The 114137-nt window shown below is 71.8% G+C and carries 112 protein-coding genes (2 of these 112 cut by a window edge); 50 read left to right on the top strand and 62 right to left on the bottom strand.

What is annotated here, in order from left to right; all coding sequences use genetic code 11:
* Both OG943_RS02140 and OG943_RS02145 read left to right on the top strand, forming a co-directional pair.
* Positions 1-85: the end of an amidohydrolase gene (locus tag OG943_RS02140; RefSeq protein WP_328607956.1), read on the top strand. The gene continues 1181 nt to the left of window position 1, outside the view; the window shows 85 of its 1266 coding nt (coding positions 1182-1266); its start codon lies off the left edge, out of view; its stop codon occupies positions 83-85.
* Positions 86-102: 17 nt separating this feature from the next.
* Positions 103-450, top strand: a complete 348-nt coding sequence (locus OG943_RS02145) for a DUF3099 domain-containing protein (RefSeq protein WP_328607957.1) — start codon at positions 103-105, stop codon at positions 448-450.
* Between the two features lie 116 nt (positions 451-566).
* Here OG943_RS02145 and OG943_RS02150 read toward each other — a convergent pair whose 3' ends face one another.
* From OG943_RS02150 to OG943_RS02160, 3 genes are read right to left on the bottom strand one after another with little or no spacing between them, the layout of a single operon-like run.
* Entirely contained in the window at positions 567-1436 is an 870-nt protein-coding gene (locus OG943_RS02150; RefSeq protein ID WP_328607958.1) for a carbohydrate kinase family protein, read from the bottom strand.
* Positions 1433-2338 (bottom strand): pseudouridine-5'-phosphate glycosidase, encoded by a 906-nt coding sequence (locus tag OG943_RS02155; RefSeq protein ID WP_328607959.1) that lies wholly within the window; start codon positions 2336-2338, stop codon positions 1433-1435. Before OG943_RS02155 ends, OG943_RS02150 begins: the two co-directional genes overlap by 4 nt.
* 9 nt (positions 2339-2347) lie before the next feature.
* Entirely contained in the window at positions 2348-3094 is a 747-nt protein-coding gene (locus OG943_RS02160) for an HD domain-containing protein (protein WP_328607960.1), read from the bottom strand.
* 65 nt (positions 3095-3159) lie between these two features.
* Between OG943_RS02160 and OG943_RS02165 the strand changes: the two genes are divergently transcribed.
* Both OG943_RS02165 and OG943_RS02170 read left to right on the top strand, forming a co-directional pair.
* Positions 3160-3402: a DUF3039 domain-containing protein gene (locus OG943_RS02165; RefSeq protein ID WP_091617863.1), complete on the top strand. Its 243-nt coding sequence runs from the start codon at positions 3160-3162 to the stop codon at positions 3400-3402.
* A gap of 222 nt (positions 3403-3624) precedes the next feature.
* Positions 3625-4461, top strand: a complete 837-nt coding sequence (locus tag OG943_RS02170) for a hypothetical protein (protein WP_328607961.1) — start codon at positions 3625-3627, stop codon at positions 4459-4461.
* 59 nt (positions 4462-4520) lie between these two features.
* Here OG943_RS02170 and OG943_RS02175 read toward each other — a convergent pair whose 3' ends face one another.
* Complete coding sequence (locus OG943_RS02175; protein ID WP_328607962.1) at positions 4521-5636, bottom strand: YihY/virulence factor BrkB family protein; 1116 nt, start codon at positions 5634-5636, stop codon at positions 4521-4523.
* A 228-nt stretch (positions 5637-5864) separates the two neighbouring features.
* On the opposite strand from OG943_RS02175, the gene OG943_RS02180 reads away from it, so the two are divergent.
* The 5 genes from OG943_RS02180 to OG943_RS02200 all read left to right on the top strand — a co-directional run bounded on the left by OG943_RS02180 (position 5865) and on the right by OG943_RS02200 (position 12759).
* Complete coding sequence (locus OG943_RS02180) at positions 5865-7613, top strand: DEAD/DEAH box helicase (RefSeq protein WP_328607963.1); 1749 nt, start codon at positions 5865-5867, stop codon at positions 7611-7613.
* A 495-nt stretch (positions 7614-8108) separates the two neighbouring features.
* Positions 8109-9242, top strand: coding sequence for a sugar ABC transporter substrate-binding protein (locus OG943_RS02185; protein WP_328607964.1), 1134 nt, complete (start codon positions 8109-8111; stop codon positions 9240-9242).
* A 96-nt stretch (positions 9243-9338) separates the two neighbouring features.
* Positions 9339-10112, top strand: coding sequence for an ATP-binding cassette domain-containing protein (locus OG943_RS02190; protein WP_328607965.1), 774 nt, complete (start codon positions 9339-9341; stop codon positions 10110-10112).
* 20 nt (positions 10113-10132) lie between these two features.
* Positions 10133-11566: a sugar ABC transporter permease gene (locus OG943_RS02195; RefSeq protein WP_328607966.1), complete on the top strand. Its 1434-nt coding sequence runs from the start codon at positions 10133-10135 to the stop codon at positions 11564-11566.
* Between the two features lie 23 nt (positions 11567-11589).
* The gene (locus OG943_RS02200; protein ID WP_328607967.1) at positions 11590-12759 is read left to right on the top strand and encodes an ROK family protein; all 1170 of its coding nucleotides are present in this window, start codon (positions 11590-11592) and stop codon (positions 12757-12759) included.
* A 150-nt stretch (positions 12760-12909) separates the two neighbouring features.
* Here the strand turns inward: OG943_RS02200 and OG943_RS02205 are convergent, their stop codons facing one another.
* Positions 12910-13089 carry a DUF7455 domain-containing protein gene (locus tag OG943_RS02205; RefSeq protein WP_091617869.1) on the bottom strand — a complete coding sequence of 60 codons (180 nt, stop codon included), beginning with the start codon at positions 13087-13089 and terminating at the stop codon, positions 12910-12912.
* 341 nt (positions 13090-13430) lie between these two features.
* Here OG943_RS02205 and OG943_RS02210 point away from each other — a divergent pair, with 341 nt between their 5' ends.
* Positions 13431-14222, top strand: a complete 792-nt coding sequence (locus tag OG943_RS02210) for an EamA family transporter (protein WP_328607968.1) — start codon at positions 13431-13433, stop codon at positions 14220-14222.
* 93 nt (positions 14223-14315) lie between these two features.
* Here OG943_RS02210 and ileS read toward each other — a convergent pair whose 3' ends face one another.
* On the bottom strand, positions 14316-17432 hold the full coding sequence (gene ileS, locus OG943_RS02215) for an isoleucine--tRNA ligase (RefSeq protein ID WP_328607969.1): 3117 nt from the start codon (positions 17430-17432) through the stop codon (positions 14316-14318).
* A gap of 167 nt (positions 17433-17599) precedes the next feature.
* On the opposite strand from ileS, the gene OG943_RS02220 reads away from it, so the two are divergent.
* The gene (locus tag OG943_RS02220) at positions 17600-18943 is read left to right on the top strand and encodes a glutamine synthetase (protein WP_328607970.1); all 1344 of its coding nucleotides are present in this window, start codon (positions 17600-17602) and stop codon (positions 18941-18943) included.
* Positions 18944-18948: 5 nt separating this feature from the next.
* The gene (locus tag OG943_RS02225; RefSeq protein ID WP_328607971.1) at positions 18949-19728 is read left to right on the top strand and encodes a DUF6885 family protein; all 780 of its coding nucleotides are present in this window, start codon (positions 18949-18951) and stop codon (positions 19726-19728) included.
* A 33-nt stretch (positions 19729-19761) separates the two neighbouring features.
* Here the strand turns inward: OG943_RS02225 and OG943_RS02230 are convergent, their stop codons facing one another.
* The 3 genes from OG943_RS02230 to OG943_RS02240 form a co-directional block, all read right to left on the bottom strand.
* Entirely contained in the window at positions 19762-21219 is a 1458-nt protein-coding gene (locus OG943_RS02230) for an APC family permease (RefSeq protein WP_328607972.1), read from the bottom strand.
* Between the two features lie 77 nt (positions 21220-21296).
* Positions 21297-21947, bottom strand: a complete 651-nt coding sequence (locus OG943_RS02235; protein WP_328607973.1) for a response regulator transcription factor — start codon at positions 21945-21947, stop codon at positions 21297-21299.
* The gene (locus OG943_RS02240; protein WP_328607974.1) at positions 21944-23143 is read right to left on the bottom strand and encodes a sensor histidine kinase; all 1200 of its coding nucleotides are present in this window, start codon (positions 23141-23143) and stop codon (positions 21944-21946) included. The genes OG943_RS02235 and OG943_RS02240 overlap by 4 nt, the downstream gene beginning before the upstream one ends.
* 110 nt (positions 23144-23253) lie before the next feature.
* Between OG943_RS02240 and OG943_RS02245 the strand changes: the two genes are divergently transcribed.
* The 6 genes from OG943_RS02245 to OG943_RS02270 all read left to right on the top strand — a co-directional run bounded on the left by OG943_RS02245 (position 23254) and on the right by OG943_RS02270 (position 26861).
* On the top strand, positions 23254-23871 hold the full coding sequence (locus tag OG943_RS02245) for a hypothetical protein (protein ID WP_328607975.1): 618 nt from the start codon (positions 23254-23256) through the stop codon (positions 23869-23871).
* Complete coding sequence (locus OG943_RS02250; protein WP_328607976.1) at positions 23868-24080, top strand: hypothetical protein; 213 nt, start codon at positions 23868-23870, stop codon at positions 24078-24080. Before OG943_RS02245 ends, OG943_RS02250 begins: the two co-directional genes overlap by 4 nt.
* A 16-nt stretch (positions 24081-24096) precedes the next feature.
* On the top strand, positions 24097-24492 hold the full coding sequence (locus OG943_RS02255) for a hypothetical protein (RefSeq protein WP_328607977.1): 396 nt from the start codon (positions 24097-24099) through the stop codon (positions 24490-24492).
* Between the two features lie 43 nt (positions 24493-24535).
* Complete coding sequence (locus tag OG943_RS02260; RefSeq protein ID WP_328607978.1) at positions 24536-24817, top strand: hypothetical protein; 282 nt, start codon at positions 24536-24538, stop codon at positions 24815-24817.
* Between the two features lie 263 nt (positions 24818-25080).
* Complete coding sequence (locus tag OG943_RS02265) at positions 25081-25848, top strand: hypothetical protein (protein WP_328607979.1); 768 nt, start codon at positions 25081-25083, stop codon at positions 25846-25848.
* A complete protein-coding gene (locus tag OG943_RS02270; RefSeq protein ID WP_328607980.1) occupies positions 25845-26861 on the top strand; it encodes a phosphotransferase family protein in 1017 nt (338 codons plus the stop codon). The genes OG943_RS02265 and OG943_RS02270 overlap by 4 nt, the downstream gene beginning before the upstream one ends.
* A gap of 112 nt (positions 26862-26973) precedes the next feature.
* On the opposite strand, the gene OG943_RS02275 is transcribed toward OG943_RS02270, so the two are convergent.
* The 8 genes from OG943_RS02275 to ppgK form a co-directional block, all read right to left on the bottom strand.
* Positions 26974-27588 (bottom strand): maleylpyruvate isomerase family mycothiol-dependent enzyme, encoded by a 615-nt coding sequence (locus OG943_RS02275; protein WP_328611976.1) that lies wholly within the window; start codon positions 27586-27588, stop codon positions 26974-26976.
* Positions 27589-27631: 43 nt separating this feature from the next.
* The gene (locus OG943_RS02280) at positions 27632-28567 is read right to left on the bottom strand and encodes a hypothetical protein (protein ID WP_328607981.1); all 936 of its coding nucleotides are present in this window, start codon (positions 28565-28567) and stop codon (positions 27632-27634) included.
* Positions 28568-28659: 92 nt separating this feature from the next.
* Positions 28660-30354 carry an ABC transporter family substrate-binding protein gene (locus OG943_RS02285; protein WP_328607982.1) on the bottom strand — a complete coding sequence of 565 codons (1695 nt, stop codon included), beginning with the start codon at positions 30352-30354 and terminating at the stop codon, positions 28660-28662.
* Positions 30355-30394: 40 nt separating this feature from the next.
* Positions 30395-32527 (bottom strand): ABC transporter ATP-binding protein, encoded by a 2133-nt coding sequence (locus tag OG943_RS02290; RefSeq protein WP_328607983.1) that lies wholly within the window; start codon positions 32525-32527, stop codon positions 30395-30397.
* Positions 32524-33528: an ABC transporter permease gene (locus OG943_RS02295; RefSeq protein WP_328607984.1), complete on the bottom strand. Its 1005-nt coding sequence runs from the start codon at positions 33526-33528 to the stop codon at positions 32524-32526. Before OG943_RS02295 ends, OG943_RS02290 begins: the two co-directional genes overlap by 4 nt.
* Positions 33528-34505, bottom strand: a complete 978-nt coding sequence (locus OG943_RS02300) for an ABC transporter permease (RefSeq protein ID WP_328607985.1) — start codon at positions 34503-34505, stop codon at positions 33528-33530. The genes OG943_RS02295 and OG943_RS02300 overlap by 1 nt, the downstream gene beginning before the upstream one ends.
* A 497-nt stretch (positions 34506-35002) precedes the next feature.
* Entirely contained in the window at positions 35003-36394 is a 1392-nt protein-coding gene (locus OG943_RS02305; RefSeq protein ID WP_328607986.1) for an RNA polymerase sigma factor, read from the bottom strand.
* A 232-nt stretch (positions 36395-36626) separates the two neighbouring features.
* Positions 36627-37388: a polyphosphate--glucose phosphotransferase gene (gene ppgK, locus OG943_RS02310; protein WP_328607987.1), complete on the bottom strand. Its 762-nt coding sequence runs from the start codon at positions 37386-37388 to the stop codon at positions 36627-36629.
* Between the two features lie 64 nt (positions 37389-37452).
* Here ppgK and OG943_RS02315 point away from each other — a divergent pair, with 64 nt between their 5' ends.
* The gene (locus OG943_RS02315; RefSeq protein WP_328607988.1) at positions 37453-38274 is read left to right on the top strand and encodes an inositol monophosphatase family protein; all 822 of its coding nucleotides are present in this window, start codon (positions 37453-37455) and stop codon (positions 38272-38274) included.
* Positions 38275-38380: 106 nt separating this feature from the next.
* On the opposite strand, the gene cei is transcribed toward OG943_RS02315, so the two are convergent.
* On the bottom strand, positions 38381-39067 hold the full coding sequence (cei, locus tag OG943_RS02320; RefSeq protein ID WP_328607989.1) for an envelope integrity protein Cei: 687 nt from the start codon (positions 39065-39067) through the stop codon (positions 38381-38383).
* A gap of 574 nt (positions 39068-39641) precedes the next feature.
* Here cei and OG943_RS02325 point away from each other — a divergent pair.
* Positions 39642-39950, top strand: coding sequence for a DUF4193 domain-containing protein (locus tag OG943_RS02325; RefSeq protein WP_091617885.1), 309 nt, complete (start codon positions 39642-39644; stop codon positions 39948-39950).
* A gap of 176 nt (positions 39951-40126) precedes the next feature.
* Here OG943_RS02325 and OG943_RS02330 read toward each other — a convergent pair whose 3' ends face one another.
* The gene (locus tag OG943_RS02330) at positions 40127-40612 is read right to left on the bottom strand and encodes a DUF3093 domain-containing protein (protein WP_328607990.1); all 486 of its coding nucleotides are present in this window, start codon (positions 40610-40612) and stop codon (positions 40127-40129) included.
* A gap of 24 nt (positions 40613-40636) precedes the next feature.
* Here OG943_RS02330 and dut point away from each other — a divergent pair, with 24 nt between their 5' ends.
* Together dut and OG943_RS02340 are read left to right on the top strand one after the other, a co-directional pair.
* Positions 40637-41140: a dUTP diphosphatase gene (gene dut / locus OG943_RS02335; RefSeq protein ID WP_328607991.1), complete on the top strand. Its 504-nt coding sequence runs from the start codon at positions 40637-40639 to the stop codon at positions 41138-41140.
* Positions 41140-41796: a DUF3710 domain-containing protein gene (locus OG943_RS02340; RefSeq protein ID WP_328607992.1), complete on the top strand. Its 657-nt coding sequence runs from the start codon at positions 41140-41142 to the stop codon at positions 41794-41796. The genes dut and OG943_RS02340 overlap by 1 nt, the downstream gene beginning before the upstream one ends.
* A 156-nt stretch (positions 41797-41952) precedes the next feature.
* Here OG943_RS02340 and OG943_RS02345 read toward each other — a convergent pair whose 3' ends face one another.
* Entirely contained in the window at positions 41953-42666 is a 714-nt protein-coding gene (locus OG943_RS02345; protein ID WP_328607993.1) for an alpha/beta hydrolase, read from the bottom strand.
* 104 nt (positions 42667-42770) lie between these two features.
* Between OG943_RS02345 and OG943_RS02350 the strand changes: the two genes are divergently transcribed.
* Together OG943_RS02350 and OG943_RS02355 are read left to right on the top strand one after the other, a co-directional pair.
* Positions 42771-43151, top strand: a complete 381-nt coding sequence (locus tag OG943_RS02350; RefSeq protein WP_315660034.1) for an OB-fold nucleic acid binding domain-containing protein — start codon at positions 42771-42773, stop codon at positions 43149-43151.
* Positions 43152-43160: 9 nt separating this feature from the next.
* Entirely contained in the window at positions 43161-43910 is a 750-nt protein-coding gene (locus tag OG943_RS02355; RefSeq protein WP_328607994.1) for a DUF3159 domain-containing protein, read from the top strand.
* 70 nt (positions 43911-43980) lie between these two features.
* On the opposite strand, the gene OG943_RS02360 is transcribed toward OG943_RS02355, so the two are convergent.
* Together OG943_RS02360 and OG943_RS02365 are read right to left on the bottom strand one after the other, a co-directional pair.
* Entirely contained in the window at positions 43981-44637 is a 657-nt protein-coding gene (locus tag OG943_RS02360; protein WP_328607995.1) for a potassium channel family protein, read from the bottom strand.
* Entirely contained in the window at positions 44637-45302 is a 666-nt protein-coding gene (locus OG943_RS02365; protein WP_328607996.1) for a potassium channel family protein, read from the bottom strand. Before OG943_RS02365 ends, OG943_RS02360 begins: the two co-directional genes overlap by 1 nt.
* Before the next feature lie 96 nt (positions 45303-45398).
* On the opposite strand from OG943_RS02365, the gene OG943_RS02370 reads away from it, so the two are divergent.
* Together OG943_RS02370 and OG943_RS02375 are read left to right on the top strand one after the other, a co-directional pair.
* The gene (locus OG943_RS02370; RefSeq protein WP_328607997.1) at positions 45399-47456 is read left to right on the top strand and encodes an APC family permease; all 2058 of its coding nucleotides are present in this window, start codon (positions 45399-45401) and stop codon (positions 47454-47456) included.
* Entirely contained in the window at positions 47453-48646 is a 1194-nt protein-coding gene (locus OG943_RS02375) for a class I SAM-dependent RNA methyltransferase (protein ID WP_328607998.1), read from the top strand. Before OG943_RS02370 ends, OG943_RS02375 begins: the two co-directional genes overlap by 4 nt.
* A gap of 29 nt (positions 48647-48675) precedes the next feature.
* Here OG943_RS02375 and OG943_RS02380 read toward each other — a convergent pair whose 3' ends face one another.
* Positions 48676-49599: a TetR/AcrR family transcriptional regulator C-terminal domain-containing protein gene (locus OG943_RS02380; RefSeq protein ID WP_328607999.1), complete on the bottom strand. Its 924-nt coding sequence runs from the start codon at positions 49597-49599 to the stop codon at positions 48676-48678.
* Between the two features lie 103 nt (positions 49600-49702).
* Between OG943_RS02380 and OG943_RS02385 the strand changes: the two genes are divergently transcribed.
* On the top strand, positions 49703-50920 hold the full coding sequence (locus OG943_RS02385) for an FAD-dependent monooxygenase (protein WP_328608000.1): 1218 nt from the start codon (positions 49703-49705) through the stop codon (positions 50918-50920).
* 148 nt (positions 50921-51068) lie between these two features.
* Here the strand turns inward: OG943_RS02385 and OG943_RS02390 are convergent, their stop codons facing one another.
* From OG943_RS02390 to OG943_RS02405, 4 genes are all read right to left on the bottom strand, one after another.
* Positions 51069-51494, bottom strand: coding sequence for a hypothetical protein (locus tag OG943_RS02390; protein ID WP_328608001.1), 426 nt, complete (start codon positions 51492-51494; stop codon positions 51069-51071).
* A gap of 220 nt (positions 51495-51714) precedes the next feature.
* Complete coding sequence (locus tag OG943_RS02395; RefSeq protein ID WP_328608002.1) at positions 51715-53262, bottom strand: GMC family oxidoreductase; 1548 nt, start codon at positions 53260-53262, stop codon at positions 51715-51717.
* Positions 53255-54814, bottom strand: a complete 1560-nt coding sequence (locus OG943_RS02400) for an APC family permease (protein ID WP_328608003.1) — start codon at positions 54812-54814, stop codon at positions 53255-53257. Before OG943_RS02400 ends, OG943_RS02395 begins: the two co-directional genes overlap by 8 nt.
* 94 nt (positions 54815-54908) lie before the next feature.
* Positions 54909-56378 carry an aldehyde dehydrogenase family protein gene (locus OG943_RS02405; protein ID WP_328608004.1) on the bottom strand — a complete coding sequence of 490 codons (1470 nt, stop codon included), beginning with the start codon at positions 56376-56378 and terminating at the stop codon, positions 54909-54911.
* A 232-nt stretch (positions 56379-56610) separates the two neighbouring features.
* Here OG943_RS02405 and dxs point away from each other — a divergent pair, with 232 nt between their 5' ends.
* The 4 genes from dxs (at position 56611) to OG943_RS48275 (ending at position 60473) form a co-directional block, all read left to right on the top strand.
* Positions 56611-58533 (top strand): 1-deoxy-D-xylulose-5-phosphate synthase, encoded by a 1923-nt coding sequence (gene dxs / locus OG943_RS02410; protein WP_328608005.1) that lies wholly within the window; start codon positions 56611-56613, stop codon positions 58531-58533.
* A gap of 209 nt (positions 58534-58742) precedes the next feature.
* On the top strand, positions 58743-59402 hold the full coding sequence (locus OG943_RS02415; RefSeq protein WP_328608006.1) for a cupin domain-containing protein: 660 nt from the start codon (positions 58743-58745) through the stop codon (positions 59400-59402).
* A 55-nt stretch (positions 59403-59457) separates the two neighbouring features.
* Positions 59458-60321 (top strand): LysR substrate-binding domain-containing protein, encoded by an 864-nt coding sequence (locus OG943_RS02420; protein ID WP_328608007.1) that lies wholly within the window; start codon positions 59458-59460, stop codon positions 60319-60321.
* Between the two features lie 20 nt (positions 60322-60341).
* Complete coding sequence (locus OG943_RS48275) at positions 60342-60473, top strand: hypothetical protein (protein WP_442874680.1); 132 nt, start codon at positions 60342-60344, stop codon at positions 60471-60473.
* 256 nt (positions 60474-60729) lie between these two features.
* Here OG943_RS48275 and OG943_RS02430 read toward each other — a convergent pair whose 3' ends face one another.
* From OG943_RS02430 to OG943_RS02445, 4 genes are read right to left on the bottom strand one after another with little or no spacing between them, the layout of a single operon-like run.
* Positions 60730-62127, bottom strand: a complete 1398-nt coding sequence (locus OG943_RS02430) for an aminobutyraldehyde dehydrogenase (RefSeq protein ID WP_328608008.1) — start codon at positions 62125-62127, stop codon at positions 60730-60732.
* Positions 62124-63767 carry a thiamine pyrophosphate-binding protein gene (locus tag OG943_RS02435; RefSeq protein ID WP_328608009.1) on the bottom strand — a complete coding sequence of 548 codons (1644 nt, stop codon included), beginning with the start codon at positions 63765-63767 and terminating at the stop codon, positions 62124-62126. The genes OG943_RS02430 and OG943_RS02435 overlap by 4 nt, the downstream gene beginning before the upstream one ends.
* Entirely contained in the window at positions 63764-64717 is a 954-nt protein-coding gene (gene speB / locus OG943_RS02440; RefSeq protein ID WP_328608010.1) for an agmatinase, read from the bottom strand. The genes OG943_RS02435 and speB overlap by 4 nt, the downstream gene beginning before the upstream one ends.
* Positions 64718-64761: 44 nt before the next feature.
* The gene (locus tag OG943_RS02445) at positions 64762-66216 is read right to left on the bottom strand and encodes a sodium:solute symporter (protein ID WP_328611977.1); all 1455 of its coding nucleotides are present in this window, start codon (positions 66214-66216) and stop codon (positions 64762-64764) included.
* Between the two features lie 104 nt (positions 66217-66320).
* On the opposite strand from OG943_RS02445, the gene OG943_RS02450 reads away from it, so the two are divergent.
* The 6 genes from OG943_RS02450 (at position 66321) to OG943_RS02475 (ending at position 71035) form a co-directional block, all read left to right on the top strand.
* Positions 66321-67814: a PucR family transcriptional regulator gene (locus OG943_RS02450; RefSeq protein ID WP_328608011.1), complete on the top strand. Its 1494-nt coding sequence runs from the start codon at positions 66321-66323 to the stop codon at positions 67812-67814.
* Positions 67815-67867: 53 nt separating this feature from the next.
* On the top strand, positions 67868-68545 hold the full coding sequence (locus tag OG943_RS02455) for a response regulator transcription factor (protein ID WP_328608012.1): 678 nt from the start codon (positions 67868-67870) through the stop codon (positions 68543-68545).
* Positions 68542-69684, top strand: a complete 1143-nt coding sequence (locus tag OG943_RS02460; RefSeq protein WP_328608013.1) for a sensor histidine kinase — start codon at positions 68542-68544, stop codon at positions 69682-69684. The genes OG943_RS02455 and OG943_RS02460 overlap by 4 nt, the downstream gene beginning before the upstream one ends.
* A 31-nt stretch (positions 69685-69715) precedes the next feature.
* Complete coding sequence (locus tag OG943_RS02465; RefSeq protein WP_328608014.1) at positions 69716-69997, top strand: type II toxin-antitoxin system Phd/YefM family antitoxin; 282 nt, start codon at positions 69716-69718, stop codon at positions 69995-69997.
* Positions 69994-70395 carry a type II toxin-antitoxin system VapC family toxin gene (locus OG943_RS02470; protein ID WP_328608015.1) on the top strand — a complete coding sequence of 134 codons (402 nt, stop codon included), beginning with the start codon at positions 69994-69996 and terminating at the stop codon, positions 70393-70395. Before OG943_RS02465 ends, OG943_RS02470 begins: the two co-directional genes overlap by 4 nt.
* Positions 70396-70510: 115 nt before the next feature.
* The gene (locus tag OG943_RS02475; RefSeq protein ID WP_328608016.1) at positions 70511-71035 is read left to right on the top strand and encodes a permease-like cell division protein FtsX; all 525 of its coding nucleotides are present in this window, start codon (positions 70511-70513) and stop codon (positions 71033-71035) included.
* 76 nt (positions 71036-71111) lie between these two features.
* Here OG943_RS02475 and OG943_RS02480 read toward each other — a convergent pair whose 3' ends face one another.
* The 7 genes from OG943_RS02480 to OG943_RS02510 form a co-directional block, all read right to left on the bottom strand.
* The gene (locus tag OG943_RS02480) at positions 71112-73223 is read right to left on the bottom strand and encodes a 3-hydroxyacyl-CoA dehydrogenase NAD-binding domain-containing protein (protein ID WP_328608017.1); all 2112 of its coding nucleotides are present in this window, start codon (positions 73221-73223) and stop codon (positions 71112-71114) included.
* Positions 73223-74458 (bottom strand): thiolase family protein, encoded by a 1236-nt coding sequence (locus OG943_RS02485; RefSeq protein WP_328608018.1) that lies wholly within the window; start codon positions 74456-74458, stop codon positions 73223-73225. Before OG943_RS02485 ends, OG943_RS02480 begins: the two co-directional genes overlap by 1 nt.
* An 87-nt stretch (positions 74459-74545) precedes the next feature.
* A complete protein-coding gene (locus OG943_RS02490; protein WP_328608019.1) occupies positions 74546-75808 on the bottom strand; it encodes a hypothetical protein in 1263 nt (420 codons plus the stop codon).
* Positions 75809-75865: 57 nt separating this feature from the next.
* Positions 75866-76936 carry a toll/interleukin-1 receptor domain-containing protein gene (locus OG943_RS02495; protein WP_328608020.1) on the bottom strand — a complete coding sequence of 357 codons (1071 nt, stop codon included), beginning with the start codon at positions 76934-76936 and terminating at the stop codon, positions 75866-75868.
* A 130-nt stretch (positions 76937-77066) separates the two neighbouring features.
* Positions 77067-78332 carry a ribonuclease D gene (locus OG943_RS02500; protein ID WP_328608021.1) on the bottom strand — a complete coding sequence of 422 codons (1266 nt, stop codon included), beginning with the start codon at positions 78330-78332 and terminating at the stop codon, positions 77067-77069.
* Between the two features lie 71 nt (positions 78333-78403).
* Complete coding sequence (locus OG943_RS02505; RefSeq protein ID WP_033291604.1) at positions 78404-79120, bottom strand: response regulator transcription factor; 717 nt, start codon at positions 79118-79120, stop codon at positions 78404-78406.
* 674 nt (positions 79121-79794) lie between these two features.
* Positions 79795-80358, bottom strand: coding sequence for a DUF3000 domain-containing protein (locus OG943_RS02510; protein WP_328608022.1), 564 nt, complete (start codon positions 80356-80358; stop codon positions 79795-79797).
* A gap of 977 nt (positions 80359-81335) precedes the next feature.
* Here OG943_RS02510 and hemE point away from each other — a divergent pair.
* The 4 genes from hemE to OG943_RS02530 all read left to right on the top strand — a co-directional run bounded on the left by hemE (position 81336) and on the right by OG943_RS02530 (position 85967).
* Positions 81336-82403 (top strand): uroporphyrinogen decarboxylase, encoded by a 1068-nt coding sequence (gene hemE, locus OG943_RS02515; RefSeq protein WP_328608023.1) that lies wholly within the window; start codon positions 81336-81338, stop codon positions 82401-82403.
* Positions 82400-83815: a protoporphyrinogen oxidase gene (hemG, locus tag OG943_RS02520; protein ID WP_328608024.1), complete on the top strand. Its 1416-nt coding sequence runs from the start codon at positions 82400-82402 to the stop codon at positions 83813-83815. The genes hemE and hemG overlap by 4 nt, the downstream gene beginning before the upstream one ends.
* A gap of 92 nt (positions 83816-83907) precedes the next feature.
* Positions 83908-84600 carry a hydrogen peroxide-dependent heme synthase gene (hemQ, locus tag OG943_RS02525; RefSeq protein ID WP_328608025.1) on the top strand — a complete coding sequence of 231 codons (693 nt, stop codon included), beginning with the start codon at positions 83908-83910 and terminating at the stop codon, positions 84598-84600.
* 5 nt (positions 84601-84605) lie between these two features.
* A complete protein-coding gene (locus OG943_RS02530) occupies positions 84606-85967 on the top strand; it encodes a CoA transferase (protein ID WP_328608026.1) in 1362 nt (453 codons plus the stop codon).
* A 225-nt stretch (positions 85968-86192) separates the two neighbouring features.
* Here the strand turns inward: OG943_RS02530 and OG943_RS02535 are convergent, their stop codons facing one another.
* The 8 genes from OG943_RS02535 to OG943_RS02570 all read right to left on the bottom strand — a co-directional run bounded on the left by OG943_RS02535 (position 86193) and on the right by OG943_RS02570 (position 93881).
* Positions 86193-86522, bottom strand: coding sequence for a hypothetical protein (locus OG943_RS02535; RefSeq protein WP_328608027.1), 330 nt, complete (start codon positions 86520-86522; stop codon positions 86193-86195).
* A 357-nt stretch (positions 86523-86879) separates the two neighbouring features.
* Positions 86880-87665, bottom strand: a complete 786-nt coding sequence (locus OG943_RS02540; protein WP_328611978.1) for a DUF692 domain-containing protein — start codon at positions 87663-87665, stop codon at positions 86880-86882.
* Positions 87666-88119: 454 nt separating this feature from the next.
* Positions 88120-89052: a TIGR04222 domain-containing membrane protein gene (locus OG943_RS02545; protein WP_328608028.1), complete on the bottom strand. Its 933-nt coding sequence runs from the start codon at positions 89050-89052 to the stop codon at positions 88120-88122.
* Between the two features lie 97 nt (positions 89053-89149).
* Entirely contained in the window at positions 89150-90097 is a 948-nt protein-coding gene (locus tag OG943_RS02550) for a TIGR04222 domain-containing membrane protein (protein ID WP_328608029.1), read from the bottom strand.
* A 98-nt stretch (positions 90098-90195) separates the two neighbouring features.
* Positions 90196-90618 carry a peptide-methionine (R)-S-oxide reductase MsrB gene (gene msrB, locus OG943_RS02555; protein ID WP_328608030.1) on the bottom strand — a complete coding sequence of 141 codons (423 nt, stop codon included), beginning with the start codon at positions 90616-90618 and terminating at the stop codon, positions 90196-90198.
* Positions 90619-90637: 19 nt separating this feature from the next.
* Positions 90638-90943: a hypothetical protein gene (locus OG943_RS02560; RefSeq protein WP_328608031.1), complete on the bottom strand. Its 306-nt coding sequence runs from the start codon at positions 90941-90943 to the stop codon at positions 90638-90640.
* 391 nt (positions 90944-91334) lie between these two features.
* Positions 91335-93089, bottom strand: coding sequence for a serine/threonine-protein kinase (locus OG943_RS02565; protein WP_328611979.1), 1755 nt, complete (start codon positions 93087-93089; stop codon positions 91335-91337).
* A gap of 117 nt (positions 93090-93206) precedes the next feature.
* A complete protein-coding gene (locus OG943_RS02570; RefSeq protein WP_328608032.1) occupies positions 93207-93881 on the bottom strand; it encodes a TVP38/TMEM64 family protein in 675 nt (224 codons plus the stop codon).
* 70 nt (positions 93882-93951) lie between these two features.
* On the opposite strand from OG943_RS02570, the gene OG943_RS02575 reads away from it, so the two are divergent.
* The 3 genes from OG943_RS02575 to OG943_RS02585 all read left to right on the top strand — a co-directional run bounded on the left by OG943_RS02575 (position 93952) and on the right by OG943_RS02585 (position 96690).
* Positions 93952-94974, top strand: coding sequence for a DNA polymerase domain-containing protein (locus OG943_RS02575; RefSeq protein ID WP_328608033.1), 1023 nt, complete (start codon positions 93952-93954; stop codon positions 94972-94974).
* Between the two features lie 224 nt (positions 94975-95198).
* A complete protein-coding gene (locus OG943_RS02580; protein WP_328608034.1) occupies positions 95199-95591 on the top strand; it encodes a DUF6221 family protein in 393 nt (130 codons plus the stop codon).
* Between the two features lie 94 nt (positions 95592-95685).
* On the top strand, positions 95686-96690 hold the full coding sequence (locus OG943_RS02585) for an LLM class flavin-dependent oxidoreductase (RefSeq protein WP_328608035.1): 1005 nt from the start codon (positions 95686-95688) through the stop codon (positions 96688-96690).
* Between the two features lie 28 nt (positions 96691-96718).
* Here the strand turns inward: OG943_RS02585 and OG943_RS02590 are convergent, their stop codons facing one another.
* The 3 genes from OG943_RS02590 to OG943_RS02600 are packed head-to-tail and all read right to left on the bottom strand — an operon-like array spanning position 96719 to position 99501.
* The gene (locus OG943_RS02590; protein ID WP_328608036.1) at positions 96719-97225 is read right to left on the bottom strand and encodes an AAA family ATPase; all 507 of its coding nucleotides are present in this window, start codon (positions 97223-97225) and stop codon (positions 96719-96721) included.
* Positions 97222-97854 (bottom strand): maleylpyruvate isomerase N-terminal domain-containing protein, encoded by a 633-nt coding sequence (locus OG943_RS02595; RefSeq protein ID WP_328608037.1) that lies wholly within the window; start codon positions 97852-97854, stop codon positions 97222-97224. Before OG943_RS02595 ends, OG943_RS02590 begins: the two co-directional genes overlap by 4 nt.
* Before the next feature lie 33 nt (positions 97855-97887).
* Positions 97888-99501 carry a PucR family transcriptional regulator gene (locus tag OG943_RS02600; protein ID WP_442874681.1) on the bottom strand — a complete coding sequence of 538 codons (1614 nt, stop codon included), beginning with the start codon at positions 99499-99501 and terminating at the stop codon, positions 97888-97890.
* A 124-nt stretch (positions 99502-99625) separates the two neighbouring features.
* On the opposite strand from OG943_RS02600, the gene pruA reads away from it, so the two are divergent.
* The gene (pruA, locus tag OG943_RS02605; RefSeq protein ID WP_328608039.1) at positions 99626-101254 is read left to right on the top strand and encodes an L-glutamate gamma-semialdehyde dehydrogenase; all 1629 of its coding nucleotides are present in this window, start codon (positions 99626-99628) and stop codon (positions 101252-101254) included.
* A 13-nt stretch (positions 101255-101267) separates the two neighbouring features.
* Positions 101268-102197 (top strand): proline dehydrogenase family protein, encoded by a 930-nt coding sequence (locus tag OG943_RS02610; protein ID WP_328608040.1) that lies wholly within the window; start codon positions 101268-101270, stop codon positions 102195-102197.
* A gap of 109 nt (positions 102198-102306) precedes the next feature.
* Here the strand turns inward: OG943_RS02610 and trxA are convergent, their stop codons facing one another.
* Complete coding sequence (gene trxA / locus OG943_RS02615) at positions 102307-102684, bottom strand: thioredoxin (protein ID WP_328608041.1); 378 nt, start codon at positions 102682-102684, stop codon at positions 102307-102309.
* A 108-nt stretch (positions 102685-102792) separates the two neighbouring features.
* Here trxA and OG943_RS02620 point away from each other — a divergent pair, with 108 nt between their 5' ends.
* The gene (locus OG943_RS02620) at positions 102793-103035 is read left to right on the top strand and encodes a DUF2630 family protein (protein ID WP_328608042.1); all 243 of its coding nucleotides are present in this window, start codon (positions 102793-102795) and stop codon (positions 103033-103035) included.
* A 293-nt stretch (positions 103036-103328) separates the two neighbouring features.
* On the opposite strand, the gene OG943_RS02625 is transcribed toward OG943_RS02620, so the two are convergent.
* Positions 103329-104249, bottom strand: coding sequence for an NAD-dependent epimerase/dehydratase family protein (locus OG943_RS02625; RefSeq protein WP_328608043.1), 921 nt, complete (start codon positions 104247-104249; stop codon positions 103329-103331).
* A gap of 106 nt (positions 104250-104355) precedes the next feature.
* Here OG943_RS02625 and OG943_RS02630 point away from each other — a divergent pair, with 106 nt between their 5' ends.
* Positions 104356-105288 carry a LysR family transcriptional regulator gene (locus OG943_RS02630; protein WP_328608044.1) on the top strand — a complete coding sequence of 311 codons (933 nt, stop codon included), beginning with the start codon at positions 104356-104358 and terminating at the stop codon, positions 105286-105288.
* Between the two features lie 48 nt (positions 105289-105336).
* Here the strand turns inward: OG943_RS02630 and OG943_RS02635 are convergent, their stop codons facing one another.
* The 10 genes from OG943_RS02635 to OG943_RS02680 form a co-directional block, all read right to left on the bottom strand.
* Positions 105337-106905 carry an alpha/beta hydrolase gene (locus OG943_RS02635; RefSeq protein ID WP_328608045.1) on the bottom strand — a complete coding sequence of 523 codons (1569 nt, stop codon included), beginning with the start codon at positions 106903-106905 and terminating at the stop codon, positions 105337-105339.
* A gap of 134 nt (positions 106906-107039) precedes the next feature.
* The gene (locus OG943_RS02640; RefSeq protein WP_328608046.1) at positions 107040-108119 is read right to left on the bottom strand and encodes an ATP-dependent DNA ligase; all 1080 of its coding nucleotides are present in this window, start codon (positions 108117-108119) and stop codon (positions 107040-107042) included.
* A gap of 26 nt (positions 108120-108145) precedes the next feature.
* Positions 108146-108745 (bottom strand): alkaline shock response membrane anchor protein AmaP, encoded by a 600-nt coding sequence (locus OG943_RS02645; protein ID WP_328608047.1) that lies wholly within the window; start codon positions 108743-108745, stop codon positions 108146-108148.
* Positions 108746-108782: 37 nt separating this feature from the next.
* Entirely contained in the window at positions 108783-109319 is a 537-nt protein-coding gene (locus OG943_RS02650; protein ID WP_328608048.1) for a DUF6286 domain-containing protein, read from the bottom strand.
* Positions 109319-109708 carry an Asp23/Gls24 family envelope stress response protein gene (locus tag OG943_RS02655; RefSeq protein ID WP_328608049.1) on the bottom strand — a complete coding sequence of 130 codons (390 nt, stop codon included), beginning with the start codon at positions 109706-109708 and terminating at the stop codon, positions 109319-109321. Before OG943_RS02655 ends, OG943_RS02650 begins: the two co-directional genes overlap by 1 nt.
* Positions 109705-109884 (bottom strand): hypothetical protein, encoded by a 180-nt coding sequence (locus tag OG943_RS02660; protein WP_328608050.1) that lies wholly within the window; start codon positions 109882-109884, stop codon positions 109705-109707. The genes OG943_RS02655 and OG943_RS02660 overlap by 4 nt, the downstream gene beginning before the upstream one ends.
* Before the next feature lie 67 nt (positions 109885-109951).
* On the bottom strand, positions 109952-110407 hold the full coding sequence (locus OG943_RS02665) for an Asp23/Gls24 family envelope stress response protein (RefSeq protein WP_328608051.1): 456 nt from the start codon (positions 110405-110407) through the stop codon (positions 109952-109954).
* A 116-nt stretch (positions 110408-110523) separates the two neighbouring features.
* A complete protein-coding gene (locus OG943_RS02670) occupies positions 110524-110970 on the bottom strand; it encodes a hypothetical protein (RefSeq protein WP_328608052.1) in 447 nt (148 codons plus the stop codon).
* Positions 110967-111551 (bottom strand): RNA polymerase sigma factor, encoded by a 585-nt coding sequence (locus tag OG943_RS02675; RefSeq protein WP_328608053.1) that lies wholly within the window; start codon positions 111549-111551, stop codon positions 110967-110969. The genes OG943_RS02670 and OG943_RS02675 overlap by 4 nt, the downstream gene beginning before the upstream one ends.
* Positions 111551-112309 carry a pyrimidine reductase family protein gene (locus OG943_RS02680; RefSeq protein ID WP_442874682.1) on the bottom strand — a complete coding sequence of 253 codons (759 nt, stop codon included), beginning with the start codon at positions 112307-112309 and terminating at the stop codon, positions 111551-111553. The genes OG943_RS02675 and OG943_RS02680 overlap by 1 nt, the downstream gene beginning before the upstream one ends.
* Before the next feature lie 103 nt (positions 112310-112412).
* Here OG943_RS02680 and zapE point away from each other — a divergent pair, with 103 nt between their 5' ends.
* Positions 112413-113435, top strand: a complete 1023-nt coding sequence (gene zapE / locus OG943_RS02685) for a cell division protein ZapE (RefSeq protein ID WP_328608055.1) — start codon at positions 112413-112415, stop codon at positions 113433-113435.
* Here the strand turns inward: zapE and OG943_RS02690 are convergent.
* Entirely contained in the window at positions 113398-113976 is a 579-nt protein-coding gene (locus OG943_RS02690) for a phosphatase PAP2 family protein (protein ID WP_328608056.1), read from the bottom strand. The genes zapE and OG943_RS02690 overlap by 38 nt on opposite strands.
* Positions 113977-114112: 136 nt before the next feature.
* Between OG943_RS02690 and OG943_RS02695 the strand changes: the two genes are divergently transcribed.
* Positions 114113-114137 carry the beginning of an FAD-dependent oxidoreductase gene (locus tag OG943_RS02695; RefSeq protein WP_328608057.1) on the top strand. It continues 854 nt past the right edge of the window, so the window shows 25 of its 879 coding nt (coding positions 1-25); its start codon is at positions 114113-114115; the stop codon falls past the right edge of the window.

Below are 114137 nucleotides of genomic sequence, written 5' to 3' on the forward strand. Positions count from 1 at the left end.
GGTGCTGCACCCGACGCTGCGGGCGGGGGTGGAGACTCTGGTCGTCGCCGCGCTGTCCCGGATGGCCCACCCGGCTGTCGAATGAGCCGCCCGAGTGGGAGCATGGACGGCGGAGGTGGTGCTGTGAACGAGCCCGCCCACGGCCCGGATCCCCGTCCCGCCCCGGTGCTGATCACCGAGGCCGCCCCGTCCTACGACGACCAGCTGGCTTCGCGGAAGCGGAAGTACATCATCATGATGTTGTGCCGCATCCCGTGCCTCGTGCTGGCCGGGCTGACGTACCACACCTGGTGGCTGGCCATCACGTTCCTGGTGATTTCGGTGCCGCTGCCCTGGATCGCCGTGCTGATCGCCAACGACCGCCCGGCGCGGAAGTCGGAGGACGCCAACCGCTACCAGCGGGAGGCGAAGCAGATCGAGCACCGCGAGCACCCGGTCATCGACGGCTGAGCGCTATTTGCGACGAAGTCCGTCTGGCCTCCTTACCCGCGCGGATGCCCTGAAGGCCACCATGAGGGCATATCCGACCCTCATGGTGGCCTTCAGGGCGTTTCAGGGTCAGGACTTCACGGCTGGGGCCCGACCCGGCTGACGGCCAGCGCGCCCAGTCGCGTGCCGGCCCGCAGGACGTCCACTGTGGACTTCCCGGCGAGCCAGGTGGTGAGCACGCCCGCGTCGAACGCGTCGCCCGCGCCGGTGGAGTCGACGCAGTCGGCTTCGATGGCGGGCACAGTGGTGACGCCGTGCCCGTCGACCCAGCTCGCGCCGTCCAGGCCCGCGGTGACCACCACGGCGCCGACGTGGTCGAGCAGTTCCTTCGCCGAGGCGGGGTCGGCCGATCCGGTCAGCGCGACCAGTTCCTCGGTGTTCGGCATCAGCAGGTCCGTGCCGCGGACGTCGTCGAGGAACGCCGCGGCGTCGCGGATGTGCGCCGCCGCCTGCGGGTCCACCGAAGTGCTCAGCCCGGCCTCTTTCGCCGCCGCCAGCGCGGCCAGCCCGGCCGGGCGCGAGGACGGGTCCAGCAGCACGTAGCCGGACAGGTGCAGGTGCCCCGATCCGGCGAGCGCGCCCGGGGTCACGTCGCCGGGCTGGAAGCGCTTGTTCGCGCCGCGGTCGGCGAGCATGCTGCGCTGGCCGGTCCCGTCCACCATCACCACGACACAGCAGGTCGGCGCCTCGGGGTCGATAGCGAACGCACAGCGCACCCCGGTCGCCTCCAGCTCGGCGCAGATCAGCCGGCCGCCGGAGTCGTCGCCGATGCGCGCGACGAGCGTGGTCGCCGCGCCGAGGGAACGCAGCCACAGCGCGGTGTTCGCGCCCGCGCCGCCGCCGGTGAAGCGGATCTCGGCGCGCGCGTCGCCGCCGTGGGGGAGCGCCTCGTCGTGCCGGGCGACCACGTCCAGGCCGGCGTCGCCGACCACCACGATGCCGGTCACGACAGCGCCACCGCGACCTCGGTGGCGAGCTTCGCGTTGGAGAGCACGAGCGCCTCGTTCGCGTCGATGCTCACGCCGCCGCTCGCGGCGTGGAAGTGCTCCAGCAGCACGGGGGTGACGTCCGCGCCGTGGACGTTGTTGTCCCGCAACAGGTCCAGCCCCTCGGTGAGCAGCCGATCGTGCAGCGTCTTGTCCATTTCGGACGGTTCCGGGATCGGGTTCGTGAGCAGCACGCCGGACGGGGCGTACGCGCGGTGCGCGGCGATCACGGCGGCGGCCTGCTTCGCGTCGTCCACGCGCCAGCCGACCGGGTGACCCGACGAGCGCAGGTAGAACGCCGGGAAGTCGTCCGTGCGGTAACCGAGCACCGGCACCGAGTTCGTCTCCAGCACCTCCAACGTCGCGGCGATGTCCAGCACCGACTTCACCCCGGAGCAGACGACCACGGTCGGCACCTTCGCCAGCACGCCGAGGTCGGCCGAGACGTCCCAGGTCCGCGCCGCGCCGAGGTGCACGCCGCCGAGCCCGCCGGTGGCGAACACGCCGATGCCGGCCGCGGCGGCGAGCGCCGACGTGCTGGCGACGGTGGTCGCGCCCGAGCGGCCGAGCCCGACCGCGGGGCCGAGGTCCCGCAGCGACAGCTTGTCCAGGCCGGCGCCGGGGGCGCAGACCCGCTCGAGCTCGGCCGGTGACAGGCCGATCACCGGGCGGCCGTCCAGCACGGCGATGGTGGCCGGGACGGCGCCGCCGGCGCGCACCACCTGCTCGAGGCGGTGGGCGACGTCGAGGTTGCGGCCGTGCGGCAGGCCGTGCGACAGGATCGTGCTCTCGAGGGCGACGACGGGGTGGCCGTCACGCAGCGCCGAGGCGACCTCCGGGTGGAGGGACAGTTGCGTAGTCACGGACGGACATCATCTGTGATCCCCGGCGGAAGAGCGCCAGCGGGTTACTAATCCGACCGGAAGTAGGCGGACACGGGCTGCAGCCGATCCGCTTGTAGGGACGCGTTTCCGCCGTGGCTGTAGTCGGATTAGTAACGAACTGCACAGTAGCTCGGCCGTCAGGTTGCGTCGCGCGGCCGCTTCCCAGCGTGACCGCGCGGCTTCGCTGCGGTACAGCGGCGCGTGGGCCAGCAGGTTCTCCAGCACGGCGGCGCGGCCGGCGGCCCAGACGGTGTCGTCGTACTTCGCGTACTCCTCGCGGACGGCGATCGCGTACGCGTCGTACTCGGCGGGCGTGGCGCCGAGGATCGCCAGGTCGGCGTCGAGCAGGGCAGTGGCGGCTTCGTCGTCCTCGGGCGCGCGGTGGCCGGCGGTGGCAAGGACGAGTCCCTCGGCCCGGGCGACGTGCGGCTCGGCGACGCCGGCGCGGGTGAGCCAGTGGCGCAGCCAGGCGGCGCTGCGGCGCTCGTCCTCGCCGGGCACCGCGTCGTAGACGACGTCGTGCGCCCAGGCGGCCACGGCCACCACAGCGCGCTCGGGCAACGGCAGGTCACGGGCCAGCTGCTCGGAGTCGTGCGCGACGGCCGTCGCGTGGGCCAAGCCGTGGTAGCGCCGGTGCGGCTCGCCGTATTGCTGCTCCAGGTACGCCCACGCGTCGCGGGCCACCCGGGCGTCGCCGTCCAGCGCGGTGACGGCGGAAAGCCAGTGTCGGTTCACGGGGCGCGACAGTAACGCCGTGGGCGGTGATTCCGGCACTCCCGCCGCTGAGGCATGATGGACGGGTGAGCACCGAGACGCTGACGAAGCCGGAGACCGACAGTTCCGAGTCGACCGACGACGACACCCCGAAGATGTTCCACTACGTGCGCAAGAACAAGATCGCCGAGAGCGCGGTCATGGGCACACACGTGGTGGCGCTGTGCGGTGAGGTCTTCCCGGTCACCCGGTCCGCCAAGCCGGGCTCCCCGGTCTGCCCGGCCTGCGAGGAGATCTACAAGGGCCTCCGCCCGGGCAAGGACAAGTAGCCGCGCCGCGACGACTCCAGGCCGGGTGCCGCACGCCCGGCCATGTCGCCGGGAGCTCCTGCCGCTGTGGGCCGCGGTCAACCCGGCGGCCCGTGGTCGGGTGCGCGGGGGAACCTCGGCGCGAACAAAGATGAAAATCCTTCACCCGGTGGCTGTGCGGCCGGGGAGGAACTGGTAGATCTGCGATCCGGTCAGTTACTCCCCTTCTCCGACGGAGTCCGCATGCGCAGAACCGGGATCGTCCTCGCCCTCGTCGTCCTGCTCGCCGCCGTGGTGCCCGGGATGGCCGACGCCGTCACCGGGTGGACGACGGTCGGGTCCGACAACGCCCGCCCGCTCGACGAGAGCCAGGGGCTGGCGACCATCGTCCGGCCGTCCGGCACCACCATCCGCTACACCGGCATCAGCACGGTGCCCGCCGACCTCGCCGCACAGGGGTGGAGCCACGTCGGCGACCCCGGGTCGGCGCAGGGCTGGTACGTCGAGCCCTACCAGCGCGACGACCGCGGCGCGAAGCTCTTCCGCGTCCAGGCGCCGGACGGCACCTGGACCGACTACAAGCACAACCTCGAGTCGTGGGAGGCGAACAACAACTCGTTCGCCGCCGTCTCGCCCGACGCGCGCTGGATGGTGGCCGGCGAGTACGGCACCATGGACCGGCTCCTGGTGCACCCGATGCCCGGCGTCGCGTTCACCGACCCGGGCCAGAACCTGCCGTACGCCTCCGCCATCCGGCTCGACCACCAGGTCCGCGACGTCCAGGGCTGCGACTTCGTCAGCGACACCCGGCTGATGTGCTCCTCCGACGACCCGGACGGCAGCCTGTTCGGCACCACCAAGCCGCTGCTGCAGGTGGACCTCGCCGGCCCGCTGTCCGGCTCCGACGTGGCCGGGCACGTGACGTCGCTGGGCCAGCTGCCGCTGGAAAGCGGCTGCAGCGGGAACTTCGAGGCCGAGGGCATCGACTTCGACGAGCGGGACAACACCCTGCGCGTCGTCGTGATGTCCCCGAGCGTGTGCATCGCCTTCGACAGCAAGACCTGGCGCTTCCACCAGTGACCGCTCGTGAGTGTTTATGACGGTTCTAACCGTCATAAACACTCACAAGCAGCCGGGGGTCAGGTCCGCGTGTCGTCCTTCTCCGCGGCCGGTTCCGCGTTGTCCTCGGGCGCTTCGTCGGGAGCGGGGGACCGGGACTCCTCCACCTCGTGGTGTTTGGGCCGCCGCAACGGGATCGTGGTGCGGTCCCAGAGCTTGCGGCCCTCCTCGGTGCGCAGCCGCTCGTTCGCCCGTTCCATCTCCAGCCGCCGCCAGCGCCGCCGCTGCCGCCGCGTCGCCCGAGCCGGCCACAGCTCCTGGATGGCGCTGTTGAAGTACGCGCCGCCCACCACCGCGAGCCCGATGAAGAACATCAGCAGCAGGAACGCGATCGGCGCGGCGAGCGCGCCGTAGGTGTAGCCGGTCTTCGTGATCCAGTTCAGGTAGATGCGCAGCCCGACGCTGGAGAGCAGGAAGACCACCATCGCCAGCACCGCGCCCGGCAGCCCGCGGTGCCAGGGCAGCCGCCGCGGCAGCGAGAGCTTGTACAGCGTGGTCAGCGCCAGCACGATCATCACGCCCAGCACCGGGAAGTAGAGCGTGCCGACCCAGTACGTCACGGTCGGGCGCCAGTCCATCGGGAAGAACTCCGGCAGCAGGTCCGGCCCGATCGCCAGCAGCGGCAGCCCGATCACCAGGATCACCAGCCCGCACAGGTACAGCAGCAGGGCGAAGATCCGCTGCCAGACCTCGTTGCGCACGCCGTACTGGTCGTGGGCGACGGTGATCGCGTCGACGAACGAGGACATCGCCGACGAGCCCGCCCACAGCGAGATGATGAAGCCGATCGAGACGATCTCGCCCTTGCCGACGGTGAGGATGCTGTTCACCGTCGGCTCGATGATCTCCTGCACCGCGTTGGCGCTGAAGATGGTGCGGCAGAAGGTGATGATCCGGTCGTGCGCGGCGGCGACCACGTCCTGGCCGAACCACTCGCCGACGAAGCCGAGGCTGCCCAGCAGCCCGAGCAGCAGCGGCGGCAGCGACAGCGTCTGCCAGAACGCGGCCTCGGCGGCCTCCGAGAAGATGTTGCCGCCCCAGGCCTTGGCGAGGGTGCGCGTGAGAAGGCGCCACGGCCCCTTGCGCGCCGTCTTCACCGCGGTCGCCGCTTCGGCGTCCGGTCTCACCTCACCCATGGTGGGTCCCAGCATGGTCCATTCGCGCGAATTTGGCTCGTCACCGGTGGTACTCGCGGGCGTGTCGGGTGACGCCCGGGTGAGTTCAGCCGTGGCGGTGCCCCGCGCCGGGGGACCTGGAAGGTAAGCTCACGGGAGTGCCCTCACCGCAGTCGCCGGCGTCGAAGCCGGTACCACAGTGGGGGTTCTTGCATGTCACAGCCGGTCTGAGCAGGGGGTGAGCCGAGTTTGTCCGAGACGACCGAGCGGGTCCTCGGGGCACCGCCCGCCGAGAAGGACTCCACCGCCCGCCCGCTGCGGGCCTGGCAGCGCCGCGCGCTGACGAAGTACCTGACCAAGCGGCCGAAGGACTTCCTGGCGGTCGCGACGCCGGGCGCGGGCAAGACGGTGTTCGGCCTGCGGATCGCGGCCGAGCTGCTGTCGGACCGCACCATCGAGGCCGTCACGATCGTCACACCCACGGAGCACCTGAAGCACCAGTGGGCGGCCTCGGCCGCGGCGGCCGGGATCGCCATCGACTCGAACTTCCGCAACACCACCGGCGTCACGTCGTCGGACTACCAGGGCGTCGCGGTCACGTACGCGCAGATCGCCGCGCACCCCACGCTGCACCGGGTGCGCACGGAGAACCGCAAGACGCTGGTCATCCTCGACGAGATCCACCACGGCGGCGACGCGAAGTCGTGGGGCGACGCGGTGCGCGAGTCGTTCACGCCCGCGGTGCGCCGGCTCGCGCTGACCGGGACGCCGTTCCGCAGCGACGACTCGGCGATCCCGTTCGTCACCTACGAGCCCGACGAGGGCGGCTTCCAGCGCAGCCGGGCCGACCACTCCTACGGCTACGCCGAGGCGCTGGCCGACGGCGTGGTCCGGCCCGTGGTCTTCCTCGCCTACTCCGGCGAGGCCTCCTGGCGCACCAGCGCGGGGGAGGAGTTCACCGCGCGGCTGGGCGAGCCGCTCACCGCGGAGCAGAACGCCCGGGCCTGGCGCACGGCGCTCGACCCGGCCGGCGAGTGGGTGCCGTCGGTGCTGCACGCGGCCGACACCCGGCTGTCGCAGCTGCGCGCGCAGGGCATCCCGGACGCGGGCGGCCTGGTCATCGCCACCGACCAGGAGTCGGCCCGCGCGTACGCGAAGATCCTGGAGCGGATGTCCGGGCAGACGCCGACCGTGGTGCTCTCGGACGACCCCAAGGCGTCCGGGCGGATCAAGGAGTTCGCCGACTCGAACGACCGCTGGCTGGTCGCGGTCCGGATGGTCTCCGAAGGCGTCGACGTGCCGCGGCTGGCCGTCGGCGTGTACGCCACGAGCGCGTCGACCCCGCTGTTCTTCGCCCAGGCCATCGGCCGTTACGTGCGGGCCCGCAAGCCCGGCGAGACGGCCAGCGTCTTCCTGCCCAGCGTCCCGGTGCTGCTGGAGCTGGCGAGCGAGCTGGAAGCCCAGCGCGACCACGTGCTCGGCAAGCCGCACCGCGAGAAGGAGGGCTGGGACGACGAGCTGCTCGCCCAGGCCAACCGGACCGAGGACGAGCCGGGCGAGGAGGAGAAGGCGTTCACCTCCCTCGGCGCGTCGGCCGAGCTCGATCAGGTGATCTACGACGGCAACTCGTTCGGGACCGCGGTCTTCTCCGGCTCCGACGAGGAGCAGGAGTACCTCGGCCTGCCCGGGCTGCTGGAGCCGGACCAGGTCCGCGCCCTGTTGCGCAAGCGGCAGGAGGAGCAGCTCTCCGACGAGAAGCGCCGCAAGCCCAAGGCCGACGAGCAGCCCGCGGCCCCCGCGCGGCCGCAGTCGGTGAGCGAGCGGCTGGGCACGCTGCGCAAGGAGCTGAACGCGCTGGTCGGCATGTACCACCACCGCACGAAGAAGCCCCACGGCGCGATCCACAACGAGCTACGCAGGGTGTGCGGCGGCCCGCCCACGGCCATGGCGACCATGGAGCAGCTCGAGGAGCGGATCGTCACGCTCCGTTCCTGGTAGCGCTGGGCTGTTCGGGCCGGGCCTGCCGAAAGCGCCCCAATGTGGCGTTGGTTGCGTTGGACGCACCCAATGTGGCGTTCGGTGCGTTGGGCGCACCGAACGCCACATTGGGGCGCATTGGGCGGGGCCGTCTCCTGGTTTCGCCGGTGAGACCAGGATCTGCTGGGCGCCGGTGACGGGCGATACGCCGGTGATGGTCGGAATGCCCTCAGTGTCCGGATTTCATGATCACTCCGCGTGTCGCCGTGAGTCCGGCGGCGCCACCATCGACGGTCACGCTGAGTATGTGCCGGCGATCACTCCGTCAGGCGATTTACTCTTTCCGGACCGTGGTCGGGCCATGTTGCCGAACCGTGTCCAATTGGTGTCATTTAATCGATCCAGCTATCTTCCGCGAAGTCGCTCAGCGGCATATGTTGTCGGCCACAACATATGCGCGTCGGTGCGCCGGATCCCCGGATCACCGCCCGCGAGCATGATCCGGAAGGAACGAGGATGCGCAGCAGAACCCTTACCCTCCTTGCCGCCACGGTGAGCACCGGTCTGGTGCTGACCGCTTGCGGTGCCAACTCCAACTCCGGGGGCTCTGGGGACAGCTCCTCCTCGGCCTCCGCCCCGGCGGGCGGGGGCGCCAGCGGCAAGGTCGGCGTGATCCTCCCGGAGACCGCCACCTCCGCCCGGTGGGAGGCCTTCGACAAGCCGATGCTGCAGACCGCACTGCAGGCCCAGGGCTTCTCGGCGGACATCCAGAACGCCCAGGGCGACAACCAGAAGTTCTCGACGCTGGCCGACGGCTTCATCAGCCAGGGCGTCAAGGTCCTGATCATCGCCCCGTCCGACCCGGCGGTCGGCGCGGCCATCGAGGCCAAGGCGAAGACCGCGGGCATCCCGGTCATCGACTACGACCGTCCGAGCCTCGGCGGCTCGGCCGACTACTACGTCTCGTTCGACAACGAGAAGGTCGGCGAGCTTCAGGCCCAGGGCCTGGTCGACGCGCTGAAGGGCAAGCCGAAGCCCGCCATCGTGCAGATCGAGGGCGCGCCGACGGACAACAACGCCACCCTGTTCGGCGACGGCCACGACAAGATCCTCAAGCCGCTGTACGACTCGGGCGCCATGACGCTGGTCCGCAAGCAGGCCATCAACGACTGGGACCCGCAGCTCGGCAACACCACGTTCGAGCAGATCTTCACCAACGCCAACGGCAAGGTCGACGGCGTCGTGGCGGCGAACGACGAGCTGGCGGGCGCGGTCATCACCGTGCTGCAGAAGAACCACCTCAACGGCAAGGTCCCCGTCACCGGCCAGGACTCCACCGCGGCCGGCCTGCAGGCCATCCTGCGTGGCGACCAGACGCTGACGATCTTCAAGCCGATCAAGGAAGAGGCGGAGAACACCGCGAAGCTGGCCGCCGCGCTGGCGAAGAACGACACGGCCGCCGCCGACGCGATCGCCACGGGCAAGCTGCACGACCCGAAGAACAACCGTGACCTCAAGTCGGTCCTGCTGAACCCGCAGCTGATCACCATCAACAACGTCAAGGACGTCGTCACCCAGGGCTACGTCAAGGCGTCGGAGATCTGCACCGGCGACCTCGCCGCCAAGTGCACCCAGTACGGCATCTCCTGAGCTGACTGAGTAGCACACCCCGTTACCGCCGGGCCGGGATGCGTACCCCGACGACGCATCCCGGCCCGGTACCCACGCGAGAGATATGCGAACCCCATGAGCGAGCCCATTCTCGACATCAAAGGCCTGAACAAGAGCTTCGGCCCGGTCCACGTCCTGCACGACGTGAATTTCGCCGTGCGCGCGGGCGAGGTGACCGCGCTGGTCGGTGACAACGGCGCCGGCAAGTCGACCCTCGTCAAGTGCGTCGCCGGCATCCACCCCTACGACACGGGCACGGTGCTGTTCAACGGCGAGCCGGCCCACATCCACAGCCCCAAGGACGCGGGCGAGCTCGGCATCGAGGTCGTCTACCAGGACCTCGCGCTGGCCGACAACCTCGACATCGTGCAGAACATGTTCCTCGGCCGCGAGCGCGGCAGCCGCTGGCTGCTCGACGAGGCCAGCATGGAGAAGGCCGCGCGCGAAACGCTGGCGTCTCTTTCGGTGCGGACCGTGAAGTCCGTGCGCACGCCCGTTTCCGCGTTGTCGGGTGGCCAGCGCCAGACCGTCGCGATCGCGAAGTCGGTGCTGTGGAACAGCAAGGTCGTGATCCTCGACGAGCCGACGGCCGCGCTCGGCGTCGCGCAGACCCGGCAGGTGCTGGACCTGGTCCGCCGGCTCGCGGAGCAGGGCCTCGGCGTGGTCCTGATCAGCCACAACATGGCCGACGTCTTCGAGGTCGCCGACCGCGTCAACGTGCTGTACCTGGGCCGTCTCGTGGCGGAGGTCCAGACCAAGGACGTGAACCACAGCCAGGTCGTCGAACTGATCACCGCGGGCCGGTCGGGCGACCTCGGCTTGGCCCGCCCCGAAGCCGTCGCGCTGTGAGCAACGAGAAAGAACCGGACATGACTGAGACCCCTGCCAAGCCCGCGCAGCCGGACACCTCGGCGAACGCGATCGCCGACTTCGGCATCGACACGACGTCGATGTCCACGGGCGAGGCGATCAAGGACTACTTCGCGCGGATGAAGGACGGCCAGCTCGGGTCGATCCCGGCCGTGCTCGGCGTGATCGTGCTGGCGATCCTGTTCAGCGCCCTGTCGGGCGACTTCTTCACGCTGCGGAACATCGCGAACCTGCTCGCGCAGGGCGCGGGCCAGACCATCATCGCCATGGGCATCGTGTTCGTGCTGCTGCTGGGGGAGATCGACCTCTCCGCCGGCACCGCGTCCGGCCTCTGCGCCTCGGTGATGGCCCTGCACTACGTGCGCAACGGCAACCTGCTGGGCTCCATGGGCACGGGCGTGTTCATCTCCTTCCTGGTGGTGCTCGGCATCGCGGTCGTGCTGGCCGTGCTGCAGCGCATCTGGGCGGGCGCGGCGATCGCGGCGCTCGGCATCGTGGTCATCGCGATCGGCGTGCCGGTGAACGCGTGGCTCGAAATGCTGATCGCGATCTGCGTCGGCACCGCGATCGGCTGCATCACCGGCTTCCTGGTGTCGAAGATCGGCATGCCGTCCTTCGTCGTGACGCTGGCGCTGTTCATCGTCTGGCAGGGCGTGATCCTGCAGTTCATCGGCGAGGGCGGCACGCTGCCGATCAGCACCAGCGAAACGCTGAACGCGGTCGCGAACGGCAACCTGTCCATCGCGGGCAGCTGGATCCTGTTCATCCTCGCGGCCGGCGGTTTCGCGCTCGTCTCGCTGGGCCAGCACTTCTCCCGGCTCAAGCGCGGCCTGGTGGTCCAGCCGACGCCGATCGTGCTGTTCAAGGTCGGCGTCGTCGCGGTGATCGCCGCGGTGGCGACCTACCTGCTGACGATCAACCGCTCGTCGAGCAGCCTCGCGGTGATCGAGGGCGTCCCGTTCGTGGTCCCGATCGTGCTGGTGCTGCTGGTCGCGGGCACCTACGTGCTCAACCGCACCCGCTACGGCCGGCACATCTACGCGGTCGGCGGCAACAAGGAGGCGGCCCGCCGCGCCGGCATCAACGTGGCGAAGCTGCGCACCAGCGTGTTCGTGATCAGCTCGACCTTCGCCGCGATCGGCGCGATCGTCTACTCGTCGAAGATCGGCGCGGTCAACCCGCAGTCCGGTGGCCTCAACACGCTGCTGTTCGCGGTGGGCGCCGCGGTCATCGGCGGCACCTCGCTGTTCGGCGGCAAGGGCCGGATGATCGACGCGGTGATCGGCGGGACCGTGCTGGCCATCGTGACCAACGGGCTCGGCCTGCTCCAGCAGTCCTCGGCCGTGGTCAACATCGTCACGGGCCTGGTCCTGATGCTCGCTGCCTCGGTGGACGCGCTATCGCGGCGCCGAGCGGCTGCGTCGGCACGCTGACGCGTGATGGGACAATCAGGCCGGTGAGCAGCTCACCCGTCGCACGACCCGATGAGGTGCGCCGGCACAACCGCACGACGCTGCTCCGCCTGCTGCACGTCAGCGGGCCGAGCACCCGTGCGGTGCTGGCCACCCAGCTGGGGCTCAACCGCAGCACGATCAAGACGCTCGTCGACGGGCTCGCGGAAGCGGGGGTCGTCGAGGAGAAGGTGCCGAGGCCGGGACGAGGGGCGGGCCGCCCCTCGCTCCTGGTCCTGCCCCAGCCGCACGCGGCGGTCGTGCTCGCGGTCGACCTCCAGGTCGAGCACGTCGCGATCGCGCTGGTGGGGCTGGGCGGCCAGATCCTCGGCCGCAACAGCTGGAACCTGCACGGCCGGACGCGCACCCCGGACGAGGTGATCACGCACGTGATCGAGTCGGCGGCGGTGCTGGCGGGCGACCTCGGGGTCGAGCCCGTGGCGGCCGGGGTCTCCGTGCCCGGCGTCGTGCGGCGGGCCGACGGCTACGTCCACGAAGCGCCCAACCTGCGCTGGACCGACGTCGCCCTCGGCGAGCGGCTGAACGCCGTGCTGAAGATCCCGATCCTGGTCGGCAACGACGCGGAGCTGGGCGCCGTGGCCGAACACCTGCGGGGCGCGGCCCGCGGCTCGTCCGACGCCGTATACGTCTCCGCGGACGTGGGTGTCGGCGGCGGCGTGATCGCCCAGGGCTCGTCGCTGCGGGGCGGCGCGGGCTACGTCGGCGAGATCGGCCACATGGTCATCCGCCCGGGCGGACGGCCCTGTTACTGCGGCAGCAGCGGCTGCTGGGAGACCGAGATCGGCGAGGCCGCGCTGTGCCGGGCACTGGGCCTGCCGGAGGAAACCCCGCGCGGCGCCATCCTGTTCGAGCTGCGGGAGCTGTCCCGCAACCCGGAGGAGGCCGCGTCCCGGCTCGCGGAGTTCACCGAGTGGCTGACCCTCGGCCTGGTCAACGTGGTGAACCTGCTGGGCCCGCAGCTCGTCGTGCTGGGCGACCTGCTCACGGTGCTGCCGGAGTCGGTGGTGCGCGCGACCGCCGAGGAGGTCGGCCGGCGCAGCCTGGTCAGCCGCGCGGTCGGCGGCACCCGGATCGTCAGCTCGGCCCTCGGCGCGGACGTGAAGCTGCTGGGCGCGGCCGAGGTGGCCTTCGAAGTGGTCCTGGACACGGTCTGAGCCGTTCCCGCCCGGAACCACCCTCGCTGAACGCGCCGACCGCCTCGTGAAGACCGCCTCGTGAAGACCGCCTTGTGAAGACCCTGGAACGCCGGAAGCGGCAGGCGCATCGGGCGCCTGCCGCTTCCGGTCGAGTTCCTTGGGGACCCCTTACTTCTGGATCTCCGCGGCCAGCTCCTTGAGCTTGGCCTCGTGCTCATGGGCGTGGTGCCCGCAGAAGAGCAGTTCTCCTCCGGAGCTGAGCACGGCGCGTACTTGTGCCGCGGCCCCGCACCGGTCGCAACGGTCGACGGCGGTCAATTCGGGGCGGGTGAGCGTGGGTGATGTCATGGGGGGTCTCCCTCCGTCCCGGTACCGGTTGCCCGGTACCTCGATCCAGCTACGCCCACTTCGGCACTGATGCCTTCGGCGGGATCGCCTCCGGCTCCGCGGTGTTCGTGCTTCCACTCTTGCAGACGTTTGGCGGCCCGCAAGTGTTCCCGCACCGGTGGGACCTGTGTCACGCCGAATTACCCCGGTTGTCGTAATGGTTTCCCGATCCTTAGGACCAGATGCCCCGATGGCCCCTGTTTTCCGAGGTCAGGCACCATGCAGGGGTGGGTTCAGCACGCGTCGCCGACCGGGTCGGCACCATTCCGGCACCGGTCTTGTTCGTTCTCAGCGGAATTTCGATGTATGCCGGTGCGGCCATCGCGGTCGGCCTTTTCGGGCAGTCGACGCCGGCCGGCGTGGCTTGGCTGCGGTGCCTCGGGGCGGCCGTGGTGCTGCTCGCCTGGCGGCGGCCGCCCCGGGCCGCGTGGCGGGGACGGCGGCTGCTGCTGGCCGCCGCGTTCGGGGTCGTCACGGCGCTGATGAACGTGGCCTTCTACGAGGCCATCGCGCGCCTGCCGCTGGGCACCGTGGTCGCGCTGGAGTTCGCCGGCCCCGTGGTCGTCGCGGCTTGGGGGTCCCGCTCGCGCCGGGATTTCGCCGCGCTGGCGCTGGTGGCCGCCGGGGTGGTCGCGATCGCCGACGTCCGGCTCGAAGGCAGCGCGCTGGGCGTGGTGTTCGCGCTCGCCGCGGCGGCCGCGTGGGCGGGCTACATCGTGCTCGGCAAACGCGTCGCGGTGGGCGGCAACGGCCTCGACAGCCTCGCGATCGGCTTCGTGGCGGCGACCGTGCTGCTGTCCCCCTTGGCGTTCGGCACGGGAGAAGTGTGGTCTTCGCCACGTCTGCTCGTGCTCGGGATCGGTGTAGGGGTGCTCTCGACCGTGGTGCCGTACGCGCTCGACCAGCTGGTGCTGCGACGCGTCGGCCAGGCCCGGTTCGCCGTGCTGCTCGCCCTGCTGCCGGTGACGGCCGGGGTGATCGGCTTCGTGGCGCTGACCCAGGTGCCGAGCCTGACCGAGGCGCTGGGCACCCTCGCGGTGGTCGCCGGCGTCGCGGCGCGCGGCCGGGACAAGGCCGTGGTGCCGCCGGGCTGAGCGGACAGCCCGGCGGACGCCGGATCGGGCCAGGGCGGGCCGGAGCCGCGTCTCAGGCGGCCGAAGCGGGCTCCGGCCGCCCGGGACCACGGATCAGGTCCGGCGGAGCCAGAACGTGAGCCCCAGGCCGGTCTCCTCGTGCGGCTTCGCGTCCCAGCCCGGTTCGCCCGGTTCGAAGACGGTGGCCAGCACCTCCTCCGCGATCAGGTCGCGGTGCTCGGCGATCGCCCCGGCCGTCTCGTCGTCCGCCGTGACGTACCGCAGCTCGATCCGGTCGGAGACGTCCAGGCCACCGGACTTGCGGGCTTCCTGGATGAGCCGGATCGCGTCCCGGGCCAGCCCGGCGCGCCGCAGCTCCGGGGTCAGGGCCAGGTCCAGCGCGAGCGTGGCGCCCGTTTCGGAAACCGCGGACCAGCCCTCGCGCGGGGTTTCGGTGAGGATGACCTCGTCGGAGGAGAGCGGCACGGTCTCGCCGTCGACCACCACGCTCGCGGTTCCATCGGCGAGGTCCCGCTGCAGCGCCGCGGCGTCGGCCTCCGCGATCGCCTTCGCGACGGCCTGGACGCCCTTGCCGAATCGCTTGCCCAGCGGGCGGAAACCGGCCTTCGCGGTGATGTCCACCAGCGGGCCGCCCGCCTCGGCGACGCCCAGTACCGCGCCGACGTTCAGCTCGGCCGCGATCTCCGCGAGCAGCTCCGGGCCCAGCTCGTCGAAGCCCTGCGCCGAGGCCAGCGCGCGGGCCAGCGGCTGCCGGGTCTTCACGCCCGACTCGGCCCGCGCGGTGCGGCCCAGCTCGACCAGCCGTCGGGCCAGCGCCATCTGCTCGCCCAGCGCCGGGTCGGCGAGGCTCTCGTCCGCCACCGGGTAGGGCGCGAGGTGCACCGACTGCGGGGCGCCCGCCTCGACCGGCACCACCAGGTCCTGCCAGACGCGTTCGGTGATGAACGGCGTGAGCGGCGCCAGCAGCAGCGTCACGGTCCGGACGGCCTCGTGCAGCGTGGCCAGCGCGGCCGGGTCGCCGCGCCAGAAGCGGCGGCGGCTGCGGCGCACGTACCAGTTGGACAGGTCGCCGACGAAGGCGGCGAGCAGCTTGCCCGCCTCCTGGAGGTCGAACGCCGCCATCGCGGCATCGGTGCGGCGGACGAGTTCGTGCAGCTCCGAGAGCAGCCAGCGGTCCAGCACCGGCCGCTCGGCGGGCGCCGGGTCCGCCGCCGACGGCGCCCAGCCGGCGATGCGGCCGTAGAGCGCCTGGAACGAGACCGTGCTCCAGTAGGTCAGGAGGGTCTTGCGGACGGCCTCCTGGATCGTGGCGTCCCCGACCCGGCGGTTCGCCCACGGCGACCCGACGGCCGCCATGAACCAGCGCACCGCGTCGGCGCCGTGCCGCTCCAGTAACGGCATCGGCTCGAGCACGTTGCCGAGGTGCTTGGACATCTTGCGGCCGTCCTCGGCCACGATGTGCCCGAGGCAGACCACGTTCTCGTAGGCGGAGCGGTCGAAGACCAGCGTGCCCACGGACATCAGCGTGTAGAACCAGCCGCGGGTCTGGTCGATCGCCTCGCAGATGAACTGCGCGGGGTAGCTCTGCTCGAACCGCTCCCGGTTGCGGTGCGGGTAGCCGAACTGGGCGAAGGGCATCGAACCCGAGTCGTACCAAGCGTCGATCACCTCCGGCGCACGCCGGGCGGTCTTGCCGCACTGGCAGGCGAAGGTGACTTCGTCGATGTACGGGCGGTGCGGGTCGAGCCCGGTCAGGTCGCGGCCGGCCAGCCCGCCCAGCTCCGCGAGCGAGCCGACACAGGTGAGGTGGCCGTCCGGGCAACGCCAGATGGGCAGCGGCGTGCCCCAGTAACGCGACCGCGACAACGCCCAGTCCACGTTGTTGGTCAGCCAGTCGCCGTAACGGCCGTGCTTGATCGTCTCCGGGTGCCAGTTCGTGCTCTCGTTCTCGCGCAACAGCTTGTCGCGCACCTCGGTGGTGCGGACGTACCAGGACGGCTGGGCGTAGTAGATCAGCGCGGTATGACAGCGCCAGCAGTGCGGATAACTGTGCTCGTACGGCTGTTCCCGCAGCAGCAGCCCGCGGGCGCGCAGGTCGGCGACCAGCGGGGCGTCGGCCTCCTTGAAGAACATCCCGCCGACCAGCGGCACCCCGGCGTCGAAGGTGCCGTCGGGTCGCACCGGGTTGACCATCGGCAGCCCGTAGGCCCGGCAGCCGGCCAGGTCGTCGGCGCCGAAGGCCGGTGACTGGTGCACCAGGCCGGTGCCGCTCTCCGTGGTCACGTAGTCCGCGAGGATGACGAAGTGCGCGTCCGGCACCTCGACCAGGTCGAACGGGCGGCGGTAGGTCCAGCGCTCCAGTTCGCGGCCGGTGAAGGACTCGCCGGTGCGCGTCCAGCCGTCGCCGAGGGCCGGGCCGGCCAGCTCGTCGGCGACCACGACGCGCTCCTCGCCGTCGGTCGCCACCACGTAGACGGCCTCGGGGTGCACGGCCACGGCGGTGTTGGACACCAGCGTCCAGGGCGTGGTCGTCCAGACCACCAGCGACGTGGTGCCGGCCAGCGGGCCCGAGGTCAGCGGGAAGCGCACGTAGACCGACGGGTCGACGTCGGTTTCGTAGCCCTGGGCCAGCTCGTGGTCCGACAGCGCGGTCTGGTCGCGGGGGCACCACGGCGCGACCCGGAAGTCCTCGGTCAGCAGGCCGCGATCGAAGATCTGCTTCAGCGACCACCACACGGACTCGATGTACGCCGGGTCCATGGTCCGGTAGGCGTCGTCCAGGTCGACCCAGTAGCCCATGCGCTCGGTCAGCGCGGCGAACGCGTCCGTGTAGCGGGTGACCGACTCACGGCAGCGGTCCGCGAACTCGGCGATGCCGTACTTCTCGATGTCCGGCTTGCCGGCGAGCCCCAGCTCCTTCTCGACGGCGAGCTCGACCGGCAGGCCGTGGCAGTCCCAGCCCGCCTTGCGCGCGACGTGGAAGCCCTTCATCGTCTTGTAGCGCGGGAAAACGTCCTTGAAGACGCGGCTCTCGATGTGGTGCGTGCCGGGCCTGCCGTTGGCGGTGGGCGGGCCCTCGTAGAAGATCCAGCCGGGGCGGCCCTCGGACAGCTCCAGGCTGCGGGCGAAAATGCTGTTCGCGCGCCAGAAATCGAGCACTTCGTGGTCGAGGGCGGGCAGGTCGACCTGCCCCGGTACCGGCTTGTACATGACGTCCTCCCTCCGGCGCGCTCGACGCCGGCCAGTTCGGAAGGTACCCCGGGCCACCGCGCCGGTGCCGCTGCTTTTCGGGACACGGGCCGGGGCGTGGGTCACAGCCCGAGCGGATGGCCCGGACCGCGCCGGGCGGGGATACTGACCCCGTCCGGGAGGTGACGATGACCAAGGCGGCGTCCGCGGTGGCCAAGGAGCTGGCCGCGGCCGGGGTGGCCGGCGTCCACCTGGCCTGGGCCGACAACAACGGCATCCCGCGCTCCCGCATCGTGCCCGTCGGCGGCCTCGCCGGGGCCGCCGCGCGGGGAGTGGGCGCGACCTCCCTGTTCGCCGTCTTCGACAGCCACGACGCCATCACCTACGGCCACGCGGGCCTCGCGACGCCGTCGGGCGACATCCGGCTGGTGCCGGTGGTGGAGCGGATCCGGCGGCTGGCCGGGCAGCCCGCGCTCGCCTGGGCGCCGGCCCGCCAGCTCGCCGCCGACGGTTCGCCGTGGCCGTACTGCCAGCGCACGGTGCTGGAGCGCCAGGTCGCCGAAGCCGGGCGTCGCGGGCTGGAATTCCGGGCGGGGTACGAGCTGGAGTTCACCGTCGCGCCGGCCGGCAGGCGCTCCGAGCCCGGGCACCCCGGCCCCGCGTACAGCCCGCACGCGCTGGTGGGCCTGGACGGCTTCGTTACCGCGCTGCTGAACGACTTCGCCGCCAACGGCCTCGAAATCGGCCAGCTTCACGCGGAGTACGGCGCGGCGCAGCTGGAGCTGTCCCTGGCCGCCACCGACCCGCTGTCCGCGGCCGACGACCAGCTGCTCGCCCGCCAGACGATCCACGCCGCCGCCCACGCGCACGGGCTGGCGGTGAGCTTCGCGCCGCTGGTGGGCCTCGGCGCGGCGGGCAACGGCTGGCACCTGCACACGTCGGTGCGACGCCGGGGCCGGAACCTGTTGTCCGGTGAGGGTTTGCCGACCGGCGAAGGGGCCGCGTACGTCGGCGGGCTGCTACGGGACCTGCCCGCGCTGACCGCGATCACGGCGCCCAGCGTGCCGTCGACGTTGCGGCTGCGGCCGGGCTTTTTCGCCGGCGCGTATGCGTTCTGGGGCGTCGAGAACCGCGAGGCGCCGCTTCGGTACGTGCCGGGTTCGAAGCTGCTCGGGCCGGATCACGCGAACGTCGAGCTGAAGACGTCCGACGCGTCGGCGAACCCGTACCTGGCGCTGGCCGTGGTGCTCGCCGCCGGGATGGCCGGGATCGAGGACGACGCGGGCCTGCCTGAGCCGATCGGGGAGGACCCGGGCGGCTGGACCGAGGGCGAGCGCGAGACCCGCGGGGTGACCCGGCTGCCCGCGAGCCCGGCGGAGCAGGACGCGGCGCTGCTCGCGTCGCCCAGGGTTTCGGGCGCGCTCGGCGACGAGCTGCTCGGGGCGTTTCGCGCGGTGCGCGCGTCCGACGGGGCGTGGGCGGCGGAGCGCGGCGTCGAAGAGGTCGTCGCCGCACACCTGTGGCGGTACTGAGCCTGATGTCCTCTCGCGTCGACGGTGATCACACCGGACTGTCCCGGGTGTACTGGCTGCCCGGCGGCGCGCGGCTGGCCGCCGAAGCACGGGCGGAGCTGCCGCAGAAGGACGGGCTGGCCGCGGCGTTCACGGCACTGGCCGCACTGCGCGCCGCCGGGATCGCGGTGACGGACCAGGACGAGGTCGCCGTCGCGGCGGGCACCGTGCGCGGCTCGGGCGGACCGCCGCCGGGCGAAAAGGGCCGGCCGGACTTCCGCCTGCGCATCCCGTACGACGACGCGCGGGCGGGCACCTCGGCGGCGGGGCTGGCCTCGGCCGTCGAAACGCTCTCGGCGGGGCGGCTGCGTGTGGTCCCGGCGACGGGGGAGTGGACGGCCACGGCGCTGTTCGACCTGCTGGTGGCGCTGTGGGACCTGCCGCGGGTGGCGGTGATCGCCCGGGTGGACGCGGCCGAGCTGGGCGCCCCCGACACGCCGGAACGGGCGCTGCTCGACTACCTCGACACCGGCGTCCCTCCACTGTGGACGACGCGGTGGCGGCCGGCCGGCGGCCACCACGTGCTCGTCGCGGGAGTCCGGATCGGCGCGGAGGGCACGCTGCTGTCCGTTGTGGACACCTACCCGGTGCTGGGGGACAACGGGATCCACGACCAGCCGCTGGAATGGGTCACCGCCGCGCTGCGCGAGGAGCCGGGCACACTGCTGCTGGTCGCCGACGCGGAGCACGCGCAGACGCTCGAGCGGGCCGTGCTCGCGGCGGGCCTGGTGCCGCGAATGCCGTGACGGCCCCCGGGTGGAGGGCCGCCACGGCCCGCGTCACTCGGTCTTCGCCTGCTCGTTGCCCGGGGCCAGCCGGGAGTGCTTGCGGCCGTAGAAGAAGTAGATCAGCAGGCCCAGCACCAGCCAGGCGGCGAAGCGGATCCAGGTGAGCACGTCGAGGTTCAGCATCAGGTAGAAGCACGCCACCGCCGCGATGATCGGCACCACCGGCGAGAACGGCACGGTGAACGGCCGTTTCAGGTCCGGCCTCCGCCGCCGCAGCAGCGGCACGGCCACCGCGACGATGATCATCGCCGACAGCGCGCCGATGCTGACCATGTCGGCCAGCGCGGAGATCGGGACGAACGCGGCCAGCACGGCGATCAGGACGGCGCCGGCGATGGTCATCCGGTGCGGGGTGCCCCAGCGCGGGTGCGTGGTGCCGATCGCCTTGGGCAGCAGCCCGTCGCGGCCCATCGCGAAGCCGATCCGGCCGATGGTCACCAGCTCCACCATCATCACCGAGGTCAGGCCGGTCACGGCGCCGAGTGAGATCAGCGCGCCCACCCAGTGCTGGCCGACGCGGTCGAAGGCGTCCGCGAGCGGGGCGCCGGTGTTGATGTCGGTGAACGGGATCATGCCGGTCAGCACGATCGAGACGCCGATGTAGAGCACCGCGCACACGGCGAGCGCGCCGAGGATGCCGACGCGGAGGTCCTTGCGCGGGTTGATCGTCTCCTCACCGAGGTTGGCCAGCGCCTCGAACCCGGTGTAGGCGAAGAACACCACGGCCGCGGCGGTGACCATGCCCGCGACGCCGTACATGGTCTGCTCCAGCCCCAGCGCGGCCTGGATCACCGGCTGGTGCAGCGTGCTCGCGCCCGCGGCGGCGGGCTGAGACGGCGGGATGAACGGCGTCAGGTTGGCGCCCTTGATGAAGAACACGCCGACCACCAGGATCAGCACGCACACCGCGACCTTCACGACCACCAGGACGTTCGTCAGCCAGGCCGACTCCCTGATCCCCATGACCGCGACGACGGTGAGCACGGCGATGATGAGCACGGCGCCGACGTTCACTTTCGCGTCTTCGCCGAACCACGCCGGTGAGAGCCCCAGCAGGTTCGCCAGGTAGCCGGACCAGCCGCGCGACACCACGGCCGCGCCGAGCGCGAACTCGAGCAGCAGGTCCCAGCCGATGATCCACGCGAACACCTCGCCCAGCGTGGCGAACGCGTAGGTGTAGGCACTGCCGGCCGTCGGGACGCTGGACGCCAGCTCGGCGTAACACAGCGCCGCGAGCCCGGCGACGACCGCGCCGAGCACGAACGACAGCGTGACCGACGGCCCGGCGTGCGTCTTGGCCTCCACCCCCGCCAGGGTGAAGATGCCCGTGCCGATGATGATCCCGACGCCGAACCCGATCAGGTCGCGTCCCCGGAGCCGCCGCTTCAGCTCGCCAGAGTCCTGCCGCTTGAGGACCTCGTCCACGTCCAATGTTCTCCGCACACCCATGGGGGAACGTTAGAAGCTCACGGGCGCTCCCGCAGATCGGCTGGTCCGAGGGGAAACGCGGGTCCGGGGCGTCCGGGCTACTCCGTGGCGAGCCCGTTCTCCTGGGCCAGGATCGCCGCCTGGACCCGCGAGCGGAGGTCGAGCTTGGTCAGCACGCGGGAGACGTGCGTCTTCACCGTCGTCTCGCCGATGTGCAGGCGGGTGGCGATCTGGGCGTTGGACAGGCCGGCGCCGAGGCAGCCCAGCACCTCGCGCTCGCGGTCGGTGAGGTCGCCGAGGCCGGCCGGGGCGGCCGCCGGCTTGCCCGCGGTCCGCGCGAACGCCGTGATCAGCTTGCGCGTGACCTGCGGCGCCAGCACGCCCTCGCCGGCGGCGACGAGCTTGACGGCCTCGATCAGCCGCGGCGCCTCCACCGACTTGAGCAGGAAGCCCGCCGCGCCCGCGCGCAGGGCGGCGTGCACGTACTCGTCGAGGTCGAAGGTGGTCAGCACGAGGACCTGGGCCAGTCCCTCGGCGATGACCTCGCGGGTGGCGGTGATGCCGTCGGTGCCGGGCATCCGGACGTCCATCAGCACGACGTCGGGCTTCAGCGCCCGCGCCTGCCGGACCGCTGCGGCGCCGTCCGCCGCCTCGCCGACCACCTCGACGCCCTCGGCGTTGCCCAGGATGAGCATCAGCCCGGCCCGGATCGCGCCGTGGTCGTCGGCCACCAGCACCTTGACCGTCACGTTCGTCCCTTCGCCAGTGGCAGCTCCGCCCGGACCAGCCAGCCCGGGCCGGACGGGCCCGCGCTCAGCGTCCCGCCGACGGCACTCGCCCGTTCCGCCATGCTCGCCAGCCCGTGCCCGGTCCCGCCGGCGCGCGGTGCCGCCGTCCGCAGCTCGTTGCCGACTTCCACGGTCAGCAAACCGTGGTCGCGCCGAATGCGCACCTGCACCTTCGCACCCGGGGCGTGCTTGACCGCGTTGGTGAGCGCCTCCTGGGCGATCCGGTACGCGGTGAGGTCGACGGCGGCGGGCAGCTCGGCCGTACCGTCCACTGTGGAGTCCACCGTCACGTCCATGCCGGTGGCGCGCGCGGAGTCCACCAGGCGCGACAGCTCGGCCAGCCGCGCCGGGGCGGTGGCCTCGTAGCCCGGTTCGCCGTCCTCGGCGCGCAGCAGGCCGATCATCGCGCGCATCTCGTCGAGGGCGCTGACGCTGTTCTCCCGCACGGCTTCCAGCACCGCGCGCGACATCTTCGGGTCGGCGGCCATGGACAGCGCGGCCTCGGACTGGATCGCGATCGCGGACAGGTGCCCGGCGACCACGTCGTGCAGGTCGCGGGCCATCCGGGCGCGCTCGGCGGCCACCGCCGCGCGCCGGTCCAGCTCGGCGATCTTCGCCAGCTGCCCGGCGTTCGCGCGCTCGGTCGCGGCGATGTCGCGGTGCTGGCGGACGTTGGCCCCCCACCACACCGGCACCAGCAGGAACGGCAGGATCCCCAGCGCCGCGAGCACGGCCGTCCGCCACTGCACCGCCGCGACCAGCGCGGCCACCAGCACGGTCACCGCCGCGGCGGCCGCCACCCCGATCAGCACCCGGCTGGTGCGCCGCGAGCCGTATAGCGTGGCCGCGTAGAGGAAGTCGGTGTACACGACCACCACCGGCAGCGACGGGCCGAGGGCGAGGTCCGCCGCGAGCACGGCCGTCGCCAGGAGCACGCCGCCGGGCACCCAGCGGCGCAGGAACACCAGCCCGCAGAGGGCGGCCAGCTCCAGCAGCCGCACCCAGTGGCCGAACGGGTCGGGGCCGGGCAGCAGGCGGTAGATGTCGGACAGGTAGATCGCCAGGCCCACGGCCAGGACCGTCAGCGCGATGAGCCCGTCCTGCTGCCGGGCCGGCAGCTCACGCGGCCGCGGCGGGCGGAGGGATCCCAGGGGCACGCCACCATGAGAACACGGGCGGCCGCGGGCGGTCGTCCTCCTAACTGATGACCCGTTGATCATGCCGTCCGCCGACGCGGTGCCGGCCCGCCCGGCCCGATGCTTTCCCCATGGACAAGATCTGGACCTTCCTCGGGGACAACCCCATCACGTTTTTCATCGTCGGCGGTGAGGTGGCCTTCTGGCTCTTCATCGCAGGCGGGCTGGTCGCCCGCTACCCGCTGAAGATGAAACGGTTCAGCACCGTGCTGCTGGCCGCCGTGCCGGTGATCGACCTGGTGGTGCTCGCGGCCACCGTCGTCGACCTCTCGCGCGGTGCCCAGCCGAACACGGCGCACGGCCTCGCCGCCGTTTATCTCGGCTTCAGCGTGGTGTTCGGGCCGAGCCTGGTCCGCTGGGCCGACGTGCGGTTCGCGCACCGGTTCGCCGGCGGCCCGCCGCCCGCGCCGAAGAAGCGCGGCCGGGTGAAGGCCCGTCACGAGTGGCGCGAGTGGGGCAAGTGCGTGCTGGCCTGCGCGATGGCCGCGGTCCTGTTGCTCGCCGCGATCTTCGTGATCGGGAAGCCGGGCCAGGCCCAGCCGCTGTGGGACTGGCTGCCGCGCCTCGGCGCCATGGCCGGCGCCTGGCTGCTGCTCGGCCCGGTGTGGCAGGAGGTCTTCGGCTCGCGGTCGGGGCCGGGCGAGAAGGCGGCCCGGGGCAAGCCGGCCCGGCCGAAGGTGACCCGGTGATCGAGCTGGCCGGCATCCTCCTGGTGGCCCAGGGCGGCGGCGGGCTGATCAACCGGCTGGCCGGCTCCGCGAACCCGGGCTGGTTCGTCCAGCTGCACGTCCTGCCCACCTCGCTGCACATCGCGTCCAGCGTCGTGCTGCTGCTGGCCGGGACGGCCGTGCTGTTCCTGGAGCGGGCCAGAAAAGGCCGCCGCGACCGCTCCCGCTGAGGCTTACCATGGGCAGATGGCCGCTGTGACCGGCAGCGTGGCCGGGCCTCTCGTCCTCTTCGCCGTGGTCAGCCTCGCCCCCTCGGCGCTCTTCTGGTGCGCCCTCCGTATTCCGGCTCTCTACCGCTGGGTGCAACGCCGCCGGCCGCGCCCGGTGCCCGCCGGACCGCCGATCGAACGGCTTTCGGCCGATCTGCGGCGGGTGCGGCGCCAGCTGGCCGGCTACCCGCCCGGCACCCCGGCCGCCCGCCGTTACGGCACCCGCCAGGCTTACGACGAGCTGCTGGCGATGGCGTGCCGCGAGGTCGGCGTCGGCCACCGGCTCGCCGTCCTGCCGGAGGGCATCGACCGCGACCTCGAACGGCTGCGCGTGGAGGATTCGCTGCGACAGCACGGGCTTGTCGTCTCCTGAGCGTTTGTACGCGACGTGTACGCGGCTCGGCGACCCTGGGCGGATGCGACGACGAGGGATACTGGCCGGCCTGGTGGCCGTGCTCCTGCTGGCGCTGGTCCCGGCGGCCGCGCAGGCGGCCGCGAGCTTCCCGAAACTCGACCCGGCCACCGTCGATGGCTACCGGCTGACCGCGGGCAGCACGTTCGCCACCTACGGCGCCCAGGTCGCCCAGCTGGAGAAGACCGCGCAGCTGACCCGTCGCGGCCTGCCGGAGATCCTCGGCTCGGCGAACCGCAAGGCGCGCCCGCTGTGCCACGGCACCTACTGTGCTGTTCGCTGCTAATCCGACGGCAGCCACGGCGGAAAGGGTTTCTACGAGCAGATCGGCTGCAGTCCGTGTCCGCCAACTTTCGGTCGGATTAGTACCTGGCGGCCGCGCTCAAGCCCGCCGGCTTCTGCTGGGAGGACGCGGGCGACGACAAGACGAACGACTGGATCCCGCAGGGCGTCACAGGTTCCGGCGACGCCGCCCCGGCGTCCGGGACCGTCGGCGGGAAGCGGGTCGTCGCGACCAGCTGGCACACCCCGGGCGACACCATGATCCGGGTGTCCTTTGTGGACGCGAGCGGGCTGGGCTACCGGCACGTGCTGCTCGTCGAGCCGACGTCGGACACCGACTTCGCCGCGGTGACGGGCCACGGCCACGGCCTCACCTGGGCCGGCAACTACCTGTTCGTCGCCACGACGGGCGGCCTGATCCGCGTTTTCGACACCACGCACTTCTGGAAGGTCGACGACAGCGCGGCGAACGTCGGCCTCGGCTCCGACGGCAAGTACCACGCCGCGTACTACGACTACGTGATGCCGCAGGTCGGCGCCTACTGGTACCCGGGCGGCGGCGCCTGCACCCCGGTGACCGGCGCCCGCCCGTGCTTCACCTCGCTCTCGGCCGACCACTCCGACTCGATGTTCGTCACTTCGGAGTACGTGCCCACGGCGGCGGGCGGGCGGATCCTGCGCTGGCCGTCCGACGCCGCCACCGGCCTGCTCAAGCCGTCGGCCGACGGGCTCGTCCACGCGGCGGAGGGCTTCTCGTCACCGGTCTGGGGCATGCAGGGCGCGGTGTCGCGTAACGGGTACTTCGTGATCACCGGAGTCTGCCCGGAGTACGCGGGCAAGCCCGGCGACCACCCGTCCTGCCTGCACGGCGGTGTCGGCGGGGTGTCGACCGCCCGGCTGTCCGGCCAGGCCCCGGTCAACAGCGAGAACCTGGCGTACTGGCCGGCGACGGGGGAGCTGTGGCTGATCAACGAGCAGCTGCGCGAGCGCGTCACCGTGCACCTGCCGTGGCCGTCCCTTACCGGGAGGCCGTGACCTGGCAGGATGCCCCGGTGGACTTCCGCCCGAAAGACCGCGCCCCGGACTCCTCCCAGCAGCAACTGACCGCACGGCAGGTCGAAGAGCTGTGCCACCGGGCCTTCGGAGCGGGCACGCAGGTGCGGTCGGCCACCGAGCTCGGGCTCGGCAGTTACAACACGACCTACCGCGTCGAGCTGGACATGGGGCCGGTCATCCTGCGGGTGGCGCCGGAGCCCGCGCGGCAGACGCGGATCGAGCGGGAGTTCATGCGCAACGAGTACCTCGTGGCGCCGTACTTCGCCCCCATCGCGCCCCTGCTGCCGCGCACGCTGGCCGCCGACTTCACCCACCAGGCGATCGGGCGGGACCACGTGTTCCAGGCCGTGCTCGACGGGCTGCCCGTGCCCGAGGTGCTGCCGACGTACGAGCGGGCCGAACACGGGCCGTACTTCCGGCAGCTGGGCACGATCACCCGCGCGATCCACGACGTCCGGGGCCCGGGTTTCGGCGTCGTCGCGGGCCCGCATTTCGCGAGGTGGAGCGAAGCGCTGGTCGCGTACTTCGCGGACAACGCGGCGGACGTCGAGGACGCCGGCCTCGACGCGTCGGACCTCCGGGAGGTCGGCAAACACGCTTCACAGGACGCGGGCCTGCTCGACGAGATCACCGAACCCCGCCTGCTGCACGGCGACCTGTGGCACGCGAACGTCATGCTGGCCCCGGACCTCACCATCACCGGTGTCTACGACCACGACCGCAGCTGGTGGGGCGACCCGGCGGCGGACTGGACGATCCGCCTGGCGTCCGCGAAGCCCGGCACGGAGCGCGACGCCTTCTGGGACACCTACGGCTCGCCCGACCCGTCCCCGGAATCCCGGCGCCGCGCGCTGTACTACCGCGCCCGCCACGTCGGCGCCGTCCGGCTGGAACGCCACCGCCTCGGCAAGGACGGCCGGCTGGCCGAGTCCTACACGGAACTGGCCGAGGTGCTGGACCAGCTACGCCGAGGCCACCTCCCCGCGCGGTGACCACCACGCCGAGCCGGACCTCGCCATGCCCTGAAGGCCACCTTCAGGGCATCTACGTCCCTGAAGGTGGCCTTCAGGGACGCGGAAGTGAGCCTCGAAGCGCTGGCCAGGGTCAGCCGGTACAGCGGGCCGCGAGGGTGGCCTGCCCGGCACCGGCCAGTTCCCGCGCGGCGGCGCCCCGTCCCGCGATGGCGAGCAGCAGCGCTTCGCCGGGGCCTCGGACCTCCGGGCCGGAACCGGTGGACCAGTCGAGGTCGGTGGCGACCAGCTTGAGGCCACGGGCCCGGCAGAAGGCGCCGATGGGCGGGGCGAACTTGGCCGCCCGGAGCGCGCGGCGCAGGCGGTCCGCGGGGATGTCGCGGGGCAGGCCGAGCGGGCGGCGGATGTCCTGCTGGTGGATCATGGCGTCGAGGAGCGCGATCATTCCCCCGAACCCGGCGGTCAGGCCACGCGGCCGGAGATGCTCGGCGAGCAGCGCGAGCAACTGGTCGGGGTCGAGTTGGCCGACACTGACACCGATGGCGTTGATGCGCGTGATGCTGAACCGGCCCTGCAGGAAGCGGGCCGCCAGCGACCGGGTGGTCAGCTCGTCGTAGCTGAGCATGTGCGCGACCACGTCGTGCACGCGCCAGCCCGAACACAGGCTCGGGGCGTCCCACTGCGACGGCGACAGCGTCCGCAGGAACGTCAGGAGGTCCTGGCGTTCCTCGTAGGCCATGTCGAGCATGCTCACGCGCGGGACCTTACCTCGCGGTGGCCCCTCCAAGGACTTACAACGAGGGATCCGACCCGCGCAGCGCCGCCCACCAGAAGCCGAACGCGGCGATCAGCACGGTGACCGCCAGCCAGCCGCCGAAGCCGCTGCCGTCGACGAGAGCCCAGAAGACGCCGACGACCGGGGCGACCGCCAGCACGGGCAGGTCCGCGCGGAACTGGCGGGCCATCGACACCGGCCGGGCCGCCGCTGCCTCACGGTCGGCGTCGGGGGCGGCCGGGTTGTCCGTGCGCCGCCCGCGTGGCTCGGTCGAGCGCACCGCGCCGGACGGAAACAGCAACTCGCCGCCGACCCGGACCACCACGTGCCGGTCACGTAACACGTCGCCGAGCACCTCGACGTTCGACGGCGACGGCAGGCCGATCAGGCTGGGGGAGAAGTACACCGGGATCCACCGCGGCGAGGCCGTCTCGGTCTCGATCCACGAGCGGGCCAGCAACCCGCGTTGCACCTTCACCCGTCGCACCGGCACTCCGGGCCGGGCTTTGGCGCGCGCGGGCCGCACGAACCGCGTCAGCAGCAGGAAAACATCGAAGCCCAGCACCACCACCGCCGCGACCACGGTCACCGTGGCGTAGGTCGACGCGCGGTCGGCCGTCACCAGCGGGGTGGCGCCGCGGATCACCGCGTGGCCGGGGCGCGCCGGGTCGTAGACCACCGGGACCTGCGTGCCGGCGCGGGGAACGGAGCCGTCCAGGCCGACGTCGGCGGTCACGTCAGCGCCACCGGGACCCGGGAAGCGCACGGTCACCGAGCCGTCGCCGGCACGCACCACGGTGCCGGTCGTCTGCGTGGTCACGCCCCGCAGCTCGGCCTGCGCGTGGGAGAACTCCAGCAGCTGCAACACGAACACCGCGGCGCACGCCACCAGCGCCACCGCGCTCGTCACCAGGATGTGGCGCACCGGCCGCCGTCGCAGGAACTCTCGCACGAGAACCACCTTAACCGTCTGAAAAGGACTGTCACACAGAAGAGCGGCACGGGCCACAGGGCCCGCGCCGCTCTCCCGGGAAAACTACCGTGCTACTTCACGAAACCCATCTTCGTGTAGTCGTACGGGTTGTTCGCGTAACCCGGCGAACCGATGTTGGCCAGCGTCTTGCGCGTGACGAACGCGCCCGGCGACTGGAAGATCGGGAGCTGGTGGCCCAGTGCCCAGATCTCCTTGTCGGCCGCGTTGATGTCGGCGGCCCGCTTCGTGTCGTCCAGTTCCTGCGACGCGGCGTCGAGCAGCTGGTTCAGCTTGTCGTCACCGATGTGGCCGTAGTTCTGGTTGATGTTCTTCGGGTCCAGGTAGTAGATGCCCTTGCTGCCGCCGATGGGGAACGAGTTCGAGATCCAGCGGAAGAACGTGATGTCGAAGTTGCCGACGTTCACGAAGTTCTTGAAGAACTCGGTGGTCGGCACGGCCTGGATGTCCAGGGCCACACCGATCGTCTTCAGCTGCGACTGCAGGATCTGGCCGGTCTGCTGGCTGATCGGGGTGCCCGACGGGATCACCAGGCGCAGCTTGAGCTGCTTGCCGTCCTTGGCGCGGACGTCGCCGGCCTGCTTCCAGCCGAGCTTGTCCAGGTCGGCCTTCGCGGTGTCGACGTTGAACTTGTAATCGGCGGAGTGGTCCTCGTAGTACTGAGAGCCCTTGAGGTACAGGTGGTTGCCGATCGGCGTGGTGTCCTTCTGCATCTGGCCGAGGATCGACTTGCTGATCCCCACGGTGTCGACGCCCTTCATGACCGCCAGCCGCAGGTCCTTGTCGGCCAGGATCGAGCCGGTCGCGCCGTTGAACGTCAGGTGCGAGTAGTCCGGGTAAGTGGACTGGCGGATGGCCGCGTTCGGGTCGGCCTGCGCGCGCTTGAAGGTGTTGATGTCGTTGTTGACGCCGTAGTAGTCGATCTGGCCGTTCGCAAAGGCGTCCGGCTGCGCGGAGCGGTCGACGACCTTGTAGGTCACGGTGTCCAGCTTCGGCTTCGCGCCCCACCAGTTCGGGTCACGCTCGAGGACCACGGTCTTGGCGGTCTGGTCGATGCTCTTGACCTTGAACGGGCCGGCGGTGATCGCCGGGGTCGACGCCCACCCCTTGTTGAAGGTGTTGGCGTCGGAGTTCAGCTCCTTCGGGTACAGCGGGCTGAACAGCGACTTCCACTCCGCGAACTTCTTCGAGAAGGTGACCTTCACGTCGAGGTCGTCAGTGCCCTTCTCGACCTTGGAGATGTCCTCGTAGCCCGTGGTGCTGGACACCTGGTAAGCCGTGTCCTTGCCGGTGAGCGCCTTGGCCTGCGCGGCGAAGTCCTCCCAGGAGAACTGCCGGCCGTTGCTCCACTTGGCCTTCGGGTTGATCTTGTACTCGATCACCTCGGGGTCGGTGCTGACCACCTCGGCCGAGGTCAGGTAGTTCTGGTCCAGACCCACGGACGCGTCGGCGTTCTGCGGGAACGGGTACGGCAGGATGGCGCCCATCATGCTCGCGCCGTCCAGCACGGTGCCGTCGACCTCGTAGTAGTTCCAGTTGTCGGGCAGCTGGTCGACCGCCCACTGGAGGTTGCCGCCGTCCTTGAGCTGGTCGACCGGCATCGCGTTGATGTCGGACGACTTCACCGCGTTGCTGCCGGCATCCTGGAGACCGCTGTTACCGCCGCTGCTGCCACTGCCGCAGGCGGACAGGATCAGCCCCAGGGCGGCAACGGGCGCCACGAGTGCGGCCATTCTCCGTCGCTTCATTTTTACCTCTCTTTTCCCTGTGTTGCCAACGGATATGTGGCTACACGACTTCGCGGGTCTGGGCGTAGTGGCAGGCGACGTCGTGGTCGGCGGCGTGGGACTCCCGCAGTGGCTCGACGTCGATGCACTTACGTTGGTCCTCTTCGGACAGTTGCGCGAACACGAAACAGCGCGTGCGGAACCGGCAGCCGGACGGCGGGTTCGCCGGGCTCGGCAGGTCGCCGGTCAGGATGATCCGGGTCCGCTCGCGCTCCTTGATCGGGTCCGGGATCGGGATCGCGGACAGCAGGGCCTGCGTGTACGGGTGCTGCGGCGCGTCGAAGACGGTCTGCACGTCGCCGATCTCCACGATCTTGCCGAGGTACATCACGGCCACGCGGTCGGCGATGTGCCGGATCACCGAGAGGTCGTGCGCGACGAACAGGTAGGACAGGCCGAGCTTCGCCTTCAGCTCGTCGAGCAGGTTGATCACGCCGGCCTGGATCGACACGTCCAGCGCGGACACCGGCTCGTCCAGCACGATCAGCTTCGGCTCGAGCGCGAGCGCCCGCGCGATGCCGATGCGCTGGCGCTGCCCGCCGGAGAACTCCGCCGGGTAGCGGTCGGCGTGCTCCGCGCGCAGCCCGACCAGGCCGAGCAGCTCGGGAATCCGCTTGGCGATGCGGTCCTTGTCGTAGCCGTGCACCACCATCGGCTCGGCGATGATGTCGCCGATCGGCAGCCGCGGGTCCAGCGCCGCCATCGGGTCCTGGAACACCACCTGCAGGTCGCGCCGGATGTTCTTGCGGTCCTTGCCGCCCAGCTTCGTGACGTCCTTGCCGAGCACCGCCACCGAGCCGCTGGACGGGGCCGCCAGCTCGAGGATCTCCATCAGCGTGGTCGACTTGCCGCAGCCGGATTCGCCGACCAGGCCGAGCGTCTCGCCCTCGACGATGTCGAAGCTGACGCCGTCGACCGCGCGGACGGTGCCGACCTTGCGCTTGAGCACCACGCCCTTGGTGACCGGGTAGTGCTTCACCAGCTCCCGCACGTCGAGCACGGTCGTGCGGTCGGTCCGGGGCACGGCGGCCACGGGGGAGTCCTCGATGACCTCGGCGCCGTAGATTTCCGCCGCGTCGGCGTCGGGCTTGGCCAGTTCCTCGGTGCGGATGCAGGCGGCCCGGTGCGTGGTGTCGACCAGCGCGTTCGGGTTGCCCGGCGTGATCGTGTACAGCTCCGGCTCGGCGTCGAGGCAGGCGTCGATCGCCAGCGGGCAGCGCGGCGCGAACGGGCAGCCGGTCGGCAGGTTCACCAGCGACGGCGGCTGGCCCTCGATCGGCACCAGCGGCTGCTTTTCGTGCGCGTCCACCCGCGGGATCGAGCCGAGCAGGCCGAGCGTGTACGGCATCCGCGGCTGGGCGTAGATCGTCTCCACCGGGCCCTGCTCGACCGCGCGCCCGGCGTACATCACCATCAGCCGGTCGGCGAACCCGGCGACCACGCCGAGGTCGTGGGTGATGATCACGATGCCGGCGCCGGTGACCTCCTGCGCGGTCTTGAGCACCTCCAGCACCTGGGCCTGCACCGTCACGTCGAGCGCGGTGGTCGGCTCGTCGGCGATGATCAGGTCCGGATCGTTGGCGATCGCGATGGCGATCACCGCGCGCTGGCGCATGCCGCCGGAGAACTCGTGCGGGAACGCCTTCGCGCGCTGGGCGGCGTTCGGGATGCCGACCAGGTCCAGCAGCTCCACGGCCCGGTTGTTGGCCTGCTGCTTGGTGATCCGGCCCTTGCCGTGCACCAGCAGCGCCTCGGCGATCTGCGCGCCGACCGTGTACACCGGCGTCAGCGCCGAAAGCGGGTCCTGGAAGACCATCGAGATCTTCTCGCCCCGGATCTTCGACAGGTCGGTGTCGGACTTGCCGATCAGCTCGCTGTCCTGGAACCGGATCGACCCGGACACCCGGGCCTGCGGCGGGAGCAGGCCCATCACGGCGAGCGAGGACACCGACTTGCCGGAGCCGGATTCGCCGACGATGCCCAGCACTTCACCGGCCGCGACCTGATAGGACAGTCCGCGCACGGCGGTCACGCGGCCCGACTCGGACGGGAACGAGACCTCGAGGTTCGACACCTCGAGCACCGTGCCGGTCGGCTTCTCGGTCTCCGCGCCCAGGGCGAGTGCGGCGCTCATGCTTCGGCTCCAGCGGTGTTCGGCGACGAGGGGGACTTGGTTTTCTCGGCGATGCGCTTACGTTCCTTGCGCCGCGAACGGCTGGCGCTCGGGTCGAGCGCGTCGCGCAGGCCGTCACCGGCGAAGTTCACCGCGAGCACGGTCGCCACGAGGAAGCCGGCCGGGATGTAGAACAGCCACGGGAAGGTGCGCACCGCGTCGGCGCCCGCGGCGATCAGCGTGCCGAGCGAGACGTCCGGCGACTGCACGCCGAAGCCGAAGAACGACAGCGAGGTTTCGGTGATGATCGCGACGCCGACGTTGATCGTCGCGTCGATGATCAGCAGCGAGGCCATGTTGGGCACGATGTGCTTGGCGATGATCCGCCACGCCGGCTGGCCCATGAACTTCGCGGCCTTGACGAACTCGCGCTCGCGCAGGGTCAGCGTCATGCCGCGCACGATGCGGGCGGTGATCATCCACTGGAACAGCGCGATCAGGCCGACCAGGATCAGCCAGGTCTTGCCGCGGAAGGCCGGCGACAGGATCGAGATGATCAGGAACGGCGGCAGGATCAGCAGCAGGTCGACGATCCACATGGCGATCCGGTCGGTCCAGCCGCCGAAGTAGCCGGCGGCCGCGCCGACGATCGACGCGACACCGGTGGAGAACAGCGCGGCCAGCAGGCCGATGGTCAGCGACTTCTGCAGCCCGCGCAGGGTCTGCGCGAACATGTCGCCGCCGATCTGGTTGGTGCCGAACCAGTGGTTCCCGTCCGGCGGCAGCAGGGTCGACGCCGGGTCGAGCTGGTCGTAGGCCCACGGCGAATACCAGGTGTAGGTGAAAGCCAGAATGTAGAACAGCACGATCACGGCGAGCGCGACGACGGCGAGCCGGTTGCGCAGGAAGCGGCGCAGCACGAGCTTGCCACGGCTGGAGGATTTGCTGTCGGCCTCGTTGTTCGGGTCGGTCTGCAGCACGGACGAGTCGACGAGGTCGGCCTCGTTCACGGGAGCGGCCATCAGATCCTCACCCTCGGGTCGAGCACTGCGTAGAGCACGTCGGACAGCCAGCCGGCGAACAGGACGCAGATGGCGATGAACAGGGTCACGGTGGCCACGATGTTCGTGTCCTGCTTCTGGATTCCGGTGACCAGCCAGTCACCCATGCCGTACCAGCCGAAGATCCGCTCGGTGAAGATGCCGCCGGTGACGAGCAGGCCGAAGCCGAACGCGAACAGCGTCGCCATCGGGATCAGGGCGGTGCGCAGGCCGTGCTTGAACAGCGCGCGCCGCCGGGTCAGCCCCTTGGCCTGTGCGGTGCGGAGGAAGTCGGAGCCCAGCACGTCGAGCATCGCCGAGCGCTGATAACGGCTGTAGTAGGCGACCTGCGTGAGCACGATCGTCAGGGTCGGCACGATCAGGTGCTGCAGCCGGTCGAGCAGCACGTCGCCGAAACCGCCGGTGACGTTGCCCGTCTCGCCCTGCACGATGAAGAACTGGTACCCGTCGAGCAGGTTGTCGTTGACCGACTGCGCGCCCGCCTTGAGGATCGCGGCGATCACGAAGACCGGCGTCGACAGCACCACGAACGAGAACGTGGTGGCGATGTAGTCGCTGATCTTGTACTGCCGGATCGCGCTCACCACGCCGACCAGCACGCCGACGATGATGCCGATCGTGATGCCCAGCAGGAACAGCCGGAGGCTCACGCCGACGCGGCGGAACAGCTCGTCGGTGATCGCCTGATCGGCGACCGTCCGGCCGAAGTTCCCCTGGAACACACCGCTGAGCCAGGTGAAGAACCGCTCGGGGATCGGCTGGTTCAGATAGAGCTCGGCCGCCTTGGCGTCGATCGTCGCCTGGGGTGCGGGGGGATTCCGCAGTTTCAGCGCGTCGAGCGGGCTGAACGCCAGCGACGCGAGGGAAAAGGCCGCGAAGGTGGCGACCAGGCACAGTGCCACGTAGTTGACGAGGCGGCGGAGGAGGAAGCCGATCATAAGGTCGTCCTCGATTCACCAGGGGCGGAGGATCGGCTCCGCGCCGTTGGCCATGCCTGTTTCCCGCCCCATTGAGTTTTCATCGAAACCACTAGCCCGGTGCTGCCTTCCGAATGCTGACGCTCGTTGTGCGCGCAGCATAAACCGAACCGGGCGCCTCGCTCTCCGATCTCAGGCAACCAAACAATCACGATTTCCGTCACCCGACTGTGAACAACCGACTTTCGGGCGTGGTGTGAGCGGGTTTGCCGAGGTAATCAAAAGAGGGTGATCGTCGCGGTGGGTGCCGCCCCGGATACCCGGGATGACGCTGGAGGAAATGTTTCGGATTAGCCCGGGAATATTTCCGGGAGGACCGGAACGAATGAAACGGTCAAAACGGACACGCGAACTGAGGGCTCAGCCCACCACCGGCACCGTCCACAATGGCTGGTCACAGCGAAGAACCCCGCCACCGCAAGCGGTGACGGGGTTCCCGGCTCGAGATGCCCGGTGAATCAGTCCAGGTAGTCGCGCAGCACCTGGGACCGCGACGGGTGCCGCAGCTTCGACATCGTCTTCGACTCGATCTGGCGAATGCGCTCACGCGTGACGCCGTAGACCTGGCCGATCTCGTCCAGCGTGCGCGGCTGGCCGTCGGTGAGGCCGAACCGCAGCCGCACCACCCCCGCCTCACGCTCGGACAGCGTCTGCAGCACCGACTGGAGCTGGTCCTGCAGCAGCGTGAACGACACCGCGTCGACCGCCACGACGGCTTCGGAGTCCTCGATGAAGTCACCGAGCTGCGAATCGCCCTCGTCGCCGATGGTCTGGTCCAGCGAGATCGGCTCGCGGGCGTACTGCTGGATCTCCAGGACCTTCTCCGGGGAGATGTCCATTTCCTTGGCGAGCTCCTCGGGCGTCGGCTCGCGGCCGAGGTCCTGCAGGAGTTCGCGCTGTATACGGCCGAGCTTGTTGATGACCTCGACCATGTGCACCGGGATACGGATGGTGCGGGCCTGGTCGGCCATCGCCCGGGTGATCGCCTGGCGGATCCACCAAGTGGCGTACGTCGAGAACTTGTAGCCCTTGGTGTAATCGAACTTCTCCACCGCGCGGATCAGGCCGAGGTTGCCCTCCTGGATCAGGTCCAGGAACGCCATGCCACGGCCGGTGTAGCGCTTGGCCAGCGAGACCACGAGCCGGAGGTTCGCCTCCAGCAGGTGGTTCTTGGCCCGCTCCCCGTCACGCACGATCCACTTGAGGTCGCGGCGCATCTGGGTGACGAGCTTCTCGCCCTCCTCCTCGGCGTTGCGCACGCGCTCGGCGGCGTAGAGCCCGGCCTCGATCCGCTTGGCCAGCTCCACCTCCTCCTCGGCGTTGAGCAGCGCGACCTTGCCGATCTGCTTGAGGTAGGCGCGGACGGAGTCGGCCGAAGCGGTGAGCTCGGCGTCCTTGCGCGCCTGGCGCAGCGCCTCGGACTCCTCCTCGTCCCAGACGAAGTCCGGGTTGTCGGAGGACTTGGGGCCCTTTTCGGCGGCGGCGTTGCGGCGGCGGGCCGCCGGCGTCTCCGCCTCTTCGGCTTCGTCGTCATCGTCGTCGTCGGTGGCGGCCTCGTCGTTGACCGTCTCGTCGACGACATCGACCTCGACCTCTTCCAGGTCCGACAGGTCCGGCGTTTCGAGTTCGGCTTCGTCGAGCTCGACCGGGCCGTCCGGGTCCCCGTCTTCGGGCTTCCCGCCCTTCTTGGCCGGCGCCTTCTTCGCCGGGGCTTTCTTCGCGCCGGCAGACCTGGTGGCGGTCTTGCGCGCCGCGGGCTTCGCCGCGCCGGTGGCTGCCTCGTCGGCCGGCTCTCCGGCTGCGGTCGCTGTCTTCGTCCCGCTTCGGGTTGCGGTTCTTGCGGCTGCCACTTACGCCCTTTCGCAGCGGTCGATCATGACGAGCCGAGGTATCGCCACCTCGGCTGCCTCACATTCGGGGAACACGCCTCGGCCTGCGGTTTTGCGCCCCGCAGCCGTGGGCCGTGTTCCATTGTAACGACGGCCGGGCAGTGCGTCGCGAAGCGATCACCCTCCGGCCTCCCGGACGGTACCCGCGCGTGACCTCCTCGTGACCGAGGGCAGTCGTGACGCGGGCCGCCGGTCAGTGCTCGATGCCCTCCACGGCGGCGGCCGCGGCGCCCACGATGCCCGCGTTGTTCTGCAGCGAAGCGACGATCACGGGCGTGCGGAGGTCGAGCAGCGGCACCCACTTCTCCGCCTTCTTGCTGACCCCGCCGCCGACGATGAACAGGTCCGGCCAGATCAGGTTCTCCAGCACGCCCAGGTAGCGGTGCACCCGCTTGGCCCACTGCGGGTAGGACAGCTCCTCGTTGTCCTTCACCGACGCCGCGGCGCGCTTCTCCGCGTCGTGCCCGTCCACCTCGACGTGGCCGAACTCGGTGTTCGGCACGAGCTGGCCGTCGTGGAACACCGCGCTGCCGATGCCGGTGCCGAAGGTGAGCAGCGCGGTCACGCCGGTGCGGGCGGCCGGGTCGCCGAAGCGGATCTCGGCCATGCCGGCGGCGTCGGCGTCGTTCAGCATCGCCACGTCCTCGACGTTCATGCCGAGCCGCTTGGCGAACAGCGCGTCGGCGTCGGTGCCGATCCACTTGTGGTCGATGTTCGCCGCCGTGTGCGCGACGCCCTTCTTGACCACCGCGGGCAGCGTCACGCCGACCGGGCCGTCCCAGCCGGCCATGCGCACGATCTCCGCGACCACGTCGGCCACCGCGTCCGGGGTCGACGGCTGCGGCGTGTCGATCCGGTGCCGTTCGCCGACGAGCTCCCCCCGCTCCAAATCGACCAGCGCGCCCTTGATCCCGCTGCCGCCGATGTCGATTCCGAAACCTCGGGTCGCCGTCACTGACGTGGTCCCTTCTCGCACGATTCAGAAGTCTGCTTCGGAGACTTTAACCGGATGTGGTGACATGTCGGACGTGGGCGTTCAAGAGTCGTTGCTGAAAAGCGTTGCCGAGCAGGTCGCGGCCGAGGCCGCGGAGCTGGTGCGGGCCGCCTGGGCCGCCATGCGGGCCGGTGGCGAGGTGCGGGTGGACACGAAGTCGGCCGACACCGACGTGGTCACCGCGGTGGACCGCGAGTCCGAGGACCTGGTGCGCGCGCGGCTCGCGCGGCTGCGGCCGGGGGAGCCGGTGCTCGGCGAGGAGGGCGGCGGGTCGGCGGCGGCCGGCGGCGTCACGTGGGTCGTCGACCCGATCGACGGCACCGTCAACTTCCTCTACGGGCTGCCCTCGTTCGCGGTGTCGGTGGCCGCGCAGATCGACGGGGAGTCGGTGGCGGGCACCGTCATCGAGCCGGTCAGCGGGCGGCGCTGGACGGCCGCCCGCGGCGAGGGCGCGTGGCTGGACGGGCAGCGGCTCTCGGCGTCCGCGCCGCGGCGGCTGGACCTGTCGCTCGTCGGCACCGGCTTCGCCTACGACGCCGGGCGCCGGGTGCGCCAGGGGCGCCTCGTGAGCGAGCTGGTCGGCCGGGTGCGCGACATCCGCCGCAACGGCGCGGCGTCGCTGGAGCTGTGCGCCGTGGGCGCGGGCTGGCTCGACGCGTACGTCGAGCACGGCCTGCACCGCTGGGACTGGGCCGCGGGCGCCCTGGTGGCTTCGGAGGCGGGCGCGACGGTGCTCCTGCCGGGTTCGGCCCCGGATCTCGGCGACGACGTCACGTACGCCGCTTCACCGACCATCGCCGCGCAGCTGCGCGAGACGCTCGCCGAGTGCGGCGCCGCGTCCGTCTGACACTCGCCCCTGCTGCCTGTATGCCCTGAAGGCCACCATGAGGGACCTGTATGCCCTCATGGTGGCCTTCAGGGCACGATGGCGCGGGGAAACCCCGTGGTGAGGCTCAGCAGGTGACGTCGCGGGCGCTGGCCAGCAGCGTCTGGTCGATCATCGGCCCGCCCGGCCCGGTGGACTGCTCGCTGCCGCCGCCGCCCTGGTGCGCCTGGGACCAGCTGCTCAGCTGCTGCAGGACCCGCAGGGCCTCGGCGCGCGGGCGGATGTCGTCGAAGCGGGTGCCGGTGACGAGGTCGACGCTGGCGTCCTTGCGGTTGTCGCGCACCAGCTCCGCGCACGGCACCACGAGGCTGACCGTGCGGGCCGCCGCCGCGCCGTTCTCGCCGTAGCGGATCTGGCCGCGGCACTTCGCGTCGCCCTTGGGGTACGCCGGGTCGTTGCCAGGGTCGGCGATGCCGGAGAAGCCGAGTCCGCGCAGCGACGTGGTGGCGATGCCGCCCTGGCCGCGCGTGCTGCTGGCGTTGAGCACCTTCAGCGCCACCTTGTCCGGCGGCATGGGGGAGCGGTCGTCGAGCCCGTTGTGCGGGACGGTGGTGTACGTGGTGCCCGGCGGGGGCGAGGGCGCGGGCGTGCAGAGGACGGCCTCGTCGACGTCGCCGCGGCTGACCACGGCGTTCACCCAGACGAAGACCGCGCCCAGCGCGAGCACCCCGATCACGATCAGCGCGGGCAGCGGCCGGTGCTTGCGATAGGGCCGCGGCGCACCACGCTCCCCCGAGCCGTTCCCCGACGCCACCTGCCCCGTCCCTTCCCGAACGCGGAAAACCGTCTCGGTCACCCCGCTGTGCCACCGGTGCCCCGGGACGCTTCCGCCCTGTCCGCACCGTGCCTCGATCGGCGTAACCGCCGGTGTACTCACCGACACCTTCGTAGCCGGTGAGCCTAGGCGTTACACACCACGCCCGGTGGCGCGGGTCACCCTCGTCGAATCCGCGTGACAGCAGGGGACGGCCCTGCCCGGCGATCGCACCACGCCGACCTCCGCGGGAGCAAGCGGACACGGCCGCCGGGTGATCTTCCCGACCGGGGCGCAACCCGAACGGACGATAGGCGTCTCACCTGCGGGTTCCCCCTGTCGGGTGACGAATTCCGGGCAATACGCGACTCGCTGCGGAGCGTCTTGACCGGTGAGCTACCCTTCCCGGGCTCCGGCCGCAGGAAGAGCGCGGGAAAGCTGAGACCGCGGTCACTGCGGACGCCGGGCACAAACAGGGGCGCTGGAACGTTGACCAGCGGCACGGCGGGTTCGAGGGGCGACACCTGAGGGCTCGTGAGAACACGACAAGCTGATTCGCAGGGGTGAGGGACACATGGCTACCGACTACGACGCTCCGCGCCGCAGCGAAGCCGACGAGCTGGCCGAAGACTCGTTGGAGGAACTGAAGGCCCGGCGTAACGAGAACCAGTCCGGCGTCGTCGACGTCGACGAAGACGCGAACGCCGAGAACTTCGAGCTTCCTGGTGCCGACCTCTCCGGGCTTTCCGGTGAGGACATGACCGTGAAGGTGGTGCCGAAGCAGGCGGACGAGTTCACCTGCTCCGTCTGCTTCCTGGTGCACCACCGAAGCCGGCTCGCCGAGGAAAGTGGCGGAAGGCTGATCTGCCGCGACTGCGCCTGATCGACGCTGCGCCTGGGCGTACGGGGATTTCGTACCGGGTTTCAGGGGATCACAGGGTTTTCAGGGGTCTACACGCAGTCGCTGCGGTTTCGGGGAAGCTCGTGCGCGAGCTGGGCAAAGGGGGCCGGTCTTTCGGGACCGGCCCCCTTCCGCGCGTCCAGGGCCTTTTCAGGCGCTCACGAGTGGTCGCGCAGCAGCTTCGCGACGCGCTCGGGGCGCCGGGTGCTGAACAGCCAGTACGGCGTCGGGTCGTCGGGGTCGGTCAGCTCCACGCGCACGGCCGGGCCCACCCAGCCGCGGTGCAGCACGAACGCGGCGGGATCGCCGTCGCGGCCCATCGCGGCGCGCTTGGCGGCGGTCTCGAGCACCTCGACCGGGCCGGCGAAGCGCAGCGGGAGGTGGGCGTCGCCGACCCACAGCTCCGGCTCGTCGCCCCCGGTCACCCGCACGCGCGAGCGGCCCAGCGAGAGCAGCAGCGCGGCCATCACCGGCACGGCGACGGCCAGCGGGATCCACATCGGGATCGACGGGTAGCCCAGATGGATCTCGATGCCGAGCAGGATCGCGCCCAGCATCGGCAGCGGCCAGCCCCACCACGGCACGTAGAGCCGTTCGGAGTGCCTGATGCCGCTCGTCACGGCGGTGTTCACGGTGTCACCCACGCGACAAGGGTAGTCTCGCCGCCCGTGTCCAGCGTTCAGGTACTCCTTTCCCGGCTCGACCCCGGCGTTCCGCTGCCGGCCTACGCGCGCCCCGGCGACGCGGGGGCCGACCTCGTCAGCACCTCCGACATCGTTCTCGGCCCCGGCGAGCGCGGGGTGGTCGGCACCGGCGTCGCGATCGCGCTGCCGCCGGGCTACGCGGGGTTCGTCCACCCGCGCTCGGGGCTCGCGGCGCGGGTCGGCCTGTCGGTGGTGAACACCCCCGGCACGATCGACTGCGGCTACCGCGGTGAGATCCGCGTCTGCCTCATCAACCATGATCTGCGTGAGCCGGTGGTGCTCGCTCGCGGCGACCGGATCGCGCAACTGGTCGTGCAGCGGGTCGAGCACGCCGAATTCGTCGAGGTGGCCGAGCTCGGGGAGACCGAGCGCGGCGCCGGCGGCTACGGCTCGACCGGCGGACACGCCACACTGGTGCCGGGCGGGCCCGGCACGGAAACGGGCATTGGGGAAGGAACGGAGAGCTAGTGGGGATTTTCGGACGCAAGCGCGGGTCCGGGGCCGAGCCCGAGGGGCGGCCCGCCGAGGCGGAGGGCGTCGCGGACGACGCCGACGAGCCCGAGGACCAGCTGTCGGACACGGCCGAGGGCCCGTTCGACGTCGCCGACGCCGAGGACGACGGCATCCCCCGGATCGACCTCGGCTCGGTCAAGGTGCCGGTGCCGGACGGCTCGCAGGTGCAGGTCGAGATGGACCCCGAGGGCGGGGGCGTGCGCGCCGTGCACGTCGTCACCGAGCAGGGCCAGATCACGGTCAGCGCGTACGCCGCGCCGCGCACCGGCGGGCTGTGGCGCGAGGTCGGCACCGAGCTGGCCGACCAGCTGCGCGCGGACGGCGCGAAGGTGAACATCGGCCGGGGCGAGTGGGGCCTGGAGCTCTCCGCCATCGTCGGCGACGTCGCGCTGCGGTTCGTCGGCATCGACGGCCCGCGCTGGATGCTGCGCGGGGTCATCGCGGGCCCGCAGTCGCAGTCGGCGCAGGCCCCGGACGTGCTGCGCGCCATCGTCCGCCACACGGTCGTGGACCGCGGCAACTCGCCGATGCCGGTCCGCACGCCGCTCACGATCACGCTGCCGGAGGCCGTCGCCCAGCACATCGCCGAGCAGGCCGAGCAGCAGGGCTGAGCCCGGTCGTCCGTCAAGGCCTCCTTACCCGCGTGGCACGCGGGTAAGGAGGCCTTGACGGAAATCGGGTGACGGCGGCGCTGGGCCTCTCGGCGCTGCCGGCGACGTCGGCGGTGGCGTTCGGTTTCGTCGCGCTGGCGGACTGACGGCCCCGCTTCAGCAGGCCGACGCCCGCAGATAGGCCAGCACGGTCGCGCGGCCCAGTGACTCCCGGTCGGCGCCGAGCGCGGCGAGCGTCGTCTCCCCGAGCGCCGCGCGTGGCAGGGCCGCGACCCACTCCCGTGCGACTTTCGTCGGGTGTATCGGATCGTCGGTGCACGTGCCGACCCCGGCCGGCACGCCCAGCCCGCGCAGCGCCCCGAGCGTCGGCGACGGCCGGGCCGCGGCGACGCGCAGGCTGTCCGTCAGCCCGTCGCCGTGCCGTCGCCAGGCCCGCCCGAGTTCCGCCGCGAGCCACGGCGGGCTGCCCGCCTCGGCCCGCGCCAGCGCGACCTCCACCCCGGAAGCGGCCACGACGTCCGCTGAGAGCGTCGCGGCCAGCGACGCGGGTGACTGGCCCGGTTCCCCGTTCCAGGCCGGGAGCGCGGCCAGCAGGCCCCCGCAGCGCCCCGGATTCGCCACGGCCCACTCCGCGGCCAGGTGCGCGCCGAACGAGACGCCGCCGACGAGCAGGGTCCCGTGCCGGGCCGCCAGCCGGTCCAGCTCGGCCAGGAAACCGTCGGCCGGCGCCGCGCCCGGGGGCGGCGGGACGGCGATCAGCGGGATGCCCAGCCCGGCCAGCGGCCCGCCGAACACGGACCGGACGAACACCTCGTCGGAGCCGGTTCCGGGCAGCAGGACGGCGGGCGGGTTCCGGATAACGGACGTCACGTTGCGATCTTGGCGCAAACCGGTTCTCCTGGCGGGGACCGCAGCTACGCTGGACACGCACGGGCCGTTGTGAAACCGGGGCCCCGGAGCACAGGAGCACCACTATGTCCGCCAAAGACGGCGGCTACTTCAGCCGGTTGGTTCGCAAGCTGACCACCGACGTCGAGGACCTCGACGCCGACGATCTGTCCGAGTCGTCCCGGGCAGGCGGGGCGCAGCGGGCCTGTGACTGCCGCTCCGGTGAAGAAGTCACCGTGCTCGGCCGGCTGCGCAGCGTGGAGCTGTGCCCCACGGACGAGGCCGCCACGCTGGAGGCGGAGCTGTTCGACGGAACACAGGGAGTGACGCTAATCTGGCTGGGCCGACGCCGGATCGCCGGTATCGAGCCGGGGCGGACCATCAAGGTCCGTGGCCGGATGGCCGAGCGTGCCGGCCAGAAGGTGCTGTACAACCCGTACTACGAACTCCAGAGCCCGGTGAGTTGATCAACAGTCGTGACTGAACCCGCCCCCCGCGATGAGAAGCACGTGCCCGAAGGCGGGGACGAGGACAAGGACAAGCCGCAGCCGACCATGCTCGAGCAGATGGGCGGGGTCTCCGGCCTGATCTACTCCTCGGTGCCGGTGATCGTGTTCGTCCTGGTGAACTCGTTCTTCGGCCTGACTGCGGCGATCTGGGGCTCGATCGGCAGCGCGGTGGCCATCACCGTCCTGCGGGTCGTGCGCAAGGAGCCGCTGCAGCCCGCGATCTCCGGCTTCTTCGGCGTGGCGATCGCGGCGTTCATCGCGTTCCGCACCGGCTCGGCGAAGGGGTTCTTCCTCTTCGGCATCTGGGCCAGCCTGGTCTACTGCGGCGTGTTCGTGGTGTCGATCGTGGTGCGCTGGCCGCTCGCGGGCCTGGTCTGGAACGCGCTCAACGGCACCGGCCAGGCCTGGCGCAAGGACAAGCCGTCGCGCTACGGCTACGACGTCGCCACGTTCGCCATGGCGCTGATCTTCGCCGCCCGGTTCGTCGTGCAGCGCTGGCTCTACCAGAGCGACTACACGGGCTGGCTCGCGTTCGCGAAGATCGCCATGGGCTACCCGCTCTACGGGCTCGGCCTGCTCGTGGTCGTCTGGGCGGTCCGCCGCTCGGACAAGCGCCTCAAGGCCTTCGCCGAGGTGGAGCCGAAACCGGAGACCGACGCCGAGGCGGAGGCCCGGCTGCGCGAGAAGTACGCGCAGACACCGTCCCCCGAGGCCTGAGTTCCCCGCAGGCAACGCGAAACGGCGCCCCTCACGAACTCGTGAGGGGCGCCGTTTCGCGTTGTGTGGCTCAGTAACCCAGTGCGGAGCGGATCTCCGGCTCGACGTCGGAGGTGGCCACGAACAGCAGCTCGTCGCCCGGCTCCAGCGGGTCCTCCGGCTGCGGGACGATCACGCGGTCGCCGCGCAGGATGGTCACCAGCGCGGCGTCGCGGGGCAGGTCCAGCTCGCTCACCGGCTTGCCCGCCAGCGGGGTCTCCTCCGGCAGCGTCAGCTCGACCAGGTTCGCCTGGCTCTGCCGGAACGTCATCAGCCGCACCAGGTCGCCGACGCTGACCGCCTCCTCGACCATCGCCGCGAGCATCCGCGGGGTGGACACGGCGACGTCGACGCCCCAGGCCTCGGTGAAGAGCCATTCGTTGGCCGGGTTGTTCACCCTGGCCACCACGCGCCGCACGGCGAACTCGGTCTTCGCCAGCAGCGACACCACCAGGTTGGCCTTGTCGTCGCCGGTCGCGGCGATCACCACGTCGCACTGCTCGATCCCGGACTCCTCCAGGATCGACACCTCGCACGCGTCGCCGAGCACCCAGTCGGCCTGCTCGACCGTGGCCGGCTCGAACTGGTCGGCCTCCCGCTCGATCAGCATCACCTGGTGCCGCCCGTCGATCAGCTCCACGGCGATCGAGCGCCCCACCGCGCCCGCACCCGCGATCGCGACCCGCATCAGTTCTCCTCCTCCGGAGCGCGGGCAGCCACGCTCGACACGTCGCTGACGGTGCCGGAGCGCGCCGCGACCCAGACGACGTCGTCGGCCTGCACCATGGTCTTGTTGTCCGGCAGCACGCCGGTGCCGAAGCGCATGATGAACGCGACCCTGGCGCCGGTCGCCTCCTGGAGGCTCCGCACGCTGTGGCCGGCCCAGCCCTCGTGCAGCGGCAGCGGCAGCAGCGCGACGTTGCCGGTCGGGTCGCGCCACGCGGACGCGACGCCGTCGGGCAGCAGGGTGCGCAGGAACCGGTCGGTCGTCCACGGCACGGTCGCGACCGTCGGGATGCCGAGGCGCTCGTACACGGCGGCGCGCTTGTGGTCGTAGATCCGCGCGACCACGTGCTCGATGCCGAAGTTCTCGCGCGCGACCCGCGCGGAGATGATGTTGGAGTTGTCCCCGCTGGACACCGCCGCGAACGCGCCGGCCCGTTCGATGCCGGCTTCGATCAGCACCTGCCGGTCGAACCCGACGCCGACGACCTGCTGGCCGTGGAAGTCGCTGCCCAGCCTGCGGAACGACTGCTGGTTCTTGTCGATGACGGCCACCTCGTGGCCGAGACGCTCCAGCGCCGCGGCCAGGGATACGCCGACCCGGCCGCATCCCATGATCACCACGTGCACGCGCTGCCTCCTCAGGGGGTGGGGATGACCCGTCCGTAGGTACCCTCGATGACCAGCGCCGAACCTACCTTGCGGGGGGACGGTTAGTCTCTCGTGGTGTCGAAGTTCCCGACCGTGCTGAAGAGGCTGGTCCTCGGGCGTCCGTTCCGTAGTGACCGGCTGGCCCACACGCTGCTGCCCAAGCGCATCGCGCTGCCGATCTTCGCCTCCGACGCGCTCTCGAGCGTGGCGTACGCGCCGGAGGAGATCTTCCTGACCCTGAGTGTCGCCGGGCTGTCCGCCTACGCCTTCGCGCCGTGGATCGGCGTCGCCGTGGCGCTGGTCATGCTGGTGGTGGTCGCGTCCTACCGGCAGAACGTCCACGCCTATCCCAGCGGTGGCGGTGACTACGAGGTCGCCAGCACCAACCTGGGCGGCAAGTTCGGCCTGACCGTGGCGAGCGCCCTGCTGGTGGACTACATCCTGACCGTCGCTGTGTCCACTTCGTCCGGTGTCGCGAACATCGGCTCCGCGGTCCCGTGGGTGGCCGAGCACAAGGTGATCGCCTCGGTGGTGATCGTCGCCGTGCTGAGCGCGCTGAACCTGCGCGGGGTGCGCGAATCGGGCAAAGCGTTCGCCATTCCCACTTACGGCTTCATCGCCGGCATCATGATCATGGTCGTGTGGGGCCTGATCAAGGCCTCCACCGGCACGGACATGCGCGCGGAGAGCGCCGGGTTCCAGCTGCACTCGGAGGGCAGCTGGACCGGGTTCGCGTTCGTCTTCCTGATCCTGCGGTCGTTCTCCTCCGGCGCCGCGGCGCTGACCGGGGTCGAGGCGATCAGCAACGGCGTGCCCGCGTTCCGCAAGCCGAAGTCCAAGAACGCGGCCAGCACGCTGCTGCTGATGGGCGTGCTCGCGGTGACCATGCTGGTCGGCATCATCACGCTCGCCATCGTCACGAAGGTCAACTTCGCGGAGGACCCGGCCACACAGCTGTCCGGCGCGCCCGCGGGCTACCAGCAGAAGACGATCGTCGCGCAGATCGCGCACGCGGTGTTCGCCGACTTCCCGCCGGCGTTCTACTACATCTCCTTCTCCACCGGCATCATCCTGCTGCTGGCGGCCAACACGGCGTTCAACGGCTTCCCGGTGCTCGGCTCGATCCTGGCGCAGGACCGCTACCTGCCGCGGCAGCTGCACACCCGCGGCGACCGGCTGGCGTTCTCCAACGGCATCCTGTTCCTCGCCGTCTTCGCGCTGGTGCTGATCATCGCGTTCGACGCGGAGGTCACCCGGCTGATCCAGCTGTACATCGTGGGTGTGTTCGTGTCGTTCACGGTGAGCCAGGCGGGCATGATCCGGCACTGGAACCGGTTGCTGGCCAAGGAGAAGGACCCCTCGGCGCGGCGTCGGATGCGGCGCTCGCAGACGGTGAACGCGGTCGGCCTGACCATGACCGGCGTGGTGCTGGTGATCGTGCTGATCACCAAGTTCCTGCTCGGCGCGTGGATCGCGATCGCCGCGATGGTCGCGATCTTCGTGCTGATGACGGCGATCCGGAAGCACTACGACCGGGTGGCCGAGGAGCTCAAGGAGATGGGCGAGGCGCCGACCGTGCTGCCCTCGCGCAACCACGCCATCGTGCTGGTGTCCAAACTGCACCGGCCGACGCTGCGCGCGCTGGCCTACGCCAAGGCGATGCGCCCGGACGTGCTTGAGGCGGTGACCGTGAACGTCGACGACGTGGATACGCGCCGGCTCACCGCCGAGTGGGAGGCGCACAAGTTCAAGGTGCCGCTGAAGGTCGTCGAGTCGCCGTACCGCGAGATCACGAAGCCGGTGCTGGACTACGTGAAGCGCGTGCGCGGCGACAATCCGCGCAACGTGGTCACCGTGTTCATCCCCGAGTACGTGGTGGGGCACTGGTGGGAGCAGGTGCTGCACAACCAGAGTGCGTTGCGGCTCAAGGGAAGGCTGCTGTTCCAGTCCGGTGTCATCGTGGCGAGCGTGCCCTGGCAGCTGGAGTCCTCGGCCAAGGCGGCTGCCCGCGTCCGGCGGGCGCGCCCGGCGGCCGGTGACGTCCGGCGTGGCTTCAACCCGGCCGCGGCCCGAGCCGCCGCGAAACCCGTTCAGTCCCCAGTCGAACCACCACCCAAGGAACCTGCTGAATGACGGAGAACTGGCTCGGCCGCACCCTCGAGCTCGAGATCGGGCCGGTGGCGCACGGCGGGCACTGTGTGTCCCGTGTGGACGGACGGGTGGTCTTCGTCCGGCACGGCCTGCCGGGCGAGCGCGTGCGCGCTGAAGTGACCGAGGACAAGGGCGGCGCGTTCTGCCGCGCCGACGCCGTGGAGGTGCTCACCGGGTCGGAACACCGCGTGGAGCCGCCGTGCCCGCTCGCGGCGCCCGGTGGCTGCGGCGGCTGCGACTGGCAGCACGCCGACCCGGCGTACCAGCGCTCGCTGAAGGCCGCCGTCGTCGCCGAACAGCTGCAACGGCTGGCCGGGATCTCGCGGGAGGTGGTGGTCGAGGCGCTCGACGACCACGGCCCGCTCGGCTGGCGCAGCCGGGTCCGGCTCGTCGCGGGCCGCGACGGGCGTGCCGGGCTGCGCGCGCACCACAGCCACCGCGTCGTCCCGCTCGACGACTGCCCGATCGCGGTGAAGGGCTCGCTCGACAGCGTGCTGGCGAAGCGCTGGCGCCCGGGCAGCGAGATCGAGGTGACCAGCGACGGCGACGGCCACCAGCACGTGCGCGAAGTGTCCACTGTGCACGGCCGCAACAAGTCGCGGCAGCTGTCCGGCGGCGACGCGGTGCAGCACGCCGCGGACCGGGACTGGCGGTTCGACGCGCACGGCTTCTGGCAGGTGCACCCGGCCGCGGCGGACACGTTCGCCCAGGTCGTGGCGGAGTGGGCGGAGGCACCGCGCGGCGGGGTGGCCTGGGACCTGTACGCGGGTGTCGGGCTGTTCGCCTCGGTGCTGGCCGAGCAGGTCGGCCCCGAGGGCCGGGTTCTGGCCGTGGAGTCGGGCCGCCGCGCGGTCGCCGACGGCGAGCGGAACCTGGCGGACCTGCCGCAGGTGAGCTGGCGGGCCGGCCGCGTGGAGCACGTGGTGGCGGACGCGCCGAGGCCGGTCGACGTGGTCGTGCTGGACCCGCCGCGCAAGGGCGCCGGGCGGGAGGTCGTGGACGCGATCGTGGCGGGCTCGCCCGACCGGATCATCTACGTGGCCTGCGACCCGGCGGCGCTGGCCCGGGACGTGGCGACGTTCGCTTCGCACGGGTACTCGCTTTCGGACCTGCGCGCGTTCGACGCGTTCCCGATGACGCACCACGTGGAGTGCATCGCGCTGCTTCAGTAGGCGGCTTTGCCCGGCGTCTTTGCCCGGCGTCAAGAAGAACCTTGGCCGGCACCCCGCGCCAGCTGCTGCTCGACCCCGTCGAGCAGCAGCCGCAGGCCGTATTCGAACATGACGTCCAGGTTCTGGTCGAAGTCCTGGGTCACGAGGTACTCCATGGTCGGGTAGCGGCCGGTGGCGACGATCTCCTGGATCTCCGCTGCCTGGGTGTTCATCCATTCATCGCTGGCCATGCCCGTGTCCTGGCGGTCCCGTGCCTCCGCTTGGAGCGAGAGCGCCAGGCCGCGGACATGGCTGAAGAGGTTCAGGTGGATGTACATCATGTCGTCCATGCCCAGCCCCAGCCCGCGCAACGCGGTCAGCACCCATTCCGAGTAGAACAGCAGGCTCGGGGTCGCCCGGGGCCGGGTCATGGACAGCACCTCGGCCACCCAGGGGTGCCGTCGGCAGACCGTCCACAGCAGACGGGACGAGAACTCCAGGCGCTCGCGCCAGTGCGCCGGGGGCGGCGCCGACGACGTCTCGTCGGCGGCCACCAGGTCGGCCATGTGCAGCATCAGATCGTCCTTGCTGGACACGTGGCGGTACAGCGACATGGTTGCCGCGCCGAGGTCGGTGGCCACCCGGCGCATCGACACCGAGGACATGCCCTCCGCGTCGGCGATCGCGATTGCCGCGCGCACGATCCGGTCGCGGCCCAGGTCCTGCTCGCGGGGGATGGCCCGCGTGAACGACCGATCCGCTGACCGCACCACGGTTCCCGCGCCCGGCTTGGTGTCCACCACACCCTGGTCCCGCAACGCGGCGATCACCTTGGTCGCGGTGGCCATCGCGACTCCCCACTCCCGGGTGATCTGCCGGGTCGACGGGATCTTGTCGCCTGGGCGCAGCCTGCCGCTCGCGATCCGGTCCCGGATCTCCGCGACGATCCCCTGGTAGGGCGCCCTGCTCTCCATCCAACCTCCCAGTGCACTAGTGCGATTTACCCGCGAGTTGCCCTGACACAATAGTGCACTAGGGCGCGTGTACATCGTACGAGAGCGTCTGTACGTTGTACACATGCGCACTGTTCTGATCTCCGGCGCGAGCATCGCCGGACTGTCCCTGGCGTACTGGCTGCGCCGCCACGGCTTCCAGCCCACTCTGGTCGAACGCGCCCCCGCACTGCGGTCCGGCGGACAGGCCGTCGATATCCGCGGCGCGGCCCGCGAGGTGGTGGCGCGGATGGGCATCACGGACACCATCCGGGCCCACCACACCGGCACTCACGGAATCGCCTGGCTCAACGAGAAAGGCGAGCGCGTCGCGGCCATGGCGGGCGGCGACTTCGGCGACTCGGGCGGGATCGTCGCCGAGATCGAGATCCTGCGCGGCGACCTCGTGCGGATCCTGCACGAGGCGGCCGGCACTGAGATGGAGATCCTGTACGACAACGTGATCACCGAGATCACCGAAGAGGCCGAAGGCGCCAAGGTCACGTTCGACAAGGCTCCGCCGCGGTCCTTCGACCTGGTGGTCGGCGCGGACGGGCTGCGTTCCGGTGTGCGCGCGCTGACTTTCGGGCAGGACAAGGAGTTCGTCCGGGATCTCGGCTACTACACCGCGTACTTCCCCGCTCGCACCACACTCGATCTTGACGGCTGGGAGGTGATGTACAACCTGCCGGCGGCCAACGGCGTCGACGGCCGGGTGGCGATCCTGTATCCGCTGGGCGACACCGGGGAGGTGCGGGCGCTGTTCGGGTTCGTCTCACCGGAGCCGGCTTACGACCGGCGGGACACGCAGACCCAGAAGAAGCTGCTGGCCGGCGTGTTCGCCGGGGCAGGCTGGGAAATCCCGGCGCTGATCGAGCGGCTGTGGCAGACCGACGACCTGTACTTCGCGCGGGTCGGCGAGATCCGCGTCGACCACTGGTACCGCGGCCGCACCGTCCTGCTCGGCGACTCGGCCTTCGGCGGCTCCCTCGGGATGGGCACGAGCATGGCACTCGTCGGCGCCTACGTGCTCGCGGGCGAACTCGCCACGGCCAACGGCGACCACCGCGTCGCGTTCGCCCAGTACGACAACGAAATGCGCGCCTACGTGACAGCGAACATGAAGCGCCCACCGGGCGGCGCCAACGGTTTCGCCCCGCGCACCCGCCGCGGGATCTGGATGCGCAACCAGTTCATGCGCGCGCTTCCGCACCTGCCCGGCAGCGGCAAAATGATCGGCGGGATACAGAAAGCCGCGAACTCGATCACCCTGAAGCCCTACGCCGGGGCAACGATCACCTGAGCCGTGTCCCGGGCCACGCTGGCTCGGGCCAGTGGGCGGCAGTGACGTGGCCAGCGTGCCCTGGAGCACGACCCGCCGTCCGATCCCGTGAGACATACAGCTTAGGTAAGCGTTGCCTACTCGGACAGTCTCTACTTGGACAAGCGGCTTACTCGGACGAGCGCCGTGACGCCGCGCCCGCCACCAGCCCCGTCACGGTGAGCACCAGGCCGACGCCGAGCAGGACCCACGCGCCGCTCGCCGGCTCGATGCGCGCGGCGGGAGCCATCTCGGCCGAGCGGGGGAGGGTGAGCACGAGGTACTGCGCGGCGATCCCGGTCACCGCGATGCCGGGCAGGCACGCGAAGGCCAGCGGCTTGTCCTGGTGCCGCTGCAACGCCGCCAGCGCCAGAGCGAACGCGAGGGCCATCGCCAGCGCGCACGCCAGCCGCAGCCCGAGCCCCAGATCGGGATCGGCGACTCCCGGCGGGAGCCGTTCGACGAGATACTGCGCGGACGGCAGCACCAGCCCCGCCCCACCCGCCACCGCCATCGCGGCGACGACCACCGCCCGCACCGCCTGCAGCCGCTTCACCGCGGGGCTCCGGCTGACGTGAGTTGCGTGCGCAGCCGCGATGCCGCGCGACCCCGGCGACGGCCCGTCAACGCACGGCACTGTGACATTGACCGATCTGCCATTGACCGATCTGCCACCGACCGATCGCCCACCGCCCCATCGCCCACGCGACCTCCCGATGCCCCAGGAGTCCGATTCTACGGGGCCGGAGCCCGCAGCCCCGCCGGTTTTCCCCGCGTCAGGCGCGGTCCTCCTTGAGCATGTCCGCGCACTTCTCGCCGATGGCCATCGTCGTGATGCACGGGTTGACCGCGACCAGGAAGGGCATCACCGAGGCGTCCGCGACGCGCAGGCCGTCCACACCGCGCACGCGCAGCCGCTCGTCCAGCACGGCGGAGCGATCCGACTCCGGGCCCATCTTCACCGTGCACGCGGGGTGGTAGACGGTGTTGTGGGTCTTGCGCAGGTAGTCGGCGATCTCGTCGTCGGTGGTGACGTCGCGGCCGGGGGAGAGCTCCGTGCCCGCCCACTCGTCCATCGCCGGCTGGGCCGCGATCGAGCGCGCCAGCTTCACGCCGTGCGTCATCACGCGCATGTCGTGCTCGTCGCTGAAGTAGCGCGGGTCGACGCGGGGCTTGTCGCGGAAGTCGCGGGTGCGGAGCCGGACCGTGCCCGTCGAGCGGCTGCGCGTGACGTTCGGCGTGAGGCAGAAGCCGTTCTCCGTCGTCGGGTAGCCGTAGCGCAGGGTGTTCAGGTCGAAGGGCACCGAGCCGTAGTGGAACATCAGGTCCGGCCGGTCCAGGCCGTCCTCGGTGGTGGTGAAGATGCCGATCTCCCACCACTGCGTGGACTCCGTGACCATCGGCTGCAGCGCGTCCCACTGGACCAGGCCCTCCGGGTGGTCCTGCAGGTTCGCCCCGACGCCCGGCGAGTCCACCAGCACGTCGACGCCCACCTCGCGCAGGTGCTCGGCGGGCCCGATGCCCGACAGCATCAGCAGCTTCGGCGAGTCGATCGCGCCCGAGCTGAGGATCACCTCGCGCCGCGCCGTCACCTTCTCGCTGTGGATCAGGTCCGGCGCCTGCAGCTCCACGCCCACGCAGCGCTTGCCCGAGAACAGCAGCCGCTTGGCCCGCGCGTCGGTGCGCACCTCGAGATTGGGCCGCCGGCCCAGGATCGGGTGCAGGTACGAGACCGACGCCGAGGAGCGGGTGCCGTCCTCGCGCGCGTTGATCTGGAACCAGTTCGCGCCGTGCGTGACGGTCCGGCCGGAGTTGAACTCCGTGGCCGGGATGCCCTCCTGCTCGCACGCGGCCAGCAGCGCGACGCCCGCGGGGTCGCGCGGCGGCACGGAGCGGATCGTCACCGGCCCCGAGCGGCCGTGGTGCTCGCCCGGCCCGTCGTTGGTCTCGAGGCGCTGGTACAGCGGGAAGACGTCGGCGGCCGACCAGCCCGGCAGGCCCAGCGCCGCCCACTCGTCGAGGTCCTCGGCCGGGGCCCAGAACGCGATGCACGAGTTGTGCGAGGAGCAGCCGCCGAGGACCCGGGCCCGCGCGTGGCGCAGGTAGGAGTTGCCGGACTCCTGCGGCTCCACCAGGTAGTCCCAGTCGTAGCCGGATTCCAGCAGCCCCATCCACTTCGTCAGCTCGAGGATGGCCGGGTCGTCCACATCGGACGGTCCGGCCTCCAGCAGGCAGACGGTGACGTCCGGGTCCTCCGACAGCCGTGCCGCCACCACCGATCCCGCCGTGCCACCGCCGACCACGACGTAGTCGAACTCACTCACCGGGAACCTCCTGCTCGGGCTTGGACTTGGATGACGCCGGCGAAGCGACCGCCGCAGCGGCGTGATCGGCCAGCACCCCGATCTTGTGGCGCTGCACGAACCAGTAGTAGGCGAACCCGCCGGCCGCGAACACGGCGACGAAGAGCACCGAGCTCCACCGCAGGTACCAGTGGTACGGCGGGGTCGCGTTGTAGATCTCGGTGCGCGGCCAGGCCAGGTTCACGGTCATCGCGAGGCCCCACAGCACCGCGAGCACGTTCACCGGCAGGCCCCAGCGGCCGAGGGAGAAGCGGCCGGACGGCGCGTCCTTGCGCGGCCACTCGCCGCGCAGCCGCTTCACCAGCATCGGGACGGTCACCAGCAGGTACGCCACGTAGATCAGGATGATCGCCAGGCTGGTCACCGCCGAGAAGATCTGCGACGAGTTGATGTTCACCAGCAGCAGCGCGATCGCGATCACGCCGATCACGATCGCGGGCAGCACCGGCGTGCCGGTCTTCTTGTTGACGTGCGCGAGCTTCGAGCCGCCGGGCAGCGCGTTGTCCCGCGCCATCGCGAACGCGATCCGGATCGCCGCGGTGTGCACGGCGAGCACGCACACGGTGATCGCGATGAAGACCACGAACAGGAAGACCCGCCCGATCGCCGGCCCGAGCGCGTCGGTCAGCACGTACTGCAGGCCGACGGTGCCCAGCTCCGGGGCGTGGATGTTGCCCACCGCCATCAGCGCGAACAGGATGATCAGCCCGCCGAGCACGAACGACGCGACCAGCGCCCGCATGATCGCCTTCGGCGCGTTGCGGTGCGGGTCCACCGACTCCTCGCCGAGCGAGGCCGCCGTGTCGAAGCCGTACATCACGTAGGACGAGGCGATGGCGGCGATCAGGAACGCGCCGAGGTAGCCACCCGCGTGGCCCTCGCCGGTCCCGTTGGTCTCCGTCACCACGCCGGGCCCGCGGACGAAGTGGAACGCCAGGAACACGACCAGCAGCACGGCGAAGAGCAGCTCGATGAACACGCCCGCGCTGTTGATCCGCGCCATCAGCTTCACACCGAAGGCGTTCACCAACATGGTGAACAGGATCAGGACGGCGGCCAGCAGCACGCCGTTGGCCGCGTCACTGGTGCCCGAGCCGTCGCCGATGAACTGGAAGAACGAGCTGATCTGCGGCAGCGTCCGCTGGTAGGCCAGCGCCGTCGCGGAGATCGAGACGATCGACGCGAGCAGCATCATCCAGCCCGCCAGCCACGCCACGTGCGAGTTCCCGAGCTTCTTCGCCCAGTTGTAGACGGACCCGGCGACCGGGTAGTGGGCGGCCAGCTCGGCGAAGCTCAGCGCGACCATCAGCTGGCCCGCGAACACCATCGGCCACGACCACCAGTAGGCCGGGCCGCCCTCGGACAGGCCCAGGTAGGACAGCTGGAACACCCCGGTGAGCACCGAGATGTAGCTGATCCCCGCGGCGAAGGTGTGGAAGCTGCCGAGCGTGCGCTTGAGCTGGTTGGTGTAGCCGAATTCGTTGAGCTCGCTGTCACCGGTGTCCGTGGTCACGGCACTGGTCCTTTCGGTGGGTCTCGATCGGGCTAGAGCTCGTGAGTGTTCATGACGGTTCTAACCGTCATGAACACTCACGAGGCCCAGCGCGCTAGCCGGCGAACCAGTGCTGCGGGCCGGGGCGCAGGTTCTGGTAGATGTGCTTCGCCTCGGTGTACTCGGCCAGCCCGGTCGGCCCCAGCTCGCGGCCGAACCCGGACTGCTTGTAGCCGCCCCACTCGGCCTGCGGCAGGTACGGGTGGTAGTCGTTGATCCACACCGTGCCGTGGCGCAGCCGGTTCGCCACGCGCTGGGCGCGCGCGGCGTCGCTGGTGAACACGCCGCCGGCCAGGCCGTAGTGCGTGTCGTTGGCGATCCGGACCGCGTCGTCCTCGTCGGTGAACGTCTCGACGGTCAGCACCGGCCCGAAGGACTCCTCGACCACGGCGGTGCTGCCCTGCGCCACGTTGTCCAGAATGGTCGGCAGGTAGTAGAAGCCGTCCTGCAGCTCGGGTGCGTCCGGGCGCTTGCCGCCGGTGCGCAGCACGGCGCCCTCGGCGATCGCGGTGGCGACGTAGCTCTCCACCTTCTCGCGGTGCGCGGCGGAGATCAGCGGCCCGGTCTCGGCGCTCTCGTCGAACGGCCCGCCCAGCCGGATCCGCTCGGCCCGGCGGACCAGCTCGTCGACCAACTCGTCGTGCCACTCCCGCTGCACGATCAGCCGGGCGCCGGCCGAGCAGACCTGGCCGGAGTGCAGGAACACGGCGGTGAGGGCGTAGTCCACCGCGGTCTCGAAGTCCGCGTCGGAGAACACGACGTTCGGGTTCTTGCCGCCCAGCTCGAGGGCGACCTTCTTCACGGTCGCCGCGGCGGTGGCGGCGATCACCTTCCCGGTGGCCAGCCCGCCGGTGAAGGACACCAGGTCGACGTCCGGGTGCTCGGACAGCGGCGCGCCGGCCTCCGGGCCTGCGCCGAGCACGAGGTTCGCCACGCCCGCGGGCAGGCCGGCCTCGCTGAGCAGCTTCATCAGCATGATCGACGTGTGCGGCGTCAGCTCGCTGGGCTTGAGCACGAACGTGTTGCCCGCGGCCAGTGCCGGCGCGACCTTCCAGATGGTCTGCAGCAGCGGGTAGTTCCACGGCGTGATCAGCCCGCACACGCCGACCGGCTCGTGCACGATCCGGCTGAACGAGTCCGCGCTGCCGGTGTCCACCACACGGCCGGCGTCGTTGGCCGCGAGCTTGCCGAAGTAGCGCAGGCAGGCGGCGATGTCGGCCATGTCGTAACGGCTCTCCACCAGGCGTTTGCCGGTGTCGAGCGACTCGGCGCGGGCAAACGCCTCGGCGTCGCGGTCGAGCAGGGCGGCCGTGCGCAGCAGCAGGTCGCCGCGCTCGGCGGCGGCGGTCGAGGGCCAGGGACCGGTGTCGAAGGCGTGGCGGGCGGCGGCGATGGCCGCCTCGGTGTCCGCGCGGCCGGCCTCGTCGACCGTCGCGACCAGGGTCCCGTCCGCCGGGCACCGGATCTCACGCCGGCCGCCCGCTTTCGCGTTCACCCATTCGCCACCGATGTACAAGTCCGCCATGAGGTCCTCTCGTGATCGTTCCGATGTCCGGATTATCGTGGCCACGCGGGGTGACCGCGAGTTGGCCGGGGTAGTCCTGTTTCACATTCGACCGTCCTTTTCCCACCCGACAGTGGAGTTGCGCCCGGGCCCGGCTTGTGATTCATGACGCGGGCGACCGAGCCGCGGTGGCGGCCGTCCGTAGACTGGCCGGAACGCGGCGTGAGTGAAGGGAACCAGGCGAGGTGGAGCTGTGACGATGCTGGACTCGGTGCACGGACCGGCCGACCTGAAGCGGCTGAGTGTCGAGGACCTCGACGAGCTGGCCGCCGAGATCAGGGACTTCCTCGTGGACAAGGTGCGGCGCTCCGGCGGCCACCTCGGCCCGAACCTCGGTGTCGTGGAGCTCACGCTCGCGCTGCACCGCGTGTTCGACTCGCCACGGGACGCGATCGTCTGGGACGTCGGCCACCAGGCCTACGTGCACAAGATCGTGACCGGGCGGCACGGCGACTTCGACCGGCTGCGCCAGCTCGGCGGCCCGACGGGCTACCCGTCGCGGGCCGAGAGCGAGCACGACCTGGTGGAGAACAGCCACGCGTCCACCGCACTGTCCTATGTGGACGGGCTGGCGAAGGCGTTCGAGCTGTCCGGCGGCGAGACCCGGCACGCCGTCGCGGTGGTCGGCGACGGCGCGCTGACCGGCGGCATGTGCTGGGAGGCGCTCAACAACATCGCGGCGAACCGGGACCGCCCGGTGGTGATCGTGATCAACGACAACGGCCGGTCCTACTCGCCGACCATCGGCGGGGTCGCCGACCACCTGGCCGCGCTGCGGCTGCAGCCGGGTTACGAGCGGCTGCTCGACGGCGGCCGCGAGATCCTGCGCCACACCCCGGTGGTGGGCAAGCCGATCTACGCCGCGCTGCACGCCGCGAAGGCCGGCCTCAAGGACGCGCTGAGCCCGCAGGCGATGTTCTCCGACCTGGGCCTGAAGTACTTCGGCCCGGTCGACGGGCACGACCTGGTGGCGCTGGAGAAGGCGTTCCACGGCGCCCGCGCGTTCGGCGGCGCGGTGATCGTGCACGTGGTCACCGAGAAGGGCCACGGTTACGCGCCCGCGGTGAACCACGAGGCCGACCAGATGCACCAGACCGACCCGATCGACCCGGAGACCGGGCTGCCGCCCGCGAAAGGCCCGAGCTGGACCGGGGTGTTCGGCGACGAGCTGGCCAAGATCGGCGCCGAGCGCGAAGACGTCGTCGCGATCACCGCGGCGATGCTGCGCTCCACCGGGCTGGAGAAGTTCGCCGAGCGGTTCCCGGACCGCTGGTTCGACGTCGGCATCGCCGAGCAGCACGCCGTCACGTCGGCGGCCGGGCTCGCGATGGGCGGCTATCACCCGGTGGTGGCGGTCTACTCGACCTTCCTCAACCGCGCGTTCGACCAGGTGCTGATGGACGTCGCGCTGCACCGCCAGCCGGTGACGCTGGTGCTGGACCGGGCCGGCATCACCGGGCCGGACGGGCCGAGCCACCACGGCATGTGGGACCTCTCGCTGCTGGGCATGGTGCCCGGCATGCGCGTGGCCGCGCCGCGTGACCCGGGGACCCTGCGCGAGGAGCTGCGCGAGGCAGTGTCCATTCAGGACGGTCCGAGCGCGCTGCGGTTCTCGAAGGGCTCGGTGGGCCCGGACGTGCCCGCGGTCGAGCGGATCGGCAAGGTCGACGTGCTGCGCCGGCCGGACGAGGCCTGCGCACCGGACGTGCTGCTGGTCACCGTGGGCGCGTTCGCGAAGCTGGGCCTCGAAGCCGCCGGCCGGCTGGCGGACCAGGGCATCGGCGTGACCGTGGCCGACCCGCGCTGGGTGGTGCCGGTGCCCGCGGAGCTGGTCGCGCTCGTCGAGCAGCACAAGCTCGTGGTGACGGTGGAGGACAGCGGCCGCCACGGCGGCTTCGGCTCCGCGCTGGCCGCCGTCCTGCGCGACGCCGAGTGCGACGTCCCGCTGCGCGACCTGGCCGTGCCGCAGGACTTCCACGAGCACGGCACCCGCGACCAGGTCCTCGACCGCGTGGGCCTGACCGCCCAGGACGTGGCCCGGCGCATCACCGAGTGGGCCTCCGGGCGGCTGGGCGCCGACGTGGCCGCGACGGCCGAGGAGCGGCCCCGGGCCTGAGCCACGCGCTCCGATGACAACGGTTACGGCGGGTCCTGCGGGGCCCGCCGTTTTCGTCGGCGAGGTTCCCCTGCGAATGCGATCGGGTGATTTCACGGTGCCGGTCATCGGCTGGCCCGATCACAGTGATCCGGCCGGTGCTCTTTCCGTTTTCCCAGGGCTGCGGAGAATCGGAGGGGAAAGCATTTCCCTTCCGAAAGGTGACTCGAATGTCGCAGATCAGCAGGCGTGGCGCGCTGGGGGCCGGAGCCGGAATCGCCGCGGCGACCGCGCTCGGGGCGGCGGTCCCGGCGGCCGCGGCCACGAAGCCGGCAGCCGCGAGCCCGGCGGGCGGGCCGCCCGCGGGAGGCGCGCACCCACACCTGTTCTCCTTGGCGAAGTCCGCGCCGGACACCTACCACGGCGGGACCCTGCGGGGGGCCAACGAGAAGAGCTTCCCGGTCCTGTCCGGTCAGGAAGGCTCGGTCTACCTGGTGCACCTGGACCCCGGCGGCATGCGGGAGCCGCACTGGCACCCGACCGCGTGGGAGTTGAACTACATCATCTCCGGCACCGCGGACTGGAGCATCCTCGGCACGCACCCGGACGGCAGTTACCACAACGACGTCTTCACCGCGGGCCAGGGCGACCTCGTTTTCGCCCCGCAGGGGTTCTTCCACTACTTCGCGAATTCCAGCACCACGGAAAGCCTCGACGTGCTCGTCATCTTCAACACGAGCGCCTCCGAGCCGAATGACGACATCGGCATCGTCGGCACGCTGAACTCCATTCCGCGGGAGATTCTCGCCTCGGCCTTCGGCATTCCGGTGTCCGCTTTCGCCGCGGTTCCGACGGACCTCAAGCCGGTGGTGATCACCAAACGGCAGTAGTGGCCATGCCCACAGCTCGTGTGCGCGCGGGCACCCTGGGTGGTATCCCGGAGGGGTGATCGACCCCGCGCTGCTGCGCACCTTCCTTTCCGTGGCGGACGCGGGCGGCTTCAGCGAAGCCGCCCGCCGGCTCGGCCTGGGGCAGTCGACGGTCAGCCAGCACGTCCGGCGCCTGGAGGGCCTCGTCGGCTGCGTGCTGTTCGAGCGCGACACCCACAGCGTGCAGCTCACCGGTGACGGCGAGACGATGACCGGCTTCGCCCGCGGCATCCTCGACCAGCAGGACCGCGCCCTGCGGTACTTCTCCCGCCCGGGGCAACGCGGCCGGGTCCGGTTCGGGGTGTGCGAGGACTTCCTGCTCGGCCAGGCCGCGGACGTGCTCGGCCGGTTCCGCGGCACGCACCCGGGCGTCGACCTCGAGCTGTCGGTGGAGCTGAGCGAGGTGCTGCACGCCCGGCTCGCCGAAGGGGACCTCGACCTCGTCCTCGCGAAGCGGGACGCCGGGCAGGGCGTGCGGCGGGACCCGCTCGTGTGGGTGGGAGCGCCGGGCCTGGCGCCGGTGCCGGGGGAGCCGGTGCCGCTGGTCCTCTACCCGGAGCCGAGCGTCACCCGCGCCCGCGCGCTGAACACGTTGCGCCGCCACGGAATCCAGTGGCGGATCGGCTGCGTCAGCGAACGGCTCAGCGGCTTGCGGGTCGCGCTGCAGGCCGGTCTTGGAGTGGGCCTGTTCGCGTCCTCAGTGGTGCCCGAGGGCCTCGCGCCGGTCGAGGGGCTGCCGGACCCGGGCACGGTCACCTTCGTGCTCAGCCACCGGGGAGCGGCTCGGCAGGGTTCGGCCGCGGCACTGGCCGAGACGATCCTGTCGGCCCGGTGGAGCCGGGCGGACTGGACACCGCAGGTGGTTCCGGGAACAGTCTGACCAGCACCGGATACGCGGCCGTGGCCATGGACGGCCCGCTGGTCAGCGCGACGGCGATCAGCGGGATCGCGTACCGGAGCGGGGAGATCGCGGTCAGCCCGTACGCCACCGCGCGCAGTGCCGCTCTGCCGTTGAATCCGCTCTGCCGTTGAAACCGAAGAGTCGTCGAAACCGAAGAGTCGTTGTGGGGCACCGGCGACGGCGTCGCCGGTGCCCCACACGGAGATCGCGAAGAACGTGATCGCGGTCAGGAGCGAGAGGAACGAGCCGACGCACCGGCCGACCACGCCGAAGTGCGCGCTGGACGCCAGCCGGAACTCCTCGCGCGGGTGCGAAGTCTGCTCGGTCGGCGCGATGCCGTGCTGCTCGACCTCGGTGATCTTCTCGCTGATCGGCACCTCGTCCGGATCATTCGAAGCGGGTCATCACGTGCTTGACTCGGGTGTACTCGGCGAACGCGTAAGCCGAGAGGTCCTTGCCGTGGCCGGAGTGGCCGAAGCCGCCGTGTGGCATCTCCGCCACCAGCGGCCCGTGCGTGTTCACCCAGACGCAGCCGAAGTCCAGGTCGCGCGAGAGGCGGGCGGCGCGGCCGAGGTCGTGCGTCCAGACCGAGGAGGCCAGCCCGTACGGCACGCCGTTCGCCAGTTCCACCGCGTGCTCCTCGCCGGTGAACGGCTGGACGGTGACCACCGGTGCGAAGACCTCCTCCTGCACGACCTCGTCGTCCTGGCGCAGGCCGGAGACCACCGTCGGCGCGAAGTGGAAGCCGGGCCCGGGCGCGGTGCCGCCGGTCTCGACCCGCGCGTGCGCGGGCAGCCGGTCCACCAGGCCGAGGACCCGGTCGAGCTGGGCCCGGCTGTTCAGCGGGCCGTAGTCCACGCCGGGGCGCACCGCGGCGGCGGCCTTGGCCAGCTCGGCGACGAACTCGTCGTGCACGCTCTCGTGCACCAGCACCCGGCTGCCCGCGGTGCAGTCCTGGCCGGCGTTGTAGGAGGCGGCGCCGACGATGTCCGCCGCCGTCCGAGCCAGGTCGACGTCGGCGAACACCAGCAGGGGAGCGTTGCCGCCGAGTTCCAGGTGCGTCCGCTTGAGGTCGGCCGCCGCGACGGTGGCCACGTCGATCCCGGCGCGGGTGGACCCGGTGATGGAGACCAGCTCGGTGAGCGGGTGCCGGACGAGCGCGCGGCCGGTCTCCCGGTCGCCGCACAACACGTTGAACACGCCCGCGGGCAGGAATTCCGCGGCCACCCGCGCGAGCAGCACGGCCGTGGACGGCGTCGTCTCGGCGGGCTTGAGCACCACGGTGTTCCCGGCGGCCAGCGCCGGCGCGATCTTCCAGACGCCCATCATCAGCGGGTAGTTCCACGGCGCGATCTGCGCGCACACCCCGACGGGCTCGCGGCGGATCACCGAGGTGTGGCCGGGGGCGTACTCACCCGCCGCCGTGCCCTCCAGCTGCCGGGCTGCGCCCGCGAAGAACCGCAGCGCGCTCACGCATTCCGGGATCTCCTCGTCCAGCACGACCGCGCGGATCTTGCCGGTCTCGCGGACTTCCGCGTCGGCGAACTCCTCCGCGCGGGCCTCCAGCGCGTCGGCGATCTTCAGCAGCGCGTGCTGCCGCTGCGCGGGGGTGCTCCGGCGCCAGGTCTTGAACGCGCGTGCCGCGGCCGTCATCGCCGTGTCCACTTCGGACTGTCCGGAGCAGACGCTGGTGCCGAAGACCGTGCCGGTGGCCGGGTCGGTCAGGTCGAGTGAGCCGCCGGCCGGCGCCTCGGCACCGTCGACGAAGTTGAGGACGTGGGTCACCGCTTCTCCAGGTGGGTCGGGGCGAACATCTTCAGCACGGCCGGCAGCACGACCACGGACGGGCCGGGGCGGAGCAGTTCCTTGGCCAGGTCCTCGCTCACCGTGTCCAATGAGGACAGCCGGGCGGGCACGCCGAAGGACTCCGCCAGCGCGACGAAGTCCGGCCGCGGCAGCTCGGTCGCGGTGGTCCGGCCGAAGGTGCCGGTCAGGTACTCGCGGAGGATGCCGTAGCCGCCGTCGTCGACCACGAGCCAGGTGACGTCGAGGCCGTGCTGCACGGCGGTGGCCAGCTCGGCGAGGCCGTACATCGCCCCGCCGTCGCCGGAGACGCCGAGCGCCGGGATCCCGGTGGCCGCGGCGCCGAGCGCGCCCGGCAGGCCGTAGCCGAGGCCGCCGGCGCCCTGCGCGGTATGGATCGGCGCGCCGTCCGGGTCCCACACCGACCACGCCCAGTACCCGGCGATCGTCATGTCCCAGAACGTCTGCGTGCCGGGCGGCAGCGCCGCGCGGATGTCGTCGACCAGCTTGCGCTCGGCCGTCAGCGGCTGACTGTCCAATCGCGACTCGACGCGGGCCAGCAGCTCCGCGACCGCGGCTTCGGCCCGGCCGTCGGAACGCCGCATCGGCACCTGTTCCAGCAACGCCTGCAGGGTCAGCCGGACGTCGGCGTGCAGGCCGAGCGCGGGGTAGTTCGACTCCAGCTTGCCCAGGTCGGCCTCGACCTGGACCAGCCGCCCGCGCGGGGCGAACTCGCGGTAGTTGCTGGACAGCTCGCCCAGCCCGGAGCCCAGCACCAGCAGCACGTCGGCGGCGGCGAGGAACTCCGTGGTGTGCCAGTCTTCCAGCCACGAGCGGGCGGACAGCTCGTGGTCCCAGGCGAACACACCCTTGCCACCGAACGTCGACACCACCGGCGCGCGCAACGCTTCGGCGAGCGCCTTCAGCTCGGCGTGCGCGCCGGAGCGCAGCGCGCCACCGCCGGCGAGGATCACCGGGTTCTCCGCCGCGGCCAGCAGGCTCGCGGCTTCGTCCACCAGCTCCGGCAACGGCGCCAGCGGCACCGGCGTGGCGGTCACGGAGGTCAGCGGCGGCAGCGAAACCGGCTGCAGCAGCACGTCCTGCGGGATCTCCACCCACACCGGCCCGTACGGCGCGGTCGCCGCCGACGCCCAGGCCTCGCGCAGCGCCGTCGGGATCTGGCTCGCCGCGCGGACCACGTGCACGGACTTCACCACGTCGCGGAAGCTCGCCTGCTGGTCCGGCAGTTCGTGCAGATAGCCGTGCCGCCCGCCGCCGAGCCCGGCGACCGGGACCTGGCTGGAGATCCCCAGCACCGGCACGGAAGCCGCGCGCGACTCCTGCAGCGACGCCAGGGTGAGCAGCGCGCCGGGACCGGTGGAGACGACCATCGGCGTCACCGGCACCGGGCCGTCCGGGTCGGCCGCGAGCCGCGCGCGGGCGTGCCCGTCCGCGGCGAAAGCCAGGTTGTTCTCCACGCGCGAGCTGACCACCCGCACGTCATCCGCGCGCCGCAGCGCCTCGAAGAGGCCCAGCGCGTGCTGTCCGGGCAGGCCGAACACCGTGTCCGCGCCGAGCGCGCGCAGCGTCTCGACGACGACGTCACCACCGATGCGAGTCATTCGCCCTTCCTCAGTGCCAGCAGGCTCACCAGGTCGTAGGCCACGTGCGAGGCCGCGACGGCGGTGATGTCGGCGTGGTCGTAGGCCGGCGCCAGCTCGACCACGTCGGCGCCGATCAGGTTCGTGTCGCGCAGCCCGCGCAGGATCTCCAGCAGCTCACGGCTGGTCAGGCCGCCCGCCTCGGGCGTGCCGGTGCCGGGCGCGTGCGCGGGGTCGAGCACGTCGATGTCCACCGAGACGTACAACGGCCGGTCGCCTATTCGCTGGCGCAGCGCGTCGACCGTCTCGTCGACGCCGCGGCGCATGACGTCGCCGGAGGTGACGATGCCGAAGCCGAGCCGTCGGTCGTCTTCGAGGTCGCGCTTGCCGTACAGCGGCCCGCGCGTGCCGACGTGCGACAGCGCGCTCGTGTCCAGGATGCCCTCTTCAGCAGCACGGCGGAACGGCGTCCCGTGGGTGTAGGGCTCGCCGAAGTAGGTGTCCCAGGTGTCGAGGTGCGCGTCGAAGTGAAGCAGCGCAACAGGTCCGTGCTTCTTCGCGGCCGCGCGCAGCAGCGGCAGGGCGATCGTGTGGTCGCCGCCGACGGTCACCAGCCGGGTGCCGTTCGCCGTCAGCGCCTCGGCTTCCTGCTGCAGCGTCTCGATGGCTTCGCCGATGTGGAACGGGTTCACGGCGATGTCGCCCGCGTCGGCCACCTGCTTCTCGGCGAAGGGGGAGACGTCGAGCGCCGGGTGGTACGGCCGGAGCAGCCGGCTGGCCTCGCGCACGGCCGACGGGCCGAAGCGGGCGCCGGGCCGGTACGAAACCCCGGAGTCGAACGGCACGCCGACCACGGCGACGTCGGCGTGCTCCACCTCGTCGATCCGCGGCAGCCGCGCGAAGGTGGCGAAACCGGCGTAGCGGGGGATCCGCGACGAGTCGAGCGGTCCGATCGGGGGCTGGTCAGTCACTGCGGTCACTCCTGGTTCTGCGATTCCTGGTTCCAGTGTGGGGTTCAGGCTTCGACGGCCGTCGGGGTGCCCGCGGCCGCGTTCTCCTCCTCGTCGGCCGCGGAGCCGTTCAGGCGCCGCGTCCAGACCGACAGGATGCTTTCGGGGGTGCGCGGCGTCGCGAGGCTGACGCCCACGTACACCACCAGGCTCGCACCGAGGCCCCAGTAGATCGGGCTGTTGGCGGCGACCCCGTCGATGATCATGAACGCCACCACGGAAACGGTCCCGGCGACCATCGACGCGTACGCGCCCTGGCGGGTGCCACGCCGCCAGAACAGCGCGCCGAGGATCGCCACCAGCAGACCGCCGACGAGGATGTCGTAGGCGATGGTGAGGGCGTTCACGACGTCGTCCACGACCATCGCGATGCCGATCGCGACGACGCCCAGCACCAGCGTGGTGATCCGGTTGCGCAGCACGTCGCCCGCCTTCAGCCCGACCTTGCGCAGCAGGTCCGACGTCGTGGTGGTGGCGCAGGCGATCAGCGCGCCGCTGGAGGTGGACATCAGCGCGGACAGCGCGGCGGCCAGTACCAGCCCGCGGACACCGGTGGGCAGCAGCCGCTCGGCGATGGTGGCGAAGGCGTCCTGCGCGCTCCCGATGTCCGGGTACAGCACCTTCGCCGCGGTCCCGATGAGTGCGCCGGCGACGCCGTAGACCAGGCAGTAGACGCCCGAGATGATGCCGCCGCCGGTGGCCACCTTCGGCGTGCGCGCGGTGAACACGCGCTGCCAGATGTCCTGGCCGATGAGCAGGCCGAAGGTGTAGATGAGGAAGTAGGTGAAGATCGTCTGCCCGCCGATGGCGGTGAACTCGAAGTACGTCGCGTCGAGCTTGGCCGCCATGCCGTCGAAGCCGCCCGCCGACGTGATCGCGATCGGCAGCAGCACGAACAGGATGCCGATGGTCTTGATCACGAACTGCGCGATGTCGGTGAGCGTGATCGACCACATGCCGCCCAGCACCGAGTAGAGCACCACGATCGAGCCGCCGATGGCGATGCCCGCCCAGCTCGGGATCGAGAACAGCACCTTGAAGATCGAGGCGAACGCCAGCGTCGAGGTGACCGTGAGCATCAGCGTGTAGCCCCACATCACCACCCCGGACACGGCACTGGTGCGGCCGCCGTAGCGCAGGTCGAGCATCTCGCCGACGGTGTACACGCGCAGCCTCACCAGCCGCCGCGCGAACACCGCGTGCAGCAGCAGGATGCCGGCGCCGATGGCGATCACCAGCCACGCGCCGGAGATGCCGTAGGTGTAGCCGAGCTTCACGCCGCCGACCGTGGACGCGCCGCCGAGCACCACGGCCGACATCGTGCCGGAGTACATGAACCAGCCCAGGCGCCGGCCCGCCACCAGGTAGTCGGACTTGGTCTTCGCCAGCCGCAGGCCGATCCAGCCGACGCCGATCATGCCCGCGATGTACAGCGCGATCACCGCGTAGTCGCCGCCCACGGTGTCCTCCTCGTCTTCGGCCGGTGTTCCGGTCACCGTAGGTTCGCCCGCCATCCCTCCGGCATGGGACGATCTGTCCAGGAATCTTCGAAGGCCAGGATGAAATGACCCAGAACCTCGATCTGCCGACCGCCGAGGTGAATGTCCCGTTACGGGCCGTTGTCGGCAACCCGGAGCTGGCACTGGACGTCGTCCCCGAGACGCTGCGGCCGGGCGCGCTCGACGCGCCGGTGCGGTGGGCGCACGTCAGCGAGCTGGACGACCCCGCGCCGTACCTGCTCGGCGCCGAGCTGGTGCTCACCGCGGGGGTGAACCTGCCGCGCGAGCCGCCGCAGGCCGAGCGGTACGTCCGCGGGCTGCGCGACGCGGGCGTGACGGCGTTGGGTTTCGGCCTCACGCCCACGATGTACGAGACGCTGCCGGAGCCGTTGCGCGCCGCGTGCGCGCGGCACGGGCTGCCGCTGCTGGTGGTGCCGCCGCGGACGCCGTTCCTCGCGATCAGCCGGGCGGTGGCCGTCGCACTGGCCGAAGCGGGCCAGCGCGAGCAGCGGCGGGCGGCTGTCGCGCGTGAGGCGCTGACGCGCGCGGCGGGCGGCGGCCTCGGCGAGCTGGTGACGGCGCTGGGCGAACGGCTGCAGGGCTGGGTGGCGCTGGTCGGCGCGGCCGACGCCCTGGTCGCCGGGCACAACACGCCCCAGCCGCTGCCGCCGGAGGTCCGCGAGCTGCTCGAAACCGTGCGCGCGGGCAGCGGCATCCGCAGCGCGACCACGGAGCTGCCGGACGGCACGTACGTCGTCGCGCAGCCGGTGTCCCCGCAGGCCACGGCCGCGAACCTGCTGGTGCTGGGCCGGCGGCACCGGTTCGACGGCGGCGACCGCGCGGTCCTCGCCGTCGGCGCCTCGCTGCTCGGGCTGGTCGGCCGCGCGGGCTCGGACGCCGCGGAACTGGGCGCGGCGGCCACCGGGCTGCTGCTCGGGCAGGACGGTGCGGACGCGCTGGCGAAGCTGGTGGGCGGCGCGGAATGCCGGCTGGTCGCGGGGGTGGCGTACCGGCGCGGGCCGGACGAGCTGGCCAGGCGGCACGACTGGCTGCGCGCGCGGCTGGACACCCCGCTCGTGCAGGTGCGGCCGGGGCCGCGGTTCCTCGCGATCGCGGGCACCGAGCCGGCCGATCTCGACGGGCTGCGCGAGCACGGCTGGCTCGCCGTCGCCGGGTCGCCCGTCACCGAAGCCGCGTTGCTGCCCGGCGCCGTCGCGGAGGCCGAGCTGCTGCTCGCCCGGGCGCGGGCGCTGGAACGCCCGGTGGTGGCGGATTCGCCGGACTTCGACGCGCTCGTCGCCCCGGACGTCGCCGGCTCGTTCGCCGCGCACCTGCTGGCCCCGTTGCACGAACTGGACCGCGCGCACGACCGTCAGCTGGTCCCGACGCTGCGCGCCTGGCTCGCCCACCACGGCGGCTGGGACCGCACCGCGGCCGAGCTCGGCGTGCACCGCAACAGCGTCCGGCACCGGATCGGGCAGGCCGAGCGGGCGCTGGGCGCCGACCTGGCCGACCCCGAAACCCGCATGCGGCTGTGGTTCGCGCTGCGCTGGAGCTGAGTGTCCATTCAGGTCTCTCAGGTGCTCTCAGGAAACTGTGGGATTGTGGTGTCGTGCGTGTTCTGGTAGTCGAAGACGAAGAGCCCTTGGCCGATGCGATCGCCCGCGGGCTGCGCCGTGAAGGCATGGCGGTGGACGTCGCGCTGACCGGCGACGACGGGCACGAGAAGTCGTCCGTCACGCGGTACGACGTGATCCTGCTCGACCGGGACCTGCCCGGGATGTCCGGTGACGAGCTGTGCCGCGAGATCGTCGCGTCCGGCGAGCTGACGCGGGTGCTCATGCTCACCGCGAGCAGCTCCGTCTCCGACCGGGTGGACGGGCTGTCCCTCGGCGCCGACGACTACCTCGCGAAGCCCTTCGCGTTCCCCGAGCTGGTGGCGCGGGTGCGCGCGCTCGGCCGCCGCGCGACGCCGGCGGCACCGCCGCTGCTGACCGCGGCCGACGTCGAGCTCGACCCGGCCAAGCGCACCGTGCGCCGCGCCAGCGGGCCGATCGAGCTGACCCGCAAGGAGTTCGGCGTGCTCGAGGTGCTGCTGTCCGCGGCCGGCTCGGTGGTGAGCAGTGAAGAGCTGCTGGAACGGGTCTGGGACGAGAACGCCGACCCGTTCACCACGACCGTGCGGGTCACCGTGATGACCCTGCGGAAGAAGCTGGGCGAGCCGGGCATCATCGAGACCGTCGTGGGCTCGGGGTACCGCGTGCCGGATCCGGCGGCCGGCGCCGAGTGAACCTGCCCGGCACGCGCAGCCTGCGGGCCCGGGTCACGATCCTGGCGACCGTGCTGGTGGCCGCGGCGGGCCTGCTGCTGCTGTGGCTCGCGTGGTCGCTCGTGGGCGACGCGGTGGCCGCCGTGCCGCACATGCCGCCCGGCACGATCGTGCGCGTGGACGGCGTCGACGTCGACGCGTCCACCCTCGCCGAGCACCTGCGCACCCACGCGGTGAACCGGGTGCTGCTCTTCGGCTCGCTGGCGTTCTGCTTCGTGGTGGCCGCGGCCGCGATCCTGGCCTGGACGTTCACCTCCCGGGTGCTGGCGCCGCTGCGCGAGATCACCGGCACCGCGCGGCGGCTGTCGGTGGAGTCGATGGGCGAGCGGATCGGCGACATCCGTTCGCGCGACGAGCTGGCCGAGCTGGCCGGCACCTTCGACGACATGCTCGACCGGCTGCAGGCGGCGTTCGACGCGCAGCGGCACTTCGTCGCGAACGCCAGCCACGAGCTGCGCACCCCGCTTTCGGTGATCCGCACCGAACTGGACGTGACGCTGTCCGACGAGCAGGCCGACGAGGCCGAGCTGCGCCGCATGGGCGGGGTGGTCCGCGACGCCACCGACCGCGCCGGGCAGCTGGTGAACTCGTTGCTGCTGCTCGCCCGGACCGACGGCGCGGGCCTCGCGGTGCGCGAGCAGGTTGACCTCGCCGTGCTCGTCGAGCGGGCCTGGGCGGCGGTGCGCTCGGAGGCCGCGCTGCGCAACCTGCGCGCGGAGTTCAGCGTCGCCGGCGCCCCGGCGTACGGCGACCCCGCCCTGCTGGAGCGGATCGCGGGCAACCTGGTGGAGAACGCCGTGCGCCACAACGTCGACGGCGGCTGGCTCGAGGTGGTCACCCAACCGGGCCCGCAGTGGTCGCTGCTGCGCGTGCGCTCCTCGGGCGGCCTGCTGGACCCGGGGGCGGTGCCGGAGCTGTTCGAGCCGTTCCGCCGCGCCGGCGTCGCCCGCACGGCCCGCACGGGCGCCGGCCTCGGCCTGTCCATCGTCCGCGCGGCGGTCCAGGCCCACGGCGGCACGGTCGTCGCCGAACCCGTGGTGGGCGGCGGTTTGACGGTGGCGGTGCATTTGCCGGTGGGGCCGGGTGTAGCGCAGGTGTAGCGCATAACCAAAAAAGCGCTACAATAGCCCTATGGAAGCCATCATCGGCCAGCGCGAGCTCAGGAATGACAACGCGGAGATCATGCGCCGGGTCGAAGCAGGCGAGAGTTTCACCGTGACCCGCAACGGGAAGCCGGTCGCCGACCTGGTGCCCCACGTCGGCGAGGTCGACCGGGGCCGGACGCTGCGCGAGGTTCAGGCGAGCTTCGGCCGGCTGTCCCCGATGGACAGCGCCGAGTGGCGCCGTGAGCGCGAGGCGGCCGACGAGGTCTTCGGCGAAGACGACCCGCTGATCACCGAAGGCAGCCAGTGACCTCGGGGGCGCGGGTACTGCTCGACACCTGCACGGTGATCGACCTCGAATGGCTCGATCTCGGCGCGTACGCCGATGCCCGGCCGGCCGTGAGCGCGGTGACGGTCGCCGAGCTGGGCTACGGGCTGGACGTCGATGACCCGATCCGCCGCCTGGACCGGACGGAGCGGTTCTACGCCGTGCTCGACCACTTCGAGGTGCTCGCGTTCGACACCGCCGCGGCCAAGGTCTACGGCACGATGGCGGCGCTGGTGCGCCGGAACGGGCGCGATCCCCGCCCGCGCCGGATGGACCTGCAGATCGCCGCCACCGCGGCCGCGCACCGGCTGCCCCTGTTGACCCGCAACGGCAAGGACTTCGCCGGGCTGGAACGGCTGGTCCAGGTCGTCGGCCTCTGAACCCTCCACTGAACCTCCACTGTGGACTCCGCTGGGAACTCCGCTGGGGACCGGCCGATGGCATGAGCAGGCCAGGCCGGGTGACGGGGGACCGCCGGTGTGTGATGATCCGCGGATGGGGAAACGCCTCTGGCTCCGGCTCGCCCCGTTCCTGGTGCTCGCGCTGGCCGCGGGCGCGGGGGCGGCATTCCTGGTCGCCGGGGCGGTCCGCACCCCGCCGCCGACGCTGCCGACGCTGCCGGTGGACACGAACCCCGTGCCGCTCGCCGGGCACACGGTGTGCGCCGGGGTGGAGCTGTCCTTCGACACCGACCAGGCCATGACCCAGGCCTCGAAGACCTTTTCCGGCGACCCGAAGGCACGCCGCGTCTTCGTCGAGACCAAGGCGGAGGCCTACGCGCTGTTCAAGGAGATCTTCAAGGACAACCCCGAACTGCTGCGGAGCGTCGGGCCGGACGCGCTTCCGGCCTCGGTGATCCTGCTCCCGGTGCCCGGGGTCGAGCTGAAGGCTTACGCCGCCGAGCTGAAGCAGAGGTATCCCGGCACAGCCAAGGTCCAGACCCTCGACGGCGACGCACTGTCGGCCAAGGCACCGCCGGACAAGCGCTTGCCCGCTTGCCCGAGGGCGGGCGAGTACTGAGACGGACACAGCAAAGGCCTCCCCGCCGGAAGAACCGGCGGGGAGGCCTTCGTGAACCACTGGCCTTCGTGAACCGCTAGGCCGTCGGCACCGACGCGACCCCCGGCGCGAGGAACGGCTTGCCGTTCACCCGCTCCGAGACGCCCGAGCGGTCCAGGTACGGCGTGATGCCACCGTTCCAGAACGGCCAGCCCGCACCCAGGATCAGGCACAGGTCTATGTCCTGGGCCTCCGCGACCACACCCTCGTCCAGCATGATGCGGATCTCCTCGGCGATCGCCGCCAGCGCGCGCTCGCGCAGCTGCTCGGCGGTGGACGGCGAGTCCCCGCGCGTCCACAGTTCGGCGACCTCGGGGTCGATCGACTGGTTCCCGGCGGAGTCCCAGGTCCAGACGCCCTTCTTGCCCGCCTGCACGAACTTGGCCAGGTTCTCGCTCACGGTGAAGCGGTCCGGGAACGAGCCGTGCAGCGTCTCGCCCACGTGCAGGGCGATCGCCGGGCCGACGAGCTGCATCAGCGTCAGCGGCGTCATCGGCAGGCCGAGCGGCTCCAGCGCGGAGTCGGCGACCTCGAAGGGCGTGCCCTCGTCGACGGCCACCAGCACCTCGCCGAGGAAACGCAGCAGCAGCCGGTTGACCACGAACGCGGTGGCGTCCTTCACCAGCACACTGGACTTCTTCAGCTGCTTGCCGACCGAGAACGCGGTCGCCAGCGCCGCGTCGTCGGTCTTCTCGCCGCGCACGATCTCCAGCAGCGGCAGCACGGCCACCGGGTTGAAGAAGTGGAAGCCGACCACACGCTCCGGGTGCTGCAGCTTCGACGCCATCGCGCTGATCGACAGCGACGAGGTGTTCGTCGCCAGGATCGCCTCGGGCGAAACGTGCTGCTCCAGCTCGGCGAACACCTGCTGTTTCACGCCCAGCTCTTCGAACACCGCCTCGATCACGAAGTCCGCGTCGGCGAACGCGGCCTTGTCGAGCGAGCCGCTGACCAGTGCCTTGAGCCGGTTCGCGCCGTCCGGGGACAGACGCTTCCGGTCGAGCAGCTTGTCGATCTCGTCGTGGACGTAGCCCACGCCCTTGTCCACGCGCGCCTGGTCGACGTCGGTGAGCACCACCGGCACCTTGAGGCGGCGCACGAACAGCAGCGCCAGCTGGCTGGCCATCAGGCCGGCGCCGACGATGCCGACCTTGTTCACCTTGCGCGCCAAGGACTTGTCCGGCGCGCCGGCCGGCCGCTTCGCGCGCTTGTTGACCAGGTTGAACGAGTACAGCCCGGCCCGCAGCTCGTCGGACATGAGCAGCTCGGCGAGCCCGTCGGTCTCGGCGGCGTAACCGCGGTCGAGATCGTTGGCCCGGGCCAGCTCCAGCAGCTCGACCGCCTTGGTGGCGCCCGGCGACGCGCCGTGCGTGCGACCGTCCACGATGGACTTCGCCCGCGCGACGGCCTTGTCCCACTCCTCGCCGCGGTCGATCTCGCGCCGCGCGGGGGTGACTTCGCCGCGCACGACCTTCGACAGCCACAGCAGCGACTGCTCGAGGTAGTCGGCCGAGCCGAACACCTCGTCGACGATGCCGAGCTCGGCCGCCTTCTTGACGTTGAGCATCTTGTTCTGCGCCAGCGCGTTCTCGATGATCACGGTGACGGCGGCGTCCGGCCCGATCAGGTTCGGCAGCAGCTGCGTGCCGCCCCAGCCCGGGAACAGGCCGAGGAAGACCTCCGGGAACGCGATCGCGGCGGTGCTCTCCGACAGCGTCCGGTAGTGGCAGGACAGCGCGAGCTCGAGCCCGCCGCCCATCACCGCGCCGTTGACGAAGCCGAACGTCGGGATCTTCGACTCGGTCAGCCGGCGGAACACGTCGTGGCCGGTCTGCGCGATCTCGCGCGCCAGCTTCGGGTCCGCCACGGCCTCGACGCCGGACAGGTCGGCGCCGACGGCGAAGATGAACGGCTTGCCGGTGACGGCGATCGCGGCCGGCTCGGCGGCGAACGCCTGGTCCAGCGCCGCGTTCAGCGACACCAGGCCCTGCGGGCCGAACGTGCTCGGCCGGGTGTGGTCGTGGCCGTTGTCCAGGGTGATGAGCGCGACCGGCTTCGCCAGCCCCGGCACCTTCACCAGGTTCGTGACGGCGGTGGTGACGACCTCGTCCGGGAACGCGGCCTTCGCCTCTTCAGCGGTGAACGTCATTACTTCGCCCCCTCGAACGCCGGGTTCTCCCAGATCACGGTGCCGCCCATGCCGAGGCCGATGCACATCGTCGTCATGCCGTAGCGGACGTCGGGCCGCTCGGCGAACTGGCGCGCCAGCTGCGTCATCAGCCGCACGCCGGACGAGGCCAGCGGGTGGCCGCAGGCGATCGCGCCGCCCCACTGGTTCACCCGCGGATCTTCGTCGGCGATGCCGAAGTGGTCGAGGAACGCGAGCACCTGCACCGCGAACGCCTCGTTGATCTCGAACAGGCCGATGTCGTCGATCGACAGGCCGGTGCGCTTGAACAGCTTCTCGGTGGCCGGCACCGGGCCGATGCCCATGACCTCCGGGTCCACCCCGGCGAAGGAGTAGCCGATCAGCCGCATCGCGACGGGCAGTCCCAGCTCGCGGGCGGTTTCCTCGTCGGCGAGGATCGACGCGGTGGCACCGTCGTTGAGGCCCGCGGCGTTGCCCGCGGTGACCCGGCCGTGCGGGCGGAACGGCGTCTTCAGCTTCGCCAGCTGCTCGACGGTCGTGCCCGGGCGCGGCGGTTCGTCCTCGGTCGCGAGACCCCAGCCGAGTTCCTTCGACCGGGTCGCGACGGGCACCAGCTCCGGGCCGATCTTGCCGGTCTTCACGGCCTCGGCGTACCGCTCCTGGCTGCGCGCGGCGTAGGCGTCGGTGCGCTCCTTGGTGATCCCGGGGAACCGGTCGTGCAGGTTCTCCGCGGTCTGGCCCATCACCAGCGCGCTCGGGTCGACCAGCTTGTCGGCGATGATGCGCGGGTTCGGGTCCACGCCCTCGCCCATCGGGTGCCGGCCCATGTGCTCGACGCCGCCCGCGATGGCGATGTCGTAGGCGCCGAAGCCGATCCCGCTCGCGGCGGTGGTGACGGCCGTCATCGCGCCCGCGCACATGCGGTCGATCGCGTAGCCCGGCACCGACTTCGGCAGCCCGGCCAGCAGCGCGGCCGTGCGCCCGATCGTCAGCCCCTGGTCGCCGATCTGCGTGGTCGCGGCGATGGCCACCTCGTCCACCCGCTCGGGCGGCAGCTCGGGGTGCCGCCGCAGCAGCTCTCGGATGGCGTTGACGACGAGGTCGTCCGCGCGGGTTCCGGCGTACATGCCCTTGTCGCCCGCCTTGCCGAAGGGGGTCCGTACCCCTTCGACGAACACGACGTTCCGTACCCCTCGCGCGTTCGGCGCAAGCGGCGGCGTACCTGGTGCGGCCACGAATGCTCCTGAAGTAGACAGAAATCCTGTCCGCAGGGTAGCCCTTGTTACCCACGGGTAACCAGGGGAGTGGCCCGGTCGAGTGGGCTACGGCACACGGGCGGGTGCCGGCGCGGCCCAGACCCGCAGCCGTCCGCCGCCCAGCTCGGCGAACCGCCCGGTGACGGGATCGCCCGCGGTGGGCGCGAATCCCGCGACGAAGGCGGTCCGCGCGCCGGTCTCCGGTTCCCAGACCTCGAACCCGTCCGCGGCGCGTACGTGAAGCCGTCCGCCGAACGCCCACATCGGTCCCGCGGGCCCGGCGAAGACGCCCTTGCTCCGTCCGCTCGGGACATCGAACAGCTCCACGCCCTCGAGGACCTGCCTGTCGTCCGGCCCGACCCGCTGGAGGGCGAAGGTGCCCTCGTCCAGCCAGGCCATCGGCGTGGTCCAGAGGTAACCGCGGTCGGTGAGCGCCTGGTCGGGCTGGGCCGCGTGGTGGTCACCGCCCAGCCAGGCCTCGACGTCGATCAGCGCGGGGACGCCCGCCGGCTGCCAGACCCAGCCGTCGTCGACGAGCCGGCGGCCGGACGGGTTCGCTGACAGGCTGCCGTGGAAGTAGTCACTGCGAGGCCGCCGTGGGGAGTAGCCGACGTGGTAGTCACTGCCGCGGTCGGTCAGCAGCCGTCCGGTGGCCGGGTCGAACGCGTCGAGCCGGTTCCAGGCGGTGGCGGCGACCACTTGGCCGCTGCCCAGGAACGCGAGCGGGAACGGCACCGTTTCGGCTTGGTAGTCGCCCCGGTCGAGCCGCAGCGTGACCGAGCCGGTGGCCAGGTCGAAGACCGCGCCGTGCCGCCCGAAGTCGGTGACCACGGCGGCGTGGCGGCCGTTCGGCGAGGTGTGCAGCGCGGGCCCGCGCGTGCGCCCGGCCCAGGTGTTCGGCGGCTCCTCGGGCAGCTCGACCGGGCCGACCGGCTCGGGTGCGCCGTCGTCGGGAAGACGGACCAGCCCGTCCGTGGTGAGGGCCAGCCAGCCGCCGGGCAGCGGCGCGAGGCCGAGCGGTTCGACCGGGCAAGCGCTCGACGACCAGCTACCGCCGGGATCCGCGTCGCGGTACAGGACCTCCGCCTTGCCTCGCCAGCCTTCGAGGCTGAGGCCGCAGAAACTGAAGTCGTCGGCGCGTTCGGCACACCGCGCGCAGACGGCCACCGGACAGGCCGCCGGATCGTCCACACAGGACTCACACCGCAGGTGGTACTCGGTGCGGTGCCCGGTCAGCCGCCGGTAGTGCGAGGGCGGGTCGTCGGTGATGAGGTGCGGGCAGGCCCGGGTCCGCGCCGGTCCGGCGTGACCACAGGGCAGGGTTTCCATCGCACCAATCTCGCCGGGGCGGGCCGGCGGCCGCACGCCCTTTTCGAACGCCCGCGCCTAGACCTCCACGTCGCGCAGCCGCCGCAGGGTCTGGATGCCGAGCTGAACCGATTGCGCGCCGAGCCGCAGCGGGCCGAGGGCGGCGCGCAGGGGAGCGTAGACGGCCTCCTCGTTCTGCTCGGTCTCCGCGAGGAATTCAGCGACCGAGGCCTCGACCGCCGCCAGCTTGTCGAGGACTTCGGCGAGCTGTGCGGACTCGGCGCGCACCGCTTCGACCTCCTCGGCGCTGCCCCGGACGGTCAGGTCCCTGAGGTACGCCCGCACGGCCGCCTCCACCTGGGCGGCCGTCAGCTCGAAGCCGGTTCCGGTCCGGCGGGCGCTGATCGCCAACGGCCTGATCCGCTGGGCCTCGGCGGCCCGGCCCTCGCGGCTCCGCCCGGCCGCCTCGGCCCGCCCGTCGTTCACCAGGCCGGTGATCTCGCCCAGGATCGTGTCGAAGTCCTGGACCTGCCGCTCGATCAGGCCGCTCAGCTCTTCGATCCGCTGGTCGAAGTCCCGCCGGTCGCCGCCGGACTCGTGCGCGCCGGGCCAGGTGAGCCGGTTTTCGGCCGCCTCGACGGCCTTGATCAGCTTGCCCGCGACCAGCTTGATCATCTGCCGGAACTCGGCGGTCCCCGGCCCCGAGACCACGGCCTCCTGGATGTCGACGTACTGCAGCTTCTCGACGACGCGGATGCACGCGTCGTCGCTGTCCCCGGTCAGGAAGTCGTGCCCGGCGACCATCAACGGGAGGATCAGGTCGGTCAGGCCGAGTTCCTTCGCGCGGGCGTAAAACGCGAGCAGCTCGTCACGGCAGGACGGGCTCTCCAGGAAGTAGTGCATGGTCACGACGGGGATGAAGACCGTCGCCGCGTCGAGGCCCTTCTCGATGCCGCGGCGCCAGTCCTGGCCCCAGGTGATCGTCTCGCGGTCCAGGAACAGGTCGACCTTGCGGCCGTGGCCCGCCGCGCAGTACTGCTGCAGCTTCTGCTTGAGCGGCGTGATGAAGCCGTCGAAGAGGTTGTCGTCCTCGTGCGTGAAGCTCAGGAAACAGCGGACCGCGGGTCGGTCGGACACGAAGTCGGTCAAGACCCACCTCCGGCTGGCTGGTCACGGCAGATTAAGCCGTCCGGCGGTCCCGGGGCAGGGGTGGCGAGAAGATGACCGGGAACTGTCCAGTCGTCCGGAATCTGGGCAGGAAGCCCGTCCGGAAGGCCAGTCAGGAAGCCACGGTCTGCAGGGCCTTGACCAGTGCCGCCGCGGTGAGCTCGACCTGCCATGTCCGGGCGCCGCCCGCGCGCAGGGCCTCGGCGACCACGTCTTCGGACAGCGTGGCCGGCGGGCGCCAGCAGGTACGGCGGACCAGGTCCGGCAGCATCAGGTTCTCCACCGGCAGCCGCCGCTCCTCGGCGATGGCCGCGAGAGCGGCGCGGGCCGCCGACAGCCGGGCGGCCGCGTCCGGGTCCTTGTCGGCCCAGCGGTTGACCGGCGGCGGGCCGTCGTTGGACTGGGCGGCCGTCGGCAGCTCACTCGCCGGCAGCGCCTTCGCCGCCTGCAGGTGACGCAGCCAGCTCGCGGTGTACTTGCGCTGCACCCGGCCGCTGAACACGGGCAGGGCCTGCAGCTCTTCGACGGTCTTCGGGTCGGCCGTCACGGCGTTGATGATCGCGCTGTCGGGCAGCACCCGGCTCGGCGCGCGGTCGCGCTTGCGGGCCAGCTCGTCGCGGGCCTGCCACAGCTCACGCACGGCGGCCAGGCCACGCGGGCTGCGAATCTTGTGCACGCCGGAGGTCCGGCGCCACGGCTCGGCGCGCGGCGCGGGCGGCGGGGCGGTGCGGACGGCCTCGAACTCCTGCCGCGCCCACTCCAGCTTGCCCTGCGCCTCCAGCTCCACCTCGAGCCGCTCGCGCAGCTCGTTCAGCAGCTCGACGTCGAGGGCGGCGTAGTTGAGCCAGTCCACCGGCAGCGGCCGCTTCGACCAGTCCGCGGCGCTGTGCCCCTTTTCCAGCGTGTAGCCGAGCAGCAGCTCCACCAGCGTGCCGAGCGCGACCCGCTCGTAGCCCGCCAGCCGTCCGGCCAGTTCGGTGTCGAACAGGGACTTGGGGTGCAGGTCCAGCTCGGCCAGGCACGGCAGGTCCTGGGACGCGGCGTGCAGCACCCACTCGGTGTCGTTGAGGACCTCGCGCAGCGGCGCCAGCTCGCCGTCGAGGGCGATCGGGTCGATCAGCACCGTGCCGGAGCCTTCACGGCGGAGCTGGACGAGGTAGGCCTTGGGCCAGTAGCGGTAGCCGGACGCCCGTTCGGTGTCCACGGCCACGGCGCCGGTCCCGGCGGCGAGCCGCGCGCACGCCTCGGCGAGAGCGGCCGCGTCGGTCACCACGGGCGGAGTGCCCTCGGTGGGTTCGCGTAGCAGCACAGGTGATCCAGCGGCCTCGGTGGTGTTGTCTCCGGTCCGGGCGCCGTCCGCCTGTGCACTGCTTTCCATGACTGACGACCCTACGGGACGGGCGTACCGCGCCTGGTCCGCCCGCCCCGCAGGGACTTCGTTCGCCTTCGTCAGCGGATCACACCGGCTCGCATGGCCAACGCGACCATCTGGGCCCGGTCACCCGTGCCGAGCTTGCGCCCGATCCGGGAGAGGTGCGACTTGACGGTGAGAGCGGAGAGCGAAAGCTCCTCGCCGATCTCCTTGTTGGACTGCCCGTCTGCGACGAGCTGCAGCACCTCGACCTCGCGGGCGGAAAGCTCGCGCGGGGTGTTGTCGGTGCCCGCGACCCGCGTGCCGGTCGCCAGGACCGGGGCCACGCTCGGATCGGCGTACACGCCGCCTTCCAGGACCCTGCGCACGCCGTCGGTCACCACGACCGGCGACGCGGACTTGAGCAGGTATGCCTGGGCGCCGGCCTGGAACGCCGACCTGACCGCATACGGGTCGTCGGACGATGCGAGCACCACAACACGAGGCCAGCCGTGGCTACGGAGTTCCGTAACCAGCTCGATGCCGCTGCCATCTGGCAGTCCGAGATCGAGGATCGCCAGGTCGCATGGCCCAGTGGCCTGCGCTCGCGCCCTCGCCTCGGCCACCGTGGCGGCCTCGTGGACGGTACCCGCACCCATCTGTGCGAGTCTTGCTGCGATTGCCTCCCTCAACAGCGGGTGGTCATCGACCACCAGCACGGAAAAAAGCTCTTCCCGCGGGTGCGGAACCATGCTCGCCGGCAAAGCACCGGCTGGCGTGGATCGAACGGCCTGAGATAAGCCGACGGTAGCCACGTCACTACCTCCCTGGAGTCGGTCGTGCCCCCCGACCGGCACCGGGACCTTCGGCCGTTCAGCCGCGCCAGCTTTAGACCGAAAGTGGTGTCGTCGAAGGCACTGTAGCCGCCCTGGGGCCGTTACGGGGGGATCGAATGGGTATCTATCTGAAACGACTCGTCACTCAGGGAGTTCGTTGTAACACGATCGGGCTAGTACCGAGCCGCTCGCTAACACATCGGCTCACCGGGGCGATGCAACAGAGTTACCGGAGTCGAAACGGCCGTGCAGATGGCCCGTGCAGCTGCGGATGCTTCCGCCCGGACGGCCCAAGGCCGGCCCGCCGAACCCGGAAAGTGGCCCCGGCCGGGGCAAGATCATCTTTATTCACGTTTGCCCGGACGACCCCGATACTGCTCTCGGTGATCGCCGCGGTGCCGGCCCCGCCCCGGGTGGCGGCACCTTGGCCGTGACCAGGGAATGACGCCGGGTGATCATGGGGTGTTCACGAAAGTGAACGTCCGCCCGTGCTAGTGCGTGCGGTCCCAGGTGGACGGACGTGAAACGACCTCAGGATCGCGCGCGAGCGGTCTCCGGTGGATCAGTTGTCCAGACCACGTGGGGGTCGCCAGGGCGCGCTCAGGGCGCGGGAGGCCCGTTCAGCGGCTTCCCGACCGGGTGAACTTGGGAAATCAGGAGCTCTGGCGCTGCTCGAACAGCGTCACGCCGACCGGCGGCAGGCCCACGACGCTCGCCATGACCTGGCAGAACGCGTACCCGTGCGCCCGCAGCGCCGAGTCCGTGGGCGTCCAGGACGCCCGCAGTTCCAGGTCGTCGGTGCGGGACGGCCCCGCGATGTCGCCGAACCGCGCCGACGAGGTCTCGGTGACCGTGCCGCCCAGCGCGGTCCAGGTCGCGCCGGACGCCTCGAGCGCGTCGGTCAGCCACGACCAGCCGACGGCCGGCAGGAACGGATCGGTGGCCAGCTCGTTGTCCAGCTCCGCGCGCACGTACATGACCAGGCGGAGCACACCGTCCCAGCCTTCCTGGCCGTCCGGGTCGTGCAGCAGGACCAGCCGGCCGGACGCCAGCACGTCCGCCGGGCCCGAAACCTCGCAGCTCACCGCGTACGACCAGGGGGCGAGCCGCTGCGGCGCGCGCATCGACTCCAGCTGCACCTCCGGGCGGGGCCGGACGGACTGCAGCGCCGCGACGGCTTCGCGGAATAGCTCGGGCACTGGCGTCATCGCGGTCACAGAACGACTGTAGGGCGGCAACGCCCGGTTGCGGCCGCAGGCGCGCCGAGGGACCCCCGACCGGCCGAGCCCCGCGATGACGACGTTGTCGGGCGGCTCCGGGAACGTGGGTGGCCAGGTGCTGGTGAGGGCCCTATGGGTTATTTACTCCGGTTGTAGTGGTCTGGGGGGAGACCACTACAACCGGAGTAAATGAGGCGTAGGGCGCGCGGCGGCAAAGGTGGTGTTGAGGTCGCCGCAGGTGGTGTTGAGGTGGCCGCGGGTGGTGTTGAAGTGGCGCTGTCGCTTCGAGGTGGCGTTGTCGCTCGGGACGCCGCGGTCCGGCCGCCGGAGGGTAGAGCCGGTTCTCGCGTCGGAGTGACCGGGCGTTCCCTCCGACCTTGCGGTGACGTCGTGAGCGGCGTCGCGGTGGCGCACCGGCACTGCAGCCCTCCGGCATTGCCCCGCCTCCGGCATTGCCCCGCCTCCGGCATCGCAACCCCTCCGGCGCCGCTCCGTCTCCGGCGTCGAGTTGCTCCGGCATCGGAACCCTCTGGTACCGCGTCGTCTCCAGTGTCGAGCTGCTCCGGCACCACTTCCGGCCCGGCCTCGGCACCGAACCGCCTCCGGTGTCGAGTCGCTCCAGCACCGCAGCCCTCCAGCACCGCAGCCCTCCAGCACCGCAGCCCTCCGGCACCGCGCAGCCCATCCGGCACCGCCCTGCCTCCGGCACCGCCCTGCCTCCGGCATTGAGCCACTTCGGCACTGCGCCCCTCCGGCATCGAGCCGCCCGGCCTTCTGTACTGCCCCGTCTCTGACCCGCCCCACCTCTGACCCGCCCCACTTCTGGCCCCGCCCCACCTCGGGCCCCGACTCCCGCCCCATCTCCGGTACTGAACCGCTCCGGCACCACCTCCGGCCCGACCTCGGCACCGAACCGCCTCCGGCACCACCTCCGGTGCCGACCCGGGCCGAGCCCGGCCCGGCCGAGTGGGACGATGGAAACCGTGCCCCAGCTTTCTTCTTCGCCTGCCTCGATCCGTCGCGACCTCGGGGGGTCGCCGTTCCTGGCGGCGGCCCGTGGTGAGCGGCCCGCTCGCACTCCGGTCTGGTTCATGCGCCAGGCCGGGCGCTCGTTGCCGGAGTACCGCAAGCTGCGTGAGGGCGTCGCGATGCTCGACGCGTGCTTCGACCCCGAGATGCTGGCCGAGATCACGCTGCAGCCGGTCCGTCGGCACGGCGTGGACGCGGCCGTCCTGTTCAGCGACATCGTGGTGCCGCTGAAGGCGGCGGGCCTGGACATCGACATCGTGCCGGGCACCGGGCCCGTGGTGGCCGAGCCGGTGCGCGACGCCGCGGCCGTGCGGGCGCTGCCGCTGCTCGAGACGGAGCAGGTGGCGCGCGTCGCCGAGGGGGTCGGGCTGCTGGTCGAGCGGCTGGGGACGACGCCGCTGATCGGGTTCGCCGGTGCGCCGTTCACGCTGGCCAGCTACCTCATCGAGGGCGGGCCGAGCCGCAACCACGAACACACCAAGGCGCTCATGCACTCCGAGCCCGCGCTGTGGCACGAGCTCGCGGGGCGGCTCGCCGACATCGCGCTGACCTTCCTGCGCGCGCAGCTCGACGCGGGCGTCGACGCGATCCAGCTCTTCGACTCGTGGGCGGGCGCGCTGTCCGAGCGCGACTACCGCGAGTTCGTCCAGCCGCACTCGGCGAAGGTGCTCGCTGGCGTCGCGAACTACGGCGTGCCGCGGATCCACTTCGGCGTCGGCACCGGCGAGCTGCTGGTCGCGATGCGCGAGGCGGGCGCGGACGTGATGGGCGTCGACTGGCGGATCCCGCTGGACGAGGCCGTGCGCAGGCTCGGCGGCTCGGCCGTGGTCCAGGGCAACCTCGACCCGGCGCTGCTGTACGCGTCGTGGCCGGTGCTCGAGGCCGAGGTCCGCCGGATCGTCGAGGAGGGCCGCTCGGCCGAGGGGCACATCTTCAACCTGGGCCACGGGGTGCTGCCCAGCGTGGAGCCCGAGGTGCTGGCCCGGGTGGTCGAGCTGGTGCACTCGCTGTGACCCGCCGGGTCGCCGTCGTCGGCGGGGGCATCTCCGGGCTGGTCGCGGCGTATCGGCTGCGCACGCTGCTCGGCGACGACGTCGCGATCACCGTCTTCGAGGGCACGCCCGCGGTCGGCGGCAAGCTGCGCACGGCCGAGGTGGGCGGCGTCCGTTACGACGTCGGCGCGGAGGCGTTCCTGGCGCGCCGGCCGGAGATGACGGCGCTGGCCGCCGAGGTCGGCCTCGGCGAGCGGCTGGTGCACCCGACGACGGCGCGCGCGAAGATCCACGCCGGCGGCACGGTGCTGGGCTTGCCGCCGGGCACGGTGATGGGCGTGCCCGCGTCGGCCGACGCGGTGGCCGGGGTGCTGTCCGAGGACGGCCGCCGCGCCGTCGAGAAGGAGCGCTCGCTGGGGCCGGTGGACCTGGCCGGCGACGACGTTCCGCTCGGTCCGCTGCTGCGCGGCCGGTTCGGCGACGAGCTGGTGGACCGGCTGGTCGACCCGCTGCTCGGCGGCGTCTACGCGGGCGGCGCCGACGGCCTCGGCCTGCGCGCGACGATGCCCGGCCTGGCCAACGCGGTGGCGGGCGGCGCGGCCTCGCTCACCGAGGCCGCGGAGTCCTTGCTGCCCAAGACCCCTGGCCGCCCGGCGCCGGTGTTCGGCACGCTGACCGGCGGCTTGTCGGGGCTGCTCGAACGGCTGCTGGAGCTTTCCGGCGCCACGCTGCGGACGTCGGCGACCGTGCGCGCGCTGACCCGGACCGCGGCGGGCTGGCGGCTGGACGTCGGCGCAGCCGCACCGGCGCACGCGCCCGAGGGCACCCCGGTGGACGTCGACGCGGTGCTGCTCGCCGTGCCCGCGCCGGCCGCAAGGCGGCTGCTCGACGGGGTCGTCCCGGCTGCGTCGACGGCGTTCGGCGAGGTGGAGCTGGCGTCCATGGCCGTGGTCGCGCTGGCGCTGCCGCCGGGCACCGAGCTGCCGGACGCCTCGGGGATTCTGATCGGCGCGGGGGAGCGGGACGCCTCGGGCGTGCCGTACGCGGCGAAGGCGTTCACCTTCTCCTCCAACAAATGGGCGCACTACGGCGGGGAGGGCCCGGTCCTGGTCCGCGGCTCTGTCGGCCGCTTCGGCGAGCCCGGCGCCCTGAACGGCGACGACGACGGGCTGGTCCGGGCGGTCCGCGACGACCTCGCGCGCCTGACCGGCGTGACCGTCGAGCCGATCGACACCCTCGTCACGCGCTGGGGCGGCGGCCTGCCGCAGTACGGCGCGGGGCACCTGGGGCGGGTCGAGCGGATCGAGCGCGCCGTCGCCGAGGTGCCGGGCCTGGCCGTCGCGGGCGCGACCCTGCACGGCGTGGGGCTGCCCGCGTGCGTCGCCACCGCGGACGCGGCCGCACGGCGGATCGCGGACCAGCTGCGGGACTGAGTTGTCCACAGGCCGGGTGGTGCCGGCCCGGTTGTCCACAGTGTGACGGAGGCGCTTGGCGCTCCGGCGCCGCGCAGTGCCAGGATGGAGGCATGGCGCGGCTGAACTACAACGAGCTCAACGACAGCATCCGTTACACCACCTGGTCGGTCTTCCGGATCGAGCCGGGACGGCTGGGCGAGGACCGCGGGACGGCGGGCCGCGAGACCACCGAGTACCTCGACGGGCTCGAGGCCAAGGGCGTGATCGTGCGCGGGGTCTACGACCTGGCCGCGCTGCGCGCCGACGCCGACTACATGATCTGGTGGCACGCCGAGGAAATCGAGCAGGTGCAGGCCGCGTACGCGGGCTTCCGCCACACGCCGCTGGGGCGCGCGTCGACGCCGGTGTGGAGCCAGACCGCGCTGCACCGGCCCGCGGAGTTCAACAAGAGCCATGTCCCGGCGTTCCTGGCCGGTGAAGAGCCGCGCAAGTACATCTGCGTGTACCCGTTCGTCCGCTCGTACGAGTGGTACCTGCTGCCCGACGACGAGCGCCGCAAGATGCTCGCCGACCACGGCAAGGAGGCGCGGGACTACCCGGACGTGCGCGCCAACACCGTCGCGTCCTTCGCGCTCGGCGACTACGAGTGGATCCTCGCCTTCGAGGCCGACGAGCTGCACCGCATCGTCGACCTGATGCGCCACCTGCGCGGTACTGAGGCTCGCCGCCACGTGCGCGAGGAGATCCCGTTCTACACGGGCACCCGCGTGCCGCCGGCCGAGCTCGTCGCGGCACTGCCGTAACCGCCGTGGAAGACGTGCTGGCCGGGGTCTGGCAGACGCTCACCGGCGACTCGCTGCCGGCCGTCGGGGTGGGCGGTGACGAGAACGTGCTGTCCGGCCCGTTCCGGGTTGCCGCGGCGGCGACGTCATCCGTCGCAGCCGCCACCCTCGCGGCCGCGGAGCTGCTCAAGCTGCGCGGGATCGAGCCCGGCGTTGTCGGGGTGGACGCCCGGCACGCCGCGGCCGCGTTCCGCAGCGAGTGGCACCTGCGTGTGGACGGGCAGCCCGGGCCGAATCCGTGGGGCCCACTGTCCGGCGACTACCGGGCTGCCGACGGCTGGGTGAAGCTGCACTGCAACTACCCGCGGCACGAGGCCGCTGTCTGCTGGGCGCTCGGCGTGCCGGCGAGCCGCGAGTCCGTGACGAAGACGGTGGCCGCCAAGACCGCCGCCGAGGTCGAGTCCGCCGTGGTGGCGGCTGGCGGCGCGGCCGCGCTGATGCGCTCGCGCGAGGAGTGGCTCGCGCACCCGCAGGGCGAGGCCGTCGCGGATCTTCCGGCGGCGGAGCTGCGGCGGATCGGCGACGCGCCGAAGCGGCTGCTGTACGACTCCGACCGCCCGCTGGGCGGAGTCCGGGTGCTGGAGCTGACGCACGTGCTGGCCGGCCCCGTCGCCGGGCGGGTGCTCGCCGCGCACGGCGCGAACGTGGTGCACGTCGGCGCCGCCCACCTGCCGCGCATCCCGGTGCTGACGATGGACACCGGGCAGGGCAAGCGTTCGTCGTTCGTCGCGCTCGACACCGAGGGCGGCCGCGCGCGGCTGAAGAAGCTCATCTCCCGCGCGGACGTGCTGGTGCAGTCGTTCCGCCCGGGTGCGCTCGCGCGGATCGGCTTCGGCCCGGAGCAGCTGGCCGAGCTGCGGCCCGGGCTGGTGATCGCCGACCTGTCGGCCTACGGCTGGCAGGGCCCGTGGGCGCGGCGTCGTGGTTTCGACAGCTTGGTGCAGCTCTCGTCCGGGATCGCGGAGGAGGGCGCGCGCGTCGCGGGCGCCGAGGGCCCGGTGCCGCTGCCCGCGCAGGCCCTGGACCACGCCACGGGCTGGCTCGCCGCCGCGGCGGTCATGACGGCCGTGCGCCGCACCGTGACCGAGGGCGGGACCTGGCAGGCCAGGCTTTCGCTCGCGGGCACCGGTCGCTGGCTGGACTCGCTGGGGCGCAAGGAAAGCGTACCGTCCGAAGTGGACTACTCGGACCTGCTGGAGGACGTGGACAGCGACTACGGCCGGATGACGCGGGTGAAGATGGCGGGCGTGCTACCAGGCGCGCCGCCGTACTGGGACCACGCTTCGCACTTGCCGGGCGCCGATACCGCGATGTGGCATCTGCCGTAGGGCTCCTGTTATGCGGGCGTGCGGTCGCTTTCGGAGTTGCCGCCGTCTGGCTGGCTGGTGTGGTGTGTTGGCCGTCCAGTCGAGCCGGTGTGGTGGCGCTCGGCGGGTGACTGGGCCGGTGTGATGTGTTCGCCGTCCGGTCCAGCCGGTGTGACAGTGCTCGGTAGGTGACTGGGCCGGTGTCACGGCATTCGTTCGGTAGCAGGGGCTTCGCTTGAGCCCAGGTCAGCGCTTCCACCGCTGGAACCAGCGGGGTTTCGGCAGGTCGCCGCGGGCGACGAGCCAGGTGACGAACGTGTCGGCGTACTCGCGGGCCCGCACGGTCACCGCCTTCGGGTGCTCGGCCGCGTAGGCGTCGAACAGCGGCCGGAACCGTTCGCCCAGTGCCTCGGGCAGGTCCGGGCGCAGGTACGCGACGAGCTTGCGCCGCTTGGTCAGCAGCACATCGGCCTCGATCAGCAGCCGCGCCGGGTCGAAGCCGGACGGGGCGGGCGCGCCGGTGAGCAGCGTCTCGAGCAACGCGGCCTGACGAGCGGCAAGGTCTTCGCGAGTCACGGGGTCACCACCGGCGTGCGCTGCGGGCCGAGGGCGTTGGGTTGCGTGGCGTGGTCACGGTCGTTTGCGTGGCATGTTGAGGCGTCGGTGTCGCGGCGTTTCCACAGTCGTTCGCGTGGCGTGCTGAGGGAGTCGGGCGTCGCCGCGTGTTTACGGTCGCTTGGTGACCTGCTGAGGGCGTCGGCGTTGCGGCATCTCCACAGCCGCTCGCATGGTGTGCTGAGGGAATCGGATGTGGCGGCGTGTTCACGGTTGCTTGGCTGGCCTGCGGAGGCGTGCTCGCGATGTGATGGGGTGTGTTCACGGGTGCCACCGCCGGCTGCGCGGAGGTGCGTTTGCCGTCTGTGGCGGGCGTGTTCACGGTTCCACCGTCGCGCGGAGGGCGGCCAGCTCGGCGGCGAGTTCGGTGTCGGTGGGGTAGTCGTCGTCGCGTTCCAGCAGGACGCCGGGTGGGTCGGTGCGGCGGCGCAGTTCGGCGAGCAGGTCGAGCACCTGCGGGAGCACTGGGTGGGCGTGGGTGTCGTGGTAGACGCCGTCGCGCTCCACGCCGCCGGCCATGTGCACGTAGGCCAGGCGTTCCCAGGGGATGCCGTCGAGGAAGGCGGCCGGGTCGGTGCCGACGTTGCGTGCGTTGGCGTACAGGTTCGCCACGTCGATGATCAGCAGGCAGCCGGTGCGCTCGGTCAGCTCGGTGAGGAACTGTTCCTCGGTCAGCTCGTTCTCCGGCCATTCCAGCAGGGCCGCGATGTTCTCCAGTGCGAACGGGACGTCCACTATGGACTGAGCCAGCCGTACGTTCGCCACCAGCACATCGAGCGCCTCGCGGGTGCGCGGCAGCGGCATCAGGTGCCCGGAGTCGAGCCCACCCGCGCGGACGAAGCACACGTGGTCGCTGACCAGCGGCGCGTCGAGCGCGCGGCTCAGCTCGGCGAGGTGCTCGACGCGTGCGGTGTCCAGCGGCTCCGCCCCGCCCAACGAGAGCGACACCGCGTGCGGCAGCACCGGCATTCCCCGCTCCCGCAACGAGAGGAGGCTCTCGGGCAGGTGTGGCGCGTGCAGATTCTCGGCGACCACTTCGACCCAGTCGACGCCGGGCATCCGTGCGATCGACAGGTCCAGCTCCTCCCGCCACCCGATGCCGATGCCGAGCCGGGTGCCCGGGGTCGCGCTCGGGCTCGCCGGAGTGGCGGCGCGCGCCTCGGTTCGTGTTGTCGCGCTTGGCTGTGCTGCCGGGTCGGCCGTTGCCGGGGCGGCCGGTCCGGTCTGTGTCGCCGGGTGGGCCCAGCGTGCCGAACCGGCGTGGGTCGCTGAGTGGGCCGGTGCTGCCGAACTGGCCTGGGCCGCCGAGTCATCCTGTCCTGTCGAGTCGGCATGCGTCACCGGGCGGGCCTGTGTTGCCAAGTTGGACTGGGTCGCTGCGTCGGCCGGTGCTGCTGAGCCATCGTGCGTTGCCGGGTGGGCCTGTGGTGCCGAGTTGGCGTGGGTTGCCGGGTCGGCTGGTGCTGGCGAGTTGGCTTGGATCGCCGAGTCGGCCTGTCCTGGTGGGCCGAACTGCGTCGCCGCGTCGGTTTTTGGTGTCGGGTCTGGAGTGCTCGTCTCAGCCACCGCACCCTCCGCCACCGCCGCCGCAGGATGAGCCACCGCCGCAGGAAGAGCCGCTGCTGCAAGAGGAACCGCTGATGTACGACGAGCCGCCGGAAGAGCCGCCGCCGGACCAGCCGGGGGAGGCCAGCGCGGTGCTCAGTTCCTCGTCCGGGTACATGGCTAGTCCGCCGAGTGCGACGGCCGCCGCAGCGCCGGCGAACAGTGCGTCACCGCGGGCCGTCGGGGCGAACTCCTCAGGTCGTTCTGCCGCTTGCAGGTCCGCGCGGGCCCGGGTGACCAGAGCTTCGCCGGCCGATGTCGGGTGGTGGCGGCGGTGCTTCCGGCGGCTGGCCACCCGCGCCAGGACAGTGAGCACTCCCGTGAAGATCACCAGCGCGATGAGCCCGCCCACCGGACGGTCCAGGGCCACGCCGTTCACCAGCCGCACCACGCCGATCGCGAGGAGCAGCAGGTACAGGAGGAAAACAGCCTTCCGGGCCTTCGCCACGCCGCCCTCGGGCAAGAGCAGGCCACGCCGGTCCAGGTCCGCCTCGATGTCCTTCACCGCGCGGGCATCCATCACCTGCATCCGCAGCGCGTTGGTCGTCATGCTCCGCCCCGCCGCCTTCGCGACCGCGTGGACAGCCCGCTCCAGCGGCTCCTGCGGGGCCTCGCCCGCCGCGCTCAGCTGACGGTAGCTGTTCACCCGCAGCAGGCCACGCTCGACCAGCGCCGCGATCGCCGCGTCGATGGCGCGGGGAACGCCGCCCGCGAGGTAAGCCAACTGATAGACGCCCGGCATCGAGCCGTCGTGGGTGGCCGGCGTCGAGCGGGCCCGCGCCCGCACGATGGCGGGCAAAGCCAACTGGACGACCAGCAGCAACGCCAGTGCCAGCCCGTACAGCAGCAGGAACTGCGGCCCCGAGACACCCCACGGCTCGTTCATCGTGCGCCCCCTCGTCCTCTGAGTCGGTGGACCCTACTGTCCGTTTCGCCCGTTCGGGTCGGTAGAACTGACGGCACCGGGCCGCCGCGGGTTCCCGCTAGCTGCTGCCGCCGCCACCGCATCCGCCGCCGCCTCCGCAGCCTGAGCCGCCACCGCAGCCCGAGCCGCCGCCACAGCTCGAACCGCTGCAGCTCGACCCACCGCCGCAACTCGAACCGCCGCCCCACGAGGAACCGGCGATCCACGCCCCCGCACCGGCCGCGTAGCCGGCCTGCGATCGACCGCGCCGCGGTGCGCGCGGCGCCACGGTGCCGCGGCTGAGCGCGACCCGGATGTCGCGGTCCGGGTAGTTGGCGAGCCCGCCGACGGCGACTGCGCCGGCCGCGCCGGTGACCAGGCTTTCGTCGGCCCAGCCGGCCGTTGCCGCGGCGCGGCCCGCTTCGGTGAGCCGGGGTCCTGCGGTGCGCGTGGCCTGCGCGAGTGCGACCACCGACAGCGCGAGTGCTACGGCGGCGGCGATCAGCAGATCACCAGCGAACGTCCCGCGCAGCACGTCCACCAGGAACCAGACCAGGCCGACGGTGAGCAGCGCCGACTCCACGATCAGGGTGCGCTGCCAGGCTTTCCGCACCGGCGCTTCGTCGACGATCAGTCCGTGTGAGACCAGTTCGCCAGTGAGGGCCCGCATTGCCGGGCTCCGGGACAGCTCGCCGACCACGCCGGTCACGCCGGACCGGAGGCCGATGATCGCCACGGCCTCACGGCCGAGCGGGTCGGTGGGCGCGAGCGGGGTCAGGTGCAGCCGTCCACCGCTGTCGACGCGGACCTGCTCGCGCTCGATCATCCCGGCCACCACCGTCTGGCCGACGCGGACCGGGCCGCCGGTCAGCATCGCGACGTGCGCCAGCGACGGGAGCCCTGTCACCGAGCGGCCGCCGCGTAATGCCCGCCGGTCGCGGACGAACGCGCGGAGCAGGACGAACACGCCCAGCGCGATGCTTGCGGTGGCGAAGATCGCGCCGTCGATTCCCCAGGTCCCAGTCATAGGTCCGCCCTCCCCAGTAGCGTGCCGTTGTTCCATTTTGCACGCTTCAGGGAGGGCGGAGGGCCGTCCTGGCCTTAAGTCTTGGTCAAGCCAAGGGCTCAGGACTCGGGGACGAGTTTCATGGAGATCGAGTTGATGCAGTAGCGCTGGTCGGTCGGCGTTTCGTAGCCTTCGCCCTCGAAGACGTGCCCGAGGTGGCTGTGGCAGGAGGCGCAGAGCACCTCGATGCGGCGCATGCCCATGGCCCGGTCCTCGCGCAGCAGCACGGCGTCGGAGTCGGCCGGGTCGTAGAACGACGGCCAGCCGCAGTGGCTCTCGAACTTCGTGTCGCTGCGGAAGATCTCGGCCCCGCAGGCGCGGCACTCGTAGACACCGGTGGTCTTCGTGTCGGTGTACTCGCCGACGAACGGCTGCTCGGTGCCCGCCTGCCGGAGCACGGCGTACTCCTCAGGGCTCAGCTCCGTGCGCCATTCCTGCTCGGACTTCACCACGCGGGGCGTGGTGCCGACGACGGGTTTCATACCTTTCACCAGCCCCACGTTACCCCCGGAGGAAGGCGATCGCGTGCGTCACGATGTCCCATGCGGTGACGATCACGCCGAACACGATGAGCACCGCGATCAGCGCGGACACCCAGTAGCGCAGACCGCCGAGACGGTTGCTGGAATCGGCGAAGTCGCCTACCTGGTCCAGGCACGCCTCCACCGTGAACGTCGGCCCGGTGTGCTCCATCCGGTCCAGGTGGGCAGCGAACGCGCGGGCCTCCGGGTCGTACGGGTCGAGCCCGACGAGGTCCTCGTGGAAACGGGGATTCCAGCCCGGTGGCACAGCTGCGCTCTCGGCCATGCCACCACGGTAAGCCATCGGGCCTGATCAGCACACTCCCGAAGCGGCGAGTGTCACTGGTTCGGCGTCCCGGCGGACCAGTGGAGGCGTCCGCCGGTCCTGGCGTCCGGAGCAGCGATCGAATCGCCTGCAGGCGTTGTTCCGCCAGTCTGCTTCTCGGACTACCGGGCGGCTACGGGCACTGGCGCTGATGAAGCAGGAACGGGTGCCCGCTCAAAACGCCAGTGGAAACTCAGATGTCGTTATTCGCGACTGGCGCTGCCGGATTTCCATGACTGTCGGTGACGTCTTCGCGATAAAGACAGGTTTGATCAATGGACAAGAAACCGGCGGCTCGGACGATACCTGGAGTGCCGGTATCTCACGCCGGGTAGCCGCCGGTTGGGGTGTCTTACTGGTTGGAAGCCTGTTGGCTCTTCGTGTCCGAGTCGATGAGGAGCTGTCCGCCGGAGCTGATGACCCTGAACGTCCTGGCTTCGCTGTGGTCGGGGAAGTTGACCGTGACAGTGATGGTCACCGAGCCGTCGGCGTTGTCGGCGCCGCGGGCGCCCTTGCTGCTGACCGACTGGAACTTGGCCCAGTACTGGTTGAACGTGTCCTGGGTGCCGTAGACCTGCTGGGCCGCCGGGGTGAGCATCGACCACGCCGCCGCAGCCGCCTGCGGGAAACTGTAGAAGTCGATCACCCGCTGGCCAGCGGGTGAGAAGCCGATCTGGCCTTCGTTCGGGGTCTGGCCGAGGCCTGCGACGGGGGGTGAACTGGGCGTGTTGCTGGCCGGGTTTGACGCGCCCGCCGAGTTCGACGGCGGCGGCTGCTGGCCGACCGGCGACGTGCCCTTGTCGTTGCCGCTGCCGTTGCTCAGGACCAGGAAGACGACCACCGCGACGACGACCACGGCCGCCGCGCCGCCGGCGAGGATCGCGGCCTTGCGCTTGGTGTCCGCGGATTTGCCGTTCGGGTAGCTCGGGGCGGCTGCCGTGGTGGCGGGGGTGCGGGGCGGCGTCGGGGGTCTGCTCTGGGCTGGTTGCGGACGCGGCGGGGTCTGGGGCGGCGTCTGCTGGAGCGGGGCGGCCTGGCGCGGCGGGGTCTGGGGCCCAGCGGACTGAGGCCCAGCGGGCTGAGGCCCGGAGCTCTTGGGCCCAGGCGTCTGGGGCGGCGCGGCCGGCGAGCGCATCGGCATGAACGCCGCCGTCGGCGTGCGCGGCGGGTTCGACGGGGCCTTCTGGGCCGGGATCGGCGCGGAGGACGGGGACTGCGCTTCCGCGCGCTGCCACGGCGGACGCGAGCCGACGCGGTCGCCCTGGTTGCCGGACAGCAGGAGCGGGGTCATCGGCGGGGTCGGCTCGCCCGCGGTCAGCGCGGCCAGGCGCTCGCGGGCCTCCGCCATGCTCGGGCGCTCGGCCGGCTCGCTGCGCAGCAGGCTCATCAGCAGCGCGGTGGCCGGGCCCGCCTGGGTCGGCGGGTTGATCTGGCCGTTCGCGGCCGCGTAGAGCAGTGCGAGCTGGTTGGTGGTGTTGCCGTACGGCGTCTGGCCTTCGATCGCCTGATAGAGCGTGGCACCGAGGGCGAAGACGTCGGAGCTGGGCACCGGGTCGGCGCCGCGGGCCAGCTCGGGCGCGAGGTAGGCCGGGGTGCCGCCGATCAGGCCGGTCTGGGTGAGGGTCATGTCACCCGCCGCGCGCGAGATGCCGAAGTCGGTGATCTTCGCGGTGCCGGTCTCGTCGATCAGGATGTTGCCCGGTTTGACGTCGCGGTGCACGATCCCGGCGCGGTGCGCCGCGACCAGCGCGGCCGCGACCTGCTCGCCGATGCGCGCGACCTGGCCCACCGGCAGGGTGCCCTGGTCGGCCAGCACGGCGGACAGGCTCGGGCCGTTCAGGTACTCCATCACCAGGCACGGGTCGCCGCTGTGCTCGGCGATGTCGAACACCACGATGGCGTTCGGGTGCTGGAACCGGGCCGCGTTCTTGGCCTCGCGCATCGCGCGCTGGCGCATGTTGTCGCGCTCGGCCTCCGACACACCCGGCTGCGGCAGGATCTGCTTGATCGCCACCGACCGTTCCAGGCGCACGTCGACGGCGCGCCACACCACTCCCATGGCACCGCTACCAATGTGCTCGACGAGGCGATAGTGCCCCGCGATCAGCTGACCGGTGTCGATGGCGACCGCTCCTGACGAAATCCCGGTGATCGTGGTCCTGCGCAGCGCGGATGGCCCTCGCGCACCCAAACGAGTGTAGCGGTCGAGCGGGCGGGGCCGCCGTCAGCCAGCCGGTGCCGGCGCCGCGGTCTCTTCCGCCTCGGGCGCCGGCGCGCGCTTCTTCAGCACCCTGACCAGGCCGATGGCGCCGGCGGCCGCGAAGACGCCGTAACAGACCAGGAGCGCGGGCGGCGTGTCGCCGGTGAGCGCGTCGCCGAGGATGACCACCGCGACCGTGCCCGGGACGCTGCCCAAAGCCGTCCCCACCAGGTACGGGACCAGCCGGACGGACGAGACGCCGCACAGGTAGCTCAGCGGTGCGAAGGGGACCACGGGGATCAGCCGCAGCGAGGTGATCGCCAGCACGCCGCCGCCGGAGAGCCGCTCGTTGACCAGGCGGACCGGCGCTCGGTGCAGGTGCCGCGTGACCAGGTCCCGGCCCAGCATCCGGGCCAGGCCGAAGGACAGCCCGGCGGCGATCGTCGTCGCCACCAGGCCGATGGCGATCCCGGCCACCGTGCCGACGAGCAGCCCGGCGGCGAGATTGAACACAGTGCGCGGAATCGGTGCCACGGTGAGCAGGGAGTACGCCAGCAGCAGGAGCAGCGGCGTCGCCGGGCCGGTCGCCGTGGACCAGCGCCGGAGGTCGGCCGGACCGGGGATCGGCAGGAACACCGCGGCCGCCGCGAAGAGGGCGAGCACGGCGAGCGCGAGGATCAGCTTGGTTCGGCCGGACACCCTTCCACGGTAGGGCACCGCCGGTTCGCGAAGGCCGGGCGCCCGCCGCTGTTCCGGCTACGGTGTGCGCATGCCCAAGAACGGCGATCCGGTCGAGTACCAGGTGGGACCGCGCTCCGTCCGAGTGTCGAGTCCCGACAAGGTCTACTTCCCGCAGCGCGGCATCACCAAGCGTCAGGTGGTCGAGTACTACCTCGCCGTGGCGGAGCCGTTGCTGCGCGCGATCGGCGAGCGGCCCACCACGCTGAAGCGCTATGTCGACGGCGTCGAGGGCGAGTGGTTCTACGCCAAGCGCGTGCCGAAGGGGGCGCCCGACTGGCTCGAGACGGCGCGGATCGCCTTCCCGTCCGGCCGCACGGCCGACGAGGTCTGCCCCACCGAGGCCGCGGTGTTCGCCTGGGCGGCGAACCTCGGCACGTTCGACTTCCACCCGTGGCCGGTCCGGCGGTCCGATGTGGACCATCCGGACGAACTGCGCGTGGACGTCGACCCGCCGGACTCGGCGGGGTTCGACGACGCCGTGGCGGTCGCCCGGGTCGTGCGCGAGGTGCTGGCGGACGCCGGGCTCACCGGCTACCCCAAGACTTCCGGCGGCCGCGGGGTGCACGTGCTCGTGCGGATCCGGCCGGAGTGGGACTTCATCGCGGTGCGCCACGCCGTGATCGCGCTCGGCCGCGAGGTCGAGCGGCGGGCCCCGGAGCGGGCGACCGTCTCGTGGTGGAAGGAGGAGCGCGGCGGCCGCGTCTTCCTCGACTACAACCAGGCGGCCCGCGACCGCACCGTCGCCTCCACCTGGTCGGTCCGCGGCACGCCCCGCGCCACCGTCTCGACGCCGCTGACCTGGGCGATGCTGGACGACGTCCATCCGGACGACTTCGACGTCCTCACCGTCCCCGGCTTCTACGCCGAGCACGGCGACCTCCACGCGCCGATGGACGAAACGGCGTTCGGCCTCGAAACGCTGCTGGAGTGGTACGAACGCGACGACCGCGACCTCGGCGGCGCGGAGCTGCCGTACCCGCCGGACTACCCGAAGATGCCCGGCGAGCCCAAGCGTGTGCAGCCGAGCAAGGCCCGTTCCGACCCGGAGTGACGGCCCGGACGCCGGCTGTGGTCACCCTGGGTGATCAACTCGGCCGGTGGTACGGAATCACACCTTCACGTCTGCATAACGTTCCTGCTGGTCAACGAATGGCGCGGGTACTGTTCTGCGGGCCCCGGGGAGGACGGGGCCGGTCCGGGCTGTAACGGGGTGAGGTCGCCCCGCGACCTCGGACCGGAGTGCCCTGGGGGCAGGCTGGAGGAGGGAGGCCTTTCGTGGACGACCTGATCGCGTTCCTCGCCGCGCGGGTGGGCCAGCGCCAGGCGATGATCATGCAGGCCGTGCGGAAGGCGAAGGACGGCGAGCCGCTCAATCGCGGTGAGGCGAAGGTGGCGGTCGAGCAACGCGTGCGCGCGCTGGGCGACATCGAGATCGACGTGGTCAACCAGATGATCAACGAGGTCGAGGCGACCCGCCGCATCATGCTCGCCCACCGGACCACGGTGTCCGAGAAGGTGCCCGGTTTTCCGCTCTACGGCAGCGAATACTGGTGCGAGACCTGTCACGTCCCCGCCGACGAGGCCGGGTCGAACTGGTGTCTCACGCTGCGCCTGCTCGCCCTGCCGTACGCCGACCACCCGGACTACAGCGAACGCTGGCGCCCCTGACTGCTCGTGAGTGTTCATGACGGTTCTAACCGTCATAGCCACTCACGAGCCCTTGCGCGGGAATCCGAGCCCCCGCAACGGTGTTGACCCCAACGTGACGTACCGGATCTCCGTTCTCGACCGCTCGCCCGTCCGACGTGGGCGGGGGAACGGGCAGGCGCTGCGCGACACCGTCGCGTTCGCGGGGGACATCGAGGCGCTGGGGTACCACCGGTTCTGGGTTTCGGAGCACCACGGCGTGCCCGGGGTCGCCGGGTCGGCGCCGACGGTGCTGGCCGCGGCCGTCGCGTCGGCGACCGGGCGGATCCGCGTGGGCACCGGGGGAGTGATGCTGCCCAACCACCGGCCGCTGGTCGTGGCGGAGCAGTTCGGGGTGCTCGACTCCCTGTTCCCCGGCCGGATCGACCTCGGGCTGGGCCGCTCGGTCGGCTTCACCGACGGCGTCCGCCGCGCGCTCGGGCAGGGCAAGGAGGCGGCCGACGACTTCGGGGACCAGGTGCGCGAGCTGCTCGCCTTCTTCCGCGGCGACCAGGCGGACTACCCCGGGGTGCACGCGATCCCGGCCGAGGGCCGCCGGGTGCCCGCGTTCCTGCTGGCCACCGGTTCCGGCGCCGCGCTCGCCGCGGAGCTGGGGCTGCCGCTGGTCATCGCGCCGGTCCGCGGCGAGCGGGTCCTGCTCGACGCCGTCGCGCGGTACCGCGACGAGTTCCGGCCCTCGGACCAGGCCGCGGAGCCGTATGTCGTCGTGTCGACAGCGGTCGCCGTCGCCGATTCCACGGCGGCCGCGCGCCGGCTGCTCGTGCCGGAAGCGTGGGCCACGGTCTACTCGCGCAGCCACGGCGTCTTCCCGCCGCTTTCGCCCCCGGGCGAAGTCCTCGCCCTGCCGATGACCGACCGCGAAAGCGCCCGCCTCGACGAGGTGCTCGCCGGCCAGATCGGCGGCACCCCGGACGAGGTGGCCGACCGCCTCGGCGCGCTCGTTGAAACTGTCGGCGCCGACGAGGTCCTGGTGAGCACGAGCACCTACGACCAGTCCGCCCGGGTCGACTCGTTCGCCGCGCTCGCGCAGGTGGCCGGGCTCGCCGTTCCGGCGGCGTGAAACCCTTGGGCGGTAACGCTTTTCGTGGTCAGACGGCGGCCGCGATCTCCTGGGCGACGTCCGCGGGCATCCGGGCATCGGTGTCCACGATCGTGCCCGCGCGACGAAGCCAGGGCAGGGCCTCGGCGTAAGTGTCGAGGTGGTCGAGGCGCCACTGCCGCGCGCCCGGGTCCCCCTCGTCGGTCTCGATGCGGCGGCGCAGTTCCGCCGGCTCGGCGTGCAGCACGAAATGGGCGACGGGCAGGCCGCGCGCGGCGAGGCCGTCGAAGATCTCGCGGGCGTAGGCCTCCACGAGGATCGTCTGCGGGATCACGAGCGGGCCGCCGGTGTGCTCGTGGATGCGGGCGGCGGTCTCGACGACGAGCGGCCGCCACAACCGGAGGTCCTGGAAGTCGCCGACCGGCTCGGGAAACGGGATCCGCAGCAGGTAGCCGACGTACTCGGCGTCGAAGACGCGGGCGCCCAGCCGGTTCGCCAGCTCGGCCGACGTGGTGGTCTTGTCGGCGCCGAAGGTGCCGTTGAGCCAGATGATCATCCGAGCACCACCGGGGTGAAGTCACCCCACGCGGCGGGGACGGGGACGCGGCCGGTGGCCACGAGCAGAGCCTCGCGGTCCGCCACGCCGGCCGGAAAAGCTTGGCCCGTGACCTTTTCCACCATCGACCGGGTCGCCGCCGTGGTCTCCGGCGGCGGTCCGTCCACTCCGGACAGATGCCGGACCAGGTCGAGGTGGTGCAGCGTGGCTTCGACCACGTAGACCGACAGGTAGTCCGCGACCGTGAACACCTCGTCGCAGGTCTCGACGCGGGCGGCCGGGTCCGCGGCGGCCGCGGCGCGCCCGGCGGCGACGGCGAGGTCGTCGAAGTGGTGGGTCAGCCCGGCCGGGCCGGTGTAGGCGGCCGCGCTCCGGCGGACGAACGCCGCTTCCGGGTCGGTTCCCGTCGGCGGCTCCGCCGGCCGCCAGTACGTCACCGCGTCGCGGGTCGCGGGCGCCTCGGTGGTCGAGGCGAGCGTGATCAGGATGTCCTGCGCGTCGATGACCAGGTGGAACACCAGGTCCTGGACGAGCCAGCCGGTGCAGCCCGAGGGCGCGACCCACTGTCCGCCGTCGAGCGCGTGGACGGCCTCCTGCAGCGCGCCCCAGGCGCGGGGGAAAAGATCCACCGCCGGACCGTATCGAGCTTGCGCGGGCCCCCGCTACGCGTTTTCCCGAAGCCGCAGCTGGAGTTCGGTGAGCAGCCGCTGGGCGGGGTCGGCCAGGTTGATGCCGGAGACCTCGCCGGCCCGGCGGACGCGGTACCGGACGGTGTTCGGGTGGATGTTCAGCGCGCGCGCCGCCGCGCGGACGTCGCCGAACGCGTCCAGGTAGGCCAGCACGGCGGGGACCAGGATGCCGCCGTGCTCGGCGTCGTGCGCGACCAGCCCGGCCAGCCGCGGGTCGCGGATGCGCGGCTGGTCCGCGAGGTAGGCGAGGACCTCCGACAGCAGCACGTCGGCGCGCACGTCGGCCAGCGAGGCGACCGGCTCCGGCCAGCGCCCGCGGGCCATCGTCGCCAGCACGCGGTCCGCGTCGCCGCGGGAGTCCGCCGCGTCGGACAGCCGGGGCACCACCCCGCCCAGTGCCGCGCGCACCGGCACGTCGAGGTGCCGCCGCGCCGTCGCGACGATCTCCCTGGCCAGCGCCAGCACGGCCGCGTCCGAGTGCTCGGGCAGGTCCGGCAGCAGCGCGTAGACGCGCCCGCCGAGCACACTGACCAGCGCGGTTCGCCGGTACGCCGCGGTGTGCACCGCGATCAGGTGCACCAGCTCGGCGCGGCGCAGCTGCCGGTCGGATGCCACGGCGCCCGGCGACGACAGCGCGAACGCCAGCACCTGCGCCGGGCGGGCCGGGTCCGCGCCGATCTCGTCGGCCACCGACTCCGCGTCGACGCGGCCGTCGAGCAGCCCGGCCAGCAGGTCCTCGCGCAGGCGCAGCTCGGGGCTGGGCAGCGTCCGCGCGCGGATCAGCTGCGGCGCCAGCGAGCGGCTCGCGCCGAGCAGCGCGACCTCGGCCTGCTCGGTCAGCGGCGTCGCGCCCTCCTGCACCCAGATCGTGCCGAGCGGCTGCGAACCGGCGTGGATGCCGGCCGCGATGCGCCGCCGGATGCCCAGCTCGGGCCGCTCGTCGATGCGCACGATCCCCTCGCCCGCCCGTAACCGCTGGTAGACGCCCCACTCACGCAGCATCGCCAGGTACCGCTCGGGGCCTTCGCGGCCGAGGATCGACAGCCGGCGCAGCTCGTCGACCTCGTCGGAGGACCGCGAGTAGGCGAGCACGCGGCTGGCGGTGTCCTCGATGCTGACGAGCCCGCCGGTGAGCGTCGCGACGGTCTGGGCCAGCGAGAACAGGTCGCCCAGTACCTCGCCGGTCTGCGCCTCGCCGCCAGCGCGGGCCGCGTCGACCACCCCGCGGGCCAGGGCTTCCACCTGCTCCCAGCGCGCCTCGGCGCCGACGGTGAGCAGCGCGACGCCCGCGTCGGCCGCGATCTCCGTGCCGCCCTCGCCCTTCACCGCCACCGCGGCCGCGCCGCCGCGCCCGGCCGCCCGGATCGCCGCGGCCGCCGCCCGGCCGCGCGCGCCGATCACCAGCACCAGGTCGCCGGGGTGGGCCTCGGGCGGGTCCTCCGGGTCGAGGATCACCACGTCCTCCACCGGCACGGCCAGCCCGAGCGGCGCCACGAGCACCCGGACGAGTGGTTCACCGAGCGTCGCGAGCACATGCCGCAGCGACGTCCCGGCCACCACCTCGGGAACCACCGACGTCACCGGCACCCCTTTGACTGATCGGACAACCTCACCCCAGTGATTCTAGCCTTCCGGACAAACCCGCCGGCGGTTTCCGGGGATACGGTTCGGGGCAACTGACCCGCAGGTGCCGAGAACATAGGGAGCCGCCGTGGACGCCGTAACCCAGACCCCCGCCCCGAAGAACGAGACGGTGCTGACCTACGCGCCGGGCAGCGCCGAGCGCGCTGAACTCGAGGGTGCGCTGAAGAAACTGGGCCAGGCGGGGCCGGTCGACCTGACCGTGACGGTCGGCGGCGAGCAGCGCGCCGGCGGCGGCGAGAAGATCGACGTCGTCCAGCCGCACAACCACGGCCACGTACTGGGCACCATCCAGAGCGCCACGAAGCAGGACGCCGCCGACGCCGTCGCCGCGGCGGGCAAGGCCGCGCCGGAGTGGCGCGCGCTGTCGTTCGACGACCGCGCCGCGATCCTGCTGCGCGCCGCCGACCTGCTGACCGGCCCGTGGCGCGCCACGCTGAACGCGGCCACCATGCTCGGCCAGTCGAAGACCGCCACCCAGGCCGAGATCGACTCCGCCTGCGAGCTGGCCGACTTCTGGCGCTTCAACGTCGAGTTCGGCCGCCGCATCCTGGCCGAGCAGCCGATCAGCTCGCCCGGCGTGTGGAACCGCATGGAGCACCGCCCGCTCGAGGGCTTCGTCTACGCGATCACGCCGTTCAACTTCACCGCGATCGCCGGCAACCTGCCCACCGCGCCCGCGCTGATGGGCAACACGGTGCTGTGGAAGCCGTCGCCGACGCAGAGCTTCGCCGCGCACCTGACCATGCGGCTGCTCGAAGAGGCCGGTATGCCGCCGGGCGTGATCAACCTGCTGCCGGGTGACGGCAAGGCCGTCTCCGAGGTCGCGCTGACGCACCGCGACCTCGCGGGCATCCACTTCACCGGCTCCACCGCGACGTTCCAGCACCTGTGGGGCACGGTCGGCGGGAACATCGCCGGCTACCGCAGCTACCCGCGGCTGGTCGGCGAGACCGGCGGCAAGGACTTCGTGCTGGCGCACCCGTCGGCCGACATCGACGTGCTGCGTACCGCGCTCGTCCGTGGCGCTTTCGAGTACCAGGGCCAGAAGTGCTCCGCCGCTTCGCGCGCGTACATCCCGCGCAGCGTGTGGGAGCAGCTGAAGGACGGCCTGGTCGCCGAGACCGAGGCGCTGTCCTACGGCGATGTCTCCGACCTGAGCCACTTCGGCGGCGCGGTGATCGACCGGCGCGCGTTCGACAAGCACGCGTCGCTGTTCGAGCGCGTGAAGGGCGACTCCGAGGTCGAGATCCTCGCCGGTGGCACCGCCGACGACAGCGTGGGCTACTTCGTGCAGCCGACGGTCCTGGTTTCGTCCAACCCGAAGCACGAGATCTTCAGCACTGAGTACTTCGGTCCGATTCTTTCGGTGCACGTCTACGAGGACGCCGACTTCGACTCGATGCTCAAGGTGATCGACGAGACCGCCGCGTACGCCCTCACCGGCGCGGTGATCGCGAACGACCGCGCGGCCGTGGCGAAGGCGTCGGAGGCGTTGCGGTTCAGCGCCGGCAACTTCTACGTCAACGACAAGCCGACCGGTGCCGTCGTGGGCCAGCAGCCGTTCGGCGGGGCCCGCGCGTCGGGCACCAACGACAAGGCCGGCTCGATCTTCAACCTGCTCCGCTGGACGAGCCCGCGCTCGATCAAGGAGACCTTCGTGCCGGCGACCGTCGTGCGTCACCCGCACCAGGGCTGAGAGGGGAGCCGTCATGCTGCGTGCCCCGCTGCTCGCCGCCGCCCGGTCCCGCCGGATGCGCGCGATGATCGAAGCCGTGCCCGCCACGCGGTCCGTGGTGCGCCGGTTCGTGTCCGGGTCCGCGACCGCCGACGCCGTGCGCGTCGCGCGGGAGCTGGCCGCCGACGGCCGGTCGATCACCATCGACCACCTCGGCGAGGACACCACGGACGCCACCCAGGCGGCCACCACCGTCCGGGCCTACGAGGCGCTGCTGTCGGCGCTCGCGGAACAGGGCCTGGCCCAGGGCGCGGACGTCTCGGTGAAGCTGTCGGCCGTCGGGCAGTTCCTGCCGGCCGACGGTGAGGGCGTCGCGCTGGAGAACGCGCGGAAGATCTGTGCCGCGGCCGAGGCCGTCGGCGCGACCGTGACGCTCGACATGGAGGACCACACCACCACGGACTCGACGCTCGGCATCCTGCGTGAGCTGCGCGGCGAGTACCCGTGGGTGGGCGCGGTGCTGCAGGCCTACCTCAAGCGCACCGAGCAGGACTGCCGCGAGCTGTCCGGCCCGGGCTCGCGGGTGCGGCTGTGCAAGGGCGCGTACGCCGAACCGGAGTCGGCGGCGTTCCAGGACAAGGCCGAGGTGGACAAGTCGTACGTGCGCTGCCTGCAGGTGCTGATGGCCGGCAAGGGCTACCCGATGGTGGCCTCGCACGACCCGCGGATGATCGCCATCGCGTCGAAGCTGGCGGCCGAGGCCGGGCGCACGGCGTCCGACCACGAGTTCCAGATGCTCTACGGCATCCGGCCGGAGGAGCAGAAGCGGATCGCCGCCGAAGGCTCCATCATGCGCGTGTACGTGCCGTGCGGCGACGAGTGGTACGGCTACTTCATGCGGCGGCTGGCCGAGCGCCCGGCGAACCTGGTGTTCTTCCTGCGCGGGCTCGCCACCCGGTCCTGAGGCCCGGCCAGGGTTTCCGGACTGGAGTTTCCAGACAGCAGAGAAGGCCCGCTCACCCGCTTCCCCGACGGGTGAGGGGGCCTTCTCGCGTCCCCGGTCAGTACGTGGGTCAGGCCGGCCCGGCCTGCGCCTCTTGCTCGGCCGCGGCCTTCTTGACCTCGTCCATGTCGACCGCGCGCGCCTGGCGGATGATGTCCTCCAGCGCCGCCGCGGGCAGCGCGCCCGGCTGGGCGTAGATCAGCGTCTTGTCGCGGATCACCGCGAGCGTCGGGATCGACCGGATGTCGAACGCGGCGGCGAGCTGCTGCTCGGCCTCGGTGTCGACCTTCGTGAACACGATGTCCTCGTGTTTCTCCGACGCCGTCTCGTAAACCGGCGCGAACTGGCGGCACGGGCCGCACCAGCTCGCCCAGAAGTCGATCAGGACGAACTCGTGGTCGGACACGGTCTGGTCGAAGTTGGCGGTGGTCAGCTCAACTGTGCTCATAAGACCTCCAACGGACGAGAAGCGGCGGGAATTCCCGGGCGGGCGGTAGCGTCTTGACCTCCAGGAACGAGGCCCTGAGGTTCGGCGGGCCGGGCTCGAGGAGGAACTATGGCGGACGGCGGGATCATGGGGCGGATCGACGAGCTCATCGCTGAAGAGCACGAGCTGCGGTCGCGGTCGGTGGGGGTTGGGCTTTCCGGGGAGGACCGGGAGCGGTTGAGCGGGGTGGAGCAGGAGCTGGACCAGTGCTGGGATCTGCTGCGGCAGCGGCGGGCCCGGGTGGAGTTCGATGAGGACCCCGAGGGGGCGCAGGTGCGGTCGGTGGGGGAGGTTGAGGGGTATCGGCAGTAGCCCCCGCGACCCGACACCGGGGCTGATGCCGTGTCGCGGTGCCGTGTCGTGAGTGGGTCTGGTCGCCTGCCGATGTCCTGCCCGGCTGCCGGCCGTGGCGAGGCCAGGCCCGCGGGAAGGTCTGCTTGCCGCACGGCGTCCGGGGGCGCCGTCCCCGGGACCGGCCCAGGGACGGCGTCGCACCGCGGGGTCGCGCGGTCCCTGGACCGGACCGGGGTCAGGCGTTATAACCGCCGTCGACGTTCAGGGTCGTGCCGGTGATGTAGGCGGCGTCCGGGCCGCCGGAGAAGACTTCATGCGGTGCGCAAAGCCACCCGGTCGCGGACCGCGGCCAGACCGGCGGCCTGCGAAACGACGGGCTCGTAACCGAGTTCGGCCACGGCCTTGTCCGTCCGCAGGAGACACGGCTGCCCGAGGAACCATCGAGCGGGCGCGGGGACCTCGCCGGCGGTGGTCTCGGCGACCGGCGGATCGACGCCATGGATCTCGAACAGGGTCTCCATGAACTCGCGGAGGACGACGCGCTGCCGGTCGGTGACGAAGTAGGCCTGGCCTGGCCGGCCGCGTCGCCAGCCGAGCATGAGGCCCTCGACGGCGTTGCCGACGTACGTGACGTCGGTCGTGTGCCGTCCGCCGTCGATCCAAGCGAACTGGCCCGCCTTGGCCGCCGCCACCAGGCCGTCGGTGAGGATGCTGTCGGGGCCCCACACGAACCTCGGGCGGATCGACACCGTGGCGAAGCCCGGCGCGTTCGCCTCGAGCACGATCTGCTCCGCCTCGGCCTTTACCGCGCAGTAGGCGGCTTCCGAGTCCGGCCGCAGTGGTGCGGTCTCGTCGGCGTCCACCAGCGGCGAGCCGGCCAGGAGCGCGGCTTCGCTTCCGCAGTGGACGAACCGGGGAACCTTCGCGTGGCGGGCGGCGTCCACGGCTGCCTGGGTACCGTCGACCGTCACGAGTTCGTGCCGCGCGCGGTCGGCGGTGATGTCCGTCTCGGCCGCGAGGTGGAACACCACGTCGCTGCCGGTCACCTCGTCCCGCCAGGTGGCCGGGTCGGTCAACTCGCCCCGCACGGGCTCGGCACCCAGTGCGGCCACGATTTCAGCCGACGCCTCGCTGCGGACCAGTACTCGAACCGAGTTTCCCTCGGCCAGCAGCCGGCGCACCAATGCCCGGCCGATGAACCCCGAACCGCCCGTCACGAACGCGCGTGCCATGTGACTCTCCCTTTGCTCATGTGCCATGTCGGAACCAGCAACGGATCGCCCCCATAACTTCCCTCAACTACATCGATGATTCGACGGCTTGCGATAAAATTTGTGGATGGCTTCGCTACGAGCGTTGGAGTGTCTTGTCGCGGTCGCCGACTGCGGATCGATCACGGGGGCCGCGCGGCTGCTGCATTCGTCGCAGCCCGCCGTCTCTCATCAGCTCGCCGTGCTGGAACGTGAGACGCGGACGATCCTGGTTCGCCGCGAGCCCCGGGGCGTCAAGCTCACTCCTGCGGGGCGAGCCGCCGTCGCGGATGCCAGGCGGGCGGTCGAGGCGGCCGCATCCGCCGTGCGGTCGGCGCGCGCGGTCGGTGAAGCGGCCGGCGGAGCGCTGCGGCTGGCTTGTGCGCAGAGCCTCACCGTGCCGCTGCTCGCCCCGGTCATCCGCCAGTGGCACCGCCGCTACCCGGAGGTGGCGGTCACCCTCCGGGAATCCACGGTGGCGGACGAACTCCTCGGCGGCATCGACTCCGGCGAGTTCGACCTGGTGTTGATGCCCGATTCCGTGCCTGACCGCTTCACGACCACTGTCGTCGCTGACGAGGAGGTCGTGCTGACGGCACCGAACGGCCATCGCCTGGCTCGGCTGCCGACCGTGCGGATACTCGATCTCGACGGGGCTCCGCTGGTCCACTTCGCACCGGAGAACGGCCTCAGCGAATGGCTCGATCGGTCGCTCACCAGTGCCGGAGTCCGCCCCGACCCCGTGATGGCGACGTCGGTGACGACTGCGGCACCGCAGCTCGCGGCCGCCGGCCTCGGGGTCGCGGTATCCCCGGTGAGCGCGGTCACCGCCGGCTTCCCGGGTGCGGTCCGATCCTTCTCGCCACGCTGGTTCAGGCAGCTGGTGGCGGTGACGGCTGCCGCGCCGGACCCGCTCGCCGCGCGTTTCATCGCCAATCTGCGGACTCACGGCGTGCGGGTGCCCAGCGACGTGCGAACCCGGCTCGCCGCGGACGGCTTGCCGGCGCGGGCGCCCTCCTGAAGTGGGGGCAGGCGCGGCGAAAGCGTCGTTCGCCGCACCGAGGTGGTGCTAAGCCGGGCAGAGCGTCCCGTCAGTGGGGACCTTGCCGTCGATCAAGAACGCTTGTGCGGCGGCGGTGACGCAGGGGCTCAGGCCCACGGCGCCGTGGCCGGTGCCTTGCCAGGAGATGGTTACGGCGCTGGGCATCTGGTCCGCGGCGCGGGTGGTGCCCTGGCCGGGGGTGACCGGGTCGGTGGTGGTGGCGGCGACCAGGATCGGCGGGGCGCCCGGGGCGCCGGCGGCCGGGAGGGGCTCGCGGCGGACGGGCCAGGCGCCGCACCAGGCGAGTTCCTGGGCGACCAGAGCGCCGAACTGGGGGTACTTCGCGCGCATTCCTTGTGCTGCCTTGTCGATCTGGTCGGCGGGCAGGCGGGTGGCGGAGTCGTTGCAGCGGGTGGCGATGGTGCCGCCGATGCGGGACGGGCTGCCCTGCTCGTCGACCAGCATGGGGTCGGCGAAGGACTCCAGGGCGGTGACGTCGCCGGTGCGGGCCGCGGCGATCGCGTCCGCCAAGGCGGGCCAGCGGGAGCGGTCCGCCAGGCCCAGGTAGACGCCGTACATCGCGATGCCGGGGCTCAGGACCACGCCGTCGGGCGTGCTCGCCGGTGCGGTGCGGAGACGATCGGTCACGGCTGTCAGCGCGGCCTTCGGGTCGCCCATCGAACAGCCGCGTGCGGCACAGTCCGCGCCGAACGCGTCCAGGGTTCCCTGCGCGCCTGCGGCGACGGCGTCCAGCACGGCCGCGCGGTCCTCACCCGGGTCGGGCAAACCGTCGAGCACCATGCGGCCGACCTGGCCGGGGAAGCGCACCGCGTACTCCGACAGCACCTTCGACCCGTCGCCGCGGCCGAGTGCGCTCAGCTTGTCCAGGCCCAGCTGGCGGCGCAGCTGGTCGAGGTCGCCCGCAGCGCGCCAGCTGTCCAGCGCCGTCTCCGCCGTGTCCAGGTCGATCGCGCACTGCTGGCCGGCCCGGCGCGCGGCGTCCAGCACGTCGCCGAGGCCGCCCTGCGCGGGGTCCGCGCCCAGCAGCGCGTCCCGCGCCTCCGGCGGCACGCACTGCACGCCGCCGGACAGGCCGGTGCCGCGGCGGTCCATGCCGATCAGCGTGAACTTCTGCAGGAACGCGGGGGGCAGCTGCGCCGCGAGCCGCGCGGCGTACACCGAGCCGGGGTCGCCGCCGACGTCGTTGACCACCACCAGCGGGATCGGGCCGGTGCCCGCCTTCAGCACCAGGATCCGCGCCAGCAGGTGCTGGGTGTCGTCGGGCGCGTCGAGTGGTGAGTTCATCCGCGCGCAGCTGAAGTGCAGTGACGCCGGCACGCCCGGCTGGCCGATCCGCTCGCGCGTGTCGTCGTCGCAGTCGGTCCAGCGCAGGGTCGGCGACTGCGGCTCCGACAACGGCGGCAGCGGCACCGGGGCCGAGGTCGGCGCCGCGGGCTTGGTGGCCTTGCCGTCGTTCTCCACCACGGCCGGGCGCACCGACGGGCCGGTGGTGCAGCCCGCGAGGGTCAGCGCCCCCAGCGCCACGACCGCCAGCCGGGCACGCAGACGGGGACGGCGGGCGGAACGGCGGCGCACAGGCTTGGTCCTCACGTCTACTCGGGCGAACTCCCGTCGAGCTTGGCACGCCGGGTGTGGGGCGGAAGTTAGCGGGTCCGGGCTCGTGAGTGGCGATGACGGTTAGAACCGGCACAAACACTCACGAGCCGGTTTCAGCGGGTCCGCACGACCTCGCCGCGGAACACCGCGGACAGGTCGTAGCGCGCGGGTTCCTCCAGCTGGGCGTAGCCGCACGACGACGGCTCGCGGTCCGGGCGCCAGCGGGCGAACTGCGCGGTGTGCCGGAACCGCGAAGGGTCCCCGCCCTCGGTGTGCTCGTAGGAGACCTCGACGACCCGCTCCAGCCGCAGCGGCACCCACGGCTGCTCCTTCGCCCGCCAGCGCGTGATCCCGCCGGGGACCCGCTGGCCCTCGCGCACGGCGTCGCCGAGCCAGGGGTGCCCCTCGCCGTCGGTGACCAGCGGGGCCAGCTCGGTCGCCAGCTCGCGCCGCCGCGCGGCCGGGAACGACCCGACCACGCCGACGTGGTGCAGCAGCCCGTCGCCGTCGTACAGCCCGAGCAGGAACGACCCGACGGCCTCGCCCGGCTCGCCGTCGACGTGCCAGCGCAGCCCGGCCAGCACGCAGTCGGCGGTGCGCGAGTGCTTGTACTTGAACAGGACCCGCTTGCCCGGGGTGTACGGCTCGTCGAGCGGCTTCCCGATCACGCCGTCGAGCCCGGCGCCCTCGAACAGCTCGAACCAGTGCCGCGCGGTGCCTGGGTCCGTGGTCGCCGGGGTGAGGTGGAAGCCGTCGCCGGCCAGCTGCTCCAGGCGCGCGCGGCGGGCGGAGGTCGGTTCGTCCACGAAGGACTCGTCACCCAGCGCCAGCACGTCGAACGCGACGAACTCGGCGGGTGATTCCTTGGCGAGCAGCTGTACGCGGCTGTCGGCCGGGTGGATGCGCTCGGTGAGGGCGTCGAAGTCGAGCTTGCCGTCGCGGGCGACCACCAGCTCGCCGTCGAGCACGACCTGCTCATGCAGCGTTTCCAGCAGCCGCTCGACGACCTCGGGGAAGTACCGGTTGAGCGGCTTCTCCGCGCGCGACTGCAGGGTCAGCTCGTCGCCGTCGCGGAAGACGAGGCAGCGGAAGCCGTCCCACTTGGGCTCGAACAGCAGCCCACCCGAGTCCGGGATCGCCTTCGCCGGCTTCGCGAGCATGGGCTTGATCGGTGCCTGCACGGGGAGGGCCATGCGGGCATTCTGCGCACAGAACGGCGTCAGCGCACGCGTGCCGGGCCCGCCGTGTCGAGTTCGAGCCGGACGGCGGTGGGCAGCACGTCGAGCCCGAGCGACTCCCGGGCCCGCGTGAGCACGTACGTGTCGAGATCGGACCAGACGCGGCGGACGTCGGTGCCCTCGCTCAGCCACAGCGTCACGCGCAGGGCCGGCTCGGCCTTGGTGCCGACGGCGCGGGCCCGCGCCCGGGTGACGCCGGTGATGTCCTCGGCGTCGGCCTGCACCGCGTTGGCGATCGCGGCGGAGGTGACGGTCAGCTCCGCGCCGGGCGTCTCGTCGAGCAGCAGGTCGGGCCGCGGCTCCGGGCGCAGCGAGCGGAAGAACCACCACAGGCCCAGCACCAGCAGCAGGACGCCGAGCACCAGCGCGCCGATCCGCGCGTACCGGGCGTGGTCGCCGAGCCAGTCGACGGCCATCGGGTCGAGCAGCGGACGGTGCCCGCGGAAACGGCCGAGCCAGCCCAGCCCGACCGCGAGCGCGGCGGCGCCCGCGAGCGCCGCGACCAGTCCGGCCACGAGCGTCAGCGCGCGCTCCGCTCCGTATGAGCGGCCCAGGGCACGGCGGGCGGGGGAACTGCTCATGCGCTCACCTCGCGCGTGGTCTGAACCGGGGGCTTGTTCATCGGCGGTCCTTCGGCGAGTCGACGACCACGGTCACCTTCGGCCGGCGCACCAGCGGGACGTCGTCCAGCACACCGCTGACGGTCTCGAGCAGACGCGGCCGGAGCTGGGCCTCGTCCTCCAGACGGCTGGAGGCGCGCACGCGGACGCGGCGGGCGCTGGCCGTCACGCTCGCGCCGCTGACGTTGTCCTGCGCGCGCACGGCGAGGCCGACCATCCGGGCCAGCGAGCGCGGCGACGTGCTCACGGAGATCCCGTCGGCCGGGTCGGTCAGCCGCACGGCCCGGCTGCCCGCGCCGAGGGAGAAGAACACGAACAGCAGACCGGCGACGAGCACAACCGCCGCGGTGAGGCGCACGGGCGCCGCGGTCCAGTCGAGCCCGGCCAGGTCCTCCCGCCAGCGCGGCCACGGCACGAGCAGCGGCGCGCTCTGCGGCTTCCACCAGTGCCAGCCGACTTCCAGCGCGAGCAGCGCCCCGCAGGCGGCGAGCACCAGGGCGAGCACAGTGGACAGCAGCCGGACGAGAACCCGCATCACTGCACCCGTGGACGGGCGTCGGGCAGCAGCGCCGAGACCGTCACCGCGACCGAGCGCACGTGGTACGCGGTGATCCGCTCGACCTCCTCGGTCACCTTGGAGCGCACGTCACCGGTCACCGACCGCACCGGGCCGGGGTAGCGCAGCGCCAGGTCCAGCGCGAGGTCGACGTCGTTGTCCTGGCCGCCCACCTTCACGCCCGCGCCCGAGCGGCCGGTGGTGAGCCCGGCGACGCGGCGCTCGGCCTGCACCGTGCCGGGCACCTGGTCCGCAGCGTGCTGCGCGACCTTGCGCACCACGGCGTGGGCGATGCTGAGCGTGCCGCGCTCCTCGGGCTCGGCGAGTTCGCCGCGGGGCAGGTCGACCTCGGCGAGGTGCCCGGTCACTTGTCCCGGCCCTTGCCGCCGAACACGTCGCCGAGGTCCAGCTCGCCGTCGAGGACGCGCCCGACGACCAGTCCGATGATGCCGACCGCGAGGGTGACCAGGAAGGCGGTGAAGCCCTGGGTCGCGGCGAGGCCGAGAATGAGCCCGGCGAGCAGGCCGGTCTGCGTTCCGTTCAACGTTTCCTCCTGGGGTGCGAAGACTTCTGGGTGCCCACTCTGTCCATTTGAGACAGTGGACTTCCGGTTACTCGACGCGGGAGGATTCCGGCTCGTCGTCGTCCTCGCCGGGCAGGTGGATGTCGTTGACCGCGATGTTCACCTCGATCACCTCGAGCGCGGTGATCTCCTCGACGGCCGTGATCACGTTGCGCCGCACCGCGCGGGCCACGTCGACGATGCGCGCGCCGTACTCCACGACCAGGTCGAGGTCGATCGCCGTCTGCTTCTCGCCGACCTCCACGGAGACGCCCGAGGTGGAGGTGGTGCCGGAGCCCGGGATCCGCTCGCGCAGCGCGCCGAACGCGCGGGAGACGCCGCTGCCCAGCGCGTGCACGCCGGCGACCTCGCGCGCGGCGAGCCCGGAGACCTTCTGCACCACCAGCGACGAGATCGTGGTGCGGCCCGCCGTGCCCGTCTCGTTCAGCGGGGTCGGCGTGACCGTGCCCGGGATGTCGGGCCGGTTCGGGCTCGGCTGCACCATGAAGTTCTCTCCCTCTAGTCCTGCCGCGGGCCGGAGTCCCGGCCATGAAAGTTTTCCCACTCCTACGATGTCCCAACCGGCCGGATCCTCACGGCGGGTCACCCGAACGGGGGAACTCAGTCCGGGTGGACGTCGACCACGTGCACGTTCACCGTGGGCGGCGGGGAGCCCAGCTGACGCTGCAGCTCCTCGGTGACGCGGCGCCGCAGCAGCTCGGCGGCTTCGTCGGCGGCCACGCCGAAGCGGACGGTCGCGAGCACCTGCAGCTCACCGTCGTCGAGGGCGACGGCCGAAACGTGCACGCCATCCGTGGCCTCGGCCACCTCGGCGGCGGCGGCCCGCGCGAGCTGGACCACCACGGTCTCCGAGACCGACAGCGAGCCGCCCTCGGACGGCAGCGGGAGCGGCGGCGCGCCCCGGCGGCCGCGTACCCCGCCCACCGAGCGCAGCACCCGTTCGACGAGCCCGGGCGGCGTCGGCACCCGGGTTCTCGCGGCGGCACGCACCAGCTCCCAGCGCGGGTCCCGCTCGGGATCCGCCGGGCCGGCGCCCTGGTCCGTCATCGTCGCTCCCTCAACTGGCCGAGCAGCGCCACCCTGGCGCGGTGGAGCCGCGAGCGCAAGGCGGGGATGCTGACCTCGAGCACTTCGGCCACCTCCTCGTAGCTCAGTCCTTCCAGCTCGCGCAGCACCAGCGGGACGCGCTGGGACACGTCGAGCCGCGCGATCGCGCGCAGCACGGCGTCCACCTGCTCCGCGCGCACCACCTGCCGCTCGGGCGTCGCCTGGGCGACGAGCGCACCGTCCAAAGTGGAGCGCCCGCGGCCCTCGGGGCCGGGGTGCACCTCGTCGAGCGACACGGTGGGGCGGCGACGGCGCAGCAGCGCGAGCGCGCCGTTGGTGACCACCCGGTAAAGCCAGGTCGACACCGAGGACTCGTGCCGGAACGTCGGCAGCGCCCGCCAGGCCGAGAGCCACGCCTCCTGGACGACGTCCTCGGCCTCGGCCGAACCGCCGGTGATGCGCAGCGCCACCCGGTACATCATCGGCGTGTGCCGCCGCACCAGCGTGTCGAACGCCGTGTGGTCACCCGCCGCGGCGCGGTCGACGAGCGTGGCGTCGCCGTCCTCCTCCCCCCGCGGCATCAGCCGCTGCCCCGCCGGTAGCGCAGCAACGTGAAGCCGTCCTCGACGAGGATCGACGCGAGGTCCAGCCGTCGCGGCGGCGAGACGGCCTGGCCCGCCGCGATCCGGCCGGCGCCGCCACCGGCCAGCAGCGGCGAGACGGTGAGGCACAGCTGGTCCACCAGGTCCGCGGCGGCGAGCGCGGCGAACAGCGCGGGCCCGCCTTCGCAGTCGACGCGCCGCAGCCCGCGTTCGGCCAGCATCGCGAGCGCGCGCGGCAGGTCGACGTCGTCCTCGCCGGCCGCGATGACACTGGCGCCGGCCTCGGCGAGCGCCGCGGTGTCGGCCTTCGTGGTGGTGATCACGAGCGGGGGTACGGAGGTGTCGGTGAACAGCCGGCTCGCGGGGTCGAGCGCGGCCGAGCGCGTGACGACGGCGATCGGCGGCGTCACGGCCAGCCCGAGGCGCGCGCGGCGGGCGGCCCGCGCGGGGTTCGACCGGGCGCCGCGGTAGTCCTCGGCGCGCGCGGTGCCGGCGCCGACCAGGATCACGTCGGCGAGGTCGCGCGCGAGCAGGAACACACGCCGGTCGGCCGGGTGCGAGAGGCCGCGCGAAAGCTCGTCCACGGCCGCGGCCCCGTCGGCGGACGCGACGAAGTTGACCTGGACGAACGGCCCCGCGAGCGGCTCGGGATACCCGTAGACCCGCTCCAGGCCGTCGTCGGACACCGGCGGGTTTCCCCCGCTCCCGCCCGGTGATGGTGGCCACACGCTCTGCACGGTGCCTATCCCAGCACGGGCCCCTACCCCGCCCCGACCGGGGGATACGCCCGCTGGAACACCTCGCACGCACGGGTGAACGCGGTGGCTAGGCTCTGCGACCATGCCCGCAGCCGCCCTGACCGACCGGTTTCCCGAGCTCGGGGCCGACGAGCTGATCGACTCACTGGCGCCGCCGCCGCGGTTCGCCCGTGCGCGGTTCAGCACCTACGTGCCCAATCCCGACGAGCCGAGCCAGGCCGCCGCGGTGGCGGCCTGCTCGGCGTTCGCGCGGGGGATCGGCGAGCGGCCCGCGCGGAAGTCGAAGCTGCGGTCCCTGTTCGGCGGCGGGAATGCCGAGCCCACCGGCAAGATGGGGCTCTACCTCGACGGCGGCTTCGGCGTCGGCAAGACCCACCTGCTCGCGTCCGCGTGGCACGAAGCGCCTTCGCCCAAGGCGTACGGCACCTTCGTGGAGCTGACCCATCTGGTGGGCGCGCTGGGCTTCGCCGAGGCCGTGCGGCGCCTTTCGGAGCACCGGCTGCTGGCGATCGACGAGTTCGAGCTGGACGACCCCGGGGACACCACACTGGTCAGCCGGCTGCTGCAGGAGCTGATGAACGCGGGCGTGCACATCGCCGCGACGTCGAACACCCTGCCGGACAAGCTGGGCGAGGGCCGGTTCGCCGCCGCGGACTTCCTGCGCGAGATCCAGGCGCTGTCCCAACGGTTCGGCGTGGTGCGCGTGGACGGGCCCGACTACCGGCACCGCGGCCTGCCCGACGCGCCGCCGCCGGTCGGCGACGAGGAGCTGGAAGCTTCCGCCGCCGCGCACGAAGGGTCCACATTGGACGATTTCGACGCGCTGGTGGACCACCTGGCCAAGCTGCACCCTTCGCGTTACGGGAAGCTGCTCGACGGCGTCCGGCGGGTGCACCTGCGGCAGGTGAAGCCGGCGCCGGACCAGAACGTGGGCCTGCGCCTGGTCGCCTTCGCCGACCGGCTCTACGACCGCGCGATCCCGGTCGTGGTCTCGGGCGTGCCGCTGCCGGAGCTGTTCACCGAGGAGATGGTGAACGGCGGCTACCGCAAGAAGTACCTGCGCGCGGTCAGCCGCCTGACGGCACTGGCGCGCGACGCGGTGTGACGGCCCGCAGGCCGGTCACCACGGCGGTGCCGAAGAACGTGCCGCCGGCGATGTCCGTGAGGTAGTGGTAGCCGAGGCCGATCATGCCGACGGCGGCGCAGCCCAGCAGCACCACGCCGAGCGCGGCGGCCGGGGCTTTCCACCGGGCGAGCAGGACCAGCACCACGAGCACGGTGACCAGGCTGACCGTGTGGCCGCTCGGGTAGACGAGGGTGCCGTCCTTCCAGCGGTCGAACAGCGGCTTGAGCACCCAGGTGTTGAGCGCGACCGCGACCGCCGGGCCGGCCACGGCCAGCAGCGCGTCGGCGCGCCGGCGCCGGTACAGGCAGGTCCCGGCGATGACCGCGATGGCGGGCAGCAGCACGTACGGCTCGGTCGGCAGCACCAGCGTGTTCAGCAGGCCGTGGCCGAGGCTGCTGACTCCGGACGCGGCGGCGGCGTCGAGTGAGCTGGGGGAGCGGCCGCCCGCGAAGACGAGGCCGAGTACGAGGGTGGCCAGCGCGCAGGCGACGGCCACCACGGTGAGGATCCGGCGGGTCACGGTTCCCTTTCGGTGCGCGGACGAGGGGCTGCTGCGGCGGACACGGGTTCCCCCGTTCGTTGCAGCAGCGTACGCGGATGGCGGGTGGCCGACCCGGCCCCGTTTCGGCCACCATGCTGGCAACGATGGGAGACGCATGCGGGTCACTGTGGTCGGGGGCG

The sequence above is a fragment of the Amycolatopsis sp. NBC_00345 genome (assembly GCF_036116635.1).
Classification (GTDB): Bacteria; Actinomycetota; Actinomycetes; order Mycobacteriales; family Pseudonocardiaceae; genus Amycolatopsis.

Excerpts from the sequence above, each read along its gene's own strand:
- OG943_RS02145 (WP_328607957.1), top strand. The coding sequence starts at position 103 with ATGGACGGCGGAGGTGGTGCTGTGAACGAGCCCGCCCACGGCCCGGAT.
- OG943_RS02170 (WP_328607961.1), top strand. The coding sequence starts at position 3,625 with ATGCGCAGAACCGGGATCGTCCTCGCCCTCGTCGTCCTGCTCGCCGCC.
- OG943_RS02175 (WP_328607962.1), bottom strand. The coding sequence starts at position 5,636 with ATGGGTGAGGTGAGACCGGACGCCGAAGCGGCGACCGCGGTGAAGACG.
- OG943_RS02185 (WP_328607964.1), top strand. The coding sequence starts at position 8,109 with ATGCGCAGCAGAACCCTTACCCTCCTTGCCGCCACGGTGAGCACCGGT.
- OG943_RS02190 (WP_328607965.1), top strand. The coding sequence starts at position 9,339 with ATGAGCGAGCCCATTCTCGACATCAAAGGCCTGAACAAGAGCTTCGGC.
- OG943_RS02195 (WP_328607966.1), top strand. The coding sequence starts at position 10,133 with ATGACTGAGACCCCTGCCAAGCCCGCGCAGCCGGACACCTCGGCGAAC.
- OG943_RS02205 (WP_091617869.1), bottom strand. The coding sequence starts at position 13,089 with ATGACATCACCCACGCTCACCCGCCCCGAATTGACCGCCGTCGACCGT.
- OG943_RS02210 (WP_328607968.1), top strand. The coding sequence starts at position 13,431 with ATGTATGCCGGTGCGGCCATCGCGGTCGGCCTTTTCGGGCAGTCGACG.
- ileS (WP_328607969.1), bottom strand. The coding sequence starts at position 17,432 with ATGTACAAGCCGGTACCGGGGCAGGTCGACCTGCCCGCCCTCGACCAC.
- OG943_RS02220 (WP_328607970.1), top strand. The coding sequence starts at position 17,600 with ATGACCAAGGCGGCGTCCGCGGTGGCCAAGGAGCTGGCCGCGGCCGGG.
- OG943_RS02225 (WP_328607971.1), top strand. The coding sequence starts at position 18,949 with ATGTCCTCTCGCGTCGACGGTGATCACACCGGACTGTCCCGGGTGTAC.
- OG943_RS02230 (WP_328607972.1), bottom strand. The coding sequence starts at position 21,219 with ATGGGTGTGCGGAGAACATTGGACGTGGACGAGGTCCTCAAGCGGCAG.
- OG943_RS02245 (WP_328607975.1), top strand. The coding sequence starts at position 23,254 with ATGGACAAGATCTGGACCTTCCTCGGGGACAACCCCATCACGTTTTTC.
- OG943_RS02255 (WP_328607977.1), top strand. The coding sequence starts at position 24,097 with ATGGCCGCTGTGACCGGCAGCGTGGCCGGGCCTCTCGTCCTCTTCGCC.
- OG943_RS02260 (WP_328607978.1), top strand. The coding sequence starts at position 24,536 with ATGCGACGACGAGGGATACTGGCCGGCCTGGTGGCCGTGCTCCTGCTG.
- OG943_RS02275 (WP_328611976.1), bottom strand. The coding sequence starts at position 27,588 with ATGCTCGACATGGCCTACGAGGAACGCCAGGACCTCCTGACGTTCCTG.
- OG943_RS02285 (WP_328607982.1), bottom strand. The coding sequence starts at position 30,354 with ATGAAGCGACGGAGAATGGCCGCACTCGTGGCGCCCGTTGCCGCCCTG.
- OG943_RS02290 (WP_328607983.1), bottom strand. The coding sequence starts at position 32,527 with ATGAGCGCCGCACTCGCCCTGGGCGCGGAGACCGAGAAGCCGACCGGC.
- OG943_RS02295 (WP_328607984.1), bottom strand. The coding sequence starts at position 33,528 with ATGGCCGCTCCCGTGAACGAGGCCGACCTCGTCGACTCGTCCGTGCTG.
- OG943_RS02300 (WP_328607985.1), bottom strand. The coding sequence starts at position 34,505 with ATGATCGGCTTCCTCCTCCGCCGCCTCGTCAACTACGTGGCACTGTGC.
- OG943_RS02315 (WP_328607988.1), top strand. The coding sequence starts at position 37,453 with ATGTCGGACGTGGGCGTTCAAGAGTCGTTGCTGAAAAGCGTTGCCGAG.
- OG943_RS02325 (WP_091617885.1), top strand. The coding sequence starts at position 39,642 with ATGGCTACCGACTACGACGCTCCGCGCCGCAGCGAAGCCGACGAGCTG.
- OG943_RS02350 (WP_315660034.1), top strand. The coding sequence starts at position 42,771 with ATGTCCGCCAAAGACGGCGGCTACTTCAGCCGGTTGGTTCGCAAGCTG.
- OG943_RS02360 (WP_328607995.1), bottom strand. The coding sequence starts at position 44,637 with ATGCGGGTCGCGATCGCGGGTGCGGGCGCGGTGGGGCGCTCGATCGCC.
- OG943_RS02375 (WP_328607998.1), top strand. The coding sequence starts at position 47,453 with ATGACGGAGAACTGGCTCGGCCGCACCCTCGAGCTCGAGATCGGGCCG.
- OG943_RS02380 (WP_328607999.1), bottom strand. The coding sequence starts at position 49,599 with ATGGAGAGCAGGGCGCCCTACCAGGGGATCGTCGCGGAGATCCGGGAC.
- OG943_RS02385 (WP_328608000.1), top strand. The coding sequence starts at position 49,703 with ATGCGCACTGTTCTGATCTCCGGCGCGAGCATCGCCGGACTGTCCCTG.
- OG943_RS02405 (WP_328608004.1), bottom strand. The coding sequence starts at position 56,378 with ATGGCGGACTTGTACATCGGTGGCGAATGGGTGAACGCGAAAGCGGGC.
- OG943_RS02415 (WP_328608006.1), top strand. The coding sequence starts at position 58,743 with ATGTCGCAGATCAGCAGGCGTGGCGCGCTGGGGGCCGGAGCCGGAATC.
- OG943_RS02435 (WP_328608009.1), bottom strand. The coding sequence starts at position 63,767 with ATGACTCGCATCGGTGGTGACGTCGTCGTCGAGACGCTGCGCGCGCTC.
- OG943_RS02450 (WP_328608011.1), top strand. The coding sequence starts at position 66,321 with ATGACCCAGAACCTCGATCTGCCGACCGCCGAGGTGAATGTCCCGTTA.
- OG943_RS02465 (WP_328608014.1), top strand. The coding sequence starts at position 69,716 with ATGGAAGCCATCATCGGCCAGCGCGAGCTCAGGAATGACAACGCGGAG.
- OG943_RS02475 (WP_328608016.1), top strand. The coding sequence starts at position 70,511 with ATGGGGAAACGCCTCTGGCTCCGGCTCGCCCCGTTCCTGGTGCTCGCG.
- OG943_RS02480 (WP_328608017.1), bottom strand. The coding sequence starts at position 73,223 with ATGACGTTCACCGCTGAAGAGGCGAAGGCCGCGTTCCCGGACGAGGTC.
- OG943_RS02490 (WP_328608019.1), bottom strand. The coding sequence starts at position 75,808 with ATGGAAACCCTGCCCTGTGGTCACGCCGGACCGGCGCGGACCCGGGCC.
- OG943_RS02500 (WP_328608021.1), bottom strand. The coding sequence starts at position 78,332 with ATGGAAAGCAGTGCACAGGCGGACGGCGCCCGGACCGGAGACAACACC.
- hemE (WP_328608023.1), top strand. The coding sequence starts at position 81,336 with ATGGAAACCGTGCCCCAGCTTTCTTCTTCGCCTGCCTCGATCCGTCGC.
- hemQ (WP_328608025.1), top strand. The coding sequence starts at position 83,908 with ATGGCGCGGCTGAACTACAACGAGCTCAACGACAGCATCCGTTACACC.
- OG943_RS02545 (WP_328608028.1), bottom strand. The coding sequence starts at position 89,052 with ATGAACGAGCCGTGGGGTGTCTCGGGGCCGCAGTTCCTGCTGCTGTAC.
- OG943_RS02550 (WP_328608029.1), bottom strand. The coding sequence starts at position 90,097 with ATGACTGGGACCTGGGGAATCGACGGCGCGATCTTCGCCACCGCAAGC.
- msrB (WP_328608030.1), bottom strand. The coding sequence starts at position 90,618 with ATGAAACCCGTCGTCGGCACCACGCCCCGCGTGGTGAAGTCCGAGCAG.
- OG943_RS02560 (WP_328608031.1), bottom strand. The coding sequence starts at position 90,943 with ATGGCCGAGAGCGCAGCTGTGCCACCGGGCTGGAATCCCCGTTTCCAC.
- OG943_RS02575 (WP_328608033.1), top strand. The coding sequence starts at position 93,952 with ATGCCCAAGAACGGCGATCCGGTCGAGTACCAGGTGGGACCGCGCTCC.
- OG943_RS02590 (WP_328608036.1), bottom strand. The coding sequence starts at position 97,225 with ATGATCATCTGGCTCAACGGCACCTTCGGCGCCGACAAGACCACCACG.
- OG943_RS02610 (WP_328608040.1), top strand. The coding sequence starts at position 101,268 with ATGCTGCGTGCCCCGCTGCTCGCCGCCGCCCGGTCCCGCCGGATGCGC.
- trxA (WP_328608041.1), bottom strand. The coding sequence starts at position 102,684 with ATGAGCACAGTTGAGCTGACCACCGCCAACTTCGACCAGACCGTGTCC.
- OG943_RS02620 (WP_328608042.1), top strand. The coding sequence starts at position 102,793 with ATGGCGGACGGCGGGATCATGGGGCGGATCGACGAGCTCATCGCTGAA.
- OG943_RS02625 (WP_328608043.1), bottom strand. The coding sequence starts at position 104,249 with ATGGCACGCGCGTTCGTGACGGGCGGTTCGGGGTTCATCGGCCGGGCA.
- OG943_RS02630 (WP_328608044.1), top strand. The coding sequence starts at position 104,356 with ATGGCTTCGCTACGAGCGTTGGAGTGTCTTGTCGCGGTCGCCGACTGC.
- OG943_RS02640 (WP_328608046.1), bottom strand. The coding sequence starts at position 108,119 with ATGGCCCTCCCCGTGCAGGCACCGATCAAGCCCATGCTCGCGAAGCCG.
- OG943_RS02645 (WP_328608047.1), bottom strand. The coding sequence starts at position 108,745 with ATGAGCAGTTCCCCCGCCCGCCGTGCCCTGGGCCGCTCATACGGAGCG.
- OG943_RS02650 (WP_328608048.1), bottom strand. The coding sequence starts at position 109,319 with ATGCGGGTTCTCGTCCGGCTGCTGTCCACTGTGCTCGCCCTGGTGCTC.
- OG943_RS02665 (WP_328608051.1), bottom strand. The coding sequence starts at position 110,407 with ATGGTGCAGCCGAGCCCGAACCGGCCCGACATCCCGGGCACGGTCACG.
- OG943_RS02670 (WP_328608052.1), bottom strand. The coding sequence starts at position 110,970 with ATGACGGACCAGGGCGCCGGCCCGGCGGATCCCGAGCGGGACCCGCGC.
- OG943_RS02675 (WP_328608053.1), bottom strand. The coding sequence starts at position 111,551 with ATGCCGCGGGGGGAGGAGGACGGCGACGCCACGCTCGTCGACCGCGCC.
- zapE (WP_328608055.1), top strand. The coding sequence starts at position 112,413 with ATGCCCGCAGCCGCCCTGACCGACCGGTTTCCCGAGCTCGGGGCCGAC.